At 42.4% G+C, this 115,343-nt stretch carries 88 protein-coding genes (2 of these 88 cut by a window edge); 64 read left to right on the plus strand and 24 right to left on the minus strand.

Annotated elements, in window-relative coordinates; all coding sequences use genetic code 11:
* The 7 genes in view from AC1DYB_RS00185 to AC1DYB_RS00215 are tightly spaced (at most 41 nt apart) and all read left to right on the plus strand, a layout consistent with a single transcriptional unit that may run on beyond the window.
* On the plus strand, nucleotides 1–698 hold the final stretch of the coding sequence (locus tag AC1DYB_RS00185) for a SusC/RagA family TonB-linked outer membrane protein (RefSeq protein WP_477431379.1). Its footprint begins 2,452 nt before the window's first position; 698 of the gene's 3,150 nt are visible here — the last part of the coding sequence; its start codon lies beyond the left edge, outside the window; its stop codon occupies nucleotides 696–698.
* Nucleotides 699–709: 11 nt separating this feature from the next.
* Nucleotides 710–2,233 carry a RagB/SusD family nutrient uptake outer membrane protein gene (locus AC1DYB_RS00190; protein WP_477431381.1) on the plus strand — a complete coding sequence of 508 codons (1,524 nt, stop codon included), beginning with the start codon at nucleotides 710–712 and terminating at the stop codon, nucleotides 2,231–2,233.
* 29 nt (nucleotides 2,234–2,262) lie between these two features.
* A complete protein-coding gene (locus AC1DYB_RS00195) occupies nucleotides 2,263–2,985 on the plus strand; it encodes a hypothetical protein (RefSeq protein ID WP_477431383.1) in 723 nt (240 codons plus the stop codon).
* A gap of 41 nt (nucleotides 2,986–3,026) precedes the next feature.
* Nucleotides 3,027–4,649: a DUF5008 domain-containing protein gene (locus tag AC1DYB_RS00200; protein ID WP_477431385.1), complete on the plus strand. Its 1,623-nt coding sequence runs from the start codon at nucleotides 3,027–3,029 to the stop codon at nucleotides 4,647–4,649.
* A 31-nt stretch (nucleotides 4,650–4,680) separates the two neighbouring features.
* Complete coding sequence (locus AC1DYB_RS00205; RefSeq protein ID WP_477431387.1) at nucleotides 4,681–6,384, plus strand: alkaline phosphatase family protein; 1,704 nt, start codon at nucleotides 4,681–4,683, stop codon at nucleotides 6,382–6,384.
* A gap of 27 nt (nucleotides 6,385–6,411) precedes the next feature.
* On the plus strand, nucleotides 6,412–7,836 hold the full coding sequence (locus AC1DYB_RS00210; protein WP_477391416.1) for a PA14 domain-containing protein: 1,425 nt from the start codon (nucleotides 6,412–6,414) through the stop codon (nucleotides 7,834–7,836).
* Nucleotides 7,837–7,868: 32 nt separating this feature from the next.
* Complete coding sequence (locus AC1DYB_RS00215; RefSeq protein ID WP_477431389.1) at nucleotides 7,869–8,678, plus strand: PKD domain-containing protein; 810 nt, start codon at nucleotides 7,869–7,871, stop codon at nucleotides 8,676–8,678.
* Between the two features lie 95 nt (nucleotides 8,679–8,773).
* On the opposite strand, the gene AC1DYB_RS00220 is transcribed toward AC1DYB_RS00215, so the two are convergent.
* The 6 genes from AC1DYB_RS00220 to AC1DYB_RS00245 all read right to left on the minus strand — a co-directional run bounded on the left by AC1DYB_RS00220 (nucleotide 8,774) and on the right by AC1DYB_RS00245 (nucleotide 20,219).
* Nucleotides 8,774–10,363: a glycoside hydrolase family 172 protein gene (locus tag AC1DYB_RS00220; RefSeq protein WP_477431391.1), complete on the minus strand. Its 1,590-nt coding sequence runs from the start codon at nucleotides 10,361–10,363 to the stop codon at nucleotides 8,774–8,776.
* 368 nt (nucleotides 10,364–10,731) lie between these two features.
* A complete protein-coding gene (locus AC1DYB_RS00225) occupies nucleotides 10,732–13,266 on the minus strand; it encodes a zinc-dependent metalloprotease (RefSeq protein ID WP_477431393.1) in 2,535 nt (844 codons plus the stop codon).
* A gap of 117 nt (nucleotides 13,267–13,383) precedes the next feature.
* Nucleotides 13,384–14,853: a RagB/SusD family nutrient uptake outer membrane protein gene (locus tag AC1DYB_RS00230; RefSeq protein ID WP_477431395.1), complete on the minus strand. Its 1,470-nt coding sequence runs from the start codon at nucleotides 14,851–14,853 to the stop codon at nucleotides 13,384–13,386.
* A gap of 12 nt (nucleotides 14,854–14,865) precedes the next feature.
* Nucleotides 14,866–18,054 carry a SusC/RagA family TonB-linked outer membrane protein gene (locus tag AC1DYB_RS00235; RefSeq protein ID WP_477431398.1) on the minus strand — a complete coding sequence of 1,063 codons (3,189 nt, stop codon included), beginning with the start codon at nucleotides 18,052–18,054 and terminating at the stop codon, nucleotides 14,866–14,868.
* A gap of 325 nt (nucleotides 18,055–18,379) precedes the next feature.
* On the minus strand, nucleotides 18,380–19,543 hold the full coding sequence (locus AC1DYB_RS00240; RefSeq protein WP_477431400.1) for a FecR family protein: 1,164 nt from the start codon (nucleotides 19,541–19,543) through the stop codon (nucleotides 18,380–18,382).
* Between the two features lie 76 nt (nucleotides 19,544–19,619).
* Complete coding sequence (locus tag AC1DYB_RS00245; protein ID WP_295721522.1) at nucleotides 19,620–20,219, minus strand: RNA polymerase sigma factor; 600 nt, start codon at nucleotides 20,217–20,219, stop codon at nucleotides 19,620–19,622.
* A 228-nt stretch (nucleotides 20,220–20,447) separates the two neighbouring features.
* Here AC1DYB_RS00245 and AC1DYB_RS00250 point away from each other — a divergent pair, with 228 nt between their 5' ends.
* The gene (locus tag AC1DYB_RS00250) at nucleotides 20,448–21,197 is read left to right on the plus strand and encodes an SDR family NAD(P)-dependent oxidoreductase (RefSeq protein WP_477431402.1); all 750 of its coding nucleotides are present in this window, start codon (nucleotides 20,448–20,450) and stop codon (nucleotides 21,195–21,197) included.
* 71 nt (nucleotides 21,198–21,268) lie between these two features.
* On the plus strand, nucleotides 21,269–21,850 hold the full coding sequence (locus tag AC1DYB_RS00255) for a TetR/AcrR family transcriptional regulator (RefSeq protein ID WP_295721526.1): 582 nt from the start codon (nucleotides 21,269–21,271) through the stop codon (nucleotides 21,848–21,850).
* Nucleotides 21,851–21,964: 114 nt separating this feature from the next.
* Here the strand turns inward: AC1DYB_RS00255 and AC1DYB_RS00260 are convergent, their stop codons facing one another.
* Together AC1DYB_RS00260 and AC1DYB_RS00265 are read right to left on the minus strand one after the other, a co-directional pair.
* On the minus strand, nucleotides 21,965–22,420 hold the full coding sequence (locus AC1DYB_RS00260) for a hypothetical protein (protein ID WP_295721528.1): 456 nt from the start codon (nucleotides 22,418–22,420) through the stop codon (nucleotides 21,965–21,967).
* A 220-nt stretch (nucleotides 22,421–22,640) separates the two neighbouring features.
* A complete protein-coding gene (locus AC1DYB_RS00265; RefSeq protein WP_477431404.1) occupies nucleotides 22,641–23,021 on the minus strand; it encodes a VOC family protein in 381 nt (126 codons plus the stop codon).
* A 125-nt stretch (nucleotides 23,022–23,146) separates the two neighbouring features.
* Between AC1DYB_RS00265 and AC1DYB_RS00270 the strand changes: the two genes are divergently transcribed.
* On the plus strand, nucleotides 23,147–23,830 hold the full coding sequence (locus AC1DYB_RS00270; protein WP_477431406.1) for a DNA alkylation repair protein: 684 nt from the start codon (nucleotides 23,147–23,149) through the stop codon (nucleotides 23,828–23,830).
* Between the two features lie 111 nt (nucleotides 23,831–23,941).
* Nucleotides 23,942–24,172: a KOW motif-containing protein gene (locus AC1DYB_RS00275; protein ID WP_477431408.1), complete on the plus strand. Its 231-nt coding sequence runs from the start codon at nucleotides 23,942–23,944 to the stop codon at nucleotides 24,170–24,172.
* Between the two features lie 58 nt (nucleotides 24,173–24,230).
* Here the strand turns inward: AC1DYB_RS00275 and AC1DYB_RS00280 are convergent, their stop codons facing one another.
* The 6 genes from AC1DYB_RS00280 to AC1DYB_RS00305 all read right to left on the minus strand — a co-directional run bounded on the left by AC1DYB_RS00280 (nucleotide 24,231) and on the right by AC1DYB_RS00305 (nucleotide 32,007).
* Nucleotides 24,231–25,823: a PepSY domain-containing protein gene (locus tag AC1DYB_RS00280; protein ID WP_477431410.1), complete on the minus strand. Its 1,593-nt coding sequence runs from the start codon at nucleotides 25,821–25,823 to the stop codon at nucleotides 24,231–24,233.
* Between the two features lie 9 nt (nucleotides 25,824–25,832).
* Complete coding sequence (locus AC1DYB_RS00285; RefSeq protein WP_477431412.1) at nucleotides 25,833–28,154, minus strand: TonB-dependent receptor; 2,322 nt, start codon at nucleotides 28,152–28,154, stop codon at nucleotides 25,833–25,835.
* Nucleotides 28,155–28,294: 140 nt separating this feature from the next.
* Nucleotides 28,295–28,681, minus strand: coding sequence for a hypothetical protein (locus AC1DYB_RS00290; protein ID WP_477391430.1), 387 nt, complete (start codon nucleotides 28,679–28,681; stop codon nucleotides 28,295–28,297).
* A gap of 88 nt (nucleotides 28,682–28,769) precedes the next feature.
* A complete protein-coding gene (locus tag AC1DYB_RS00295) occupies nucleotides 28,770–29,828 on the minus strand; it encodes an acetylxylan esterase (RefSeq protein ID WP_477431414.1) in 1,059 nt (352 codons plus the stop codon).
* Between the two features lie 94 nt (nucleotides 29,829–29,922).
* Complete coding sequence (locus tag AC1DYB_RS00300) at nucleotides 29,923–31,116, minus strand: winged helix-turn-helix domain-containing protein (protein ID WP_477431416.1); 1,194 nt, start codon at nucleotides 31,114–31,116, stop codon at nucleotides 29,923–29,925.
* Between the two features lie 228 nt (nucleotides 31,117–31,344).
* The gene (locus tag AC1DYB_RS00305) at nucleotides 31,345–32,007 is read right to left on the minus strand and encodes an RNA polymerase sigma factor (RefSeq protein ID WP_477431418.1); all 663 of its coding nucleotides are present in this window, start codon (nucleotides 32,005–32,007) and stop codon (nucleotides 31,345–31,347) included.
* Between the two features lie 120 nt (nucleotides 32,008–32,127).
* On the opposite strand from AC1DYB_RS00305, the gene AC1DYB_RS00310 reads away from it, so the two are divergent.
* The 21 genes from AC1DYB_RS00310 (at nucleotide 32,128) to AC1DYB_RS00410 (ending at nucleotide 70,083) form a co-directional block, all read left to right on the plus strand.
* Nucleotides 32,128–32,505 carry a hypothetical protein gene (locus AC1DYB_RS00310; protein ID WP_477431420.1) on the plus strand — a complete coding sequence of 126 codons (378 nt, stop codon included), beginning with the start codon at nucleotides 32,128–32,130 and terminating at the stop codon, nucleotides 32,503–32,505.
* Nucleotides 32,506–32,741: 236 nt separating this feature from the next.
* Nucleotides 32,742–34,886, plus strand: a complete 2,145-nt coding sequence (locus AC1DYB_RS00315) for a glycoside hydrolase family 31 protein (RefSeq protein ID WP_477431422.1) — start codon at nucleotides 32,742–32,744, stop codon at nucleotides 34,884–34,886.
* Between the two features lie 205 nt (nucleotides 34,887–35,091).
* The gene (locus AC1DYB_RS00320) at nucleotides 35,092–36,483 is read left to right on the plus strand and encodes an SGNH/GDSL hydrolase family protein (protein ID WP_477431424.1); all 1,392 of its coding nucleotides are present in this window, start codon (nucleotides 35,092–35,094) and stop codon (nucleotides 36,481–36,483) included.
* A 5-nt stretch (nucleotides 36,484–36,488) separates the two neighbouring features.
* A complete protein-coding gene (locus tag AC1DYB_RS00325; protein WP_477431426.1) occupies nucleotides 36,489–39,053 on the plus strand; it encodes a glycoside hydrolase family 38 C-terminal domain-containing protein in 2,565 nt (854 codons plus the stop codon).
* Nucleotides 39,054–39,187: 134 nt separating this feature from the next.
* The gene (locus AC1DYB_RS00330) at nucleotides 39,188–41,539 is read left to right on the plus strand and encodes a GH92 family glycosyl hydrolase (RefSeq protein ID WP_477431428.1); all 2,352 of its coding nucleotides are present in this window, start codon (nucleotides 39,188–39,190) and stop codon (nucleotides 41,537–41,539) included.
* 560 nt (nucleotides 41,540–42,099) lie between these two features.
* Nucleotides 42,100–43,485, plus strand: a complete 1,386-nt coding sequence (locus AC1DYB_RS00335; RefSeq protein WP_477431430.1) for an SGNH/GDSL hydrolase family protein — start codon at nucleotides 42,100–42,102, stop codon at nucleotides 43,483–43,485.
* A 17-nt stretch (nucleotides 43,486–43,502) separates the two neighbouring features.
* Entirely contained in the window at nucleotides 43,503–44,330 is an 828-nt protein-coding gene (locus AC1DYB_RS00340) for an alpha/beta hydrolase (RefSeq protein WP_477431432.1), read from the plus strand.
* 309 nt (nucleotides 44,331–44,639) lie between these two features.
* Nucleotides 44,640–46,379 (plus strand): RagB/SusD family nutrient uptake outer membrane protein, encoded by a 1,740-nt coding sequence (locus AC1DYB_RS00345; protein WP_477431434.1) that lies wholly within the window; start codon nucleotides 44,640–44,642, stop codon nucleotides 46,377–46,379.
* A gap of 20 nt (nucleotides 46,380–46,399) precedes the next feature.
* Complete coding sequence (locus AC1DYB_RS00350; protein WP_477431436.1) at nucleotides 46,400–46,846, plus strand: DUF5004 domain-containing protein; 447 nt, start codon at nucleotides 46,400–46,402, stop codon at nucleotides 46,844–46,846.
* A gap of 33 nt (nucleotides 46,847–46,879) precedes the next feature.
* Complete coding sequence (locus AC1DYB_RS00355) at nucleotides 46,880–47,884, plus strand: DUF4961 domain-containing protein (RefSeq protein WP_477431438.1); 1,005 nt, start codon at nucleotides 46,880–46,882, stop codon at nucleotides 47,882–47,884.
* 102 nt (nucleotides 47,885–47,986) lie between these two features.
* Nucleotides 47,987–51,085: a SusC/RagA family TonB-linked outer membrane protein gene (locus AC1DYB_RS00360; protein ID WP_477431440.1), complete on the plus strand. Its 3,099-nt coding sequence runs from the start codon at nucleotides 47,987–47,989 to the stop codon at nucleotides 51,083–51,085.
* A 27-nt stretch (nucleotides 51,086–51,112) separates the two neighbouring features.
* Nucleotides 51,113–52,822 (plus strand): RagB/SusD family nutrient uptake outer membrane protein, encoded by a 1,710-nt coding sequence (locus AC1DYB_RS00365; protein WP_477431442.1) that lies wholly within the window; start codon nucleotides 51,113–51,115, stop codon nucleotides 52,820–52,822.
* Between the two features lie 36 nt (nucleotides 52,823–52,858).
* Nucleotides 52,859–55,981, plus strand: coding sequence for a SusC/RagA family TonB-linked outer membrane protein (locus AC1DYB_RS00370; protein ID WP_477431444.1), 3,123 nt, complete (start codon nucleotides 52,859–52,861; stop codon nucleotides 55,979–55,981).
* Nucleotides 55,982–56,123: 142 nt separating this feature from the next.
* On the plus strand, nucleotides 56,124–57,281 hold the full coding sequence (locus AC1DYB_RS00375; protein WP_477431446.1) for a prolipoprotein diacylglyceryl transferase: 1,158 nt from the start codon (nucleotides 56,124–56,126) through the stop codon (nucleotides 57,279–57,281).
* A 40-nt stretch (nucleotides 57,282–57,321) separates the two neighbouring features.
* The gene (locus tag AC1DYB_RS00380) at nucleotides 57,322–58,542 is read left to right on the plus strand and encodes a DUF4185 domain-containing protein (protein ID WP_477431448.1); all 1,221 of its coding nucleotides are present in this window, start codon (nucleotides 57,322–57,324) and stop codon (nucleotides 58,540–58,542) included.
* 405 nt (nucleotides 58,543–58,947) lie between these two features.
* On the plus strand, nucleotides 58,948–59,610 hold the full coding sequence (locus AC1DYB_RS00385) for an SGNH/GDSL hydrolase family protein (RefSeq protein WP_477431450.1): 663 nt from the start codon (nucleotides 58,948–58,950) through the stop codon (nucleotides 59,608–59,610).
* 98 nt (nucleotides 59,611–59,708) lie between these two features.
* Nucleotides 59,709–61,991 (plus strand): GH92 family glycosyl hydrolase, encoded by a 2,283-nt coding sequence (locus AC1DYB_RS00390; RefSeq protein ID WP_477431452.1) that lies wholly within the window; start codon nucleotides 59,709–59,711, stop codon nucleotides 61,989–61,991.
* 13 nt (nucleotides 61,992–62,004) lie between these two features.
* Complete coding sequence (locus tag AC1DYB_RS00395) at nucleotides 62,005–64,968, plus strand: discoidin domain-containing protein (protein WP_477431454.1); 2,964 nt, start codon at nucleotides 62,005–62,007, stop codon at nucleotides 64,966–64,968.
* Between the two features lie 123 nt (nucleotides 64,969–65,091).
* Nucleotides 65,092–66,333, plus strand: a complete 1,242-nt coding sequence (gene fucP, locus AC1DYB_RS00400) for an L-fucose:H+ symporter permease (protein WP_477431456.1) — start codon at nucleotides 65,092–65,094, stop codon at nucleotides 66,331–66,333.
* 142 nt (nucleotides 66,334–66,475) lie between these two features.
* The gene (locus AC1DYB_RS00405) at nucleotides 66,476–67,501 is read left to right on the plus strand and encodes a LacI family DNA-binding transcriptional regulator (protein ID WP_477431458.1); all 1,026 of its coding nucleotides are present in this window, start codon (nucleotides 66,476–66,478) and stop codon (nucleotides 67,499–67,501) included.
* 224 nt (nucleotides 67,502–67,725) lie between these two features.
* Entirely contained in the window at nucleotides 67,726–70,083 is a 2,358-nt protein-coding gene (locus AC1DYB_RS00410) for an alpha-L-rhamnosidase-related protein (RefSeq protein WP_477431460.1), read from the plus strand.
* Between the two features lie 216 nt (nucleotides 70,084–70,299).
* Here AC1DYB_RS00410 and AC1DYB_RS00415 read toward each other — a convergent pair whose 3' ends face one another.
* The 3 genes from AC1DYB_RS00415 to AC1DYB_RS00425 form a co-directional block, all read right to left on the minus strand.
* Entirely contained in the window at nucleotides 70,300–71,289 is a 990-nt protein-coding gene (locus AC1DYB_RS00415; RefSeq protein WP_477431462.1) for an aldo/keto reductase, read from the minus strand.
* A 64-nt stretch (nucleotides 71,290–71,353) separates the two neighbouring features.
* The gene (locus AC1DYB_RS00420; protein WP_477431464.1) at nucleotides 71,354–72,214 is read right to left on the minus strand and encodes an AraC family transcriptional regulator; all 861 of its coding nucleotides are present in this window, start codon (nucleotides 72,212–72,214) and stop codon (nucleotides 71,354–71,356) included.
* Between the two features lie 418 nt (nucleotides 72,215–72,632).
* The gene (locus AC1DYB_RS00425) at nucleotides 72,633–73,730 is read right to left on the minus strand and encodes a WD40/YVTN/BNR-like repeat-containing protein (RefSeq protein WP_477431466.1); all 1,098 of its coding nucleotides are present in this window, start codon (nucleotides 73,728–73,730) and stop codon (nucleotides 72,633–72,635) included.
* A 240-nt stretch (nucleotides 73,731–73,970) separates the two neighbouring features.
* On the opposite strand from AC1DYB_RS00425, the gene AC1DYB_RS00430 reads away from it, so the two are divergent.
* Entirely contained in the window at nucleotides 73,971–74,861 is an 891-nt protein-coding gene (locus AC1DYB_RS00430) for a winged helix-turn-helix domain-containing protein (RefSeq protein ID WP_477431468.1), read from the plus strand.
* Nucleotides 74,862–75,401: 540 nt separating this feature from the next.
* Here the strand turns inward: AC1DYB_RS00430 and AC1DYB_RS00435 are convergent.
* Both AC1DYB_RS00435 and AC1DYB_RS00440 read right to left on the minus strand, forming a co-directional pair.
* Nucleotides 75,402–76,853 carry a PQQ-dependent sugar dehydrogenase gene (locus tag AC1DYB_RS00435; RefSeq protein WP_477431471.1) on the minus strand — a complete coding sequence of 484 codons (1,452 nt, stop codon included), beginning with the start codon at nucleotides 76,851–76,853 and terminating at the stop codon, nucleotides 75,402–75,404.
* A 305-nt stretch (nucleotides 76,854–77,158) separates the two neighbouring features.
* Nucleotides 77,159–78,103, minus strand: coding sequence for a hypothetical protein (locus AC1DYB_RS00440; protein ID WP_477431473.1), 945 nt, complete (start codon nucleotides 78,101–78,103; stop codon nucleotides 77,159–77,161).
* A gap of 364 nt (nucleotides 78,104–78,467) precedes the next feature.
* Between AC1DYB_RS00440 and AC1DYB_RS00445 the strand changes: the two genes are divergently transcribed.
* Nucleotides 78,468–78,620: a hypothetical protein gene (locus tag AC1DYB_RS00445; protein WP_477431475.1), complete on the plus strand. Its 153-nt coding sequence runs from the start codon at nucleotides 78,468–78,470 to the stop codon at nucleotides 78,618–78,620.
* Between the two features lie 180 nt (nucleotides 78,621–78,800).
* Here the strand turns inward: AC1DYB_RS00445 and AC1DYB_RS00450 are convergent, their stop codons facing one another.
* Nucleotides 78,801–79,028 (minus strand): hypothetical protein, encoded by a 228-nt coding sequence (locus AC1DYB_RS00450; protein ID WP_477431477.1) that lies wholly within the window; start codon nucleotides 79,026–79,028, stop codon nucleotides 78,801–78,803.
* Between the two features lie 83 nt (nucleotides 79,029–79,111).
* Here AC1DYB_RS00450 and AC1DYB_RS00455 point away from each other — a divergent pair, with 83 nt between their 5' ends.
* The 4 genes from AC1DYB_RS00455 to AC1DYB_RS00470 all read left to right on the plus strand — a co-directional run bounded on the left by AC1DYB_RS00455 (nucleotide 79,112) and on the right by AC1DYB_RS00470 (nucleotide 83,732).
* On the plus strand, nucleotides 79,112–80,782 hold the full coding sequence (locus tag AC1DYB_RS00455) for a tetratricopeptide repeat-containing sensor histidine kinase (protein WP_477431479.1): 1,671 nt from the start codon (nucleotides 79,112–79,114) through the stop codon (nucleotides 80,780–80,782).
* 11 nt (nucleotides 80,783–80,793) lie between these two features.
* A complete protein-coding gene (locus AC1DYB_RS00460) occupies nucleotides 80,794–81,459 on the plus strand; it encodes a response regulator (protein ID WP_477431481.1) in 666 nt (221 codons plus the stop codon).
* A 261-nt stretch (nucleotides 81,460–81,720) separates the two neighbouring features.
* The gene (locus AC1DYB_RS00465; RefSeq protein WP_295715218.1) at nucleotides 81,721–82,020 is read left to right on the plus strand and encodes a DUF3892 domain-containing protein; all 300 of its coding nucleotides are present in this window, start codon (nucleotides 81,721–81,723) and stop codon (nucleotides 82,018–82,020) included.
* A gap of 986 nt (nucleotides 82,021–83,006) precedes the next feature.
* Entirely contained in the window at nucleotides 83,007–83,732 is a 726-nt protein-coding gene (locus tag AC1DYB_RS00470; RefSeq protein ID WP_477431483.1) for a PAS domain-containing protein, read from the plus strand.
* 235 nt (nucleotides 83,733–83,967) lie between these two features.
* On the opposite strand, the gene AC1DYB_RS00475 is transcribed toward AC1DYB_RS00470, so the two are convergent.
* Complete coding sequence (locus AC1DYB_RS00475) at nucleotides 83,968–86,529, minus strand: tetratricopeptide repeat-containing sensor histidine kinase (protein WP_477431486.1); 2,562 nt, start codon at nucleotides 86,527–86,529, stop codon at nucleotides 83,968–83,970.
* A gap of 313 nt (nucleotides 86,530–86,842) precedes the next feature.
* Here AC1DYB_RS00475 and AC1DYB_RS00480 point away from each other — a divergent pair, with 313 nt between their 5' ends.
* Together AC1DYB_RS00480 and AC1DYB_RS00485 are read left to right on the plus strand one after the other, a co-directional pair.
* Nucleotides 86,843–87,421, plus strand: a complete 579-nt coding sequence (locus AC1DYB_RS00480; protein ID WP_477431488.1) for a hypothetical protein — start codon at nucleotides 86,843–86,845, stop codon at nucleotides 87,419–87,421.
* A 228-nt stretch (nucleotides 87,422–87,649) separates the two neighbouring features.
* Nucleotides 87,650–88,090 carry a carboxymuconolactone decarboxylase family protein gene (locus AC1DYB_RS00485; RefSeq protein WP_477431490.1) on the plus strand — a complete coding sequence of 147 codons (441 nt, stop codon included), beginning with the start codon at nucleotides 87,650–87,652 and terminating at the stop codon, nucleotides 88,088–88,090.
* A gap of 476 nt (nucleotides 88,091–88,566) precedes the next feature.
* Here the strand turns inward: AC1DYB_RS00485 and AC1DYB_RS00490 are convergent, their stop codons facing one another.
* Nucleotides 88,567–88,806: a hexameric tyrosine-coordinated heme protein gene (locus AC1DYB_RS00490; RefSeq protein WP_477391378.1), complete on the minus strand. Its 240-nt coding sequence runs from the start codon at nucleotides 88,804–88,806 to the stop codon at nucleotides 88,567–88,569.
* A 475-nt stretch (nucleotides 88,807–89,281) separates the two neighbouring features.
* The gene (locus AC1DYB_RS00495) at nucleotides 89,282–90,157 is read right to left on the minus strand and encodes an AraC family transcriptional regulator (protein ID WP_477431492.1); all 876 of its coding nucleotides are present in this window, start codon (nucleotides 90,155–90,157) and stop codon (nucleotides 89,282–89,284) included.
* A 641-nt stretch (nucleotides 90,158–90,798) separates the two neighbouring features.
* Between AC1DYB_RS00495 and AC1DYB_RS00500 the strand changes: the two genes are divergently transcribed.
* The 22 genes from AC1DYB_RS00500 to AC1DYB_RS00605 all read left to right on the plus strand — a co-directional run bounded on the left by AC1DYB_RS00500 (nucleotide 90,799) and on the right by AC1DYB_RS00605 (nucleotide 112,470).
* Nucleotides 90,799–92,757, plus strand: coding sequence for a sigma 54-interacting transcriptional regulator (locus AC1DYB_RS00500; protein ID WP_477431494.1), 1,959 nt, complete (start codon nucleotides 90,799–90,801; stop codon nucleotides 92,755–92,757).
* A gap of 245 nt (nucleotides 92,758–93,002) precedes the next feature.
* Complete coding sequence (locus AC1DYB_RS00505; RefSeq protein ID WP_477431496.1) at nucleotides 93,003–93,410, plus strand: hypothetical protein; 408 nt, start codon at nucleotides 93,003–93,005, stop codon at nucleotides 93,408–93,410.
* A gap of 9 nt (nucleotides 93,411–93,419) precedes the next feature.
* Nucleotides 93,420–93,779: a hypothetical protein gene (locus AC1DYB_RS00510; RefSeq protein WP_477431498.1), complete on the plus strand. Its 360-nt coding sequence runs from the start codon at nucleotides 93,420–93,422 to the stop codon at nucleotides 93,777–93,779.
* Nucleotides 93,776–94,894, plus strand: a complete 1,119-nt coding sequence (locus AC1DYB_RS00515; RefSeq protein WP_477431500.1) for a sensor histidine kinase — start codon at nucleotides 93,776–93,778, stop codon at nucleotides 94,892–94,894. Before AC1DYB_RS00510 ends, AC1DYB_RS00515 begins: the two co-directional genes overlap by 4 nt.
* A gap of 431 nt (nucleotides 94,895–95,325) precedes the next feature.
* A complete protein-coding gene (locus tag AC1DYB_RS00520) occupies nucleotides 95,326–97,482 on the plus strand; it encodes a cbb3-type cytochrome c oxidase subunit I (protein ID WP_477431502.1) in 2,157 nt (718 codons plus the stop codon).
* 13 nt (nucleotides 97,483–97,495) lie between these two features.
* Complete coding sequence (locus AC1DYB_RS00525; protein WP_477431504.1) at nucleotides 97,496–98,533, plus strand: cbb3-type cytochrome c oxidase subunit II; 1,038 nt, start codon at nucleotides 97,496–97,498, stop codon at nucleotides 98,531–98,533.
* Between the two features lie 20 nt (nucleotides 98,534–98,553).
* Complete coding sequence (locus AC1DYB_RS00530) at nucleotides 98,554–98,820, plus strand: hypothetical protein (RefSeq protein WP_477431506.1); 267 nt, start codon at nucleotides 98,554–98,556, stop codon at nucleotides 98,818–98,820.
* The gene (locus AC1DYB_RS00535) at nucleotides 98,817–99,227 is read left to right on the plus strand and encodes a cytochrome C (RefSeq protein WP_295715193.1); all 411 of its coding nucleotides are present in this window, start codon (nucleotides 98,817–98,819) and stop codon (nucleotides 99,225–99,227) included. The genes AC1DYB_RS00530 and AC1DYB_RS00535 overlap by 4 nt, the downstream gene beginning before the upstream one ends.
* A gap of 105 nt (nucleotides 99,228–99,332) precedes the next feature.
* Nucleotides 99,333–99,626, plus strand: coding sequence for a cupin domain-containing protein (locus tag AC1DYB_RS00540; RefSeq protein ID WP_295715191.1), 294 nt, complete (start codon nucleotides 99,333–99,335; stop codon nucleotides 99,624–99,626).
* 12 nt (nucleotides 99,627–99,638) lie between these two features.
* A complete protein-coding gene (locus AC1DYB_RS00545; RefSeq protein ID WP_477431508.1) occupies nucleotides 99,639–100,130 on the plus strand; it encodes a hemerythrin domain-containing protein in 492 nt (163 codons plus the stop codon).
* Between the two features lie 22 nt (nucleotides 100,131–100,152).
* Complete coding sequence (locus AC1DYB_RS00550) at nucleotides 100,153–100,449, plus strand: cupin domain-containing protein (protein ID WP_295715186.1); 297 nt, start codon at nucleotides 100,153–100,155, stop codon at nucleotides 100,447–100,449.
* A 239-nt stretch (nucleotides 100,450–100,688) separates the two neighbouring features.
* Nucleotides 100,689–101,126 (plus strand): cupin domain-containing protein, encoded by a 438-nt coding sequence (locus AC1DYB_RS00555; protein WP_477431510.1) that lies wholly within the window; start codon nucleotides 100,689–100,691, stop codon nucleotides 101,124–101,126.
* 135 nt (nucleotides 101,127–101,261) lie between these two features.
* Nucleotides 101,262–102,134: a helix-turn-helix domain-containing protein gene (locus AC1DYB_RS00560; protein ID WP_477431512.1), complete on the plus strand. Its 873-nt coding sequence runs from the start codon at nucleotides 101,262–101,264 to the stop codon at nucleotides 102,132–102,134.
* A 272-nt stretch (nucleotides 102,135–102,406) separates the two neighbouring features.
* The gene (locus AC1DYB_RS00565; RefSeq protein ID WP_477431514.1) at nucleotides 102,407–103,126 is read left to right on the plus strand and encodes a pirin family protein; all 720 of its coding nucleotides are present in this window, start codon (nucleotides 102,407–102,409) and stop codon (nucleotides 103,124–103,126) included.
* Nucleotides 103,123–103,743, plus strand: coding sequence for a TetR/AcrR family transcriptional regulator (locus AC1DYB_RS00570; RefSeq protein ID WP_477431516.1), 621 nt, complete (start codon nucleotides 103,123–103,125; stop codon nucleotides 103,741–103,743). The genes AC1DYB_RS00565 and AC1DYB_RS00570 overlap by 4 nt, the downstream gene beginning before the upstream one ends.
* Nucleotides 103,744–103,775: 32 nt before the next feature.
* Nucleotides 103,776–105,125 carry a TolC family protein gene (locus AC1DYB_RS00575; RefSeq protein WP_477431518.1) on the plus strand — a complete coding sequence of 450 codons (1,350 nt, stop codon included), beginning with the start codon at nucleotides 103,776–103,778 and terminating at the stop codon, nucleotides 105,123–105,125.
* 30 nt (nucleotides 105,126–105,155) lie between these two features.
* Entirely contained in the window at nucleotides 105,156–106,205 is a 1,050-nt protein-coding gene (locus AC1DYB_RS00580) for an HlyD family secretion protein (protein WP_477431520.1), read from the plus strand.
* Nucleotides 106,202–107,830 (plus strand): MFS transporter, encoded by a 1,629-nt coding sequence (locus AC1DYB_RS00585; protein ID WP_477431522.1) that lies wholly within the window; start codon nucleotides 106,202–106,204, stop codon nucleotides 107,828–107,830. Before AC1DYB_RS00580 ends, AC1DYB_RS00585 begins: the two co-directional genes overlap by 4 nt.
* A 118-nt stretch (nucleotides 107,831–107,948) precedes the next feature.
* Complete coding sequence (locus tag AC1DYB_RS00590) at nucleotides 107,949–108,500, plus strand: DUF1569 domain-containing protein (protein ID WP_477431524.1); 552 nt, start codon at nucleotides 107,949–107,951, stop codon at nucleotides 108,498–108,500.
* A gap of 220 nt (nucleotides 108,501–108,720) precedes the next feature.
* Complete coding sequence (locus AC1DYB_RS00595) at nucleotides 108,721–109,176, plus strand: hypothetical protein (protein ID WP_477431526.1); 456 nt, start codon at nucleotides 108,721–108,723, stop codon at nucleotides 109,174–109,176.
* 94 nt (nucleotides 109,177–109,270) lie between these two features.
* Entirely contained in the window at nucleotides 109,271–109,726 is a 456-nt protein-coding gene (locus AC1DYB_RS00600; RefSeq protein WP_477431528.1) for a cupin domain-containing protein, read from the plus strand.
* Between the two features lie 467 nt (nucleotides 109,727–110,193).
* On the plus strand, nucleotides 110,194–112,470 hold the full coding sequence (locus AC1DYB_RS00605; RefSeq protein WP_477431530.1) for a histidine kinase dimerization/phosphoacceptor domain -containing protein: 2,277 nt from the start codon (nucleotides 110,194–110,196) through the stop codon (nucleotides 112,468–112,470).
* Between the two features lie 287 nt (nucleotides 112,471–112,757).
* Here AC1DYB_RS00605 and AC1DYB_RS00610 read toward each other — a convergent pair whose 3' ends face one another.
* Nucleotides 112,758–113,348 carry a TetR/AcrR family transcriptional regulator gene (locus tag AC1DYB_RS00610; protein ID WP_295715161.1) on the minus strand — a complete coding sequence of 197 codons (591 nt, stop codon included), beginning with the start codon at nucleotides 113,346–113,348 and terminating at the stop codon, nucleotides 112,758–112,760.
* A gap of 292 nt (nucleotides 113,349–113,640) precedes the next feature.
* Between AC1DYB_RS00610 and AC1DYB_RS00615 the strand changes: the two genes are divergently transcribed.
* Both AC1DYB_RS00615 and AC1DYB_RS00620 read left to right on the plus strand, forming a co-directional pair.
* Entirely contained in the window at nucleotides 113,641–114,699 is a 1,059-nt protein-coding gene (locus AC1DYB_RS00615; protein ID WP_477431532.1) for an efflux RND transporter periplasmic adaptor subunit, read from the plus strand.
* 9 nt (nucleotides 114,700–114,708) lie between these two features.
* Nucleotides 114,709–115,343 carry the 5' portion of an efflux RND transporter permease subunit gene (locus AC1DYB_RS00620; protein WP_477431534.1) on the plus strand. Its footprint extends 2,473 nt past the window's final position, so 635 of the gene's 3,108 nt are visible here — the first part of the coding sequence; its start codon is at nucleotides 114,709–114,711; its stop codon lies beyond the right edge, outside the window.

Genomic DNA, 115,343 nt, shown 5'->3' on the forward strand with positions numbered 1-115,343 from the left:
ACATCAACCAGGGTGTATATTCTACAGATGCTGCTGTGCCGGTAGATCCTGTAACGGGAAAAAAATATCAGGCTAACGGCCTGCCATTTAAAGGAGGCGATCCTAATTTTAAAGATGTTAACGGCGATTATATCTTAGATGGCAAGGATTATGAGATAACCGGTAACTCTCAGCCTTTAGTTACAGGTGGTATTTCCACAAATATTGTCTACAAAAATTTCGGGCTTAATATTTATTCAACGTTCACAGCAAAAAGAACTATTTTAAATAACGCGCTTGCTGATCGTATGGCTATATCGCGTAATCCTTATGATCTGTTAGCAGTAGTTCCCTTAAATAATATGGATATCTGGAGGCAGCCCGGTGATCATTCGGTTTACCCTAATCCTTATTCTTTTTCAAGGTATAACCAGATACAACCATTGAGGCCAGATCAAACATTATGGGCCGAGGACGGCTCATACTTTAAAATCAATAACGTTACGTTTTCCTATTCCTTTGATCGTAAGCTTGTCAGAAAGATTGGTTTTAACAGTCTGCGGGTATATTTCTCAACCAATAACCTCACCACGTTTTCGGGATATAAAGGGCCAAATCCAGAGAACGTAACCACTTTGGGTCGTGATATTTCCAGTGGTTACCCGGTGCCGCGTACCTATAACATAGGTTTAAATATAGAACTCAACACAAGTAAATAAAACTTAAAATCATGAAAAAAAGTATTATATACATTTTAGTAATTGCAGGAAGTTTCTGTTTACCTGCCTGTAAAAAGTTTTTGAACATTCAACCTATTGATAAACTAACCGGTAATAATTTTTACCAGTCAAAGGATGATGTTATTGCCAATATATATGATCTATCGAGGCAGTTTTTTGGAAAGATCAATGAAACACAATTTATTGGTGCCACGGGCGAATATCGTTCTGGCGAGGTAATGCATGAGGCACAGTCTGATCTGGGCCCGGCACGTGAATATGTAGAGGTATTGGGCCGAAATGATTTGCTCAACCTTATTAATGGCAACCCGCCATGGAGTTTTTACAACTTTTATAACATTACCGACTGGACCGGCTACTACCAGGTTGTACAGGGCGCTAACATTTTAATTTCGAAGCTTGACGAAGGGATACCAGGAGTATCAACAGCCGAGAAAAATCAATTTAAAGGCGAAGCCGCTTTTATTCGCTCACTTGCATATTTCTTTATGGTAAGGCTTTATGGCGATGTGCCGTATTATACCGATGCTTTTCATTCAACAGCCTTGCCCCGTGAAAATATGGTTTCGGTTTTAAATAAATGCATAGCCGACCTTAAAACCTATAAAGACAATATGCCCTGGACTTATAGCGATCCTGCCCTTAAAGGTGTAAGGGCAAGCAAGGGTAGTATTATAGCGCTGCTCATGAACATGAACATGTGGAATGCTGGTTTTGATAAGCCAAATGCAGCTAAGTATTACCAGGAAACAGTTGATCTGGGCCAGGAGCTTATTAAAAGTAATGCCTACAGATTGTTGCCAATTTCAGAATGGGCCACCGTTATTAAAGGACGATCTGATGAAAGCCTTTTTGAATTTTACCGCAGTGTTAACTATGGTGATGCAAACGCAAACATAGCGCCCGTTGGAGATATGTTTTTGCATTACCCCTACAAACGGCCAGAGTATACACACAGGGTAAGCTTTGCCTATTTCAGGGCAGAATATATGCAAAAGCTGTATCCGGGCACAGCCGATAAACGGGCAACTATGTGGTTTAATGAAGATATATATGCCGATAACGGGAAATTCATGATGTTAAAATTTGCTCAGAATGCTTTTGCAACGGGCGAAGAAAACAGCAACCCTGATAATACTTTTATGATTTTCAGGTATGCCGGCGAGATTTTATTATGTGCAGAAGCAATGGCCGAATTAGGTCAGGACAACGAAGCAACAGCGCTGGTTAATAAAATCAGGGATAGGGCCGAAGCTTCACAATATGCTGGTGGTGGCGGTCAGGATTTAAAGGATTTTATCTTTTTAGAAAGATCCCGTGAATTGATGGGCGAGGGACATCATTATTTTGACCTGGTACGTACCCGGCGGATTCTTAACAGCCAATGGACATATAATGTATTAACGTTGGATAAGTTTAACAGGGGAGCCTGGACATGGCCTATCAGCGGTAATGCATTAACCAATAATCCTTTCATGTCGCTAAATGCCTATTGGGTAAACGGCGGTAATTAACACATAGCTAAAAGATAATAATAACAATTATGAAAAATATAATTATTGTTTGTGCCGGTCTCTTCATGTTACTTACCGGTTGTAAACGGGATGAGTACTACCGGGATGGGGGGAAGGCAAATCCTGATTTCCCCGGCGATATGTTTCAATATTTAGAAGCAAAGCCGGTGCCCTTTGATACTATTGCCCAAATTGTAAAGTTAGCCGGGCTCGAGAGCACTTTCCACACCGTTGATTTTACCTTTTTTGCACCCGATGATGATGTTATAAAAAGAACCATTGGCAATGCAAAAATCAGGGGCTCATTAAACGAGTTTTTATTTAGTGTTGGCCGCGATACGGTTAAAAAATTATCGGATATCGATTCATTGATCTGGAGAAAATATTTGGAGCGTTATATGTTCAAGGGGGTTAACCGCCTTAAAGATTACTCTCAAATAGATCTTAACCTTCAAAATCAGTATCCGGGTGCATTATATTATTCATATAGCGGCGATGTTTCAAATATTGGGGTCATTTACGGAGACGCGAATAAGGTAAGGTACATAGGGCCGCGCAGTTTAATAATCAGCTACGTGTATGATATTAATAATGCCCAAAATGCGGTTTTCCGAACTTATATTTCCTCATCAGACATTAAGCCCAAAAACGGCGTAGTACACACGTTGCAGTATAACGGGGCATACTTTGGCTTCAATCCGGACGACTTTTTTATTGAGGTTTATAACACCGGGCTTCATTCATCCGAATAAAAAATATTAAAAATGATGTTTGATCAATAACGAATTGAGACATGAAAAAAATTAAATACATAATAATATTTGCTTTAGCAGCCTTAGTTATTCAAAGCTGCAAAAAGGCGCAAGAGAGCTTTGAAGCTCCATATGCTGATGGAAAGCCGCCATTAGGCGTAACACTTAATCGTGATGCTATACCAAGCCCAGCATCGGGCGCTGTAGGTACCGAGATTACTTTTAAAGCAGCCGGATTAATACCCTTTAAGGATAAACTGAAATTTATGTTTAATGGCGAGGAAGGGCAAATTACCGAGGTTACAGCAACATCCATCAAAGTAAAAGTTCCTCCCTTTGGCAGCAGCGGCATAACATCTATAGCAATTGATGACCAATTGGTGCTTGGGCCGCTGTTTAAAGTAAACGGCCTCATCAATATTGATCCATCTTTCAGGGCTACGTTGGGCGCAAATAATTATGTGAGCCAGATATTTCCCCTGGCCGATGGAAGGAATTTGGTGGTTGGCAGGTTTACTAATTATGATAACAAAGGCATTGTAACCCCACTTAACAGAATTGTAAGAACATCATCTGATGGTGAGTTTGACCGTACCTTCAGAACCGGTAAAGCTGCAAATGGAGGTTTATCAAGAGTTATGCAGATAAACGGAAAATTTATTATTGCAGGCGGCTTTGGCGGGTATAATCAACGAACAGATAATATTAGCAATATAACCAGTTTAGGGGTTGATGGAAGTGTTGATACTATAGCCATAAAAGTATACAGGCGCTCCACACAAAAAGACACTTCGAGGGATACCACTAAGTATTTTCCAAAATTTAACGGGGGGACCAATGATTTTATAAATAGAGTTTATAATCATCAAAATAAGATCCTGGCTACCGGCAACTTCAGGTATTATGTACACCGGACCTATAAAAAACCCAATCATGACTTTACAAGAGACACGGTTATTGTGGATAGTACAGAGATGAGGCAAGTGCTCCGGTTTAATTTAGATGGCTCTTTAGATAAAACATTTCGCTTCAACGTTGCCGCCAATAAAGGCTTACAAGCTGCAAACGGGCCAATTGATTCCTATATGCACACAGACGCCGGGCAGTTAGAGAAGCTTGTGGTTTTTGGAAGCTTTACAACATTTGATCAAAAACCAGCCGGGCGCCTTATTAGGTTAAATGTGGATGGAAGCATTGATAACACGTTTCACGCCGGTACAGGCGCCGATAACGGTATATCATCACTAACCTATAACCGGGTTACAAAAAAATATCTGATCACCGGAATATTCAGATCATATAACGGTAAACCTGCTATAAGTATGGCATTGCTTAATGAAGATGGCAGCCTTGATGAATCATTTGCACCAAAAATATTTGATGGTGGTTACCCGGGCTTTTCAAGGCAATTGGATGATGGCTTAATAGTAGTAAGCGGTAGTTTCAAAAAATACAGCAATGTTACCCGCAATGGATTTATGATCCTGAACGCTAAAGGGGAGCTTGCAGGTAATTATAATACAACCGGTCCGTTTTCGGGCGGCCTGTCTGATATCATAGAAACAAAATCAGCCGATGGAAAAAGAGCATTATACCTCATAGGGGGATTTGACCGGTTTGATAACCTGCCGGTAAATAATATCATCCGGGTAACAATCGAATAAATTTAAAAGAGAAAATTATAATTATAAAAAGATGGGGCAGAAGAAAAAATATCAGGGAATAGTTTTTGGAATCATGTGTTCCATACTTGCCATTGCGGTAGTATCCTGTAATAAAGATTTTTTACGGGTATTGCCTGATAAAAACTACAAGGATACAACCAATGTTTCCTTTGGCGAACGTAAAGTATTGTATTTGATTGTTGACGGCGCAAGAGGGGCATCGGTAAACAGTGCAAATGTTCCAAATATTAAGGCTTTATTACCAAGTTCAATTTACAGCTGGGTATCCTTAAGCGATCCGGATTCAACCCGGGATGTTAGCAATTGGGCCAATATGTTAACCGGGGTAAAAAAGGAAAAGCATTTGGTTTTAAATGATAATTTAACGGGGGCTAATCTTAAAAACTACCCGGTTGTGCTTGAAAGAATAAAGCAGGAAAAACCAAATGCAAAAATTGTGGCCTATTCATCTTCGGCAATATTTAAAAATAATTTAACCGGCGGAGCTACCGTAAGTGAATTATTTGATACCGATGAACAGATTAAAACAGCGGTTGTAAACAATATCAATACCGATACGGCAAGTTTTATCTTAGGTCATTTTAATGATGTTGATGAGGCGGGCGCCAAATATGGCTATGATAATTCTGCATCACAGTACAAAGCTGCTATTGAAAAATTTGATGGCTATGTAGGCCAGATTATGGATGCGCTAAAAAAGAGAAAGAATTACCAAAACGAAGAATGGCTGGTAGTTATAGCATCCAGTGGCGGTGGCAACTTCACTATACCTGCAAATCAAAATGATAATACCGTTTTTAGCAACACAGCGGCCAATACTTTTACTATTTACTACAGCTCAAGATACAAACAACGGGTAATAGGAAAACCATTTACCGGAAACCGGTACTTAGGTAAAACAGTAAGATTATATGGCGAATCGGTAAGGGCCGAAATTGATACAGCTGATGTTTTTAATCTTGGGGATACTACCAAATTTACCATTGAACTGAAGGTTAAGAAGAACGAAGACAAGTTTTTTTGGCCAAGTATATTGGGCAAAAGGAATGAGTGGTCAAGCGGGCACCCGAGTGTAGGTTGGGTGATTTACCTGGAAGATTCATACTGGTATTTTGAAATGCGAGGCACAAAAGATGGTGATTACAGGCAATGCAGAGGCGGGGATTTGAAGAAAGGCCAATGGGAGAACCTGAGTGTAAAATGCGAGATCAGGGCTGGCAAAAGGTTTATCAGAACTTATACCGATGGTAATTTTAATAATGAAATGGAGATAACTTCTTCGGGAAGTCTTGATAACAATAACTCGCTCAAATTAGGATTTTTAAACGGAAACGGTCATGGTACTCCGGATGTTTATGTAAGCGATATCAGATTTTTTAAAGTAGATGTGCCAGACGCGGTAATTGGTAATTATGCCTGTGAAACTTCTATTTCAGAAGGGCACCCTTATTACAGTTTCCTGGCAGCCTACTGGCCAGGTACCGACGGACAGGGCGATAGGTTAAAAGATGTTGGCCCCCAGGCACGTGATTTTAAATTAAAGGGCGATTATAAGTGGGAAGATTTTAATGACCTGATATGCCCTCCGCCTGCTGAAGCGCTTGCGGTATTTGTGCCGCAAACAACTGATATCCCGGCACAGATTATAAACTGGTTTAGGATACCAAACAGGCAAAGCTGGAATCTTGACGGCAGAGTTTGGTTAGATCAGTAAAATTAATATACAACGATAAATTATTTCATGATGAAAAATTATATATACAGTATACTGCTGGGGTTAATTATCCTGTCAACGGTTTCTTGTAAACGTAACAACCTCGATGATGTAGGTTTAATTAAAAACAAAACCGTAAGTATTTCTGGCGATGGTGTTGTTGTTTCAGGTATTACGAAGACGAACGAAACTATTCAGGTTCCTTTTAAAATATCACTGTCGGGGATTGCTGCTAAAGCGTTCCAGGTAGGCATTGCGCTCAATAGCGATACAGTGAGTAAGTTAATAGCAAACGGCACTTTAAAAAACACCGTAGTATTACCCAATGGTTCTATTGATTATCCAAGTGTAATTAATGTAGCTTATGGTGCAGATACCGCCACAGGAGTTGCTACTGTGAGGCTTACCACGCTTGAGCTTAATTATGGTAAAGATGTTGCCTTTGCGTTTAAACTCACCAGCCCCGGAAAAGGTAACCTGGTTGCAGGCGGAAAATCAAATATTATGGTTGTGCTGAATACCAAACAACTTATAGCAGAAAAAGATATTCATTATCTTTCTATTGTTAACGGTGGCGGTATCATGGGTGTTGATTACAAAAAGAATTATACAACATCTCCGGCTGGTATTACTATACCGCTAATCGTCAACCTATCCGGCCAGGCGGGTACTGCATTTAATATACACGTAAAGCTCAATACAGATACTATTGCTACACTGGTAAAGAATAAAGTTTTACCGGCAAATACCATCAGCTTAGGCGAAAGCGATTTTAGCATAGATACCCTGATAAGGGTAAATTCAAATTCAAATACAGCCCAAATACGTTTATTAATTGGCTGGCCGGTTTTTGATGCCAATATTGTTGCAAACAAAAGATTTGCTTTCGCGGTGAGCCTAAGTAACCCAACCAGGCATATTTTACACCCCACAAATAGTAAGGTGATTGTGTTGGTTGAGCCAGGGGTTAATCTCGACAATAACTCTTATATAACCGGGAACGGAACAGGTTTAAAAGCGGAATACTTTACAAACAATCAGTTGCTTGACTTTGATGGAAGAAAGCCCACACTGGTAAGGGTAGATGAAACAATTGATTTTGGTGGCGACTGGTTACCATCTTCTATTAGTACTGATAATTATTCATCCAGATGGACCGGCGAGTTTTTAGCCCCTGTACGTGGCGAATACATCTTTTACGAAACAAGATGGGATGACGGAGCCAGGCTGTTTATTGATGGTAAAGCAGTCATTGATGATTTTACAACAGAATGGGATAAGCCCAGCAGATTTGCCAAAGTATTTCTGGAGCGTGGAAAGCGCTATAAAATAGAGGCCAACCATCGGGAAAATGTTGGCGGGCAACAAGCAAGGCTTGAGTATGAAGTGCCATCTGCCGGTATAAATGGACGACGGATTGTTCCAAAAAGCCAGTTGTTTCCGGCGCAATAATTATTTTACATATAATGAATATAACGATGAAGATGAATAAGTTATTCAACATTATGCCGGCAATTATGCTGGTTGTAATGATATCAGTAGGATGTAAAAAAGATAAACCGGTACCGATCGAAGTTGAAGTACCTAAACCAATGGCAGGTTTTACAGTAGCTAAAACTGATAGCGTTGACTTTTTGAGTTATCAGTTTACCAGCACTTCAAGTAATTACGAGGAGCTATTATGGCAATTTGGGGATGACAGCACTTCTGTTGAAAAATCACCCAAACACAAATATGCTTTTGAGGGGCTGTATCATGTTGTGCTAACATCAAGAAACTCGCAGGGTTACTCGGCCAGTAAAGAAATAATATTGAATGTAGCCGATCCAAATTTTGATAGAACTAAGGTTGGTGAAAGCTATTTTGCAACAATAGGCGGTACTTTTACTGTTTCGCGCGATAATGGAGGAGGCCCAAATTCAAACGAGGGTTCGTTAAAAGTAGTTGATGGAGATCCGAATTCAAAGTTTTTCCAATCGGGCTTTTCCGGAGACCTGGTAATGAAGTATGAACTTAAAATTGCTGCTCTTGCTGGTGCATATACCATGATAAGCGCAAATGACTCTCCCGACCGTGATCCTAAAACCTGGATCTTACAGGGGTCTGAAGATGGCATACGCTGGATAAATTTACATACGCGCACAAATGAGGTGTTTTCTGGCCGTGCACAGCGTAAATTGTATCATTTTAATAATAATGTTGCCTATAAATTTTACAGGATAAGCATTAAGGCAAATAACGGCAGCCGAGATTTTCAGATGGCCGAATGGACGGTAAATAAAAAGCAGCCATAACCTATAATTAAATTTAAAAATCTGTTTTCCATGTACGTGGAAAACAGATTTTTTTTTAAGCTGCTATTGTACAGGCTATGTATGCTAAAACGCTTTTAATTTGTGGGAAGTAATGATGGTTTAGTTTGATTTTTAGTTAAGCTGCTTTTGGCATTTTTGAAACTGTACCAATAAGTAGTTGCTGCACAATCTGCCGTGCCGTTTTCCCATCCAAGCATTTCCAGGCTATAGCGAAACTGCTTTTTAAAAGGAACAGCATCAAGGTTTCTGGTTCTGGTAAAAGTATTATAGCCAAAGGAATCTTGATTATCTGCACGCGGCGCATTGGCAAAAGGCGTTTGGTATAACACTACCGGAGCCCAGGAAGTATTGTAGTAATCTTCCGTACCTGTGCCATATTCATCAGGAAAAACCGCATTATCTATCCAAAACTTTTGATCGCCTTCTCCGTACCATTTGTGCATGTGATTATAAACCGCAAAAGTGTCACCTATAAAAACTCCTTTTCCTGTTATACTGTTGAAGTCCCATTCAATCGGTTTGTACTGTTCCGTTTGCTTAATGGCCACATTGTTTTCACTCTTCCAGTTGGCATGAAAATACATGCTACCGCCATTCCATTTCCATTTATCGGTAACTACCGAAAGGGATGCATGAACGGGAATCTCATTTAGATTTAACAAAGATACTTCTGCAGAAACCCGGTAAGGCATTACCCATCTGCTAATGAGGCTGCCATCAATATTTATTGTTCTATACCAGCTTTTTAAAGGCTTGCTCCCTACGCCACTTCCTGCAAAATCGCCCAACGGGCACCATACTGTCTGCTCGCCATCAAACTTTATTTTGAGGATAGTGGAGCGCAATGCCTGTTCGTAATCATGCTGGTTTGCAGTTGCAATTTTTATAACCATGTACCGCACGGCGGCGGCACCCTTAGGGAGTTTCATCGCGATTTGTTGTTTGGGTGCTATGTCCTGTTCAATTTTGGTTTGCTTGCCGGTTATAATACTATCTGGGTGCAGCAGTTTATCATTAACGGCCCCGGTGAATTTCTCCAGCGTTTTAAAATTCTCCAATGTGAAAGTCTTTACTTTAGTACCTGTTGCATAAGTACGGTAATTCACCTGGTAATAACGCGGCTGATTGTCGGGATCATTATCCTCAAAGGTGATTTTGCAATGTTTTGCGTAGGGCATGGGTAAGTATAATGTAGTACCGCCTTTTTCCTTAGGCTCGTAACTGGAGTGTGGTTCCAGTAACGCGGTACCCAAATTCAAACCGATTTTCATTAAATCATAGGATGGTATAGTGATTTCTGGGTTTTGATGCCCGTCAAAATATATTCTGATTTTGCCATTTCGTTTAAATGTTGTAAGCCAGAACCTGACAATAGCTCCAGGACCATCGGCGTCCATCATGACTTCTTCTTTACGCCCCTGGTTAATTTCCGATCTTATATATTGTGATCTGTCATCATTGGCAAACCACCCCGCTGTGGCGGGCGACTTTGATTTTCGATCATAACTGCTGGCCTGCGATTCCTTGTAATATGGATCTGGCCATTTTGCCACAGTGGTATTATCCTTTAATTCCTCTAACAATGATTTTAATGTCACTTCTTTTTGGGCGAAACAGGACAGACTTGAAAGGCAAATGAAACTAATTACTATTATTCTTAACATGAAATTATTTTTAGATAAGGGATCTGGTTTATATTCAACATGTATCGTTTATGTCCCAATTGATCAAGGCACATCATGAACGGCACACGTAAAATACACATTTCATTTGTTTCGGCCATAATCAGTATTAATTCTCACTTTTTTAATAACCCGGCTTTTGTTTATATGAATAAACCACATTGGTAAAAGGGAAAAGTAAATGCGGGAAGGGGAGGTGTTCTGCCGGGAAGTTTGTTGGCAAATTGTTCCAAAAGCGAAACCGCTGTATTGCCATTTGTAAACAAAATGGCAATACAGCGGTCGCGCTTAACAAAATTTCCGCACTGGGGGATACGGACAATAAATAAGGTTATTGTTCAATCATTGATTTATTTATCAATATCTGCTTTTGGTTTTAACGCACGGTTAAGGCGTTCGCTCATATCCACAAGGTGTTCGCGGCTTGCTGTGTTTGCAGTATGCGCCGATGCTGTTTTTATTTGCGTCGCTAACAATTTGGCATGCCCTTTTATAACAGACAGACCATCATTATCCACTCCGGTGCTTTGTTTGCTGATGATGGATATCAGCAGTTCTACATATGTCTTTTGCAAATCGCGCCTGTAAATACTAATGGGCTTTGGTGTTGTCAATTCCGAAAATATACCTTGTTTCAGGTCACGCAGCATTTCGGCAACAGTGTAGGCTTTGGTACCATAGTTTTTTTCCTGGTCAACTAAAGTAGTTAAGCGTTGCGGGCTAAGTAGCGCCATCAATATGCCTTTCTGAATTTTAGTTATCAGGCTAAAATCAGTTGTAGTAAGGTCATACAGTTTGCTATCCATCAGCCAGTATGGGGTAGTAAAAAGCTGCTCCTGCAAGAAAGCTACTGCTCTTTTTTGCTTTTCTTTAGGCACTACAGCATAAATAGGGCCTGCCTGTTCAACCGTTTTTGGGGTTGTATATGTACCGCCAACATGTTTTAGCACATGACCCATATAGCGTTGATATTGGTTTGCTATTTCTTTGTACATGTCGCCAACCTTATCGTAATTTCCATTAGGCTCTTTTAGCCATTTCATAATATTGGGCTCAATCCTTTTCAAGTTTTTGATACCGTATGTACTGGCCAGCATGGCATCATCACCCAGATCTTCACTTTGGTCGCGTGGGTCTGAATTGTTTGACATATAGATATCATTGGTAGCCGGATCAACCTGGCTGCCGTAAAAATATTGCTTGCCGGATGCCAGCTTATCAACCATCCACTTGTTAAGGATGGCTTTTTCGTCAACAGCGGTTTTAGCCTCCGGAATCAGCTTATATCCCCATTCAATGGCCCATTTATCATAATCGCCAATACGCGGAAAGATGCCTTTCTCGCCTATATGATCTTCGGGCTGGGCAACATAATTAAAGCGGGCGTAATCCATAATAGATGGTGTATGCCCATGCGCCTCTACCCAGGCCTTGTTGCGCAGGTTTTCTACAGGCACTGTTGATGATGCCCCAAAGTTGTGCATCAAGCCTAAAGTATGGCCAATTTCATGCGATGATACAAAACGGATAAGCTGTCCCATCAGCTCGTCATCTAGCTGGGGCTTTTGCGCGCGAGGGTCAATAGCGCCCGCCTGTACCATATACCAGCTTTGCAGCAGACTCATTACACTGTGGTACCAGTTAATATGAGTTTCTAAGATCTCGCCGCTGCGTGGGTCTTTAATGCTTGGCCCCATGGCGTTGGCAACAGCCGATGGCTTATAAACCAATACCGAATGCCTTGCATCATCAATGTTCCAGGTAGAATCATTAAGCGGAGCCAGTTTGGCCATAATGGCGTTTTTAAAACCGGCCTTTTCAAAGGCGGCCTGCCAATCATTAATACCCAGCATCAGGTACGGTACCCACTTTTTGGGCGTAGCCGGGTCAATGTAAATAACAATGGGCTTTTTGGGCTCAACCAGTTCGCCGCGTTTGTATTTATCCATATCCTCATCCTTAGGCTCTATACGCCAGCGCCATATGTAACTGGTGTTGGTAACACCGCGTGGATTGGCATCAAAATCTACATACGTGTTGGAGAAAAAGCCGATGCGCGGGTCTGCAGGCCTTGGTTTCATGGGGATAGCCGGCAATAAAACGATAGAGCTGTTAAACTCAAAAGTTACAGGTGGCGCTGTATACCCGCCGGAACTGGGTCGCATATTATACGTTTTTACCGATTTGATCTCCACATTGGCCGGGTAAGCCGAGGCATTATCGATAAAAGACCGATCCATAATGAGGTTGCCTATCAGGCTTTTCACAAACGGATCGCTCAGCGCAAATATGTTGTTATCGTTATTAATAAAATCGGTAACATCAATCACTGTGCTCTTTCCTTCTTTGTTAACGGCTTTTATGGTGAAAGCACCCTGGATAGTTTGGTAATTACTGTTGATGAGCGCGTGCGATAAACCATTCTCGGTGGTATCATTACTAAACTCCCTGAAAGCGACCGAGCGCATCACGATCTTATCGCCCGGGATCTTTTCAAACTCTATAACTGATGATCCTACCTCGTCACCTGCATAGCTCATATAGCCACCGGGCAGGCGGAAACCCGCAGGCGCTTTATCAATACGGGTTACAATGAGGATGTCTTTTTTCAGCAATGAGTCCGGGATCTCGAATAAATACTTATCGGCCACCAGGTGAACCGTCAAAAAACTTTTGAGTGTTTTGGCCGTAGCCGGAACCACCTCTTTATAAGGCTTAATGTTTGATATGGGCTTGGCCAGCGCCAGCAGAGCCAGGCTTTTTGCTTTGGCGGTATCCACCGCGGCTGTTTTTGATTTTTTTTGACCATGGGCAAAGCCAAATACCATGATCAATGCGGCCGACAGCATAAGCGTACGGCCCGTTTGTTTTTTGTTGATATACATTAATGGTTAGTTGTTTGTTTTCTGTAGGAAATTTAAGGCAAAACAGGGGCTAAAATGCCTGCACAATACCCCATGAGAGGATATTGCGCGGGCACTAACAGCTACTTTTTTTAATGTTTAGTAGCCTGGGTTTTGAGTAAGATTATGATTGATTAAAATCTCTGATACGGGTATTGGCACCAGTTGTTTATTGGTATTCCAGGTGCCGCCTTTTAGTGGGGTTACTATACTCATTACAGCATCAATTTTACCGGTTCGTTTCAGATCGAACCAGCGGTGACCCCATTCGGTAAACAACTCAACCTGGCGTTCATGTGCAATGGCGCTCAAGGCAGCGTCTTTTGAGGCAGTAGTTGCGGCGGGCAGGCTTGCCCTTGCGCGTATCACGTTCAAATCGGCGGCGGCCCCGTCAAGGTTACCCAGTTGGGCCCTTGCTTCTGCGCGGATGAGGTATTGCTCGGCAAGTCGTAACTCAATAGGATATTCGGTAATGGGTGTGATGCTGCCCGAGCTGGTGTTGGCCTTGTATTTGTTGGCATAATAATAAGTTGCAGCCGGTGTAGCACCACTTGCAGCCACATTATATGTACCCACCCAATTGGTTAACCGGGCATCACCTGTTTCAAATGCATTTACAACTATATTATTAAGCGGCAATTGGTTAGTTGCCGATTTTAGCGGATCAACCGTTAGCACCAGGGTATAAGCATCGGCGTTGTTATAGCCTGTAGTTACCGGCTGCAAAGCCCAGATGGTTTCGCGGCTGGCCTTTAAAAACACGGAGTTTAAGTTGGGTTCCAGCACGTATGTTGAGGTGCCGATAACGGCGGTGGCCTGCGTTTCGGCATTTTGCCAGTCTTGCGTGTACAAATATGCCCGGGCCAGCAGTGCCGATGCAGCCTGTTTGTTGGGGCGCAATCTATCAGTACTAGTCCCTCCGGTGCCGTTAAGGTATTTGGTATCACTTAACAATCCTTGCGCATCTTTCAGGTCCTGAATTACCTGGGCATAAACCAGCGCTTTGGGTGTACGGGCAATGGTATTGTTTACCACGTAGTCCGTAGTAAGTGGCATGGGCACATCGCCATAAATATTAACGGCGTAAAAATAGATGTAGGCCCTGGCAAATTTGGCTTCGCCCAGCAACTGGTTCTTTACTGCCGGTGTAAGAGCAGTGGCCGAAGTAAGCCCCGCAATTGCAGCGTTGCAATTATAAAGTTGCTGGTATATAGTGGCCCAAAAATAGGTGCTGCTATTACCTTGTCCGCTTAAATTATTGCTAAAGAACTGCCCGTACGCGGGCGTATTGCTATAATTAACCAGCTCATCGGCCGATAGGCCCATTAATAAACTCACACTGTTTTGGCCATTGTAAAACGAGCCCGCTGCGCCCATAATATCAAAAATACCCGCCAGTACAGATTGTGCCGTACCGTTTGATGCAAACGCGTTTTTAGCATCAATAGCGCCTACCTGCGCGCCAACATCTATGGCTTTTTTACAGCTGTTTAAGGTTAACAGAATAAGGATACAGCCAAGGCACTTTTTAAAACCAGGAGCTGAAAATATATGATAATTAAATTTCATGATCTTTTTATTTTATAAGGTGACTTGTAAACCTGCTGTGATAGTTCTTAAGGGCGGCAGGCTGTACGCACTTTGATTTTCCGGGTCGAGGTTGCCATATTTAGATATGGTTAAAAGGTTATCGCCCTGTACGTATACCCGCAAATTTTGTACCCCCAGGGTTTTTAACACCGCCGGCTTAAACTGGTAACCCAATGATAGGTTTTGAAAACGGATATAAGATGCATCAGCATAGCCGGCTGTACTCCGGGTGGCGTATGAAATTGGCGTAAGCAAGGCAAAGCTGGTACCAAAACGTTGTATGTTGGTAACATCGCCTGGCTTTTGCCAGCGGGCCAATTGATCTGTAGTAACGTTGATGGCGCCAAAACCCGATGGTAACAAAGAAGATTGCCCAAAAGCGCTTTTACCAACCTGTTTGATAAACCTGAAGGTAAAATTGAGCGTAAAGCCTTTGTATGCAATATCGTTAATCAATGATCCATAAAATTTAGGATCGGTATTGATGACGCTGGTATTATCAATACCCGAAACCGGGTTGGCCGTAATATGGCCATCCTTATCATAAAATTGATACACACCTGTTTGCGGATTTACCCCTGCAAAATTAAATACCTTTTGTATGGTTGTTGGCATACCCAATACATAAGCATTGGCGAAGGATGTAGTATTGAGACTTGGGTATTTAATAAGCGCAGTACGTGGTATGGTTAATAAACCGGTAGTTGACCATGTAAAATCTTTGCCTTTAATGTTTACGCCAGTCAGGACAAACTCCCAGGCCTTGTTTTGCACCACTGCCGGCAGGTTTGTTGTTATTGATGTTGTCCCGGTAACTATGGATAGCGGGTAGCCATACAATACATCAGATGTGCGGTTACGGTAATAGCTTGCATCCAGGGTTATGCGGCCTTTTAAAAATTGAAGTTCGGCACCTATCTCGGCTTTTTTAGTGGTTTCCCATGATAAGTTGGGGTTTGCCGGGCTACCTGCAGAAAGGCCAGGAATACCCTGGTAAGGCACGTTTACCGTTACGGCATAATAACTTTGCAAATAGCGGTATGAGCCTATCTGATCGTTACCCGTAACACCATAACTTGCACGCAGTTTACCAAAGCTGATGAAAGGAAGGTTATCCTTTATGAATTTTTCCTCGGTAAATATCCAGCCTGCGCCTACCGCTCCAAAAAAATGGTATTGTTTGTTTTGGCCAAACTTGCTCGATCCATCGTAGCGGCCGCTTAAATGCAGCAGAAACTCGTTATCCCAAATGTAACCAATGCGGCCAAAAAGCGCGGCCATCTTGTTTTTATCGTATCCATAAGGTACGTAAGGCGTAATTTTTGTAGCGCCCGAAATACTTTTTAACAAGGCATCGCTGGTGTAACCGGTTGCAACTAATTGAGTAGACTCGGATGTTTGCTGCGCCAGGCTGGCGCCTACTAAAGCACTAAAATCGCCTTTACTTATTTTGGTGTTGTAATTAATCTGTGGCTCAACGCTCCATGTGGAGTTAACATCGGTTGTAAATTTGCTTTGACCGGTTGTTGCATTCAGAAAAGGCGCTGAGGCTGTAGTTGGCGTTCCTAAAAATTCATTGATCTCTTGCCTGTTATAGCCCAGTGTTGCTTTTACTTCCAGTCCTTTAACCGGTTTATAGCTTAAAATAGAACTGCTGGTTAAATTGCTGGCCGGCGTATTGTTAATGAGTTTGGCCGATGTATAAGGGTTGTTGAAGGTATTGTTCTGGAAGTTTAATGATCCATCGGGGTTGTACAGTGGCGGGGCATCCGGTGCTAAAGAAACCGAATTTGTAAAATCAACATTGGTTATTGTATTGTTATTATACAGATATCCGCCGGTAAATGATACCGAGAATTTATTATCGGCAGTAGCCGAATTTATGCTGAAATGTACAGACGCGTTACGATCAGAACCTCCTAACCGCATCAGGTTTGATTGCCTGTTGTAATTACCGCTGATGAGAAATTGTGTAGTGGCATTACCGCCAGAAATTGTAGCCTGCGCGTTGCTGGTGTGTGACGAACCGCCTATCAGCTCTTTTGCCCAATTGGTATAGCGTGTGGTATCCCAGGTGCCGTTAATATCATAAGCCTGTGAAAATGACGGGCCATCATTTTTATAGGCCTCATGGCGCATCTCCAGGTATTGCTGGGTATTTAAAAAGTGAGGCAAACGTGTAACCTTGCTTACGCCCGAGTATACGTTTACATCAACCTTAACATTGCCGGCTTTACCTCTTTTGGTAGTTATTAATATAACGCCATTGGCAGCACGCGAACCGTAAATGGCTGTTGCATCAGCATCTTTAAGTACGTTAATGCTCTCAATATCCTGCGGGTTTATAAAGTTAAGCGCATCGCCGCCAATGCCAGATTTTCCCGGCAAGTTACCCAGGGTACCATTCTGCAGATCGTAGTAGCCTCCCTGGTAGGGGATACCATCAACAATATATAAAGGATCGGTGCCGGTACCGTTATTAATACCATTTTGCCCTCGTATTTTTACACTGTACACACCACCCGGCATGCCTGTGGTTTTAACAATGTTCATACCGGGTACGCTGGCTTGCAGGGCTTCTAAAACATTGGTAACGGGGTATTTGGCAATGTCTTTAGCTGTTATCGTAGTTTGGTTGCCGGTATTGAACCGTTTGGTAGTTTGGCCGTAAGCTATTACCTGCACTTCATCCAGCTTGCCAACATCGGGCTTAAGGCTTATAATAAACGGGGCTTTTATATCCTTAATAGCCACCTCCTGAGTGGTAAAGCCTACAAAACTTATTTGCAGTATGCCATTGGCGACGTTGGGGTCAAGAATTAAGGCGTTAAACTCGCCTTTGGCATCAGTAACCCAACCCTGCAGTGTGTTTTTTAGTTTGATGCTTACCCCTGGTAAAGGATCATTTTGTGCATCAACCACCTTGCCATGTACCAGTACATTGGTTGGCTTTACCGATATAACTATTGGTTCGGGTTCTTTATCCTTACGCCTGATGACTATACTTTTATCAATAATAAGATAATCAAGCGGCTTGTTTTTAAAGCATTTTTGCAGTACCTCATCAATGTTGGCATCGGTTATCTCCACATCTATTTTAGGGAGATTTTTTAAAGCGCCGGCTTTGTAAAAAAATGAATAACCACTTTGTTTTTCCAATTGCTTGAAAAGTTTTTCCATAGTAATGTTACTTGCATTTAAGTTTATGTGTTGGCCATAAACTGCTGCATTTACATGTAGAAAGCCTATCAGGAGGAGTAAAGTGGTTAGCTTCATTACCAATAGTATTTTTTTAAACCGCATATAATTATAATTATAATGCGGCAAACAAGAAGTAGAAAATTGCATACTTTTGTATGGTTTTGGGTTAGTGTACAGTTTGTTTATCTCAAGTAAGTCAAATGAGGTTGGCCCATACTATTGCCGGACAGTGTTGGTAGCACTCTCCGGTTTTTTTATGGCCACCACGGCCAGGCAGCCTCGCCGCCCGATTGATGTAGTGTATTTATTTTACGATAATCTTTCTCCCTTCTATTTTAAAGTCGACACCAGAAAACGCCAGTATTTTTAATGCCTTGGAGGCAGTCATATTTCTCGAAAAGGTTCCGGTAAATCCATCGTTACCAGGTATTTTGCCGGCATATTCAACATCCACATCGTACCAGCGTCCAATTTGGCGCATTACCGTTTTAATATCGGCATTGTTAAAGTAAAATTTGCCGTCCTTCCAGGCCATTACTTCTTCGGCATCAGCAACCTCTGTAACTTTAATTACCGGGGCTATTTCGTTATTGTTGATGGTGGATTGCTGCCCGGGTTTCAGCATGGCAAATGATATTCCTTTATTAACCTTTACAGAGCCTTCCAGCAGTGTTGTTTTAATCAACATTTCATCGGTATAGGCGTTAACATTAAAATGAGTACCTAAAACCTCAATCACCTGCCCGCCGGCGGATACATGGAAAGGCATGGCCTTATTTTTCGACACTTCAAAATAAGCCTCGCCAGTTAGTTCCACGTTTCGTTCTTTACCTGTAAACGCGGTAGGGAACTTTAGGGATGATGCCGCGTTGAGCCAAACCTGCGTTCCGTCGGGTAATATTACCTCATACTGCCCGCCTCTTGGGGTACTTACAGTGTTATAAGTTATTTCGGTAGTTTTTTGGTTTGACAAGGCAGCTGATAAATAAGTTAACAAACCGCTCCCTTTTTTTTGAATAATGGTTTGACCTTGTGTAGCCAGCCGGCCGTTCTTTTTATCATCCAATACCACCTTTGAGCCGTTGGCGAGGGTTAATATGGCCTTGTTGCCACCCGGTGCTATATCATTTTTAGCAATGTAGTTTGTTGTTTGTGTAGATGCCCGCCTGTTGTAATAATAAAAAGTAATAGTAATGGATAGCAGCAAAACTGCCGCTACCCATTTTAAATAAAGCGGAAAAACATATTTGTTATTTTGTGCGGGGTATTTTTGAGGTTGTGTGGTGCCTATATGGGCCAATAAGTTGGTATAGGTATCCTGTTTTATTGCCATAAGGCGGTCATGACTTATGGATAGCTCTTCGCCGTTTAATTCTTCGTACCAATTTTCAACAAGTACTTTTTCTTCGGCCGTGGCAACACCCGAATTGTATTTCGAAATCAGTTTTTTTAACTCTTGCTCTTCCACGCTATATGCTATTTATATACATATACGTTTAAGGCGCAAAAAGTACTATGCGATTTTACAATTTAATTCAAATAAATTAACAGTGGAGTAATAAGGGCATGTAGCAAACCACAAAACCCACGGTAACGATGGGCGAATTGTAGTCTTTTAGGCAGGAACGGAGTCTTCCATAAGCGCTCTGGAGCTGATTTTTTACTGTTTGTTCGGATAATCCCAATTTTTCGGCGATTTCGCGGATAGAAAAGTTCTCTTCTTTCTTTAAAATATAGATTTCTTTCATTCTTGCCGGCATTTTTGTTACCTCGCCGGCAATTACAGTTTCCAGCTCCCGGTTTAACAGGAGGTTTTCTGATGAAGTATCAAAAGGACTATCCACTATTGCTGCAGATTGCCTATATCTTAAGTGGATCTCGGATTTTTCAAATTCCCGCAACGTTTTATTTCGTAGGGTGCCATATAAAAATGGCAATATTTCATCGGGGCCTTTCAGGTTATCAAGGCTATCCCACAATACTATAAAAGCCTCCTGAACAAGGTCTTTAGATACGTCCTCGGCTTGTGTTTTGCGGTAAGTGTGGCGGTAAAGTTCGTCCCAGAAATTGTTAAAAGCCATCTCAAATACCTGGATCTTTTCAGACCAAACAATAGCAAGTTTATTGGAGATTGTAGCGGGCATTTAATGAATCAGCAAGTTTTTTTAAAGATACGAAATTATTAAAAAACTAAATTACAATACCGCATATACAGGAAAATCAATAAAAGCAAGCAGGAGGCGCTTAGCTTCGGCGGTGTAGTTTAGTCATCTCTGACTCATAAAAAATATTAATCGGAACGTTCATTCCGAATTGAATATATATTTGCGGAACGATTATTCCAAATATAGAAAAAGTAATTAACACGCAAAATGAAAAAGTTAGCAAACAAAGTAGCTGTAATAACAGGAGCATCAAAAGGAATTGGTGCAGGTATCGCTAAAAGCCTTGCAGCAGCAGGAGCAAGTGTTGTAATAAATTATGCTTCGGCAAAAGCAGGGGCAGACCAGGTGGTTGCCGAGATCACTGCAAATGGCGGTAAAGCTATTGCTGTACAGGGTAATGTATCTAATGAAGCTGATATCACCCGTTTATTTGAAGAAACAAAAAACGCATTCGGTGCGGTTGACATTCTGGTGAATAATGCAGGTGTTTACAAATTTGGCGCTATTGAAGAAATTAACGCCGAAGATTTTCATACCCAATTTAACACCAACGTGCTTGGTTTATTACTGACTACACAAGGTGCGGTTAAAAACTTTAGTGAAAATGGTGGTAGCATTATTAACATTGGTTCTGCCGTTACTAGTATCACGCCTCCGGGAAGTTCAATTTACACCGCTACAAAGGGCGCTGTTGATGCCATTACCCATGTATTGGCAAAAGAGCTTGGCGGTAAAAAAATACGTGTAAACTCCATCAATCCGGGTATGGTTGAAACAGAAGGTACACACACAGCCGGATTTATTGGCAGTGACTTTCAAACACAAATTGTAAGTACCACACCGCTTGGCCGCATTGGTCAGCCAGATGATATTGCTGATGTTGCAGTGTTCCTTGCATCAGAAGATTCACGCTGGTTAACAGGTGAAATATTACTGGCAAGCGGTGGCGTAAGGTAATACCCCCTGCTTTACAGAAAAATAATTAAAAATGAATAGCTTTGCTTGAATAAGCAAGGCTATTCCCGGTTATGGCAAGAACGAAAGATTTTGATGAGAATGAGGTGCTAACCAAAGCAATACAACTTTTTTGGCACAAGGGGTATAATGGCACATCCATGCAGGATCTGGTGGATGGTTTGGGCATTAGCCGGTCAAGCCTGTATGATACTTATAAGGATAAACACACCCTTTTTATGAAAGCGCTGGAGAGCTATCAAAATTCCGGCGCAGCTAAAATTCAGGAGATCATCGATCATTCCGGATCTGCCAAAGAAACTATCCAAAAGTTATTGGAACTTACGATAAACGATTTACTGGTTGATAAACAGCAGAAAGGCTGTTTCATGGTGAACGCCGAAGTTGAAGTAGCACCGCACGATGCCGAAGTTAATAAGCTGATATGCAAGAACGAACAACAAATGGATGAAGCCTTTTACCAGGTGATAAGGAAAGGGCAGGCCAGTGGCGAGATAAGAAACGGACAGGATGCCCGTGCATTGGCAAGATTCATATTTAATGCGGTAAAAGGCATGCAGGTTACCGCGAAATCAACTACAGATAAATCTGTTTTTGCTGACATCATCAAGCTTACCGTATCTGCCCTGGATTAAAGTAGCTGATATTCATCGCCTGCCATTCGTCCCGGATTTTCAATTAATTGAATAAAAATTATAGCCTTGCTTCTTTTAATCGGGAGCAAGGCTTTTAAATTTTCATCAATTGCCTCATTTAAAATGAAGCATTGCAAGTGTTTCGCCTTTAGGTAGTTCCCGGGCAGCATAATGGAGGCTGAGCTCGTGATTGGCGTTCTTTTTTTCCAGCTGCAATAATTCTTTTACCGGTATCGTCATATTATAATCTGAAGCAGCATCAGCAAAGGCCCATTTTTTAAGGGTGTTTCCTTGCTCATCTTGTAGAACAATACTCCGGCCGGTGCCGGGCCCCTTAACGGTGCAATGTGTATACTTAATACGCAGGTTGTCGCCCTCATTTGCGTTATTCAGTTGCAGTACTCTTAAACTAAGTGGCTGGTTCACATACTGCTTCAGGATGAGTTTATTATTCAAATAGATTTCGTAACCGTCCAGCCCAAACTTACTGGTGAAACTAAATGCTGTTAAGCTTAATGTAATCAGCGTAAATACTTTAATAAACGCTTGTTTGAATGTGCTCTGTTTCATGACTTTAAATTTTAAATGAAAATATTTAGTGGTCCATGGAACAATATTAATCGAAAAGAAAACGCGGCAGAAAAATAGTAGAGCAACTACCAGAATAATAGACATCAGTCTTTTTATTCTTATACTCCTCTACTTTTTGTGTTGTTTGTCGATGTAGCGAAATCGCCCCGGGGAGAACCCCGGAGGCCGGTTAGCTATGGGGATTTGTCTTTTTAAGTGTTCAAATATCCTGGTACCCGGTTAAAGAAAGCAGGTTGCCATCCGGGTCTTTGAACCAGGCCACTTTTGCCCCGCCGGGTGCCGTCCAAACACCTAAGCTATCCTGTTCTAAAAAGCCAAAATGCTCACAAAAGACGCCTTTGTCATTTAATGACTTGATCGTACCGGTAATATCATCCACGTTCCAGCCCAGGGCCGTGAACGGGTGGGGCTTGAATTCTGGCACGATAGCCACGCGCAACAACGTTCCGTTTGCATCAAATTCCAGTGCATACTGGTCCTCCGATAATAATTCCAGGCCCAATACTTCGCTATAAAATGACCTGGCCTTTTCCGGCATCATGGTCGGTACAAAGGCTTTTAAGTTTTGGTTGGCAAGCATATCGCTTTTTTTAACTAAGATACCGTGTTCTGTGTAAAATCGCTGCGATAATTTTGGCTTTTAAGTTAACATAATAGACACCTCATTAAAACACTTCTTCCCTAAAAACGGTAATTTCGCAAAGCATGAAACCAGCAGAATCTACCAGCCCCACCGAAGAAGTAAAAGCCCATCTTGGCAGCTTCCAGGGAAACATTCCCCTCCACCGCCGTGAATCTAAACGCCCTTATACCTTTTCCGCACTGCCGTTTGGCGAGCAGCTGGCTATATGGGATGAACTTTGGCGCACTGCAGATCATTGGCGGACCCGGCTCCATGCTTTCTTTTTCCTGGAACGCCACCTTAAAAAAGAAACCGAACTCAAAGCCATGTGGCCTGTTATCGTCTGCTGGCAAGACCAGGTAGACGATTGGGGACTTTGCGACGCGCTGGCCAAAATTTATACCAAGATCCTCGAAATTGAACCGGCAATTTACACACAACTCAATGAATGGAACAAGGACGAAAATCCTTGGAAAAGAAGGCAATCTCTCGTCTCGCTGTTGTATTACAGCCGCACCAAGAAACAATATCTGGATTTTAACCAGATTGAGCCATTGGTTACGCATCTCCTAAACGATAAAGAGTACTATGTGCAAAAAGGCCTTGGCTGGACTTTGCGCGAACTTCGCAATGTTTACCCCGAACAAGCCATTGCCTACCTTCAGGCGCACGTCAGGCAGATTAGTGCAATTGCCTTTACTATCGCTATCGAAAAGCTGGATGCCGAAAATGTCAACAAGATTAAGGCGCTCAGGAAAGTTAAGTAATAACGATTAGTTAAAATGGGCTGTATTAACAGACTTCATTTTTTGTTGATTTTCATATTTGGTGAGTGCAATTATCTGTGATTTGGGAGTTTAATTTTATTAAATTTATATTTGATACCGTGTGAATCAGCTCAAAAAATAATTGAAACAACTACTACATCAAACAAACTAAAGGACGGCGCTACATGTAAAGTCATTGGCGGTACACATGCTGGAAAATCTGGCATTGTAAAAGACATCAAAACAGGTAAAACAGGGCATGTATCCATTACGGTAGTGCAGGCAAACGGCGTGAGATTTAAAACACTTGCAAAAAACGTAGAGATTAATGAGCCTATTTAAGCCTGTTTGAAAACGTAACTAAGATAACCAGGAAAAGAATGGTGTTGGCCTTAGTTATTTAGGTTTTTATTTTCCGCTTGCGCCATTTAAAGTAAAAGATAAAGCCAATAACCACCATCATAATCTGCAATGCCGCCCCTGTCATCGTACTAATGTCACGTGTGATTTTCCCACCGAAATCCATATAATGATGTTTATGGAACAAGGCAAAGCTATAACCCTCGTACAGTTCAACATCATTGATTTTCTTTGCCAGTACGCCGGTGGAGGTTTCTACATATAGCCGTTCTTTATGATTAAATGGATAATTGATCTTCCAAACCGGCAGGCGCTTATCGGTAAAGTTATACTCGTCTGTAAATTTGGTGATCAGTTGGGCAGAAACAATTTCTCCGGCGCTGTGGCCGCTTAACTTTGTGGCTAAACTTTTAGCGTACAATTCATCGCCATGGGATAGAACAGAATAATCAGCGGCATTGATATAAGTGATAGCAGCTGCCTCGGCGCTCATATCTTTCATTAAGTCTTTGCTTTTGTGATCCTTTTTAGCGCTTTGCAGGTATACCTGCCAGTAAGTTTTATCATCCAGCTGCACCAGGCCGATATTGGTTACGGGCTTCTTAACAATTGCACGCAGTCTGTTTAAATCAAAATCAATAGCAGAAACTGCAAAACTATGTTGTACTGATTTTACTTCTTTTTCTTCAATACTTAATTTGGAAAATGCGTGGTAACAGCCGCTGAAAGTAAACATCAGGGTAAACAGGGATGCGATAATTGCGGTATAACGATGATTGCGCCTGGTCTTTACCAATGTATTGCCAGGTGCCTTTTTACTTTTAGTGGCAAAGAAGATATAAATACCCATCAGCGCGGTTAAAAAGCCTAAACCGGTAAAAAATATTTCCACGAATATTCGGCCCTTGCTTAAAAAGTTGATCCAACCCCACGTATGCACCAGGTCAAAAAAAGCGGTAAAAGCCGCCCGGTTCTTATCCACAGCGACCCCGAAACGGTCCTGCCCCGTTTCCACGTACACACGGATATGGTCATCACGTTTGAATTGTACCTTGTATACTGGCAGCAGGCAATAAATGCTTTTATACTCCTCGTCAAATTTCGTAATGAGGGAAGCGCCTTCAATTGGTGCTCCTGTTTTGTTGCTCAGTACGGTGCTGGCGGCCTCACCGCAGCAATCAGCCATAGTCGACATGTCGCTCCTCTGCGTTCCTGCCGGCATTTCCATAACCATTTTGCTTTTGGCTTTTTTGGGCGCCCCTTCTAAAAATAAGCGTGCGAGGTACTGTGCGTATAGCCAGTCGCCTTTGGTGAGGATATTGCCATTCTTCGCGCTGATATACTGCAGATCATATCTCCGGCTGGTTTTAACCTGGTAAAACCAATTGGTATCGATGTGCACCAGCCGAGCGCTGTAAATGCTGTCAATCTTGTTTTTCCTTAACACCTCTTGCAGGCTCAATTTAACTTTACTGCTGTCAATGGCTTCCACGGGGATACTTTGAGTTTTCATGGCCGGGCGCAGGTTGGTCATGATGGGATGCATAAAGCCGCTGGTTGCCCAAAGCAGCACGGGGACCGCGATAATCAGTGAGCAGATACGGTGCCATTTATAAATGTTTTTGCGGATCATATGCTTGATTTAATGTTTTCCAAAATGGTAGGCCAATCCCAGCGTGAACGCTCGGGGATCGCCCAGGTTATAACTATAAGATGCCTTTTTGTTGGTTACCGAAGCTGTTGCCAGTGTGGCGTAATAGGTATTGAATACGTTCAACGCGTTTACCCATACTTCGGCCGGACCGAATTGATAACCCGCACGAATATTGGTTACTTTAAAACCGCTATAAGAAAACTGCTGCAGATTGTCCATATAGTATTTGCCCACTTGCTGCTCTTCCACACCGATACGGAAACCCTTGATATAATGCGGTTTGTAAACCACCTCTGCATTGCCCGTGAAATGCGGAGCATTGGCCATTTCGTAACCATTATAGTTCACGCCGCCAGCCACATAGTTCACGAATTTATGTAAGGCATTGGTACCGCTCAAACGCAGGTAAAGGTCTTCTACCGGGCGGTAGCTGATGCCATACTCGATTCCTTTATGGCGGGTTGCCCCGGCATTTTGCGGTACGGTTGTGTTATCAGGCAGGCGCACATTGATGATTTCGTTGGTGCCGTTCATCAGGTAGAAACTATAATCGATGTAGAGCTTATTCTGCACCAGCGACAACCAGCCACCGAGTTCATAATTTTTAAAAGTTTGCGGCAGCAGGTATGCGCTATTGGTCGTTTTGCCAAACACCTGGGTGATCTGAGGCGGCACGTAGCCTTCGCTATAAGTGCCATAAAAGCCAATACCCTTATTATTGTAGGTAAAACCAACCTTTGGCGCTACTTTGCCGTAGTTTGTAATGGTGGATGGTCCGCCGGCCACTTTAGAGCCTGGCAGGGAGTTAACAAACGCGTATTGGAAGGCATCATAACGCAAGGCTGCAGATATGCGCAGTCCGGGCGCTATGGTAAAATCATAGTCTACATACGAGCCGAAATTACTGATCACCGTATGGTAGTTAGCCAAAACCGAATCCGGGTTCAGCTTCGTGTAACTTACATAATTGACCAATCCGTTCTGGCTTTGCTTCTTCACCCAGATAAAATCCTGGAAATAGGATTGCGGGTCGAGTTCTGCACTGGTGCCGACGATCAGCTTACTATCGAGGAATTTAAAACGCTGGACATGCTGTAAAAATAAGCCGTAGGATTTAAAGGCATTGGTGTTGATATTGCCGCTGGCGGTATCCGGCGAGATCGGGTTTGTAGGCTTGCCACCCGTACGGTAAGTGGCGATAGAATAGGATGGATTTTGGGCAACCGAGTTATCCCGGTACATGAAAGTGGCGCTGGTACTGCCATTGGCACTCCACTGATGGCTAATGGTAGAGCGCGCCCGCAAAGCTGTTACCTTACGGAAGGTGAAAAAGGCCTGTGACGAATAATTCTTGCTGCTGAAGTGGGAGCTATCCAGGCTGCCGTACATGTCGCTGAAATAATTGATGTAAGAAACACTGTTTGTCCAAGTGGTATTCGTGTCGATGTGGTAGTCCAGCCTGGCGGTCACTGCAGTTTTGTGAAAATCGCTGTACTGGATTGGGCCGTTGGTTTGGTTGGCATAATAGCCGCTGACGATAAAGCCCAGTTTACCTGCAGTGGCGCCGATCTGTCCGTCTACACGCTTATAGCCCCGGTTATTCAGCTGGGTGCTCAAATACCCCGACGTGTATGCCGGTGGCGCTTGGGTGATCAGATTAACGACACCACCGATGGCTTCAGCACCATAAAGTGCAGATGACGGGCCTTTGATAACTTCGATATTTTTAGCGGCCGCCATATTCATTTCCAACAATGCGTTATGGTTAAATACAGCCGAAGTGCGTAAAGGGATACCGTCTTCCAGGTATAAAAACAAATTGTTGGTGTTCATCGGCTGGCGAATGCTCATTTCGTGCTGCTCGTTACCGAGGTTCACCATGTTCACACCGCTTATTTTGTTAACCAGCTGGTCAATTCGCTGTGCCTTCGTGTCCTGTATAGTCTGGCTGGATACCGTTGCAATAGCGATAGGTGCCTCGCTGCGCTTTTCGGCTGTACGGTTGGCGCTCACCACTACCTGGTTCAACTGGCTGGTGACGGGTTGTAGAGCAATCGCTAACATACTGCCCTTTACTTCGGCCAGGCGGGTTTGGTAACCAACCGAGGTGATCTTAAGTGTTTTGGCTGTTGTAGTGATCTTAAAACTGCCGTTGGTGGCAGAACTGACGATGGTGCGTATAGTATCGGAAACCGTAGCGGCAGGGATAGGCTCTTTGGTAACGGCATCGAATATTTTACCGTGAATTGTTTGGGCAAAGAGATCGCCTGCGAAAAATAAAGCGCAGATAAAAAATATAATTTTTTTCATAGAAAAAATCAGGACAAACGGCGTGGGTAAAACCCTGTCAGTTTGTTTAATGTAAAAGGAAAAAAGAATGAAATAAAGTGATGACGCGATATAACGCATCAGCGTTCATGCAGCTACATTACCAGGAATGGGTATATAGATTAAACGAGCTGCTTAGGCGGCCGGAAGATGGCTGACAGATAGCTGCAGCGGTATTGATAATTATAACGGTAGAATGTGCTTTTGTGCGATTCTAAAATAACCGGTTCTATAAAAGCGAATTGATAAGGCTCCTGGAAAAAGGAAACTTCCATTTTTGTGAGGTTATCCTTTGTTTCCTGCTTTTTTTCATTTTCTTCGGCCTGCCGTATCTTTTTCATGAAATAGCATTTTCCGTCGCAATGCAGCCAGGGCCGATTCTTATTGATACAAAGGTTTTCGGCAATATATTTATTGTTCATCTCAAAACCCGCATAGACGAAGAAGAGCGAGCAGTTGGAACTGATCAGCGCGGCAAGAAGACATATGGCGGTTAACCGTTTGAGCATTGCCGCAAAGGTAAAATAATTTTCTAACTCATATTATTTAAGTTCTCCATCTTCATTTAATATATTCTCGGGCGGCACTAAACCAATGTTATAGCCATTTGCTAAACCAATCCAGCGTCATTTTAAAATGTTCAGGAGTTGAGGTATGGAATAGTTTTGGGGTTACATCACGGCTAATTTTATCGGTCGCTTTTTTAGAAGTGTAAGCCTGTATGGCCGATGCATAGGCGATGTTTGCACCAGGTAAAGGGCAATTCGGGTCATTTTCGGTGCCGACAACCAACAGTGCCCGAGGTGCCATGAGCCTAAGTAAAGACGGACAGTCAAATTCACTGGTAATATTGGGCAGCAATTTATCCCAAACCGCTTTCACGTTCCGTTTATTTAAGATTGAATCACCAAGGTCTTTGGCAGCCTGTATATGTGCGCCCTGGATAGTACCCGCGCGCGCTTGCCATTTATCATTATCTAAGGACCATTTGAAGCTTTGCACAGAAATATCCAGCACAATCACTTTAATTCGCTTGTCTACCGATGCTGCAAGCCATGTTTCAATGCCGCCCATGGAAATGCCGCCCATGCCAATACGGCCTGGGTTTACATCCGGCCGGCTGACCAGGTAATCCGTTACCCGCCACAAATCAAAAGCGGTGTCAAATAAAAAGGGATGGGTTTGGTGAGTCTCGTCTTTGTTTTTCCAGGCTGCGGCAGCAGCAGCCACGTATTCCTTTGAACCGTGCGCACCTCCTGCAATTCGTTCGCCATGAAAGCGGGCATCAATAGAAACGCCCATGATGCCTCTTTTAACCAGTTGATACAGTATATTTTTGTTGTCCTCTTTTTTACCACCGGTGCCGTGTAAAAAAATAACCGCGGGGTATGATTTAGCTCCTGTAACCGGTTTATAAATCAGGATGGGCACCCGTTCATTTTTTTCGCTGTAAATAAAACCATGCTCAATTATCACAGAATCTGTTTTGGTTACATCGAAGGCGGGGTTTAACGGAACACGCGGCCTTTCCAACAGCTTTTTAAAATCAGCGGCTACCTGATCTGCCGGAGGATAATTTATTTGCTGTGCAAACGAAGTCAACGCACACAGGGATAATACAGCGGCGGTGCAAAATACCTTGATCTTAAACAACATATTGGGATAGATTTATGGATACAAGGTACAAAACATAGCGCTTAATCATTGTAACAATATGAATATGACAGGGGAGGAGCGGGCAGAACCAGATTTACCGGAAAGCCCGGGCGATAGCTTCCAGGTAAACCGGGTGATTTGATTTTTTAAGGTCAATGTCCCGGCATTGGTTGAACAGCACGAATGCTTTGAGTGCTTCTGTAATTCTCCCTAGCATAGCTTCGTTCAGTTCCACAGCCTCGAAGTGCAGGTTATGGACGATCAGCAGCTTTTGTTTCCGGTCGGCCTTGGCGTCCATCCGGGCAACAAAGGTATCACCCAGCAATACCGGCAGGCAAAAATACCCATACTTCCGTTTGGCGGCGGGCACAAAGCATTCAACCTGGTAATCGAAGCCGAAAAAGTCCCTTAACCGGTGGCGGAACACATTCAGGATATCAAAAGGGGAAAGGATGAAAGCCTCACCTGCTAATTCGATTGCTGTTGGCTGACCGGCCAGCATATAGAGCGGCGCGCTTTTCAACCCTTCAATCAGCACGGTTTGTACTTCGCCTTCTTCAAGCATCCTGGCCAGTTCCTGTTTCACCAGGTTTCCTTTAACGAAACGGGCGCGCCATGCCATCTCTTTCGCGTAGGCAATACCGAGGGCGCCCAGGGTACGCCGGATAACGAAACGCGCGTATTCCTCTGCTGTGGGTAATACCAGGTCTGTATCTGCTGGTACCAGGTTCAAGGGCAGGTCATATACCTTGTGAAAAGCTTTGGTACGGGTTATCATTAGTTTTCCTTCCAGGTATAAGTGCTCAAGAGCCACTTTGGCTGGCCGCCAGTCCCACCAGCCGGAGCTGGCTTCCTGCCGGTCGTTTTCAAAGTCGCCTACCATCAGGGGGCCTTCGCGCTCCACCCGGTCGAGCACCTGCTTCATGAGCCGGGTCTCTGCGGGTGTTTGAGGTTTCCTATTGCGAAGGAAGCTTTCCTTTACGGGCAGCGAAAAGCGAAAATCAGGAATCGGGAGATAACCAGCGTCGGAGGTAAAATATTCAAAGATGCTGCCGTCTGCTGCCAGCTCCGCCAGCCAGCCTGGCTCATAGTCCGGGATGCGCGCGGCCATCACGTGGTGATGTGCCCGCTCTACCACATAATTGGTATCAAGCTGTACAAAACCCAGGTGGTCGATCAATCGGTAAACTGCCTCAATGCCGGTTCCAAACTGTGCCTTTTCGGCCAGTCCGGCTGCGTGCAGGATGATCTTACGGGCTTGCAACGCGGAAAGGAGTATTGGTTCCATGGCAGCAAAATAACGAAATGTTTCGGCAGTCAGTTAGTTTTGATTTTGTTCAACCTGTTGATCAGGAGTACCTTCGGTGATACGCTTTCAAAGGTGTTTATCGCAAAATGGCTACACGGCCACTCCGCATGTATATATCAGTTATATAATAAGCTACCACACATCAATTAGACAAGCTAATCGTCTATTGATATAATTTTGATGGCGCAATGCTCCTTAGCAACTGAGTTAATTCAATCTCGAATTATCGGCATTCCTTATTTTATCCATCACATAGTTTACAACCACGTCACACCGTACAAGGTTAAACTCAAAGAGTTGTTGCGGTTGCCAATATTCATTTAACTCCATACGCAATAGTTCTTTTGCACGGGTCAGCCTTATTTTAACGTTGGATTCGCCAATCTCTAAAGCTTCCATCGTTTCACTGGTACTCATGCCCTGCACTTCGCGCATCACAAATACGGTTCTGTATTTCTCCGGTAATGCGGATACCGCCTTTTCTAATAATACCCTTAATTCTTTATTCATAAGGTTGTCTAAAGGGGTTTCACTTTCATAATCTTTGTAGTTATTTTCCATCAACGTTTTTTCCAGTTTCAACTTTCTTTTTTTACGCAACAGGCTTTCATTTATTAATATCCGGGTGAGCCAGGTGCCGAAGCTGGAATGATGCTTGAAATTTGATAGTTGTCTGTATGCATTCAGGTAGGTGGTTTGCATAATATCCTCCGCTTCCTTGTCATCATTAACAATAGACATGCTGATCCTGTATAAGCGTTCATTAAACTTACGCATCAACATTTCATATAAATGCGTTTGTCCTTTTAATATCTGTATCACAATTTCCTCGTCACTTAAAATCTTACTTATTGGCATGGCTGAATTCATTTGCACTAATTTACTATTAATAGAGTACCCGGTTTTTAAAGGGTTACAAAATCACGATAAATATATTTTGTAACCCTTTTTTTATAGCCAACCTCTAATGGGTATAAATTCAAAATGATTATGGAAACTCAAACAAAAAACGTTCAAACATTATTAAAATTTACTTATGGCTTAGTACCTATTGTTGCCGGGGCCGATAAGTTTACTAATCTGTTAACTGATTGGTCGCATTATCTCAGCCCAACGTTAAAAGGTCTGTTACCTTTCTCCAATCATGTTTTTATGATGATTGTTGGTATCATCGAAATTATAGCCGGTATATTGGTGTTCCTGAATCCTCAAAAAGGGGCATACCTGGTTAGTGCATGGTTGGTGCTTATCGCATTAAGTTTGTTAGCCAGTGGAAGCTACCTTGATGTGGCTGTCCGTGATTTAGCAATGGCCATAGGTGCTTTTTCTCTTGCTAAACTGTCTGCACCTGCCGGCTTAAAAAATTAAATCAGGGAGATTTATACGGTTTAAATTTTAGGTTTTATTAAGTCACATAACTACTGTTAGTCGCATTGTTGAGATGGAATATTTAATTCTTTTATTTATTTTACTGTATTAGTGACAGTTTTAATGCATTTTTATGATTATTTAGATGATAAAGGAGATTTTAAATTCGGTACCTTACCTGCTATTTTGCCTGTTGGTAACAAAAAAGATCACCTTTATCCTATAATCGAGCTGATATGAGCAAACACAACATCGCAACAATTATTCTGGCATTATTTTTCCAGTTGGCCCTTACCAAAACTTATGCCCAGTTAACCAATCCAGCGCCTGGGGTACAAAAAATATCTGCTGGTCAACCAGACAAATTTACGCCATATAGTTTTTGTGAAGAGTTACCCATGGCGTCGGCTCTTGGTGAGTTGCCTGCCGGGAAACTGCCGTTTGCTGTTAGCGACATTAAAATAAGCAGAAACGATAGGGGGGTGATCGTCGAGATTCCCCTTGACGATAAAGAACAGCTTTATGGTTTTGGTTTACAGCTGGGCTCATTTAACCAGCGGGGATTAAAGATCAAACCTATAGTTAACGATAACCCTTTAAACGATCTTGGCTATACCCATGGACCCGCAACCTTCTATGTATCTAATAAAGGTTACGGAATTTTAATCAATACATCGCGTTATACCACTTTTTATTGCGGAAGCACGACCAAATTGAATGACGGTAAGAGTGTGGCTACTGAACGCAAGGACGGCAATTCTGTAGAAGAGTTGTACAAAAACAATAACCAGGAGCTGGGTAATGTAACCGTCGACATTCCCGGCGCCAAGGGGATAGAGGTTTTTATTTTTGAGGGTCCTGAGCTGAAAAATGTCCTGCAGCGCTACAATCTGTTCGCAGGTGGTGGTGCTTTGCCGGCAATCTGGGGCCTGGGGGTTAAATACCGCGTAAAAGCTGATTTTAACCAGCAGCAGGTGATCAAGATGGCCGACTATTTTCGCGATAACCACATCCCATGTGACGTTTTAGGCCTCGAACCCAAATGGCAAACCGCGGCATATTCCTGTTCATATGTTTGGGCTAAAGATTTCTTCCCCGACCCTAAAGCATTCCTCGCTACTATGACAAACAAAGGTTTTCATGTAAATTTATGGGAACACGCCTTTGTATCACCCGTATCTCCGCTTTATGAGCCCTTGAAGAAAAAAGCAGGAAACTACCTGGTTTGGAACGGACTTGTGCCGGATTTTGCAGATACAGGCGCAAGGCGTATTTTCGCCAGTTATCATAACGAAACCTTTATAAAACAGGGCATCTCCGGTTTTAAAATGGATGAATGCGATAACTCAAATATCGCTTTTGGAAGCAATGCATGGAGTTTCCCGGAGCTTAGCCGGTTCCCGTCGGGTATTGACGGAGAACAGATGCACCAGCTTTTTGGATTGCTCTATCAAAAAACAATATTTGATATCTATAAAAAATCAAATCAGCGTACATATCTGGATGTGCGGGCCTCCAATGCTTTCGCATCATCCTATCCGGCCGCTTTGTACAGCGATTCCTATGATCATGACCAGTACATCAAATTGATCCTGAATTCCGGGTTTTCCGGAATGATTTGGTCCCCGGAAGTAAGGGAATCCAATTCAATAAAGGATTTTATGCGCCGCAGTCAAACTGCAGTGCTGTCTGCACAAACCTTATTTAATTCATGGTACCTGAAAAATCCACCCTGGTTGCAGATCAATAAACAAAAGAACAATGCCGACGAGTTGATGGATAATGCCAAAGAGGTGGAGGCAGATATCCGTAAACTGTTTGAATTTAGAATGAGCCTCATTCCCTACTTGTATAATGCTTTTGCCGAGTATCATTTTAAAGGGATACCGCCATTCAGGGCGCTGGTGATGGATTACCCGGAAGATAAGAACACTTTTAATTTATCAGACGAGTATATGATTGGGAGCGGGATACTGGCTGCACCGTTAACAGAAAAGATGGACGAAAGAAAAGTTTATTTACCGGCAGGCACCTGGTATGATTTTAATACCAACCAAAAATGCGAAGGTGGAAAAGCATATACTATTAAACCAAGCCTTACTCAGTTACCAATTTTTATAAAAGAGGGCACCATATTGCCATTGGCCAAACCCGTTGAACATGTAGCCGAGGACACCAGGTTTGAGATCACCTGTTTTGTGTACGGCGATCCTAAAACGGCCGGTTCATTATTTGAAGATGATGGAGTAACTTTTAATTATGAAAGAGGAAATTATAATGCGATCAACTTATCCTGGAACAAAAATAAAGGAGCAATAAAACGCAGTGGGTCATTTAAAAACTCCAGGTATGTCATAAAAAAATGGGTGCTCATAAACTAAAAGGAAGCATTAAAAAACTTATTAGCCTTTTGTCGCAATGATCAAATTAGATTAAACGGTTTATGGGAAGCCATATTCCGTTTAATCTAATTCTCCCAAACTGGCATCTATTTATCTATTAAAAAATTTGCTAAATCGATTTATTTAATGTTGATTTGCTAAATCAATTTAGCTTAAATAAGCACATATCTATTTGTCCAATTAAATGAGAAACTATTTTTATAGCCTTTTACTGCTGTGTGCTTTTGCTGCGCCTGTAACTGCACAAACGGTACAGCCTTTTAAACAGGGCGATAGGGTAGTGTTTACAGGTAATAGCATTACCGATGGCGGGCATTATCACTCCTATATCTGGTTATATTATATCACGCATTTTCCCAATCGCAGGATAACGGTTTTTAATGCCGGGATCGGTGGCGATGTATCCCGGCAGATGCTGGAGCGCATGGATAGTGATGTATTTGCAAAAAAGCCAACCGTTATCACGCTTACCTTCGGAATGAATGATACAGGTTATCAAAACCTGAAAGGGGCCAAAGCCGACTCAACCTATGCCGTCAAAGTAGCAGAATCATTAAAAAGTTTCAGGCTGATAGAGGATAAGTTAAAGCAGCACCCCAACGTACGGAAGATCATGATCGCCTCATCACCTTATGATGAAACCGCTAAGATCAAGGCAACGCCACTAATCGGTAAAAACACCGCCATGCTAAAAATAGCTGCCGATCAGCAAAGTACTGCGTCAAAAAATAACTGGGATTTTGTTGACTTAAACCGCCCGATGACCGCCATCAATTTGCAGCAGCAGCAAACCGATTCTACCTTCACCATGGAAGGCAGCGACCGTATTCACCCAACCAACGACGGGCAAATGGTGATGGCCTACCTGTTTTTAAAAGCCCAGGGGCTGGCAGCAAAAAAAGTAGCCAACATGGTTATCAATGTAAATAACAAAAAGGTTTCCCTTACCGAAAATTGTATCATTACCGCCCCGGTAATTAACACAAACCATATTAAATTCAATTACCTGGCCAACTCATTGCCTTATCCAATGGATACCATTGCAAGCGGTTTTGGCAGGCCGGCAAAACCACAGTCTGCGGTGTTAAAACTGGTACCGTTTACCAATGAATTTAACCAGGAGCTTTTGCAGGTCATAGGGCTAAAAGAGGGTGTAAAATACTCCCTTAAAATAGATGGTGAACCGATAGGCACCTGGAACGCAGCAGAATATGTCCAAGGCATCAACATGGCCTTAATAACAAGCACACCCCAATACCAACAGTCGTTGGCCATTATGCACCTGAACGAAGAACGCTGGACGATTGAACGCCGTCTGCGTGAATATTACTGGATGCATTACTCTATCCTGAAACCTAAAGGGCTGTTATTTAATGATGGACAGGCTACTTTAGATTCATTGCAGCGATATGCCAAAAAAGATTTTTTTGTGGCTGTTACCGTACCCACCTACCAAAAGGCCAGGTTTAAGCAAGTCCGTGATGCCTGGCAAAAAGAGATAGACCTGCTTACCGACGAAATGTATCATATTAACAAGCCAGTTAACCATATTATTGAGATAACCGCAGCCAAATAACTCCCATGAAACTGAAAACCATTTTGATAAGCTTAATGTTGGTAAGCGGCGTTGCTGCCAGCTCATTTGCGCAAACGGCCTGGTATATAGATGGCTACCATGGCGGCATCTGGGGTCATTATCCCGACTGGAACACCCGGTTCATGGCAGATATGTTAAAAAAGAACCCCGACTGGAAAATCAACATCGAGTTGGAGCCCGAAACCTGGGATAGGGCACAAGTAGTAGACCCGGCCGCCTATGCCGATTTTAAAGCCCTGTTTGCAGATCAATCCCTTACCGGCCGCATAGAGTATGTAAACCCCGAGTACGCCCAAAGCTATAATTACAATATCTCGGGCGAGAGCATTATCCGCCAGTTTGCTTATGGTATTAAAAAAATCAAGGTACATTTCCCCGAAGCGGTGTTTACCTCTTATTCATCCGAAGAGCCTTGCTTTACCAGCGCGTTGCCACAGATATTAGCCTCGTTTGGTTTTAAATATGCTTCGCTTAAAAATCCCAATACCTGTTTTGGCGGCTATACCCGTGCCTATGGCGGTGGGCTGGTTAATTGGATTGGTCCGGATGGTACGGGTATTATAACTTCGCCCAGGTATGCAGTTGAACAGTTGTCGCCAAAATCAACCTGGCAAACCATTGCCTGGGAAAATGCGGCCAATTACATCAAAGCAGCTTATGCAGATGGCGTTAAACACCCGGTTGGGATGACTTTACAGGATGCCGGCTGGAAGGGTGGTCCGTTTATCGGCAATGGTGATAAAGATGGCGTACACAGCATTTATACAACCTGGCGAAACTATTTTGCAAATGTTGCCCGGGGCGATGCCCGGCCGGATTGGGAACTATCTCAGGAAGATATACTGGTGAGCCTGGTTTGGGGTTCGCAGGTTACACAGCAAATTGCCCTAAGGGTGCGTGCTTCCGAAAACAAGATCATCCAAAGCGAAAAACTGGCTTCAATGGCAAAGATCTACGCAGGTAGCAGCTATCCCCAGGCCGATTTTGATGCCGCCTGGCGAACGCTTTTGCTATCGCAGCACCATGACTGCTGGATAGTGCCCTACAACGGCAAGCCCGGCGATACCTGGGCCGATAAAGTGAAAAGCTGGACGGCGTTGACCAATAACAAGAGCGATAGCATCAGTACCCTTACTACTTCACTGTTAAATAAAAATGAAGGTGATTATATCACCGTTTATAATACACTCGGGATCAGGCGAACAGAAGTTGTTGAGGTTGATCTTCCGGCAAAATTTACGGCTGAAAATACGGGTGTTTTTGATCTTAATGGTAAACAGGTAGCAGGCCAGGTTATTCCGGCTGCTGGTCAGCAAAAAGCAAAAATAAGCTTCAAAGCAACCGTGCCTTCAATGGGCTATGCCGTTTATCGGTTTAAAGAACTAAAAAGGACTATTTTAAAAGGCGCTAATATTACCGTATTGGTTAATGGTGATTACCAACTTGAAACCAACTTATACCGCATCATTATTGATCCGGCTAAAGGCGGCATCATTAAAAGCCTGTTGGCCAAAACTATGGCTAACCAAGAGTTTGTAGATAAAGCCAACACCCGTAGTTTTAACGAGTTGCGCGGTAATTTTTATAATGACGGCGGTTTTAAATCGAGCAAAGACAATCCTGTTAAAATAGAGATCATAGAAAATGGTCCCATCAGCATAAAACTGGCCATCAAGGGAACTATTAATGGCAGCGATTATACTCAAATCATCGCTATGAATGAGGGCGCGCCACGTATTGATATCAACCTGAACATCAACTGGAAAGGTAACCCCGGTATAGGGGAGGGCATTATACCGGGTACCTACAAATGGGAGCTGCCGGCAAAGCCATTTTATGATGACAGGAATAAGTTACTGGCTTTGTTCCCGCTTAACTTCAAACACCAAAAAATATATAAAGATGCACCTTTTGATGTTACTGAAAGCAAACTGGATAATACCTTTTATACCCGCTGGGATAGCATTAAAAACAATGTGATCCATACCTGGGTAGATGTTACCGGCGAAAACGACAAATACGGAATGGCGCTGCTTACAGATCATACCACCAGTTATACCCATGGTAAAGATTATCCTTTGGGTTTGGACATCCAGTATTCAGGTATGGGTTTATGGGGAAAAAACTATACCATTGATGGGCCTACAGAAGTCCACTATGCATTGATACCACACACCGGTAAATGGGATCAGGCCGGCATTTGGGCAGGTGCCACCCAATGGAACGAGCCTTTGGTGGTGCGCGGGGGCAAGCCAGGTGGAAATAACAATACATCATTGATCAGGACGGACGATAAGGACATTGAGATTACCTCGGTACAATTTGATGGCGATGACATGCTGGTGCGTTTTTTTAATGCTGGGGTGGGCAAAGCTTTTAAAACTACGTTTAATTGCAATGCTGATAAAGCCCAACTGGTGGAGTTAGATGGCAGGGTTAAACAGGTTTTGTCATTAACTAAACAAACTACCGGCGATAATGCGTTGGTTTTCAATATTCCAAAATTTGGAATCCGCACATTGCGGCTCATCAATGCACGCAAAATATAAGCTACATGCATCCAACAAAATATTTGTAAAATTTATTGTACAATATTTTGCTAAATCGTTTTTATTAAATAAATTGGACGATAATTACCAATTATAAATAACCGCTTCTTAAAACATACTTCAGGGATTAAAAGATGACCAATACTAAACGGGCCGTTTTTGTGGCTTTGCCGGGAAAAAATTATTTCATTGTGCTGTTAACAGCTGCATTATCTTTTGGTGCAACTGCGCTGAAAGCACAAAACCCCGCCACCTACGTAAATCCTTTTATTGGTGCCAGTACCAGCACGGCTGATGCAGGCACTTACCATGGTCTTGGCAAAACTTTTCCGGGTGCTACTACGCCCTATGGCATGGTGCAGGTGAGCCCCAATACCATAACAGGCGGCGATAATGGCCCTGGGTACAGTTACGAACAAACCAGTATTGAAGGGTTTGCGATGACCCAAATGAGCGGCATAGGCTGGTACGGCGACCTGGGCAATTTTTTGGTGATGCCCACCGCCGGCAAATTATATACTATAGCCGGTAAAATGGATGGATCGCTAAAAGGATACCGATCTGCCTATGATAAAAAAAACGAAAAAGCATCCGCCGGGTATTACCGCGCATTGTTGACAGACCATCATATTAAGGCAGAGATGACCGCGGCCCCGCATAGCGGCATGCTGCGCTTTACTTTTCCGCAAGGCAGCGATTCCCGCGTTCAGATAGATTTGGCGCGTAGGGTAGGGGGCACATCCACGTTACAGTACATTAAGGTAGTTAACGACCATAGTATTGAGGGTTGGATGAAATGTACACCCGATGGTGGCGGCTGGGGTAACGGAGACGGGCACGCCGACTATACCGTTTATTTTTATGCCGAGTTTAGCAAGCCACTGAAAGATTTTGGCGTTTGGAGCGCCGATATCCCCGGCGACTGGAGCCGTAAATTGGACGATGTAACAAGTACCAAATACCTGGACAGGGTTGCCCAGGCCGAAATATTAAAGGGCGCGAAAGAGAAGCAAGGCAAGCACCTGGGTTTTTATACCCAATTTGCTACCCATGCCAATGAACAGGTGCTGCTTAAAACAGGTATTTCTTTTATCAATATCGCCGGAGCAAAAAATAATTTAAACACCGAGATCAAGGATTGGAACTTTGATGGCGTACATCAAAAAGCTGTTGACTTATGGAACAAAGCTTTAACCAAGGTAAACGTTCAAGGCGGTACACCCGAGCAAAAGACGGTATTTTATACCGCGCTTTACCACACCATGATAGACCCGAGAATTATAAGCGACGTGGATGGTAAATATCCTGGTGGCGATGGCCAGGTGCACCATGCAATAAATTTTAGCAAGCGTACCATATTTAGCGGCTGGGATGTGTTTCGCAGTCAAATGCCTTTACAAACTATCATCAATCCATCATTGGTTAATGACGAGATCAATTCGCTGGTAACGCTGGCACAGGAAAAGAAGATGAATTACCTGGAACGCTGGGAAATTATGAACGCCTACAGCGGCTGCATGATTGGTAACCCAGCCGTATCTGTAATAGCAGATGCCTATGCCAAAGGCATCCGCAATTATAACGTGCCCGAGGCTTATCGCTTATCCGTAGGGTCGGTTGAGAAATTTGGTAATGGCGATAAGGGCTTTAGCGGTGGCGATTTGAGTTTATCACTAACTCTGGAATATGCCTATACCGATTGGTGTGTAGGCCAATTGGCCAAATGGCTGGGTAAAACCGGCGATGCTGCTAAATACACACAGCGCGGGCAAGCCTACAAAAATGTATTTGATGCCGAAAAAGGCTGGTACAGGCCAAAAGATGATAACGGCAACTGGAAAGCCTGGCCCGATTCTGCAAGAACCAAACAATGGTATGGTACTATTGAAAGTAACCCGTATCAGCAAGGCTGGTTTGTGCCGCAGGATGTAAAAGGTATGGCCAAAATGATGGGCGGCTACGAAAAAACCATTGCCGACCTGAATAACTTTTTTGAAAAAGCGCCGGATAACATGATGTGGAATGATTATTACAATCATGCCAACGAGCCGGTGCACCACGTGCCTTTTTTATACAATCGCTTAGGTGCGCCATGGCTTACTCAAAAGTGGACGAGGGAGATCTGTCGCCGGGCTTACCACAACTCGGTTGAGGGTTTGGTTGGGAACGAGGACGTGGGCCAGATGTCGGCCTGGTATGTATTGGCAGCAAGCGGCCTGCACCCGGTTTGCCCCGGCGATACCCGGCAGGAAATTACGAGCCCCGTATTTGATAAAGTGGTGTTAAAGCTCGATCCTAAATATGCCAAAGGCCAAACATTTACTATAGTAGCCCTCAAAAACTCGGCGGCTAATGTATATATCCAAAGCGCAAAGCTAAATGGTAAACCATATAACAAGTGCTATTTGGATTTTAAGAATATCGCGGCAGGCGGCACACTGGAATTAACTATGGGGAGCGAGCCAAATAAAAACTGGGGAATTTGATGGAAGCTGTATTTGAAAAGTAGGTGATAATTGATGTTAAAGCTAAATCGATTTATGATAAATCCTTGTATCTAGTTGAGAGTGATGAGATTTTGCGAGGAAATGACGTAAACTAACCAAGGTTAAGACTCACTCTGTCATCGCTACGCTCGACATCCCTCTCTTCAACTTCGTTGGAAAGAGGGAGTCGAAAACTTTAAATTACCTTTTTTTACCCTCTTTCCGGCGAAGCCGAAGAGAGGGTCGCCGTCCGCGAATGGCGGACCGGCGGGGTGAGTCGTTGCCAGCATACAGGGCCGATTGCCTGGTATGAAACAAACACGTCATGGGTAGGAACGAAGGATCTGTTCGTAGACTGTACAGGGTGAAAAGCATGGTGGAGAATAGATCCTTCACTCCGTTCAGGATGACAAAAAGGTTTTTGTAATTATGTCATTGCGAGGCACGAAGCAATCGCGAACTATACAGGGCGAACTTATACAGTTCGCGATTGCCCCTGTTAGCTAACAGATCGCAATAACATAGAGAATAAATAAGATAATATATAAGTTGACTATACCATGAAGAAAACGTTTTTATTAATAATCACTCTCGGCCTTTCTATCTGGGCCAACGCCCAAAAAATCGCCCCTTTCAAGGCAGGGGACAGGGTAGCTTTTGTAGGTAACAGTATAACCGATGGCGGGCATTATCATTCCTACATCTGGCTGTATTATATGACCCATTTCCCCAACGCGCGTATTACCTGTTTTAACGCTGGGATCGGGGGCGATGCTATCAACCAGATCTATGACCGGTTTGACGATGACGTGTTTACCAAAAAGCCTAATATTTTAACCCTTACCTGGGGAATGAATGATAGCGGTTACTTTGAATGGTACCGTGCCGATGGACAGGATTTTATGGATAAAAGAATCCAGGGCAGCTACAAATATTATGGCATGCTGGAAGATAAACTGAAGCAACGGCCGGATATTAAAAAGATTTTTATCCTGGGTTCGCCATATGATGAAACTTCAAAATTTACCACCAAAAATATCTACCCCAAAAAAAGTATAGCCTTCTCAAAGATTATCGATTTTCAACAGGACGCCGCGAAAAAGAATGGTTTTGGCTATGTTGATTTTTATCATCCGATGACTGCCATTAACCTGCGCGAGCAGGCCAAAGATTCAACTTTTAGCTTAACGCCTAATGACAGGGTACACCCCGATAATGATGGACACCTGGTGATGGCTTACCTGTTTTTAAAAGCTCAGGGTTTAGATAATCAGGCTGTTGCCGAAGCTGGTGTAAACGCCCAAAGCAAAAAAGTATTAAAGGCGGTAAACTGCCGCATCACTAATGTAACGGCCGATGCCGATTCGGTAAGTTTTAATTACCTGGCCAATTCGCTGCCTTACCCTTTAGATACCATCCCGCGTGCATGGGGCAACCGCAAAAAGCAGGCTGATGCTTTAAAGGTTATTCCCTTCACCAAAGAGTTTAACCAGGAAACATTAACAGTTAAAGGTTTAAAGGTCGGTGATTATAAAGTGCTGATTGATGGCGAACAGATAGGCCATTGGTCGGCACAGCAACTGGCCGATGGGATGAATATGGCCGAAATTACCACAACACCACAATACCAGCAAGCCATCCAGATTAGGGAATTAAACGAGGAGCGCTGGGATATTGAACGCCGCACAAGGATGTACGTTTGGATGCAGTATGATTTTTTAAAGGGTAAAGGCCTGTTACATAACGATAGCAACGCGGCTATGGATACCGTAAAAAAATATGCGCTGAAGGATATTTTTGTAAATGGCAACAAAGACAATTATACCCGCGCCCGTTACAAAAGCCTTCGCGATGCCTGGCAAAAAGAAATGGATGTATTAACCGATGAGATCTATGCCATCAACAAACCGAGAAATCACCGCATCACTATTGTCGTTTTAAAATAATATACCTGGATACCAATATGGATACCTATAAAAAAACAATTTTAATACTCATCATCAGTTTTTTAACCTTTTTTAAGGTTTGTGCGGCTACGGTAGATACCGTTCTTACCCACAGCGCCGCAATGGGGCGCGATATTAAAGCGGTGGTTGTAAAACCCGCCGATTATTCCGTATCAAAGAAATTTCCGGTATTATACCTGCTGCATGGTTTTAGCGGTAACTACAGCGATTGGATTTTGAAAGTACCCGCCATTACTAAGCTGGCCGATGAGTACCAAATGGTTATTGTTTGTCCCGATGGCAATTTTGCCGGCTGGTATTATGATAGCCCGATGAGCAAAGACTGGCAATATGAAACTTATGTAGGAACAGAACTGGTGAACTGGGTTGACAAACATTACGCTACTATTGCCAATAGGAGTGGCCGTGCCATCACCGGTTTAAGTATGGGCGGGCATGGGGCCATGTACATTGCCTTTAAGCACCAGGACACCTTTGGCGCGGCAGGCAGTATGAGCGGCGCATTGGATATCAGGCCGTTTTCGGATGCTTTTGGTATTGAGCAGGTATTAGGAAAATACAGTCAATATCCCGAAAGATGGGAAAAGAACAGCGTAATTAACATGATATACCTGTTAAAGCCAAATTCGCTGGCTATTACTTTTGATTGTGGCTATGATGATTTTTTGTACCAGGTGAACCTTGCTTTTCATCAGGAACTTTTAATGCGTAAAATTCCGCATGATTTTACGGTGAGGCCGGGTGCACATACCTGGGAATATTGGGGCAATTCCATCGTTTACCAGGCCTTGTTTTTTAGCCGCTACTTTAACAAGATAAAATAGGGGATAGTGTTGTGAAGCGTTCTTTACCGGGCTTGTAATATTAAGCCCGGTTTTTAAATATTTTTTTAACTTTTATTGCTTTTTAGTGCGAAGAAAATAATTGAAAAAAAGTAGTGAAAAAGTTTGCTAAATCGTTTTTATAATTTAAATTAGCACTCAGATTAAATATCTGTTATAAACCAATTTAATACAAACATACTTTTTTTAGGGCGATCTGCGTAAGACTGCCAATTGTTGCTAAATCGATTTTCAATTTATTGAATTGAAGTTGTAGTGTTAAAATATGCTATTGTAAATAAACCCTATAATATGAAAAAAATTTACTTTAAGGTTCTTTCTTATTCGATGTTCGGACTTGCACTTTTTGGTATGGCATCCTGTAAAAAGGATGGCTTCCTGGGGCAAACTACTACATCAAATTTAACCAAGCCTACGGTTTTTGCCGATAGCGCCAATACGGTGGCTTTCCTATCCAATATTTACAGCAACGTAGGCTTTAGTGCCGACCCGGGCCGCTTTTTATATGGAGGGTTTACTACAAATGGTGGTATTGACGCTGCATCAGACGAAGCCGAGGTTTACACATCGGCAGGGTCAACCGCGCTGGCTTTTGAATCGGGTACTGTTAACCCAGCCGTAATTACTGATGACGCTTATAAAAAAAGCTATGTAAACATCAGGGCTATTAACCAATTGATGGCCAACCTGCCAAAAGCCCCCATAAATGCTTTTACTAAAACCCAGATGCGTGCCGAAGCCCATTTTTTAAGGGCCTGGTATTATGCCATTTTGTTAAAGCATTATGGTGGTGTGCACATTGTAAAAGACAGTATTTACAATTATACAGATGCAATTCCTGCTAAACGCAATACGTATGCCGAGACTGTAAATTATATCCTGGCCGATTGCGATACTGCAGCGCTTGATTTGCCCCTGGTACAAAGCGGCTTAAATTATGGTCGTGCATCAAAGGGAGCTTGCCTTGCTTTAAAATCACGGGTGTTGTTATATGCGGCAAGTCCGTTGTTCAACGGGCAGTCCATAGGAAATGGCGGCACCAAAGATTTGGTAGGCTACCCATCCTATGACAAAGAACGCTGGCGATTGGCCGAAGAAGCCGCTGTGGCAGTTATCGGAACTGGTGCTTATAAGCTCTATCTAGATAATTCAAGCCCCGGTTTAGGTTTTCAAACACTTTTTACGCGGCCTGTAAATGGCGAATACATATTTCAACGTATGAGGCCTGATAATCGTGATTTTGAAGAGTTGTGGCAACCACCAAGCCGAACCGGTAAAAATGGTGCCTTACCTTTACAGGGGCTTGTTGATGCCTTCCCGATGATTACCGGCAAGGCAATCACCGATCCAACATCTGGGTATGACCCGCAAAATCCCTACGCCAACCGTGATCCCCGTTTGGATTATACGGTGATCCGTGATCAAACACCTATTCAAAACCGGCTGTCATCGGGTAAATCGCCGATAGATATTTTTATCGGCACCTACCAGGGCAGGTCAACCGGCCCGGATGCGGTAAACGTAGGCACACGTACAGGTTACTACACCAACAAAATGCTCGACCCGAATGCCGTATCTCAGGATTTTACGCACAATACCAAAAGATGCTGGCCGCTGATGCGCTATGCCGAAATCCTGCTTAACTACGCCGAAGCCGCCAATGAATATGAAGGCCCTACCACGCAGGTTTACCAGGCTGTTGAGGCCATTCGCCAAAGGGCTGGTTTAACACCGTACCAGTTGCCAACCGGTTTAGGCCAGGCAGATATGCGTAAAGTTATCCAAAACGAACGCCGTATTGAGCTTGCTTTTGAAGAGCACCGTTTTTGGGATGTACGCCGCTGGAAAATTGCCGAGCAGACCGAGAATGTTCAAACCTACGGTATGGAGGTTGACCGCAATAATACTTCAGTAACTTATAAAACCTTCCCGGTGCGCAAGCGCAACTTCCGTACAGCAATGTATCTGTGGCCGTTCCCGCAAACCGAGGTGGCTAAATCGCCGGAGATGTTACAAAACCCAGGTTATTGATCATCATAAGATAAAAGCAAATGAAAAAGAATAACATATTTCAACAATGCGGCTTTTTGCTGATAGCCATAGCAGCTATCCTGATGACATCATGCAAAGCCGAAAAATCATTTCCTGTTAAGGAATCAGTTAAAGATATAACCGGCAGCTGGCAGGTTATCCGGGCTACCCGCAACGGTACGGATCTTACCGGCATCATCGATTTTTCCAAATTCAGGGTAAACTTTAAGGAGGGCGCTTACACCATTGAAAACCCATTGCCATTCCTGGTAAATGCCGATGGCAAATTTGCATTGGATGATCCTGAATATCCCTTTAAAATAACGTTTACGGCTACAGGAGCAGCGGCACCGGTATCTACCCCGTTCAACTACCCGGTGGTAAATGGCAAACGGCAGCTAAGCATTACGTTTAGTCCGGGCTGTCCCAATAACAGCTACGTATACGTGCTTCAAAAAGTTAACTAACCACCAACCACAAAAAATAAACAGAGAGATTTTATGAGATCATATTTACATATAAAAGGTAAAGGTTTGTGGAAGTTTTGCGCTTTTATAACCCTGGCCATCATATTAGCCTGCTGCGGCGAGATCATCACAGGTGTAGATCAGCCTGCTACAGCCACGGTAGGTGCTGTAGTGCCTATCACCGTTCACATCAGCATCCCTACCGTAGGTGATGGCGGGCCGGATAACCTGATATTTGGCTTTTTGGTGCCTAAAGGCTGGAAAGCGGCTCAAAACACATTAATAACTTATACCAGCCCAACCCTGGGCGACGGCAACATGACCCTGATACCGGATGGAACGGTAGCTAAAAATGGCGGCGGATTAACCTGGCCTGCCTATATGAAAAAAACATTCCAGATAGGGGGGAACCTTATTGATGATATGGAATGGGTAGCTTATCAGTCAGATAAAGGTTTTAAACACGGCGGAGGAAATACCATTAGCGGCGATCTGCATATTAAAATAAAAGTGGGTGCTGATGGAAACAACACCCTGGTAAAGTTGGGATACGTAATTACCGATAGTGGTAACGGCTTTACCAGTGATGGTAATGGTACTTATTACAGTTCGATGATTACGCCTTGTTTTGAAGTTACCGGCGGCACCGGCGACCTGGTGGATTTTTGTAACCCGCAGTTAACCACCATTAATCCGCCAAAATCATTAGATAATGACATTGTTACCCTAATGTTTGACGGTACCGTAGTTGATACCCCGCTTGGCAATGCTACCGAAACTTATCTATGCGCTACCGCCTATACCAGCGATGGCAAAACCGTTAGCGTGTGCGAGCAAACCGATAAAACCAAAATGGGGCAAACCGGCCCAAATAGCAAAAAATACCAGATAACGATATGGCCTAAAAGCTTTTTTAATGTTAGCGGCACACAAACCATAACCAAAATGGAGTATTTCATAACCAACAAAGCTGGAACCACCAAGGTGGGCTACGGTAATACGCTGGCGCCTTTTGTGTACACCTTTAAGTGTTCGTAACCAATTATAATACAATATGATACTTACTTGTCCTGCAAATGGAATAACAGGTATCTGCTAAAACGATATTTCAATTATTGCCAACAATTTAAATCTTATACTATGGCTTATTGCTACTTAAAGAAATGCTTTACAGGTTTCGTCATATTGATGCTTATGCTGGTAAAAACCGGGTACGCAGCTATGCAGGACACCACAGGCAGGGGTAGTACCCATCCTGACTGGGTAAGCGGCATCGTGCTTGACGAATATGCCAACCCATTAAAAGGGGTTAAGGTAACCATAAAAGGGAAAACCGATGCCGTAGTTACCGGCGCCGACGGAAAGTTTGAGATCAACGCGGCTATCAGCGATAAACTGGTGCTTGCTGTTGCCGGCTATTATACGCGCCAGGTTACCGTACACGATAAAATTAGTATAACCGTACGGCTGCTTGATGCCTATATAAAAACGCCCGAAAAGATAAACGTGCTGTATGGAACCAAAAAAGCGTCGGCTAATTTGGGGGCTATATCTTCTATTTATACCAATCAGCTTGCCTCTACACCTGCATCGTTGTATACCTACGCTTTGCCGGGCCAGCTGCCTGGCTTGTACACGCAGCAGTACAGTGGTTTTTCAAGTCCGCAAACAAGTACGCAAACCGTGGCCGATTTTGTTGGCAACGTGGTACAGCACAACAACTATTCGGCAAATGATAATACCGAGATCGGTTTATCATTGCGCGGACAAACGCCCATTACGATCATTGATGGTGTACAACGCGAAATTTCATCTATTGATCCTGAAAGCATCGAATCGGTATCGGTATTGAAAGATGCCTTATCAAACATTTTGCTGGGTATTAACAGCTCACGTGGTGTATTATTAATAACCACCAAACGTGGCCAGGCAGGTGCGCCCCGCATCTCGTTCACCGCCGAATCAGGATCTCAGCATCCCTTGTCATTGCCCACACCTTTGCCAGCTTATCAGTACGCTTATTTGTATAACGAAGCACTGCAAAACGATGGCAAACCAACTGTTTATACCGCCAACGATTTCAATGCCTATCGCAATCATACCGACCCGGCGCGTCATCCTGATGTGAACTGGTTTAACACCTTACTGCGCGACCATTCACCATTAAAGAGCTACAAATTAAATGTAAACGGTGGTACTGGTGTGGCGCAATACAGCGTGTCCTTAAGTTATCTGGATCAGCAGGGGATGTTTAAAACAGCGCCTAATACTACATACAATACCAATAATGATTTAAACCGCTACATCATCAATTCTGACCTGAGTGTAAATGTAACTAAGAAGTTTACAGTTGATCTGCAGTTGTTTGGTCGCATTCAACAGGCCACACAGCCAGGAACCGGTTACAGTGGTATCCTCAATACGCTTTATAATACACCAAATAACGCTTACCCGGTTTATAACCCCAACGGATCATTCGGGGGTACAACTTTATTTACCAATAACCTGCTATCGCAGTTACAATATTCGGGCTACCAGCGGACCAACAGCAATGATGTAATGGCCAACCTTGATCTCAACTACGATTTGAGCGGTATTACTCAAGGCCTATCGGTAAAACTAAAAGGCAACCTTGCTTTTGAATCGCAGGGTTTGGTAAACAGGGGGCTGCAAAACAACGCTTACATTTTTAACAGGGATAGCAGTTACTCGGCAGTGGGTAATCCAATAGCGCAATCAAATGGATTTGCCACGGTATCAAGCGCCCGCTACTCCTTTGCACAGGCCGCCTTAGATTATGACAGGCAGTTTGGTAAAAGCAATGTAAGCGGCATGTTATTGTATGATACCCGGTCGGCAGTGTTAAACTACGATCTATCGGGTGTTACTACCAACCGTGCGGTTAAGTTTGGCTACAACTATGATAGCAAGTACCTTTTTGAAGCATCGGTAAACAGCAGCGGTTATAACAGGTATCCGCCGGGTAACCAGTATGGTTTATTTTACGCGGTTGGTTTAGGCTGGCAAATGGGGCAGGAGCGTTTTATTAAAGACAACGTAAGCTGGATAAGCTCATGGAAATGGCGCGCCACCTACGGTAAAACCGGTAATGCCAATGTGGATAATTTTGGTTACTACAATTTTTTGCAAACCTACAGCGCATCAAACGGCTACCCGTATACATTGGGTACCAGCCGCAGCGTGATCCAAAGCTATAACGAAAATACACTGGCTAATCCCTACATCCGCTGGGAAAACGCAAAAAAGCTGGATATAGGTACCGATATCTCGTTGTTTAAAGATCACTTTAAAATTACCGCCGACTATTTTCACGACAGGTATTATGATCTGCTGCAGATTAGGGGCAACAGCATCGCGCTGCTGGGTACCGGTTACTCTGCGGAGAACATTGGTGTAAAACTTTATAAAGGCACCGAACTTGCCTTAACCTACCAGGATCACGTAGGTAATTTAAACTATTTTATCAGCGGCAACGCTACCCGCCAAACATCCAAAAATGTATTTAGCGATGAGGAAGCCACACCTTACCCATGGTTAAGGCGCACGGGATTATCAAACGATGTAATCTTCGGTTATACAGCTTTAGGCTTTTTTAAAAATGCCCAGGATGCAGCTACCGGCGCCACAACCGTAGGTTACACACCACAGGCAGGAGATGTTAAATACAAAGACCTCAACGGCGACAATATTATTAACCAGTTTGATCAATCGCCTATAGCCAATACCAAAGCGTTGATTTTTTACGGCTTATCATTTGGCGTAAACTATAAAGGGTTTAGCCTGAGTGTGCTGATGCAGGGCGTGGCCAATCACCAGATCATTTATAACAATAACCTTATAAATGGTTTTGCAGGTGTTGGTCCGTTTGGTAACAATTATTCGGGCCAGGGCTATGATGCTTTAACAGGCAGATGGACACCCGAGACTGCTGATGTAGCTACCCTGCCACGCTTATCATCGGTAGGTAATGCCAATAATGGTCTGCTATCAACCCTATATATCCGCTCTGCTAATTATATGAGGCTAAAAAATGCCGAGGTAGGTTATAGCCTGCCGCTGGAGTGGGCGCGCAAGCTCAGACTGTCGGGTATCAGGGTATTTGCCAATGGCGAAAACCTGCTTACTTTTTACGGCTACAAAGGAGTTGATCCAGAGGTTTATGGTCTTGCATATCCTGTTCAACGGGTGTTTAATGCAGGTATAAACATCAAGCTTTAATTTTTGGCCAACATTAAAAACATGATCATGAAGAAAATTAAAAATATAAGCATAGCAGTCCTTACCCTTTTTGTAATACTATCGGGCTGTAAAAAATATGAGCAATTTCCGGTTGATAAGGTGGGTATTCAATATGTGTTTGATCCTAAGGATTCTTTAGGTACCAATGCTAAAGAATTTCTATACGGTATTTATCCCATACTCAAAAGCGGTCATAACCGGGTAGGTGGCGATTACCTTGACGCTGCGTCTGATGATGCCATGTCGTCGGCCTCGGGTCCTACAAACCAGGTTACCATACTATCCACCGCAGCCTATAATTCCTATACCATACCAGCCGATGAGAACCTTTGGGCATATTATTATACAGGTATCCGCAAGGCCAACATTTTTGTAAATAACATTGATCTGGTGCCGGTAATGGCGAAATACAAAGGCTACTCGCAAAAGTACGTATGGAAAAGCGAAGCCCGTTTTTTAAGGGCCATGTTTTACTTTGAGCTGGTGAAACGTTACGGTGGTGTGCCATTGTTAGGCAACAAAGTATTTACTATAAGCGATAACGTAGCCCTGCCGCGCAACTCATTTGATGATTGTATAAAATACATAGTAAGCGAGTGTGATGCCATTAAAGATACGTTACTCACTACACCATTTGATAACCCCAATGCCGATGCGCACCGGGTAACCAAAGGCGCTGCATTGGCCTTAAAGGCAAAGGCATTGTTATATGCCGCCAGTCCGCTGTTTAATGGCGGCAATATTGACGCGGCCAACCCGCTAACCGGCTATGCTGATAACAGTACAGCAAGATGGGCAGCAGCTGCAGCGGCAGAAAAAGATGTAATGAACCTGGGCGGTTACGCGTTGCTGACTAATTATAAAGATATTTTTCTGACACAGAATAATGCTGAAATGATACTGATCAGGCAAACCGGGTCTGATAATATTGTCGAATCGACTAATGCGCCTATAGGATTTCCCGGGGCAGCATCAAAAGGTCAAACCAGCCCCAGCCAGCAATTGGTTGATGCTTACCCTATGAACAACGGCTTGCCCATAACCGATCCATCATCAGGTTATGATAGTAATAATCCTTACGTTAACCGCGACCCGCGCCTTACCTATACCGTGTTTTATAACGGTGCACGCTGGCTTAACAGCGATCTGCAGCTTTATGAAGGTGGCCAAAGTAAACCAAACACCAGCCTGCAGCAAACCAAAACTGGCTACTACATGCGCAAGTTTATGGGCAACGAGGAGAATACCAATAGCTTCCAGAGCCATAATGCCGATTGGTTGATCATCCGCTATGCCGATGTGATATTGGGCTATGCCGAGGCTGAGAATGAAGTTAACGGTGCAACCGGCGATGTTTACGACGCAATGATCAGGATTCGCAAGCGCGCGGGCTTAACTGGCGGGGGAAATGGCCTGTATGGGTTAAAAGCCGGCATGAGCAAGGACGAAATGCGCGATGCTATCCATAACGAACGCAGGCTGGAATTTGCTTTTGAAGAAAGCCGTTACTGGGATCTGCGCAGGTGGAAAACAGCAGGCATCCTAATGAACGAACCGCTTAAAGGTATGTCGATCAATAAAATTGGGTCGAGTTTGACTTATAATATCGTCACTGCTCAGGCCAATAAGTTTACCGCGCCGCAAATGTACCTGTATCCCATCCCATACGATGAAGTGTTAAAGAACCCGAATATGAAACAAAATCCCGGATGGTAGTCCTTCAATTAATTTAACCAAATCAATTAAGCAGTTATGAGAAAATTCATACTTTTCTTTCAAATAATAGTACTCATGCTTCCGGTGGTTGCATTTGCGCAAAATAAAACCGTAACCGGGACCGTGCGCGATGTTTCCGGTGTTTTGCCCGGTGCATCCGTGGTTGAAAAAGGATTACCATCAAATGGTACAATTACCACGGCCAACGGTAAATTCAGCCTCACACTAAAAGGTCAATCTAACGCTATCATCATTAAATTTATAGGCTACGTGCCACAGGAGTATGCCTTTAAAAATGGCAGCACGGCCGATGTTATTCTGCAAACCAACAGCAATGGCCTGGATGAAGTAGCTGTAGTTGGATACGGGAAACGCTCACGGCCTACCAACACCGGTGCTGTAAGTTCTATATCGGCGGCTGATATTCGCACCGTTCCAACAGCTAACGTGCAAAATGCATTAACCGGTAAATTACCGGGCTTTTTCTCGCAGCAGGCATCAGGCCAGCCGGGTAAGGATGCATCAGATTTTTATATCCGTGGTGTTAGTTCATTAAATCCGGCTGGTAACCAACCGTTAATAATTGTTGACGACATACAGTATAGCTATGATCAGTTGCAACAGATCAACGTAAACGAAATTGAAAGTATTTCGATATTGAAGGATGCGTCAACCACAGCCATTTACGGTATTAAAGGTGCCAACGGTGTATTAGTTGTAACCACCCGCAGGGGTAAAAGCGGTGCGCCAAAGGTTAACTTAAGGATGGAAACAGGTGTACAGGCTCCCACCAAAACGCCAACTTTCCTTGATTCTTATAACTCGGCGGTATTGATCAACGAGGCGCAGTCTAATGACGGTATCCCGCAAAGCTTTACGCAGCAGGATCTGGATCATTTTAAAAATGGCGACGATCCTTATGGACATCCCAACGTGGATTGGTACAATAAGATATTCAAAAAAAATACTTACCAGTTAAATACCAATATGGATATTTCTGGTGGAAGTAACGCGGTTAAATATTTTATCTCAGGTGGTATCCTGAAACAAAACGGCCTTGTTCGTGACTTTGCCGATCCGCAAAGTTTGGTAAACACCAATTACTATTTTAACCGTTACAACTTTCGCTCCAACCTTGACCTGAAAGCTAATAAAACACTGGATCTGCGTTTGGATGTAACCACCCGTTTCTCGGACCTGAACCAGCCATATAACCAAAATGCTGTAGGCGAGGTATATAACTTTACCAAGGAAACACCTTTTACCGCGCCATATTTAAATCCCAACGGCTCGTACTCATATGCCTACTCGTCTTTTAACCCCGAGCATTTACCAACGCTGAATGCCAGGCTGGCCACAGGTGGTTACCAGCATTCGCGCCGTACCGATTTTAACTTTTTGTTTGGCGCCACTCAAAAGCTGGATGCGCTTACCGAAGGCCTGTCTTTAACCGGCAGGGTAGCCTATTCCAGCATTGAGCAGTTTACCAAGCAAACATTTAATGGCGGCGGTTTCCCATCTTATCATTTCGACCCAACAACTAACCAGTATACGTTAAAGCCGGGAGCAAGTTATGTGTACCAAACCTATGCATTAACCGGTAATACTGATATCAACTCCAATAATTACGATGCGCAGCTATATGCCAATTACGATCATTTGTTTGGCAACGCGCACCATATAACCGGCTTGTTGTTGTTTAACCAAACATCACAAACTTACAACGCGCAACCTTTCCTGGATGGTTCATTAGTGGCCGTACCGCAAAAATTCCAGGGAGTATCCGGCAAAATTGGATATGATTATAAGCAGAAATATTTACTGGAATTTAACATCGCCTACAACGGTACCGACAGGTTTGCCGCTAACCACCGCTTTGGTTATTTCCCGGCTTTAAGTATTGGTTATAACCTGGTAAAGGAGAAGTTCTTTGCTGACAAATTCCCGGTTTTCAGCCTGTTTAAATTGCGGGCCAGCTACGGCCTGGTAGGTTCTGATGCCGCACCGGGTAATCGCTATGTGTACAACCAGGTATATAAGCAAGGCGGCGGATATTATTTTGGCGAAACGCCGCAAGGCTATGGCAGTGTATATGAAGATGCCCTAAGCAACGCTAACGTAGTTTGGGAACGTGCCAAAAAAACGGACGTAGGTTTGGACCTCAACTTATTTAACGATAAGATTTCGGCCACCATCGATTATTTTCATGATATCCGTTATGATCAGCTGATTGTTCCCGGCAGTGTGCCCCAGATTATCGGCGTTGACCTGCCTGCCGTAAACATCGGGAGAACCCGTAACCAGGGTTTCGACGGACAGATCAGTTATCATAGCAACGCAGGCAAAATACAGTACAATGTGGGTTTTGTATTTTCGTATGCTAAAAATAAAATACTCTTTATGGATGAGGCCGCGCCGGCTTATAAAACCCTGGCCAGAACAGGCTTGCCTATCGGTCAGCAATTTGGTTATCACTCCCTTGGATATTATAGCGTAAAAGACATCGCTGATATTAAAGCATTCCAGGCCGCGCATGGCGGATCGAACGCAGGCGATCCTATTGCAATACCCGATAATGGTTTACCGCTGCAACCCGGCGATTTGAAGTACCAGGACCTTACCGGCGATGGCATCATTAACGTGTTCGATCAAACACATATCGGTAACCCCAACCTGCCAAATACTTCGCTTGGCTTATCACTCCAGGTTGTTTATAAAGGGTTTAGCGTTAGCGCATTATTTGCAGGCTCATTTAATTACAGCTTCGCGGTATTGGGTACCGGTATTGAACCTTTCCAAAGTCAGTTTCAACCCATTCACGAGGAACGCTGGACACCAACAAACACAACGAATGCCAATTTTCCGAGGTTGAGCACCAATCCTACGTCAGTAAATAGCCCGACGGCTTATTTTTCAGATTACTGGCTGATCAACGCGCATTACATCCGCCTTAAAACAGTTGATATAGGGTACCAGCTGCCAACCAAACTATTGCCTTTTAAAATTAACAACGCCCGTATTTACATGAGCGCCTACAACCTGTTTACCTGGACAAACTTTAAAAAGTACCAACAGGATCCGGAGGTGGCTACCAATACAGCAGGCGATGCTTATATTAACCAGCGGGTAATTAATATTGGTATACAGGCCGGGTTTTAAATAAGCAAAATATATTACTAAAGTCATGCCGATTACTTGTTTCGGCATGACTTTGAGGCTAAAATCACCATGTAGTTTTCCCTCAGGAATTTCGCCGAATTTTACTATTCAGTATGATTTCATTTATCATTAAATTAGTGCGATGTTTCCAACTATTGGCCACCTTATTTACTACCTTTTCGGGATTAATTTTACATTCCCGGTTCAAACGCTGGGTTTATTTATGGCCTTGTCTTTTTTGTTCTCGTACATGGTATTTAGCTCGGAGTTTAAGCGGTACGAGGCCTTAGGTAAGATCACCGCATTTATCCGCGAAGTAATGTTGGGGCAAAAAGCTTCCTTCGCCGAAATCAGCATCAATTCCTTCCTTGGTTTTCTATTAGGCTTCAAAGCTTTTGGGGCAATGTTTAATTACACTATCTTTAGTGAAAATCCGCAATCGTACCTTTTATCACTAAAGGGTAACCTGGTCATGGGGATCCTTACAGCCGCGATATTTGGTTTTTGGGTTTATGCTGATAAAAAGGAAAATGAACTGGAGGAGCCGCGGTTGGTAACGGAAACAGTGCACCCTTACCAGCTGATGGGAATGCTCCTGTTTTCGGTAGGCTTTTTTGGCTTTATAGGGGCAAAGCTTTTTGATACGGTGGAACATTGGGATAATTTCAGGTATGATCCGGTGGGGACCTTATTCAACGTACGCGGGTTTTCTTACTATGGAGGCCTTATATTTGGCGCTTTAACTTATCTGTATATCGGTCATAAAAAGGGAATGAAACTGGTACACCTGGCCGATATCGGTTCGCCCGGGATGATGCTGGCTTATGGCATCGGTCGTATAGGCTGCCAGCTTGCTGGCGATGGCGACTGGGGAATAGTTAACAACCATGCAAAGCCGGGGTTTTTGCCTCAATGGATGTGGTCGTTCACGTATCCGCATAATGCCATTAACGCCGGGATTCCTTTGCCCGATTGCACAGGTAATTACTGTAATCAACTGGTGCAGGGTGTGTACCCTACGCCGTTTTATGAAGCCACTATTTGTTTGTTGTTTTTTATGCTGATGTGGATTTTTAGGAATAAGATCATTATCCCTGGTTTTATGTTTTTTTTGTACCTCATCCTTAACGGCGGCGAACGCTTTTTAATTGAGCTGATCCGTATCAATCCAAAATATCATATCCTGGGTATGGTGTTAACCCAGGCTGGTTTTATCGGTTTACTGATGGTGCTGGGAGGATTAACCGGTTTTGGGTTTTTCATTATAAACCATAAAAATAACTTGCAAAGACAGCCGTAGTCGGCTTAAATTTGGGTGCCCAATTATTTGAATTATCCCTATGAGAAAGTTTGCGATCATCAGCCTTGTATTTTGTTTTATTGCAAACGCGCAAACCAAAGCACAAACCAGTGCTAAAACTGTAAATCTTACCGACCTTAACTTTACGGTAGAAGAAGCTCCCGAGTGGAGCGCCCTATTAAAACGCGAAACCGGCTGGTTTGGCGGCGACGGTATTTACACTATCCCATTAAACGGTATCGAAAACAGGCAGGCTAAAGCCAACGACAAGGTGTTATTTATTTTTAGCGATAGCATGATCGGTAAAATAGAAAATGGCACCATGGCGCCTGGTTATAAAATGATCCATAACTCCGTTGCCGTGCTTAAGGGCAATCAACCTGCAAATCTCAAAATGAAATTTACCTGGGATACTGATAAAGCCAAAGCAGCCGAATCGGTATTTATACCGCGCACTACCCAAACTCATACCAGCGATTACTATTGGCTGGGCGATGGCTTTGTAAACCAGGAACTGAATAATGCCATCTACATTTTTGGCTATAGGGTGCGCAATGTGGGCACAGGCGCATTTGGGTTTAAAGAAGTAGGCAATACACTCATCAGGATTCCCGCCGGCGCACAGCCACCTTACCATGGTTTAAAACAGATGGATACGCCCTTTTACCTCACCGATAAAAACGGCGATATAGGTTCATTTGGCGCTGGTATCTATGTAAATACAACAAAGGCGGGCGCGCCAAAACCCGATGGGTATATTTACGTTTATGGCGTACGCGGCATGGCCAAAAAACTGATGATAGCCCGCGTGTTACCCAAAGATTTTGAACAGTTTGACCGATGGACTTTTTACGATGGTACCAATTGGGTAAAGGATATGAACAAGGTAGCCGATGTTACGGATAATGTATCCAACGAGTTAAGCCTTACCGCCCTGCCAGATGGCAGGTACGCCCTCATTTTCCAGGTAGGGGGGATGAGTACCGACGTAGGGATGCGCATAGGAGCAACACCTTATGGCCCGTTTGGTCCGGTAATAAAGATATGGGATTGCAAACCCGATCTGGAGGAAAAAACCTTTGTGGTTTACAATGCCAAAGCGCATCCAAGCTTGTCTGCTCCCGGCGAACTGCTGATCAGCTATAATATTAACTCTGTGGATTTCATCCCCGATTTGATGAAACACCCTAATTTGTACCGGCCGAGGTTTATCAGGATGAAAATAGGGAAAGAGAGTCAGGAATCAAGAGTCAAGAATTAAGAATCCCCTTCGCGCGGCGTTATATGGGTTTTAAAATCCGGGGGGCACTGAAGGGGAAATGAAGTTAAAAAGGTTTGTCATCCTGAGGAACGAAGGATCTATTAGCAAACTGTACAGGGCGAATAAGCATGGTGGAGAGTAGATCCTTCGTTCCTCAGGATGACAAAAGGGGTTTTAGCAAATATGTCATAGGTAGGTACGAAGCAAGGAGCCCCACCCAACCCTCCCCGGAAGGGAGGGCTTAAAAAACGAATATCAAAAAGTCTCCCCTACCGGGGGAGATTTAGAGGGGGCTCTTTGCTTCGTATCCCGCAACAATGCTTTTACAGAATTTTAAATCTTGATACTTGCTATTTGATACCAAAACATATATCTTAGCTAAATCAATTTAGCTAACCAATTCAAATGAAAAGATTTTTACTGTTTGCCGGCATCATCATGCTGTGCAGTTTCCAAACTAAAAAGCCCGTTAAGGTGGTATTTTTTGGTGATTCCATTACCGAGTATGGTGTGCAGCCAACCGGTTTTATCACCCTGATCCAGCAGCGCCTTAAAGCCGAACAAAAGGATAAGGATTACGAGATTGCTGGTGCAGGCATTGGCGGTAATAAAATATACGATCTGTATTTGCGCTATGAAGATGATGTGTTGACAAAAAATCCGGATGTGGTGGTGATCTGGGTAGGGGTAAACGATGTATGGCACAAACGCATGTTTGGTACCGGTACCGATTGGGATAAGTTTGGCCGCTTTTACACCGCATTGATCAAAAAAATGCAGGCTAAAAATATTAAGGTGATTATCTGTACACCGGCCAGCGTAGGCGAGAAACCCGACTACAGCAATGAATTGGATGGCGACCTGAACAAGTACTCCAACCTCATCCGCGATCTGGCTAAACAAAACAATTGCGACCTGGTAGATTTTAGGACCTTATGCCACGAATATAACGTTAAAAATAACCCAACCAATAAAAGCGAAGGCATATTAACCAAAGATGGCGTTCACCTGAACGACGAGGGTAATAAATTTGTGGCCGATCTGTTTTACAAAACCTTATTTAAATAAAAATAAGGTTTTGTCATTTTGCTAAATCGATTTATTATTTATATTTGTACACCAGGTGCTGATATCCTTTATTGGCACAAACCAAATTATATCGCCCAATGAAAACACGCTTACTTACTTGCCTTGCCACGCTTTTATGGATAAACTGCCTTTTTGCGCAGGATGCCAACCTGGTTAAATATGTTAACACGCGGCAGGGCACTAATACAAAATATGAGTTTAGCTATGGCAATACTTACCCGGCCACGGCATTGCCTTTTGGCATGAACACCTGGACAGCCCAAACCGGCAAAAATGGCGATGGCTGGAAGTATCAGTATTTTGAGCATACCATCCGCGGCTTTCAGCAATCGCACCAGTGCAGTTCATGGGTAAATGATTACGCGGTGTTTTCTTTTATGCCGGTTACAGGTAAGTTGGTTGTTAATGAAGACGCCCGGGCCGCGGCCTTTAAGCACGAGAACGAAACCGCCCAGCCCAGTTATTACAAAGTAAAACTGGATAATAATATCACCACCGAGATGACCCCTACCGAACGCGGCGCTCACTTACGCTTCACTTTCCCCAAGGGGCAGGGCTCTTACCTGGTATTGGACGGCTACACCAAAATGAGTATGGTGAAGATCATCCCGCAGGAGCGTAAGATCATTGGCTGGGTGAACAATTGCCGATGGGCGCCACAAGGGTTTAAGAACTATTTTGTGATCACCTTTGATAAACCTTTTGCTGATTATGGCACCTGGGAAAATAAAAAAGACAAGCTATCGCCCAAAAACCTAAGCGGCGAAGGCGAGGGTATTGGCGCTTACCTTAAATTTAAAGATGGAGAAACGGTGCAGGCCAAAGTAGCATCAAGCTATATAAGCCCGGAGCAGGCCGAACTTACCTTACAAACAGAACTGGGCAAATACCGCGGCTTTGATGATACCCGCAAAGCTGCCGACCAGGTTTGGAACACGTTGTTGGGTCGCATGAAAATTGAAGGCGCTACTGAAGATGAAAAGGCTACTTTTTATAGTTGTATGTACCATGCCAACCTGTTCTCGCACCAATTTTTTGAGTACGGTAAAGATGGCAAGCCTTATTACTATAGTCCGTATGATGGTAAAGTGCACGATGGCTTTATGTATACCGATAATGGCTTTTGGGATACTTTTCGCGCACAATTCCCACTCAATACCATTATTCACCCTAAAATGCAGGGGCAATATGTGCAAGCACTCCTGGATGCGCAGCAGCAATGCGGCTGGCTCCCGGCTTGGTCGTTCCCGGCCGAAACGGGCGGGATGCTGGGTAATCACTCCATATCATTATTAACCGATGCCTGGGTTAAGGGTATTCATACCTTCGACCCTAAACAAGCCCTGGCGGCATATTACCACGAAGCCACCAATAAAGGTCCATGGGGCAGCGCTAATGGCAGGCCGGGCTGGAAAGAATATTTTGCCGATGGCTACGTGCCCTACACGCCTCAAACTTTAGGCGCAACCGCCTGGACTTTGGAGTTTGCCTATGATGATTTTTGCGGATACCAGCTGGCTAAACAAACAGGTAATACCTACTACGAAAATGTTTTTGGCCGGCAGATGTATAATTACAAAAACCTGTACGACCCTAAAACGCGCTTTATGCGCGCCAAAGATGCCAAAGGTAATTGGATTGAACCTTTTGACCCGATGGATTGGGGCGGCCCCTACACTGAGGGCAACGCCTGGCACTGGACCTGGTCGGTTTTCCAGGATGTGCAGGGCCTCATCAACCTCATGGGCGGCGATAAAAATTTTACAGATAAAATTGATTCGGTTTTTACCGAACCGGGTACTATTAAAGTAGGAGGCTATGGACAGGTAATTCATGAGATGACCGAAATGGCGGCCTTTAAAATGGGCCAGTACGCGCAGGGTAACGAGCCTATTCATCACCTGTTGTATATGTATAACTATGCCGGCCAGCCCTGGAAAGCACAGCAACACCTGCGCGAGGTAATGGACAAAATGTACAACGCTGGCGAAAACGGCTATCCCGGCGATGAGGACGAAGGGCAGATGTCGTCATGGTATGTACTGAGCGCGGCAGGTATTTACAGCGTTTGCCCCGGCACGGATGAATACGTGATAGGCAGCCCGGCATTCAAAAAAATGACCATTACACTGGAGAACGGAAAAAAGTTTATGATAGAGGCCAATAACAACAGTAAGCAAAACGTGTATATCCAGTCGGCAACGCTTAACGGGAAGCCTTATACCCACAACTTTATTAAGCACAGTGATATCACGGCCGGCGGCATCCTGCACTTTGAAATGGGCGATAAACCCAACATGAGCCGCGCCCTTGCAGCCGAAGACAAACCTTTTTCGCTCTCCAAAAATACATCAAACTAAACATCACCCTATAATGCCTTTAAATTTCCCCAAAGCTTTAAAAAGATCCCTTTTGATGATCTGCGTTGCTGCCTTCACCGGCGCATCGGCGCAGAATCTGGTTTACCTCAATAGCTCAAACCCGCAAACCAACTGGAAAGTGAAAGCCCAGGCCGAAGTAGGCGCCGATAGCGCCAATATTTACAAACCTGGCTACAATGTTGCTAACTGGGTTAAGGGAGTAGTGCCCGGTACGGTGTTTAATGCCTACGTGGTGGCCGGCCTGGAAAAAGATCCCAACTTTGGCGATAATATTTACAATGTTGATAAGGCCAAATACGACCGTAACTTTTGGTATCGTACGGAGTTCAGCATTCCTGCCGGTTATACTAAAGAAAAGATCTGGCTTAACTTTAAAGGCATCAACCGTAAGGCCGAGATCTACCTCAACGGTAAACAAATTGGCATTTTGGATGGCTTTATGCAACGCGGTAATTTTGATGTTACGGGTTTAGTCAGCAAAAGTAGCTTAAACGTTTTAGCAGTATTGGTATATTGCCCTGCTAATCCTTTGGTTAACTATGCCAGTCCCACTTATATTCCAAGTGCCAGCTGGGATTGGATGCCATATGTACCGGGATTAAACTCGGGCATAACCGATAATGTTTACCTCAGTAATACAGGCAGTATCACTATCCAGGATCCCTGGATCAGGACGGATTTGCCGACCAATGCCCGGGCCGACGTATCTATCGCGGTAGGGGTAAAAAACAGCACCTCAAAATTTCAAACGGGTACATTGAGCGGTACTATCCAACCCGGTAATATAGCATTTACGCAAAAGGTATTTGTAGGCGCCAACAGTACCGCAGAAGTGAAGCTGGATAAAAAGCGTTTTGAACAACTGGCCATTAACAGCCCCAAACTATGGTGGCCAAACGGTTATGGTGAACCCAACTTATACACCTGCAAGCTAAGCCTTAAACTGGGCGATGAGGTATCCGACAGCCAGATCATTAAATTCGGCATCAAAAAATACAGTTACGATACCGTGGGCAATGTATTGCATGTGTTGGTGAACGGTACCCGCGTGTTTTTAAAGGGTGGCAACTGGGGGATGGCCGAGTATATGTTGCGCTGCCGTGGCAACGAGTACGATACCAAATTGAAACTGCATCGGGAAATGAACTTTAACATTGTGCGTAACTGGATAGGATCGACTACTGATGATGAGTTTTACGACGCCTGCGATAAATACGGCATGATGATATGGGATGATTTTTGGTTAAACTCTATCCCTAACCTGCCCAACGATGTGAACAACTTTAATGCTAACGCGATAGAAAAGATCAAGCGCTTCCGTAACCATCCGTCGATAGCCATTTGGTGTGGTGATAACGAGGGTACACCCATGCCACCGCTTAACGGCTGGCTGGCCGAAGATATCAGCAATTATGACGGTGGCGACAGGCGTTATCAACCCAACTCGCACGCGGGTAGTTTAACTGGCAGCGGCCCATGGACAAATTTCGACCCGCGCTGGTATTTCAGCAGGTTCCCTAATGGTTTTGGTGGTTCGCCGGGCTGGGGGCTGCGCAGCGAGATTGGCACAGCAGTATTTACCAATTACGATAGCTTTAAAAAGTTTATTCCTAAGGATAAACTATGGCCGCGAAACGAGATGTGGAACCTGCATTTCTTTGGCCCATCGGCAGGCAATGCCGGTCCTGATAGGTATGATGAGGGGATTAACAAACGCTATGGTACAGCAACCGGCATCCAGGATTATTGCCGCAAGGCGCAGCTGCTTAATATAGAAACCAATAAGGCGATGTACGAGGGCTGGGAAGACAATATGTGGGAAGATGCATCGGGTATCATGACCTGGATGAGCCAGTCGGCCTACCCGTCGCTGGTATGGCAAACCTATGATTATTATTACGACCTGACAGGTGCCTACTGGGGCGCCAAAAAAGCCTGCGAACCACTGCACATTCAATGGAACCCGGTAAATAACTCTGTTAAGATAATTAACACTACCGGCAGCAACGTAAGCGATTTAACGGCCGGTGTAGAAGTATACAACAGCGATGGCAGGCCGGTAAGCGATTATCATCAAACCAAACAGGTGGATGCTATCGCCAACACGGCAGTAAACTGCTTTACCATCAAATTTACAGAGGAACATACCAACCTGGCTTTAAACAAGCCTACCGTTGCCTCATCATCAGAAAACATGGAGGCTGCTTTAGCAACCGACGGCAACAGTGGCAGTCGCTGGGCTAGCCGGCAAAACGATAATGAATGGATCTATGTAGACCTGGGCAGCGAAGAGGTAGTGAACGGCGTAAAACTTAACTGGGAGGAAGCTTACGGCAAAGCCTTTAAAATCCAGGTATCCATCGATGCCAAACAATGGCGCGATGTGTATGATACCGAAGATGGCCACAGCGGCGTACAGCAGTTTACTTTTGATGAAACTAGGGCCCGCTATGTAAAAATGCAGGGTGTACACCGTGGCTCGGGCTGGGGCTACTCGCTTTGGGATTTTGAAGTGTATGGTGGCGAACCAAAAAGTAACGGTTTAAGCGATGTGCATTTCATCAAACTAAAATTAACCGATAAAGCAGGCAAACTGGTATCCGATAACTTTTATTGGCGCGGCAACAAACGCACCGATTTTACAGCGCTGAATAACCTGCCCAAAGTGAGTTTGAAAGTAAACTCAAAGGTAACCAGGGCAAATGGTAAATATTACATCAATACCACCATAACCAACCCGGCATCATCTCCTGCTGTAGCCTTTGCCATAAGGGCACAAGCGGTGAGGAAAAGCAACGGCGAGCAAATACTACCTGCTTTAATGAATGATAATTATTTCAGTTTGGTGAGGGGCGAAAGCAGAAACATCAAAATAGAGTTTGATGCCGATGTATTGGGTAATGATAGCCCGGTGCTATTGGTTCAGCCCTACAACGATCCTATAAAAGCAGAGTAATGTTAAACAGCCAAAGCCGTTCATTAAATCCGTGACCAAAAATAAATCGATTTACTGCTGTGTATTTACAAAGATTTCGATTAATTTACCGCCACCAATAGAAAAACTGATTAAACCTATATAATGAGCACCCTGCCAAAATTTACCGAACGCAAGTACCTTGTGGTATTGATATTTGTAACCTCCCTATTTTTAATGTGGGGTGTATCCATGACGCTTGGCGACGTATTAAACCGCCATTTCCAAAATGTATTGCACATCACCAAATCCCGGTCGGCATTGGTGCAGTTTTCTATCTTTGGCGCTTATTTCGTGATGGGCATTCCAGCAGGGATGTTTATGAAAAAATTTGGTTATAAAAGTGGTGTACTGATGGGATTGATCCTTTATTCCATAGGTGCATTCCTGTTTATACCTGCGGCCAATGCCGAATCATTTACATTTTTCAGAGTAGCCTTATTTATACTGGCCTGTGGAATGGCAACGCTTGAGACAGTTGCCCATCCATTTATAGCATCCCTGGGTGATCAACGTACCAGCGATCAGCGTATTAATTTTTCGCAGGCTTTTAATGGCGTGGGTGGGGTAATCGGTCCGGTAATCGGCAGTTATTTTATATTAAAGGCAGGGCAGGAGCATTCCAATGATCTTGTATCTGTAAAACAACTTTATATCATTATCGGCTCGGTTATAGCAGTTGTAGCTATCCTTTTTTCGTTACTCAAAGTTCCGCCGTTGACGGATCCGCATATTATTTCAGATGATTCTTACGCCAATGATTCATTGCTTAACGTAGATGAAAAAAAGATAGATATCAGGCCCCGTCATTTCCTTTTTGCTGCCATAACACAATTTTTTAACGTGGCTGCGCAGGGTGGTACCTGGGCATTTTTCATTAACTACGGCCACGATGTAATGCATCTATCAGATGAGCATGCAGGCTATTATTTTTCCTTAAGTATGGTGATGATGATCATCGGGCGTTTTGCGGGGACCTTCCTGATGCGGTTTATAAAACCTTATAAGCTGCTTGCCACATTTGCGTTCTGTAATATTATCATGTGTATTATTGTTGCGCAAGGTTTTGGCTGGCCGTCATTCGTCGCGTTGCTGTTTATCAACTTCTTCTTCAGCATTATGTTCCCAACCATATTTAGCTTGGGCATAAAAGATATGGGGCCGCATACCCAACTGGCATCATCGCTAATAGTGATGGGCGTAGTTGGAGGTGGCTTATTCCCTTACTTTATGGGCCTTATTGCCAACCACAACGTGGCAACCGCTTATTATTTGCCTATTATTTGTTACCTGGTTATATTTGCCTTCGGGTTTAGCTACCCACGGCTGAACAAGCGGGCGGCATAACAGCAAAATATTATTATGGTAGTATTTTATCAAATTATTGTTTAGTTAATCGATTTACCAATAAAATAAATCGATTAACTATTAATGTTATAAATACAATCAACTATATTGCCCTTATATTTGAAATAACTAATATAAACGGGTGAAGAAGAAATTATCTATTGTTGATATCGCAAATGCGTTAAACGTATCAAAGACTACGATATCGTTTATTTTAAATGGCCGCGCCCAGGAAAAGCGCATCGGTGCCGAACTGGTTGAAAAGGTAATGAAATACGTGGCCGAAGTAGGGTATAAGGCAAACTCGCTGGCCAAAAGTTTACGCACGGGTAAATCAAATACCATTGGATTGATGGTAGAGGATATCTCTAACCCCTTCTTTGCAAGTATTGCGCGCTTAATTGAAGATCGTGCTTATAAAAATGGCTACAAGATCATTTATTGCAGTACTGATAACGATACCCAGAAAACCCAGGACCTGATCAATATGTTTCGTGACAGGCATGTGGATGGTTACATTATAGCCCCGCCCGAAGGTATTGAGGAAGATATCGAATCGCTGATTAAAGATGGCATGCCCGTGGTGTTGTTTGACAGGCACCTGCCCAACGTAAGTACCGATTTTATAGAGGTAGATAACCTTTTTAGTACTTATAATGCCACCAGGCACCTCATAGATCAGGGCTTTAAAAATATTGCGTTTGTAACCTTTGCCTCGCACCAAACACAAATGGTGGATAGGGTGAAAGGCTATCAGGATGCTATTAATGGCGGAGGCCTGGAGGCAACCGTTAAGGAGATTGTTTTTAACCAGGACGAAGCGCTTATCATGAATCCGCTGCGTGATTTTATGAAAGCAAACCCTCAGCTTGATGCCATCCTTTTTGGTACCAACCACATTGGTACCTGCGGGCTAAAGATAATGCAGGAGCTGGGTAAAAAAGCACCGACTGATATCGCTGTTATTTCCTTTGATGATTACGATGTTTTTGAACTTCATTCGCCCCCGGTAACCGCTATATCGCAGCCGGTAGAGGAAATAGCCGATAATGTGATCAGTGTTTTGTTAGAGAAACTGAACGATAGCTCAGCATCCACCAAGCCGCAATCAATTATTTTGAAAACCGATTTAAAGATCAGGAACTCGTCATTGAAAAGCGTCTCATAAACTATAACGATTATCCTCAAATTCGGCTTAAATAATATCAAAATCGTAAGTTCTATTTTGTATCCGAATTATCATTTTATAAATTTTTTCTGTACCTGATGATGATTAAAACCATTATCAGGTATTTGTTTTTTGGGCAAAAGGAATAATTATATGCTAAAACGATTTATTTTGGTTTTAAGCTAATAAAGTTATATTATTGCCTTACCAATAACATAACCACAATGAAACTTTTCTATTTTACTTTATTAATCGTCATGACTTTGTCGCCGGCAAAATATGCCTGCGCGCAATCTTCAGTTCCTAATGTTGCCCCGAGGCAATGGAATGCGCAATGGATAGCTGCACCCGGCGATAATGGAATTAGTTACGGCGTTTTTTATTTTAGAAAAGACATTGATCTTGCCATTAAACCTGCAACTTTTATGGTGCATGTATCGGCAGATAACCGTTATAAATTATATGTTAACGGCAAGCTGGTATCATTGGGGCCGGCAAGGGGCGATACCTATTATTGGAATTACGAAACGGTTGACCTGGCTCCATATCTATCTGCGGGGAAAAATACGATAGCTGCCCTTGTTTGGAATGAGGCCCAATACAGTCCCGCAGCGCAAATTAGTGTACGCACAGGTTTTATTTTACAGGGTAATTCGGCAACAGAAGAAATATTGAACACCAACACTACCTGGAAGTGCATCCGTGATAATGGTCATCAGCCTATACCGGGCTACTTTTTTGCTGCCAGCAAAGGCGAAATGGTAGATATGCGCCTGGCAGTTAAAGGCGATTGGACAGCTGTGGGCTATGATGATAGTGCCTGGTTCGGGGCAGATAAATTGTCAGAAGGGAAACTTAAAGGCACGGCCTGGGGTATAGATTGGGCGTTGGTGCCTTCATCACTGCCCCCAAGGGAAATGACCTATCAGCGCCTCTTAAAATTGCGAAGTGCGGTTGGTATAAGCGTTCCCTCAACGTTCCCTGGAACGAAGACCCAGGTAACTATCCCTGCAAATACTACAGTTTCTTTATTGCTTGATCAAACCTTTGAAACAAACGCTTATGTAACTTTAAATTTTAGCGGTGGCAAAGATGCTGGAATATCGCTTGGTTACGCCGAATCACTCTATGCAAAAGGCAGCAAGGGTGTTACTAAAGGTAACCGGAATGAGGTAGAGGGAAAGGAGTTTGTAGGGAGGATAGACAGTGTGATAGCAGATGGGAGCCAGGGGCGATCATTTACAACGCTCAACTTCCGCACTTATCGCTATATCAGGCTGATTGTAAAAACCAAAAATGAGCCGCTGGTTATCGATGACCTCTATGGCACTTTTACGGGTTATCCTTTTAAACGTACCGCGATATTTAATACAGATAACGAAGAAATTAAACAGATGTTGGATATAGGCTGGCGTACAGTAAGACTTAACGCATGGGAAACTTATACGGACTGCCCGTATTATGAGCAGTTGCAATACATTGGTGATACCCGCATACAGGCTATGATATCATACTACAATACCAGTGATGACCGGCTGGCGCGTAATGCGCTCAACCAGATGGATCATTCGCGCTTACCCGAAGGCGTAACCAGTAGCTGCTACCCATCAAAAGGCACACAGGTTATATCAACATTTTCGTTATGGTATATCTGTATGTTGCATGATTACTGGATGTATCGTGGCGATAACGATTTTATTAAAAATAAACTGCTTGGCGAAAGAGGCGTGCTGGATTTTTTCAGCAAATATCAACAGGCCGATGGCTCTTTAAAAGACACCCCATATTGGGCCTTTGTTGACTGGGCAGGCAACATGTGGGGCGAGGTTAAAGGCAGCGACGGCAGCGCGGCTATTTATGATCTGCAGCTGCTATGGGCATACCAGTGGGCGGCGGAAATGGAAGCCAAAATAGGTTTAAAGGATTACGCTACACTATATAATCAAAAAGCCGCACAGCTAAAGGCTACTATCCAGCGCAAGTACTGGGATCCGGTTAAAAAAATGTATGCTGATACTAAGGAAAAAAATGGGTTTTCACAGCATGTTAATTCTTTGGCGATACTTACCGGTATGGTGAGCAATGCTGACATGCCTGCTGTGGCTAAGGAGTTGCTTAATGATAAAAGTTTAACCCAATGCTCAGTTTACTTTAAATATTACCTGAACCAGGCACTGGTAAAAGCAGGTCTGGGTAATGATTACATGGACTGGCTGGGCATATGGCGGGAGAACATACAAATGGGTTTAACCACCTGGGCCGAGTATTCTGACGTTAACACTTCCCGTTCTGACAGCCATGCCTGGGGAGCCAGCCCTAACATTGAGTTTTTCAGAACGGTTTTAGGTATTGACAGCTATGCGCCTGGCTTTGGTAAAATAAAAATAGAACCCCATTTGGGAACATTAACTACCATTAGCGGCGAAATACCTCATCCAAATGGCAAGGTGGCCGTTGGTTATAAATTTGAAAAAGGTCGGTGGCTAATAGATATCAATTTGCCCAAGGCAACCACCGGTATACTGGTGTGGAAGGCCAAACAATACATGCTGAAAGCCGGAAATAATTCTTTTGTGATTTAGCGGGATAAGATGAATTAAAAGGCCTTAGGGCAAACTGCTACCCAGTTGCAGGAAGCGATTTATCCGCCTGTCAATTGAAATTGCCTATTCATTAAAGCCGGCAATTAAGATTAACCATGCCATCGGTTTGGCAACTAAATTATCGATGACTTTTAAATAAATCATCGATAATTTTTCGCCGGGCCTAAATAAATATAAAAATCAGAAGATGATCCTTTATTTATTTAAGGCATTCAAAAACCTTTCCGGGTATCGGGTACCTGAAACAATTCCGGCAGGCATAATTGCTTCAATGCTTTGCAGGTCGTCGCTTGTGAGCCTGACGTTTTCGGACGCAATGTTTTCTTCCAGGTATTTTATGCGTTTGGTGCCCGGTATGGTTATAATATCTTCACCCTGGGCCAGTACCCAAGCGATGGCTAACTGGGATGGGGTGCAGCCTTTTTCGTCAGCAAGCGTTTTGATTTTTTCTACCAGCTGTAAATTTTTGTAAAAATTATCGCCCTGGTAACGGGGCATGTGCATGCGGCTATCTTTAATATCTTCGGGCGTTTTGAATTCTCCACTCAAAAAGCCACGGCTCAAAGGAGCATAGGCAACCAGCCCAATACCCAGTTCGCGGATTGTCGGGAGGACTTCAGCTTCAATATCCCGGCTCCACAAAGAGTATTCGATTTGCAAAGCCGTTATTGGATGGACGGCAGCCGCCTTCCTTACACTCTCTGCCGAAGCTTCAGACAAGCCAATGTAACGAATGATGCCTTTCTGAACAAGATCGGATAGCGCTCCGATAGTTTCTTCTATGGGCACCTTTGGATCTACCCGGGCAGGTGTATAAAGATCAATATAATCCGTTTTAAGGCGGCGAAGACTGTAAAGAACAGCATTTCGTAAGTAATCAGGATGGCCATTTACGGGCCCGGGACCCATTGATCCGTTAGGTCCGGGGGCTACCAGCTGGCCGGTTTTTACAGAAAGAAATGCTTTGTCACGTTTGCCTTTGATGGCCTGGGAGATCAACTCTTCATTATGTCCTGTAAGGTAATAATCGGCGGTGTCTAAAAAATTGTGTCCAAGTTCCAGGGCTTTTTCTATAGTGGCGATAGCGTCTGTATCATTGCTTTGTCCGTATGCTCCGGACATACCCATACATCCTAAACCTACCGCTGATACCAGTGGTCCGTTTGTTCCCAATTTTCTGTTCATGGTTTGATATTTTATTTCGAACAAAGGTCAGGAGAACATCGGCAAAGGGCCCGGACAAAACGAATTACTTCCCTGACAAATCCTGAACGAACATAGCTATTGTTTTGCCAGTTGTTTTTTTAAATAAACGGGCGAAGTAGTCCGGATCGTTGAAACCGAGTTCAAAGGCCAGTTCCTTGATTGAGGAGCTTTCAGCATAGTAAAGACGCCGTTTGGCTTCCAGTATTAATCGATTAGTGATAAATGCTTTGGGAGAAAGGCCGGAGTGGCGCTTAACGATCTGGTATAAACCGTTGGTGTTAACGGCGAGTTCTTCAGCGATAGCTGCGACTGCCGGCTGACCGGTAAGATTGTTTTCTACAAAGAGTTTGAAACGGATGTATTTCGAGAGTTTGTCGTCTGCAGGGTTTTTGTCTGCTGCAAAATATGCCATATTGATCTCAGTCAAAAGGCTATTGAGGTGCGCCAGGATTAGCTCAGGATCAGTGTCCATTTCGCTTAATAACTCGCGCAGGATGCCGAAAATAGCGCTCAACCTTACAGCGGCGACTGGGTTAAACCCGATTTTTTGCCTGTTAAATGGGTTGATAAGAAAGGGATATTGTTTTGGCAACAGGGAAAGGCAGTGTTCATCAAAACCGAGTTTAAAATAGTCATTGCCGTGGCTTTCGGCCGGCAACTGGTGCATTTGGTGTGGCAGAATGAAAAGCAGTTCGTTGCTTCCAACCTCGAATTGCTGAAGATCGACACTGTGTTGGGTACGACCATCCAGTATAAAAAGAAAGAAGTAATACGTTTTGCGGTGGGTAAGACCGAATGGCGCGGCGATCTCAGGAGAAAGATGGCCGAAGGAGGGAGAAACCAGGCGAATCGAAAGTTTTTTATTTTGTTTAAATGGGTCCAGATTGAATTCGCCGTTTTGCATATAGTAAATGTAAACAAGCCGATGTGTATTTGTTTTTCTAATGCAAAACAAATACTTATTTCATCATCCCCCAAATTTTCGGACTGATCCTAATCTGTTTTCAAATCACTGCAATAATCAGATCGGTAAATAATAATCGAGCGAGCTTTATAAAATAGTGTATGCAGATACGTATGTGATGTAAAAAGAAAAGCTGTAAGTAGTAAACTTACAGCCTTATAGTACGTAGTGCTGTACTCATGACGATACAGATTTCCAAACACTTTATTGAGGATTTTGAAATTTTAATGCGTTTAATTGTTTAAAACGGTAATTTTGAATAAGCCGGCGGGAAGAATATCCAAACGTTTATTGAATATAAAACTGATATCGCTGACGGCCCTTTTTTATGAATTGTATTACAGGGCTTTGGAGTTTTTCAACACCCTTTATTTGGTAGGGCATAAATCACGTTGCCTGAAACAGATAAATCGAAGCCTCTATTTTCTATAGAAGGAAGTAACAGTTTCCATGTTTTGCCCATATCAGATGACCGGAATATACCATCTGAGCGACCACATATTAAATATTTACCCACTTGTTTGATTGATAAAATATTCAACGAAGATTGACGTCCGCCTATTAGGTTGATTAATGAACTATTCCAGGAAGGCTGAAGTCCTTCTCCTATATCATTCCAGGTTTTTCCACTATCCAGTGAAATGTGTATTGTGTTGGTTTGGGTTATGATGTTGTAGGCTATAGCAGCAAATCCTCCATCAATACGTTCCACAGCGATACCAGCACCCCCTTCATTAATAACACGATCCCAGTTTTCACCATCATCGGTCGACCTTAATACCCCCGTTGTGCTGGCAGCCAGGAGTACACCGTTTGACTCTACCATTTTCATTACCCAGCCTCCAACATGCACATATTTCCAGGTTTTTCCACTGTTAGTGGATTTATAAAAGGCATTGTTGGAGCCGATGAAAACTGTACCTCCCGTAGTTTCAAAAAAGCTGGATACTTGTTTCTCTTTATAATTCTTGTACATCCAATCTATCGTTCCGTTTAGGCGTACGGCTTGCTCTTGAAAGTTTGTGTACATGGGCGACCAACCACTATTTCCGTTTATTTTTTTTAAAAATTGTCCCCTGAAATTATATGCAAATATCCCATTCCTGCCAGGGGCAATCTCACGCTGTTCACCAGTGAAAATCTCTTTTGTCCAAAAAGAAGTTGTGGAATTTGGTTCACTGTGATAAACCCCATTGCCAGCACGTACATAGAGCCCACGGTCATTTGCAAATAAACCATGACTCCACACACCTGTTCTCTGCAAATTTTCAGGCAGCCCTTTGCTAATGTCCTCCCATGTTTGTCCGCCATCAGTGGATCTGAAAACGATGTTTTCAAGCCCTGATTTAGTCCCTTTTGTTGTTTTCTCCCCTGCTTCCTTTTCTTTTAGCACAAAAGAATTTAGCAGAAATAATACCAGGAGGATAGCCGGAACAAATACAAATAATCTTTTCATTTTTTTAAATTTAAAGTAAAACATATTGATTAGTAATTAGCGGAATTAGCAGGTCGGGCAATACACCTAAAATCTGCCCTCCTTTACTTTTAAAATCAAATAATCAGGCAGGACAAAACGTTTCTTTTATTTTTCATATTCTATCAAAATTGATTCAGCAAATCTACTTTGATGTTTTTCGGCTTGAGAGATGTGGATTGTAAATAAAAATGTAAACTTTGTAAATAAATTGCAAATATTATGTTTGATAGCCGAAATCTCCTCTCCGGGAAACGCAAGTACCTGTGCGGATTAATATTGCTCTCGTTTATCTCTGTAATCTGCGCGGCTCTCAGTATGATCGGCAGTGACGACTTTAATATCGCCAGAAGGGAAGTTTTGCTCCGAAAGGTCGGAGATGAGCTGCTCTTACAGTCGGGCGACATTACATCAAGAGTGCTCCCGGTAAAAAAGATCGCAGAAAATGAATACCAGATCAGGTTTGAGAATGAGCTTACTTTTCAACCGGACTCCCTGGTGAATACTACCCGGCGTTTGTTGGCCAAAGACCCGCTCGCATATGATTATGTTGTCAACGTTCTGAACTGTAGCAACGCCAGTGTTGCCTATGGATTTGCTATATCCGGAAGTAAAAAAGATGATATTGTGGCGTGTAAAGGAAGAAAGCAACCCAGAGCATGTTACATGATCAATATTAAATTCAAACCGGCGGGCATAAATACCGCAAAGAATGGATATCTTTTGGGCAGCCTGCCATTTTTAGCATTTGTTGGTTTTGTTTTGTTGAGATCTGTTAAGCCGCGGAGCGCTTTACCTAAAGGTCAGTTTACAACGTTACTAACTATAGGCTCAGTGTTGTTTGATGCGCAGAAACGGCAGTTGATAATAAATAAAAAGACCATAGACCTGACTGGAACTGAAACGCGTCTGTTGCTCATTTTCGCGATGTCTCCTAACCAGACAATAGAGAGAAGCCGGCTGCAAAAAGAGATCTGGGAAGATGAAGGGGTTATTGTGGGGCGCAGCCTGGATATGTTCATATCAAAACTTAGGAAAAAACTGGAACCTGATCCGAATATCAACATTGTTGTTATACGCGGCAAGGGATATAAGCTTGAAGTTAGCGCTTAAGAAGAATATTAGAATTCAACTTGATCCCCAAATAAATACTTATTTCATTATTTCACAAATCCTCGGACTGATCCATAATCTATCGGATTAACAATAAGTTAGCGCGTAAAAAAAACGGAAAAGATTGCAAGCCATTGCGATCTTTCCCGTTCAGTACTCTTGACGATACAGATTTCGAATCAATTTGTTAATGACCTGGAGCTGTTAGTGCGTAGGGTCTCGTCCGCTTTTGGCTGACAGTTTTGGCTGCTTAAAAATTTATTAACATTACTTATTCTATTTTAATAAATCAATTGTGATTGCTTTCGTCTTGAATAGGGAAACTCAAAGAATTTTCTATATTTCAACCAGCTTTTCCTCTTTTTGCCAGTCGTCCTTTTTTTGTTAGTATTTAACTTCAAACCTGAACAACGCCCTGTTTTTTCTGTCTTCTGTTCTTCCTGTTTTTGACTAGCGGTTTAGTGAATAAACCGCATGCAGATGCATGTTTTCTGGTGGCCGCAATCGAAATCAAGGTTTAAGTACCTGAATTGCACGTTATCAATGACTGGTCTTTTTAATTGAGTGTTTACGGTTATGCGCGTAAATGTATTCGGTCAACCTCGAAATATCTGCTTTACTGATGGCGCCGTTCCATGACGGCATACCTTTGTTCATAATGCCATTGGTAATGTTGCGGTTAATGGACGCTTTATCTGCCCCATGGAGAAATTTGCCTGCGGCGAGGTTTGGCGTGCTGCCGATTTTGCCCTGTAACCTGTCGCCATGACAACTGGCACACAATTGTTGAAATAGCGTGGCTCCTGTTCTTGCAGCTATTGGTTTGGTATTTTGCGAAGCAGTTGTCAAGAGCTTTTGCCCCTCTATACCAGTATTTCTGCTTCCCGCAGGACGCATACGTAATAACATATCGAAACCAGGCCTGTGCTTACCTTCAACCGGGTCTTCCTGTGAAGTGGAAAAATAGATATATCCGTCAGAACCGGTTGCAATCGATCTGATCCGGCCGTATGTGTTTTTCAGCAGCATCTCTTCACTGGCAACCGTATCGTGATGAAGTGTTACGCGCAATATACCCTCACCTCTCAGGCAGGCTATTAACAAATTGTTTTTTAATTGCGGAAAAGCACCTGCGGTATAAAACAAGGCTTCTCCTGGTGCTATCGAGGGTGTAAACTCTGCCAGCGGCGAATGCATACCCTCGCGCTTTTCCCGGTGATGAATAATAGGCCAGCCGTAATTATCCCCCTTTTTATCAATGTTGATCTCATCGCCGCCAGTTGGGCCATGTTCAGTGTTGAACAGCGTGCCGGTGCCGGGTTCAAATACCAGTCCCTGTACATTACGGTGTCCATAGGTCCATATTTCTTTTTTTGCGGTATCATTTTTAAAGAAAGGATTATCTGTAGGAATAGTGCCGTCGTCGTTAATGCGCAACACCTTTCCGTTATAGTACTTCAAATCCTGCGCCCGTATGGGCTGGTCGGCATCGCCTGTAGTCACCCATAATTTATGGTCTGGACCAAAAACCAGCCGGCAGCCGGTATGATTTTGATTGGCAGGCAATCCGTCGATGATGATCTTTGGATTGATCAAGGTGTCATTCATGAACTCATATCTCACAACTTTTAGGTTCATAGCATCAGCAGTCCCATAGTCATGCGCCAGGTAAACAAAATGATTTTGGAGAAAGTCAGGGTGGATGGCCATTCCCAACATGCCGGTTTTATTGCGCAATGGTATATTGTGTACCACGAGGATCGGCTTATCCCTCAGTTTACCGTTGCGAAACAAACGCACCCGTCCAGGCCGCTCCGTAAACAGCAAAGATTTATCGGGTAAAAACACGATCTGCCATGGTACAACAAGATTTGACGCTAAAGTATCAATCACATAACCTTTATCGTCGCCTGCCTGATGACCGCTACGTTGACTGCAAATGAATAATACAGGGATGGCCAGCAGGCCTAATATCATTAGGGTCTTTTTCATAAACGGTAGTATTTGTCCTAAAGATAAGTGATTACCAATTATAGTAAAAACTGGCCAGGACCACGGCGGGGAATTTGTACTAAACCTGATATTGACCGAAGCTAAATATAAAATCAGGAACAATATTTACCTAAAAACCTAATAAAAGTATTCAAATATCACAGTATGTAGGCCTGGAAAAGGCAGGACAAGGCACAAAAGCAATGCTTTTTATTTCCTGTCAAAACAGATTGTTACAAGTAATCGGCCAAACGAAATCGATCATTCGCCACTTAAACTCGTTACCGGATTTGCCAGCTCCGCTTTTAATGTCTGGAAGCTGATAGTATTGTTTTTTTACCAACAATATACTTTTCCCATATATAGTCAGTCAGTGGTTTCAGCTTCCTCTCGGTGTGCATCGGATGAAACCCATCGGCGGTGTAGAATTCTACCACATTATCTATTTTTGAATACCAGACACTTCCCAAAGATTTCAGGGTGATCGTGTCGGGTGTTGTAATCTTCCTGAAATGAGTGAGTCTAAGCGTGTCCAGGGCATATACCGGGATATCTCCTGCTTTTTGGTTACAGGAAACGGACTGATAATGGTCGCCCGTCCAGTACATACATTTCTCCTGCCCGGCCGGGTTAATTACCATGTAAACTCCTCCGCCTGCGATGGTCATCATGAGCAATAATATGATCGCGTTCCTGAGTTTGGGTACCGGTATTGTTTTGACGTGCAACTTGTTTGGTTCGAATATTGGCTGTACATCATCAGTTTCATACACCCCGATCATTTGAATCCCCTTTGGTTGTTCGGCGAAATTAAGGGGAACTGATGTAACCGGCTCCTGCTCTGGCTCGTTTTGTTCCGGGTCAACTGTGTGTTTACCGTCGGTGTCCGCAGATCGATAGGAGAAATCCCACCTGTAGGGCCTTGCGTTAAAATCGATCAGCCAGGCCAGCAACTCAATATTTTTTTCATCTGTTTCAGCTGTATTACCCTTCAGGTAATTATCCAGGGGTTTAAACTTGTCTGCCTCAAATTTTCGTATCGTCCGCATGTACGCGGCTTCATTTTCCTGCGATCCAAAAAATATTTTGAGTATCTCCTCATCCTTTTGCCGATATCTTTCATTGAACACCGCCACACATTCTGCCCGCAGCTTAGCCGGAGTAGAGTGCAATAAATTCGGCGAAAGCTGATGGTCGGCTTTTATTTTGTGATAGGTCAGCAGGACTTGTGATTGGTAATCAGTAAACATTCCAAAACAATTTAAGGTAAAGCTAACGGAATTCTCGGAATCCTCAAGGAATTTCCGGAATCCCGCCGGAATGATCGGAATTTCCGGAATCCATTGCCGGTAAGCGATTTATGCCGCCCTACATTTGCTTCAGAAATCAGTAACAACCTGCATTGCTGGCAGGGTTTGGTGCACCAGGCAGGTTTCATTAAAAGCAGAGAAAGCGGATGCCGTCAGCCGGCTTGGGAAGCAGTTGCCGGCCTCCGCGATCAATGCCCACACTTCCCAAAAAAGGTAAGAAGCGCTTCTTACGCGGTTTGCAGTATGGCTCCCAAGTGGTTTGTCGGACCGCTGCAGGATTTATTCACCCTTAAATTTTTTGAAAATGTTTACCCTGTTTTTTACACTCTTTCTGGCTTTCGCATGCCCTGCACATAATCAAGGCCACCATAATAAAAATAACACCGGTACAGTGACTACCGCCACCACGGATACCGGCGGCGATAACGGACATCTTCCGCCGCCCCCAGGCAGTTAAATTTCATAGACAGGCAGGCCCCGGCTTGCCTGTCTTTTTATTTGATCATCTGGTGGAAACACAGGTCGTAAAAGCCGATAGACTCTCGGAGCTGGTGCTTGATATCATTGTCAATAATGCCGGATTTTCGATGGTGACTCCAATCTTATAGGACTCTTCGTTGATGGCATTGGTTTTCAGTCAGTTGTAAATATTTCGGAAGCCTCCCGCCGCTTTGGTCTGCAGTAATTCGATCTTTTTGATTCCGTGCTCCGAGTATTTGTTCAGCGTCTGTGCTACCAGGTCAGTCACCGTCAGCAGAATTTGTATACTCCCATTATTATTGATAATGCGCCTGGTAATAAATCCACTAACTGCAATGGTCTTTTGCACCTGCAATTTATTTCTTATCAGCGGTGGGATCAGCATAGTAAATTTTACCTTACTTTTTACTGGCCAACCCGGTTGGCGTTCCGGATCGCTTTTTATATTTTTAGCAGAAAATATCCCCCTTGAAAAAACTATTGGTTTTCGTTCCCCTTTGCCTGTTGATCTTGTTTTCCTGCCAGCATACAAAGCGACCGGTACAGAAGAGCAACTGGGGCGATTACAAGAAAGCCTATGCCTGGCTGTCCCGGCAAAATGATTCCGCGTTTTACTATTTTAATAAAATCGTTTCCAGTTCCAGGGACAGCCTGCAGATCGCCATGGCCTACAACAATATGGCCGTGATCCAGTCCGACGCCGGCGATGATTTCGGGGCCCAGGAAAGCCTGTCGCTATCCTTAAAATTTTTAGATGAAAAGGATGCCCGGGATCGCAGTTGCCTGGCTAACGATTATAATGAATTGGGGATGACCAGCTTTAACCTTAAAAATGAGGATGCTGCTATCGCTTTTTATGACCAGGCTATCCGGTTTACTGATGACAGCCTCCGGATATCTGTTATCCTGAACAATAAAGCCAATGCTTACCAGCAAAAGAAAGACTACCCGTATGCGCTGAAGCTTTACAGCTCGGTAATCAGGCAAACCGGAACAAATGATGCGGGTTATGCCCGGATATTAACCAATATGGCCACAACGAAATGGCTTGCTGATCCGCGGTATCATGCTGCTCCCGAATTATTAAAAGCCCTGAATATCCGGACGCGGGAAAAAGACCTCTGGGGACAAAATTCGAGTTTTGCCCACCTGGCCGATTATTATCTTCCTTCGCAGCCGGATTCCGCCTTGTTTTACGCCCGGGCCATGTTTGACGTTGCACGGTGTTTGAAGAGCCCGGACGACCAGCTGGAAGCCCTGGAGAAATTGGTCCGGGTAGCTGCCCCGGCTGATGCCCGGCAATATTTTATACGTTACCAGCATCTCGGTGACAGCGTGCAGGCGGCACGCAAAGCGGCCAAAAACCAGTTCGCGCTCATTCGTTATGGCGTGGAAAAGAACAAAGCAGACAACCTCCGGTTGCAAAAAGACAATACCGAAAAAAAATACCAGCTTTTCAAACAGGGCGTGCTGCTGTATAGTTCCCTTTTTCTGCTGACAGCCGGATCTGTTTTTGCTGCCTGGTGGTACCGAAAACGAAAAAGGCGACTGGAGCGCCAAGCCCAGGAAAAGATCCGGGAAAACCAGCTCCGGACCTCCAAAAAAGTACATGACGTCGTCGCCAACGGCTTATACCGGATGATGTCGGAGATTGAAAACCAGGTCGATCTGGATAAAGAGCATTTACTGGACAGGATAGAGGAGATGTATGAAAAATCCCGGGATATCTCCTATGACGAACCCTGGCTCAGCGGACAGGATTTCCATACCCTGGTATCTGCTTTGCTCAGCTCCTTCGCCACAGACCAGGTCCGGGTGGCCCTGGTCGGAAACACCGAAGCGCTATGGAAAGCGGTCAGCGTGACTGTCCGGCAGGAATTATACTATATTCTGCAGGAGCTAATGGTGAATATGAAAAAACATAGCCGGGCAGCTAATGTTGCTATCCTGTTTGAAAGGCACGATCACCGGATCCGTATTCACTATGGTGATGACGGCGTCGGCATCCCCAAAAACGCGCCGCATAAAAACGGCCTGAACAATACGGGAAACCGTATAAAAGTGATCCGGGGCAGTATTATTTTTGACAACAACGCAGGTAAAGGGCTCGGCATTCAGATCGCCTTCCCGACTGCCTAAACAACACCATTATGTTTAAAACCGTACTCATAGCAGAAGACCAGGAAAGCGCCAATATTTCTGTACAAAGAACCTTGAAGGACCTCGGTATCGTCGATGTAGACTATGCCTATTACTGTGATGACGCCCTCCTGCGCATCCAACAAGGCCTCCGGGATGAGCAGCCTTACGAATTGCTGATTACCGATCTTTCTTTTGAGGACGATGGCCGGGAGCAAAAACTCGCTGGCGGGGCAGCCCTTATTGCCGCCGCCCGGCAGGTGCAGCCCGGCCTGAAAGTGATCGTGTTTTCAGCCGAGCATAAAACAGCCGTTATCGGGGACCTCGTGGAGGGCTGTCATATCAACGGTTACGTTCGCAAAGCCCGGCGCGATGCCCAGGAACTCAAAGCCGCCATCGAGAACATCTATAAAGACAAACAACATTTTCCCATAGAGTTCCGGCAGGCCATAAAACAAAAAAACGCGCACGATTTTACCTCTTATGATATCCTGATCATTTCCCAGCTTTCCAAAGGCATGCACCAAAAAGATATCCCGGCCTATCTCCAGCAAAACCAGGTACGCCCGGCCAGCTTAAGCAGTATGGAAAAACGGCTAAACCAGATCAGGGAAACCCTCGGCTTTTTCAAGAACGAACAGCTGGTCGCCTATTGCAAAGACATGGGAATTATCTGATTGTCCGCGCTGCCCCAATACCGGTCGTTCCACGTTGCCAACAGCATATCTCACCCATGTTTTATGTCGATTGGCATGATTTACATAATTTCGATAGAGCAATAAATATAAGGAGCTGTTAAATACACTATTAAACTGTCAACATAATAAAGCGCTGATCTCCAGAAAAGAATAATTCCAGCCTTTACGGTTTCCCGTAAAAAATAAACTTTCCGACAGGATAACTTTGAGTTGTTAAACCAATGAGAGATTTATTAAAAAATGGCAAAGTTTAAAATTTCAGGAGTATGGAAAGATGCGAATGGTGTGATCACGCACTATGCAGTTCATGAAGTAATCGAACCAATTATTTACAGGGCAGAAAAAACAGACAAGACTATCGCCTTAAAATTACTCAGTAATCCGCTGAACGAAGCGGTAACCTGGATATGGGATTACCAAACCTGCTTTTGGCGGGATGGAGAGCAGGTAGAAGTGTTCAACAGGAAATATTTAAGATCAAACCCGGATAATAAGATGACCGACAATCTTGCTCACCTGATGAATTATGCCTGGTTATAACCCCATCATGAACGGAAGGACTTTTGCCATGTGAAGGACAGTATACCTGAAAACAGCCTTACTTGTGCTGATTTTGCTTGCCGGCATCAACTGCAAAAGACCAACAATAGTTTACATCTGTGATAGCAGGAACGCCAACATGTACCATTACAAATCGAGCTGTCGCGGACTGAGTAATTGTACCGGCCGCACCATAAAAATAACGCTGGAGCGAGCAAAGAAAGAACAGAAAACTTTATGCGGGTTGGAAAAATAATCTTCTTGATAAACTGTTCTGATGATAAGTTCCTGGTGAAATATTATTTGTGGTCTGGTTGCCGTACTTATTTTCTTTGTTCCCATTTTAACATCGTCGTTGTTGATCGTTCCGAAAAAAAAACCCAGCTGAATTCAAATAGGGTAACGGCAATAATCAGACAGCTAAAGTGTATGGACATCTGTCAAACAACGTTTGATTATCTATAAAATAATTCGTGATTTACGGTTTCCCGTATAAAAAACGCGGTGGTCTTGGCTACTTTTGAAAAGTCACAACGAGGGAAACTATGGAAAGATTTGCAAACAACAATGAATGCTTTGGAATTTCGAGTCTCTATGAAATAAAAAAATTAACCTAAACCTTGCCCAATGATGAGTTGGCCTTATCGCAAATCATTTGGACCCGGAAAACACCGGGTCCATTTTTTTAATACCAACGCCGAATCTCCTGGTGGGGGTAAGGGGGAGCATAAATCGTCGCCCTTGGCAGACTATTTAATCTGTTCCGGGCATCATGAAATTAATCTGACTAATACTACACCCTAATAAAATATCACCATGGATTTTAAAGATCAAATATTACAATTATTAGTACGCGTTGGAAAACTAGCGCCCCAGCTTAAAATATAAGGGTCACTAAAAAAGCACTCAACATGCCAGGATAGCAGATAATACACCATTAATCGTTAACTTTCGTCTGTTAATTTGCCTATCCTTATCTTCTTATCATGAATATTAAGCTCGCTCAACTCTGCAAACTTTTTGTAAAATATTTAAGCGTAGGAAGCTTATTACAAAACATAATATTTTATAGTTTAATACTCTTACTGATATTGATAAATATAATCTTAGTTAAAGGGAGGCGACGTATAGCTGAAAAAGAAATTCGAAATAACGGCAAGCTCAAGGAAGATGATTTTTTTGATCATATCAATAAGTTAGCACATGAAGGCCTACTCCAACGAAACATTGAATTAGAAGCAGAAGCTGCCGCTTTAAAAACCCAGGTGATGACATTAGGAGAGGAATTATTACTAATGCATATGAAATCGAATCGGCTTAGCGATCAATTATCAGATATATTGGATTGCCTGGATTTAAACATGTCCTATGACAACCAGTTATGGAATTGGTCGATCGATTTTTATAGCAATGAGCTTTTATTTTCTGATTATGGTTTGCGGATTCGTGGTTATCCCGAGAATACAAAACTCACATGGATGGAGTCCCTGGATCTGGTTGATAATCAATATCGAAAGCAGGTGGAGGCAGCTATAGCCATTTCGCTAAAGACCGGAGCAGACTTCTCTATGACCTATAAAATTATACCTAAGGATGGAAAGCCGGAAAAATGGATCCGATCCTTCGGAAAGGTCACCTATGCTGGTGACGGTACTCCCATAAAACTGGAAGGCAAATTCACATTTACCTCCGCTGAACATAAGAAGATTTGATATTCAACGCAATTAAACAATGCTATCAGTAATATATAACTGAACTAACACCGTTAGAAAGCTACCGAAGGAACAGCAAGTAAAGATACAAAGAAAAGGATATTGTCGATTACTTCCTGTTTTATGCATGGGTACCAGTAGGGGGGCTCTTGATAGGGGCTTCCAGTGCTATATTGTACCTTCAGTTCTTTTTAATATTGTGCGCTGTGAAGCTTCAATTAAATGGACAGTGAATTTAATTTTTATCAGGAAATTCAATAGAGATAATAGTCCCGTTGTTACCACTAAATAGAAGAATACCGTTGATTTGTTTGCTAAGGGCTTTGATCATTTCCATGCCCATCGTGTTTGCCTTCTTGGGGTCGAATAAATCCGGAAGACCTTTACCATTGTCCGCGACTGTTAACAACAGATTTTTTTCATCTTTTTTGCTAAGTTCAATTTTAATTTCACCGGGCTGTTCCGTAAAAGCATATTTGATGGAATTGGTTATCGTTTCATTCAAAATAAGTCCGATCGGGATCGCCTGAATAACATCCATGGAAATTGGATCAATGTCAAGTTCAAAACTGATCTGTCTTTTCCGAGTATCAAAGCAAGCTTTGAGATAACTGACCAGTTCACTGATATAAATATGCATTTCAATAGAAGTTGTCATACTGGATCCATAAAGCTTCTGGTGAATTAATGCAATTGCCTGCACTCTGTTCTGGCTTTCACGCAGCGCATTAAATGTTGGCCCCTGGCTAAGAAAATTACTCTGTGTATTGAGCAGGCTGATAACAACCTGCAGATTGTTTTTTACACGATGGTGAACTTCCTTTAACAACCAATCCTTTTCGGTTATCAGCTTATCCTTATCATGGAGTAAATTCTGCAGCCAGATGTTTTTGTCATTTATTTCAGTTTGTTTGCTTTCAAGCTGGCTTTGTTTAAACTGTAACATCAGGTTGGTGTGTTGCTTATTCTTGTAACTGTAAAACGTAATGCCTGCAATAACCATGAGCATTCCAATACCTCCAAAAGTAATATTCCGCTGCATATTTACTTTTTGGATTTCGGTTTGCTGGCTTTGACTCTTAATTTTTAAAAGTCTGATGGACTGGGCGTTTTGGGCACTCTCATATTTTAACTGTAATTCAGTTAACTGTTTACTTTTAGTGGCGTTAAATATGGAATCGTTTAAATTTTTATGTTTCTCAAAGTGGTTAATTGCAGATAAATAATTCCCGGACGCTGAATCGACCTTGAACAGTAAGAATTCAATATCTTTTATTCTTTTTACCGAGGGTAAATTTGGCGATAATGTCAACGACTGCTGCAGGTAAGGTTTTGCATCTTTATATCTTTTAAACGCTGTATAAAACCTGCCAATGTTATAATACGCTTCGCTGCCTGTAATTGTAAAATAGGCCTCACTTCCAGAAATTGAGCTATGATCACCTATTTCCTTTTTCAATTCTTTTTGCACAACCCGGTCAAGACTAACCATCTGGAGATAGTATTTTTCAGCATTATAAAACTGATTCATAGCACTGTAGGCATCTCCGTATGCGCCGGCTAATAACTCTTTCTGTATGGTAAGAATTGGGGGGTGTTTAACTGTAAACTGTATTAAAAACTGCAAAGCGTTTTTGGCATCCCCGCTATTGATCTGTTCTCTCACCACTTCATAGCAGAGCAGGAATATCCCAGGTTTATCGCTGGAAACTGCGTAATTGAGCACTAACCTGTAGTAATACAGGCTTTTTTGAGGTAAACCTAATTCACTATAAATATCGGCCAATGTTTCGTAGCCGTTCATTTTTCTGTCAAGTAATATCTCTGGAGTGTTTAGGGCTTCCAGGATATAAGAAAGCGCCTTATTGTAGTCACCTTTAATCCGGGAAATATCTCCTGCTATCCGGTAAGTAGTAAATGAAGGACGAATATTGTCCGATTTCAGGATGGTAAGCATTTTAAGTATTTGCCTTTCGGCGGTATCCAGGTTGTTATGGTTTTTGTTAAGAACAGCTATATCGCGTAAGGTGTAAGCAGCTTCTTTGTAAAGTTTAATTCGATAATATATTGAAAAGGCTGCCTGATGGCAAAATATTTTTTCCTTGTAAGTGCTGTCAGTTTCCGGCATGTACAAGCCTAACTCTGACCAGTAATGTGCTTCCATCTTTGCATTACCGGTAGTTTTATAGTCCGATATGATTTCGAAAATGGTTTTTTTTCCTTTATTAAAATCTCCCTGCGAGAAATAATATTTTCCTAAAAGCATTAATCCTTCATGTTTCCATTTTTCCGATTTGATATTTTTACTTAAGATAATCTCCTGAAAGATATAGGGCAACCCTTTTTCCTGCTGGTAGATCGATTTGTGGTTAGAGAATACGAAATGTTCACCCATTACAAGCATTAGCCTGGCGCGTTCTTCACCACTTACGCTTGCTATCAAATTATCGGCCCCTGCGACGTTGTTTTTCTCCGCCATTGCTTTACAGATCAGAAAAAGGGCCTCCTTTCTTGAAGCGCTCATATTTGCGGAAGGGCTTATATCATAGGCCATTTGAGCATAATAAATGCTGCTGTCTTTAGCACCTATAGTGTTTTTATACCAGTAAATTCGGCTTAACTTAAGGCACAATTTAACCTTCTCAGTATCGGTCGTTGCGCGATCAAGGTTCTTAACATATTTATTTAATAATGTAACATCTTCAGCAGGGACTTCCAAGCCCCCCAAAGTGTTTTGGGCAAATACTTTAAAAGTTGAAAATAAACACAAAAAACAAATTAGAAACTTTGTTTTCACGGTGTGATTAATTTGATAACTGGTATTTAATTTACCCATAAATAAGCATCGGTCAAAATTTGATGAGTAATGCGGCTGGTCATCACATAGGAGCATAAGTGGTTTGTATCCTGGGACATCTTAATTGGAACAGGTTAATTAACCAAAACAGCTATTCCGACTAAACTAACAGCATTATTGACCTTTTTCGGTCCTGTAATCTGCTCATCTTTGCTTTGTGATTTAATTTAAAGCTAAGGAAAAAAAGTTACGAATGAAATTGAATCACAAGGTCTTACAGTATTATTTACAAGTAAAATTAAATCAACAAAAAATGAAAACAACAATTCAATCAAATTCCTACTTAATTGAACATGATATTACCGTTGCAACCAATTTGCGAACCCTTTATTATCTCCGCAGTGCTTTTTCGGTAATTTGGGCGGTATTAATTTCAATTTTCACCAAAAATAACACATCAGTAGCTATAGGCCTTTTGATCCTGTACCCGGCATGGGATGTTGTCGGCACGTTGATTGACATCAAAATATCCAACAACGTAGAGAATAGCAAAACGCAGTATTTTAATGCTATAATCAGTGCTATAACCACAATAGCAGTTGCAATAGCACTACAAAACGGAGTTCCTGAGGCGCTGATTGTGTTCGGTGCCTGGGCAATATTGACAGGTCTCATACAGTTGATTATGGCAGTAAGGCGCAAAAAGAAGGTTGCCGGCCAGTGGCCGATGATAATTAGCGGCGGACAATCGATGATTGGTGGCAGCTCTTTTATTATTCTGGCACATATGCCGACAATGGGAATTGCAAGTTTGGCCGGATATGCGGCATTTGGCGCATTTTATTACTTATTATCTGCAATTCGTTTAAACAAAGTAAGGAGTAGGGATTAATGCGAATCTGTTTTGCAGTCCATGCTTTTTCTGTTCGTCCGTTTTTAGGGAGTGAAAGCCGCAAAAACCACATAAATTATCTCAGTTCTGTAAGATATTCGATAGTGCTACTAATTGCCATGTAAATTAATTAAGGAACAAACGATAGGATGAATTAAAATGCTCATAGGGCCATTGATAGCCAATGGTTAATTACAATAATCAAAATAATAATAAAACTTATAAATTATGAAACCCAGATTTAAATTAGCGCAGGTAATGCCTCAGGTTTACAAACCTTTAATAGAACTTGATAAGCTTCTTGCGGAAACAGAGCTTACCAAAATTCAAAAGGAAATGATTAAGATACGCACATCGCAGATCAATGGATGTGCCTATTGCCTTAATGTGCATTCAAAAGATGCGCTTAAATATGGTGAAAGACAGGAACGTATTTTTGTGATGAGTGCCTGGCGCGAAGCACGGAATTGGTTTAATGAGCAGGACCAGGTTATTCTTGAACTGACGGAGCAGGTTACATTGATAGCTAATCACGGCGTGACCGATGAGCTCTTTGAAAAAGCTGTTGAAATTTTTGGTGAAAAAACAACTGCGAACATTATCCTTTCCATTACCATAATGAACGCATGGAACAGGCTGGGTGTATCTTTTGGAAATCAACCAGAATAATTATTTAAAAATTTGGTTACCCCTGCTATTAAACGATTTGAAATGGTCAAAAATAGCCGGTAAGGATAGCAGGGGTGATGATATCAGAAACCATGGCTACGAACATCGGGACTAAAGAAAGATCTCTTAGACACATTTATATCTGCATTTATTTCTGGCCGTTGAATTTAGTTGGCCTGTTATGTGCACCGGCCGTTTTTATAGGAGCTTCTTGCTATCTGTGTATAATAATGGAAAAGTCATAGATGACTTTTCCATTTGAAGTACTTGTTTGTCATGCCCATGCAGATCAATTCAAGGTTGCGAGGAACTAATAACAGCACTTTAAATTCTTTTGTAATGCCTTGTTTAGCATCTATGATAATAACATCGATGTTAAACAGGGCGGGTTAGCAGGTAATCTCAACCCCTAAGTCGAGGAAACAACTATGATTACCTGAACTTTTATGCAATGCCTTTGAATCAGAAAGCCATTATCATTTCCAGTAGTTGTTTGCAGCTGCAATAGTTGCAAATTCAATAGCTACTGTTTGGCCGATGGCTATAAGCATCGCTGCATCTTCCGCATAAACCGGGCGTAGTTTTTCCCGTATTGCCGCGTCAGGTTGTGTGACTTTAATGATGAGTCTGGATAATTTGATGGCCAGCTGCCTGCCTTCTTCCGGCGTTGCAGTGATCAGGGAATTGCCTGGGATGAGTTCTACTAATGTTGACATTGTTTTTGGTTTTGATGGGTTAATTGTTTTGTTGATTATAATGATGACCTAAAAATTATTCTTAATAATTGATCCTTTGTTTGATGCGCAGTAATTCAGCTGAATAATGTCTTTGCTTTATTTGTATAATTGACAAGCGATATCAGGTGTACCAAAAGCCACAACAATGCCGCTCTTATACACTTTACCTGTTCGGATATGTCCACCATTGCATTTTGACGCCCCGCAACAGCTATTTAGCCCTATCAAAATATTTGAATGCAAATAATTTGTCCTCTTCTCTTATTCATCGCATGGAAATTATGACCCAGATTTAAGGCTTGTTGTATAGCAACTTGCACCAGTTGCAGGTGTCCTTTTGGGTATTTACAAGTACCTAAGCTGATTATAGGAATTTCCGCATACCCTCCGCCGATGATCGCAACATTTTAACTCGTTATTGGTTGGTATTTTATTCATCGTGCAGAATTAATTATCAAATAGGCTGGGGGATTGGGCTGTTTTTCTTAAAATCAGAAAAATTAATTCCTGTTGTATTTTTAAAAAACTTGCTGAAATGCGCCATGTCGGCAAAACCCAGATTATATGCTATAGCTTTCATACAATTATTTGGTTGAGTTGCCTGAAGCTTGGCTTCGGCGGCAATTCGTTGCCTGATGTGGTATCCTGCCGAATAGCCGGTTAGCTTTTTCACAAGTTGGTTCAGGTAATTTGGAGTTACAAATAATTGATCAGCATAATCAGAGACCATCTTCTGTGTCCTGAAGTTTTTGTTAACAATCGAACTGAAGTTTTGAAATATCTCTTCATTTCGGGAATACCTTGCGGTAATTTGGGGCTGAGCCTGCCCCGATAAATAAATAAGGAATATGGTGAAATAGCGCCTGAGAATTTCAGGCCTGTAAAGGTTGTATTTATTGAATTCTTTCATAACGATATCCATAATATCCTGAAATTCATCTATAGTATCATTATTGAATTCCATATAATGTGTTTGGTGAAAAAGCTGGTGAATTCTTGTATTTATATGGTCATGGTCGTTAAAATCGAAGAATCCGGATGTAAATGAAATAATGTAACCCTTGAGGCGTTTAGGAAGCTTCAGGTTGGGCAATTCACCAGGCCTGATGAACAATAAATGGTCATTGCCGATTATCTGTTCGTTGAAACCCTGATAATAATTGCCAAAACCATCCACAATCCATATTATGGTGTAGCGGTTATTTGAGCGATACCTGTCTATGTTATATCCAAGTTCCTCGTTAACCCAGTGCAGGTTCTGCATATCAAAGGGAAGATCACTTCTTTTGTTTTCAACATACAAAGGCGAAAATGTTTCTAACTGTTCCATGGTTTTGATTTTAGGGGTTTCAAGGCGGTAAACGATGTTCTATTTCTATGCCAGTTATATTTTAGTTTATAATTAGTTGATTATTAGTATAGTTGTAAAGTTAAGACCTTTTTTTAAATACGAAATATCGAAAACGGCGAATTGAATTACGATATTTCGTATCTCCATTTGATGAACATATAACAGCAGGACTGGACCCGAAACGACAGAAAGCTTATGGAAAGCTAATCGGCAGAGTTTAAGCAAGGTGTAAATAGTACATTAGAATCTATAACGGGTACATTTTAATATCACATAATATCATTCATTTTTAACGCAGCGTAATTTTAGTTAGAGAACTACCGTCTTGCAGAGAATGCTAAATATCAGTTAAATGGATTTAAACTTTTTCAATATAACCACTTGAAGAACTGCTCATCGCGATGGGCAACCTCACGTTGCTCCTGAGGAAAGTTTTTACGTTTATGATGAAAAGAACGTATTTTTATTTAATAAGCTTATGAAAAGGCAATAGCGGCTTAGAAGTATCATTGTAGAGTTGTATCCTGTTTTGCATTTGGCTGCGGATATAGTGAGATAGGTTGTCGCAATGATAGATTAAGTACCGTGCAGAAGGATTAAATAGTATTAGGTAATTCACTATGGAAAAAAAAATACTAATAGTTGAGGACGAATCATTAGTCGCCTTTGATCTGAAGCTGATACTAACCAGGGCCGGATATCAAATTTGCGGAATCGCTGATTCTGTTAAAGAAGCGTTGGAAATTATTAATGAGGAGAAGCCGGAGTTGGTTTTACTGGATATATTTCTGAAAGGCCCGCTAACAGGAATAGACCTTGCACGCGATCTGACCGCCCAAAACATTGCGTTTGTTTACCTGTCAGCAAATTTCCAGGAAAGTATATTGGATATGGCAAAGAGTACACAGCCGTATGGATTTTTGGTGAAACCCTTTAGAGAAAACGAACTACTGATTGCAATAGAGGTTGCCTTTTATCGCCACCGGAATAGTATGGAATCGAGGTTCCGACGCGAGTTTGCCCTTGAAGAGAAATTTAAAGCAATTGAGCAGGAGCAAATTGATTGGCGACAAAAATTGCGCAAAATATCAAGCAGCTTGCAACCTTATCTACCATTTGATTATTTGAGTATAATCCTGAATGTAGATACCGTATCATCATTTGAAGGTATATCATTTTACAGAACAGGTTTCGATGAATATCAAATGTTGGGAGCTAAGGATTTTCTCACCGCTGCCAGATTGTCGGCACAGGATCTTGAGAACATGGTAAAAAAGACGCCGCTAAGTACTAAAACAAAATTCTATAATAATATCGAGTTCAGGGAAATAGGTGAACGATACCCTATTAAAAAGGCGATAGCAAACACGTTTCAAATGAATTCCTTTTTAAACTATCCGCTGTTAATGGCTGATAGTGAAGTGCTGACGTTTTCGTTTTACAGTCGAAAAAGCAATTGCTATACAAATGATCACCTGGCATTGCTCAGCCGCCTTCAACAAACGCTTACAAACATTGTCGAATCTATATTGAAACTCGAAAATAGTGGACAAGACAGGCCTATATCATTGCCGGTGACGGTTAATAATCAAACTGCGGCAACAATATCTGTTTTTGATGGTATTATAGGGAACAGTCATCAAATTTTAACTGTTCAGGATCTTGTATCTGTAGTGGCCCCGCTGGATACCTCGGTTTTGATATTAGGAGAGAGCGGAACAGGAAAAGAACGAATAGCTAAAAGCATACATAACTTATCACCCCGGCGTACTAAACCTTTGATTATTGTTAATTGCGCCTCTCTTCCGGCAACGCTGATTGAGTCTGAGTTGTTTGGCCACGAGAAGGGGGCTTTCACAGGTGCAAACGAAAAAAGAATTGGAAAATTTGAGCTTGCCGATAAAGGAACTGTTTTTTTGGATGAGATTGGAGAAATGCATCCGGAGTTGCAGGTAAAGCTGTTGCGTGTATTACAGGAACAGGAAATTGAACGGATAGGAAGTAAGGCGCCGATAAAAATTAATGTTCGCATTATAGCCGCAACGAACCGGGTGCTTGAAAAAGAGGTTGAAGAGGGGCGTTTCAGACTCGATCTTTATTACCGGTTATACGTTTTTCCCATAACCATTCCGCCATTAAGAGAACGTATTGAAGATTTGCCTCTTTTGGTGAAACACTTTATTCATCGGTTTTCACTTAAAAGCTCCAGAAGTGTAACGGATGTATCTCCAGAAGTGATGGATCAACTTCGTAACTACCACTGGCCGGGAAATGTGCGGGAGCTGGAACATCTTATTGAAAGAACGGTGCTGCTCACCAATGAAACGGTGATAAGGCAGGTATTTTTACCAAAGCCCTACAATGGCAATGGTAATAAACCGGTTGTTAAAATGTTTGAAGACACGGAAAAGCTGAAAACAATAGATGAAATTAGCAGGGAGCACATTTTGACGGTATTAAAAAAGTGCGAAGGAAGGATTGGCGGAAAAGGCGGTGCTGCGGAAATTTTGGATATTCAACCTACTACTTTGCATTCAAGAATAAAAAAATTGGGAATAAAAAAAGAAGATTTATTTTGATAAACACCAGTGACGGCTAATTTGCTTAACTCAATAACTATAATTCAACATTTAAATTAACTCACAAGCGCCGCCCCACTAAGGGGCGTTTTTTTTTACATCAATTTCTTCATTGCGGCGAAATATGTAAAATATACTATTATATGCATAATTGATACATTGATAAAAAAACAATTCAAACGGAACTTTACAACAGTTTATGATAAGTGACAAATCATTAGTTGGATAATTAAATCGTTCCTGAAATGAAAAAGAATACTTGTCTTTTAATCGCTTTTATAGCTGGCATTATCACATTTTCCTTTGGAAGTTTATCCATTAAGTTGGTACAGGATCAAACCGGACTGGCGCTGGGTGGTAGCGTGACCTTGTTTATATTGCAATTGTTGCTGACAGTAAAATATTCTGCAGGCACGTTGGCCCTATTACCATCGGAAGCCGATCTGAAGCAAATCGCACTTGGTTTCCTGACTGCGGACATTACCATTGGATTATGGATCGCAGTGCGTAACGGTACGGAAGTATTTCCGCTATACCTTCTGATCATGCAGGTTTCCTTACTTGCTCTTAATCGTAAAACAGAAAATGTAATAAACAGAGAAAACGTATTGCCGATTCCGGATGCAGTTCAGATTGTTTTGGAAGGTGTTTAACAGATCGGTATGAAAAACGATGATAAAATAATTGATATCATAATTTCACTGCACGAACGCGGATTCGATCACGATTTTATCGTGGATCAAAAATATATCCGTTGCTTGCAATGCAATGTGCTGATAGCAGCCGAAGATTTTGAAATCGTAGAAACATTCTATTGCGAAAGTAAAAAGACAAATGGAAATGGCAGCCTCGTATATGCCATAATCCTGACTGATTACGATATCAAAGGTATTTTGATGAGCTCATATCAGTCATATATCAACGGAATGTTTATCCAGTTGTGGCCAAAGTTTAATAATACTTTCAGGATAAATGTAAATACAGGTGGATTGTCTAAAAGCGAAAAAAGAATTTTAGTATGAGTAAGGAGATCAGATCCAAGGCCAATAAACAGCATATTTTAAACGACTATATGCTTGGCGGCAATTATATAGGTAACTGGAAGATAGCACTCAGCTCCGGTAAAATATCTATCTGCCCGCGCATGCGTAAAATACTGGAGTTGCAAAGAGGAGACTATGAAGGCCTGGAAGATCTTTTGACCCAGGTAAAGTCGCCACATGCAGGAAAGCTTACCCATGAGTTTAAGCTGGCTTGTTTTAATGGCACACGTTTCGAAAAACAGATACATATAGTTACTCAGTTTGGGAGCGAAAAATGGATACAACTCTCGGGAATCCTTTATTCCCGAAGATGGGGAGCACCGGAACAGATGGTTGGCACCATCGAAGATGTTACTCAAAAAGTTAAAGAAGACTGCCTGAGCATGGCAATAGTAAACCATGAGTTGCGGTCGCCATTGACACTTATTAAACTAAACACCCAATTTCTGATAAACGAGCTGTCGCATTGTGTTAATAAGCGGCCGGTAAGGCTTTTAAATATGGTTGATAATCATGTTGATGGAATGACAAAGCTTATTGATGAATACCTTACAACCTCAACTGATGATGAGCGGGAACCCCGATTCAATTTAACTGTTTTTGATTTGGATAAGCTGGTGAATACAGTTATCAATGAAGTAAAGCTTCTTTATCCTGGTCACCGGTTTCGTAAAGTCCCGGCAGAAGCGACAATCCTTGTAAAGGCAGATAAATACAAGATCATTCGGGTGTTAATCAACTACCTGACCAATGCAGCCAAATTTTCTCCTGCCTGTTCTAAGATTATTATCAGCGTTACCAAAACACCGTCCGAAATAACGGTATCTGTACAAGATGAGGGACCGGGAATTGATGAGGAAAAGGGGCAGCTTGTTTTTCAAAAATTTTATCAGTGCGATAGCCAATCTACCAGGCAAAAAAACAGTAAAGGACTTGGTCTTTACATAGTAAAAAACATAATTCAAAAGCATGGAGGGGCAGTATGGGCAGAAAATGGCCCTGTTGCAGGAGCTGTATTTTATTTCAGTTTGCCTGTATTTCAGGAAATTACACTTAATTGCCCCGTTCAGGAAGCGGTGAAACTTACGGCCTGAACAGTCATCCAAAAGCAAGAAGATAATAAAAGATAAAAATATCTTTTATTATCGATCCTGATGTTTACTTTTGCTTACAAGCAACGGGAGTATTAAAAAAAGATGTGAGTATACAGTTCGGGTAGTTTTATTTATCGCCCGGCAAACTGCAGAAATATAAGATAGAAATCGCCTCGAAGCAGACACTGGCAATAGTCTTTAACGGGTGGATTTCTCCGGACTTTGATTTTGACGAATGACAGCCAATTGCATGTCATGCTACAAAATATAACCAATGGATGGTTCAATGAAGAATTGAACCCTGTGCTCTGAAATTAATTGATTTTTTGAGTTAGCAGATTTATATCTGCAACCACTTTAGTTTTTGATATCCGAAAATAAGTGTTTAAAATAATTCATCCTAAAAGTAAAAGGTATTAATGTATTTTATTATGAAAATTAGATTTTATTTATTTTTTATTTTGGTTACGGCCCTGCTGGCTTGTAGCCCCTTTAATACTGTATATGCCGTTGTGCCGGTTGAGATCAATCCGCAGGTAAATGTGATAGCCTGTCTTATAGTGGCGTTCACAGTTTTTTTGATACTGCTGATGGTATTATGGATTACCCGCCTTGCAAAAGAGTTAAATGAAGACGCTTCAAGTAAGGAAATTACGGTGGAAAAATGGCGATTTCGGCAGATTAATGGATTAGATTCCAGGCAGTTGGAGCTGTTGATCAGACGGAGGAACTCTAAAAGAAGAAAGGGTAAGCCAAATATTGAAAGGCCCGGACTTAAAACTACCGTCATTGCGATATTGTTTTGCCTGTTATCCATAGCCGCCAGGGCGCAAACCGCAGAGGATGGCGGAGAGCATGTTTTAACAAGCCCGGGCATGATCATTATGCTTGCGTTGATTTGTATCCCGTTATTGGCTGTGATGTTTTTTGTTGGAGTAAGGCTTCAGCATTTGGCTAATAAAACCCGGTATAGCCGCATCAAAAAAGAAACTCATGACCTGGCGGAAACGGTTGATAGCGACGATGCTGTTTTTGAAGAACTGGTAAAGAGAAAGCAAGCGCTTGATTATAAATTGACTAATAAAGAGCTTTCCGGTAACGTTGATCCGGAAGATGCGAGAGGTATGCTGCTCAATGTAGGTGAAATCAATTCTCCGCGTTTCTTTGCTGCTAAACGCAAAGCGGCGGCCAGGCACCAAGCCGATCCAAAATTGGTTAAGCTTATTATGTGGTATTTAGGTACCGCGGCGCTATGGCTGGTTGTAGGTACCTCTATTGGGGAGTATATAGGAATAAAGTTCGTAGCGCCCGATGCTGATCATGTAAGCTGGTTAAGTTTTGGACGCTTAAGGCCGGTGCATACTAATATGGTTTTCTGGGGCTGGTCCTCTTTGGCGATGATCGGTCTGGGTTATTATGTAGTTTCTACAGTAAGTAATACCGCAATACGCAGCATCAAAAGGGGGTATCAATCGCTGGTGCTTATTAACTCAGCAGTGGTTGCCGGCAGCTTATCGCTCATGGCAGGTATTAATAACGGTGGCGGCGAGTACAGGGAGTACACATGGCCGGTAATGGGGCTGTTTGCCGCCGGCATTGTGATATCGCTTGTAAATTATTTGCAAACCGTTGCAGATCGTAAAACAAAAGAGATCTACATCTCTAATTGGTATATCATTTCGGCAATGATGTTTATCACAGTGATTGCTGTAGTTGGTTATATTCCCTTATATCAAAATGGTCTTGGCGAAACTATTATACAAGGCTATTATATGCACCAGGCAGTAGGGATGTGGTTTATGCTTTTTAACCTGGGGTTAGTTTATTATTTTTTGCCACAGCAGCTAAATACCCCCATATACTCTTACAGCTTGGGCATCCTGGCCTTTTGGGCGCAAATTTTATTTTATACACTGATAGGTACACATCATTTTTTATTCAGTTCGATACCTTGGTGGCTGCAAACGGTGGCTATTGTGGGTAGCATGGGCATGTTGATTCCGGTTTTTGCGGGCACTACCAATTTCTTAATGACCTTTAAGGGCAATTACCATAAAATAGGCCGAAGCTATACATTGCCGTTTTACATTGTAGGCGTCCTGTTTTATTTTACAGGGTCAACACAGGGAACAGCTGAAGCTTTCAGGAGCACCAACCTCGTCTGGCACTTTACCGATTTTACAGTGGCTCACTCGCACCTTACCATGTACGGCATTATTGCATTTATGCTTTGGGCTTGTATTTATACGCTGGTACCGCGCCTTACCGGTAAAGAACCCAAACAGGGCCTTGTAGGTGCGCATTTTTGGATGGCCTTAATTGGCGTGTTATTTTATACTATCCCATTGATGATTGGTGGTACTTTAAAAGGTATAGCCTGGACCCAGGGTAAGCCTTTTATTGATGGCGTAGTGCTAATGGCACCTTACTGGTTATGGCGTGCAATTGGCGGCTCGCTGATGTGGGCATCGCACCTGGTATTTGCCTGGAACATGTATGTAATGTTTGCCGGCAACCGTACCGAATCTGAAATGAAGAACCAGATTTTTGATCAATTGAGTCACACACCCATAAACGCAGAAATTTAATTAGCACCGCCCCATGGAGATTTACAATAACCATCGAAAACTTTTTACCGTTGCCCTGTGCTTTTTTGTGCTGCTAACGTTTTTTGTAGCCATTGTGCCCGCAACATCAAACCAAAATAACAATGCACCCTTACCGGGCAGCATCCCGCTAACCAAACTGGAAACCCAGGGCAAGAACGTTTTTATTGCCGAGGGTTGCGTAGCATGCCATACCCAGCAGGTGCGTAACCTGGATATGGATAAAGTTTGGGGCACTCGGCCAGGAATTTCGGCCGATTATGCAAACAATAGCCGCACGGATGTATGGCGTAATACCGCCACATTGATGGGGTCTGAACGTACCGGCCCCGATTTAACCAATATTGGTCTTCGTCAGCCCAGTTCCGATTGGCATCTGTTGCATTTGTTTAATCCGCGTTCAGTTGTAGCGGCCTCAATTATGCCCTCGTATGAGTGGCTTTTTACAGTTCGGGATTATCCATGGCCCGGTGAAGTTGTTGTTAACGTACCCGATGATTTCAGGAAAGGGATTACCGGTCGTATAGTAGCCTCGGATAAAGCCCTGGCTCTGGTGGCCTATTTAAAATCATTAAAACAGGTGAAACTGCCCGATGGTAATCCGGTGCCGATATTCCTTTACGGAAAAACTGCGGAAATTTCAGGTTCAGCCCCAGGTAAACCAGGTACAGGCAAACCCGGGCTTGATGGTGCCGCGCTGTATGCAACCAATTGCCAGGCTTGCCACCAGGAAAACGGCGAAGGCTTACGCGGTGCTTTCCCATCATTAAAAGATAGCAAAGTTGTACTTGACCCAAGTGCAGAGGTACAGGTAACTATTATTATGAAAGGTTACAACGGCAGGGCAAGTGAGGGTTACGGCGTTATGCCGCCAGTGGGTACTAACAACAACCTCAAACCGGAAGAGGTTGCCGCTATAGTAAACCACGAGCGAAGCAGTTGGGGTAATAACTCCAAAATGGTAACTGCCGATGAGGTGAAGAAGATCATTGCGTCGTTTGGTAAAGGGGATGCCACAACGGCAAAAAAATAGGATCATTAAACAGAAGCAAAATGAAAAAAATCACAATACTGCTACTCATAATATCAATTAAAATAAATGCAGTAGCATGTGATGCTTGTGATAAGCAGCAGCCCAAATTACTAAGGGGTATTACACATGGCAGCGGACCGGATAGCGACTGGGATTACCTGATAGTAGGCATTATGGTTGTTATAACCTTGTATGTTTTGATAGCATCTATCAAATGTTTAGCCCGCCCTGCGGAGAAGAATAAAGAGCACATCAAACGAATGATATTAAATGACGCCAACCAATGAGAGATCAAAGTTTTATAACCTTATTTATTGATGATGACCCAAGGCCGCTGGGCGAGTTTCCGGCCCCTGTTGCATTTGATCTGGATACCAAAAAATTAACAGATGGTAACCATGTGCTTAAAGTAGTAAGCAAAGATCATTTGGGTAAAGAAGGGGTTAAGTTTATTCCATTTGTAGTACGTAACGGCCCAGCTATTGCCATTGAGGGTTTAAGAAAAGATGAAGTTGTGGAGGGCGTGTTACCTCTTATGATAAACGCATACGGCAAAGGCGATCAAAAAAGCTTTATGCTGCAAGGCAGCGAAACGCCTCATAGTATTCCATGGTGGCTGGTGGTGGGCATCATCCTTTTTGTAGCGTGGACGGGTTATTTCATCATTACATCACTCTCCGTTAAACTTCATTAAAGGAACTTTTTTACTGGGATGATTTAGTGCGAGCGGGCAAGTAGGAGACGAAGCAGATAAAGTGATTGTTTAGCTGCAGATATATAAGTTTTAAAAATTAAAACAATGAAACAGATTGAAGCAAATGAAAATTTCCAGGTGGTTAAAATTGAATTGACTGCCGGGACACATATGAAAAGGCATATAGCAACTTCCGATGCCTGCCTGATTGTAGGGGAGGGCAGCGCTTTGCTTATTTACGCAGGCGAAACTTACGAATTGAACAAGGGACAAACATTTTTGATTCCTTCGGGAGAAGAACATATGTTAAAGATCATCGCGGATTTTAAAGCGTGGATCGTTTTGGGGAAAGGCGCGCAGATCAGATACGCAGAACCAGAATCCATTGTTGTTAATTAATCGAGATCAGAAATGCCTATTAAAAGAAACGCGCATATCATGCCACTCTCCCGTGATCATCATTCAGGTCTTTTATTTGGATGGAAAATCAAGGAAGGGGTTAAAAAGGAGATCGCATTTTCTCGCATCAATAAGTATATCGGATTTTTTTGGAAAACGCACCTGCGGGAACATTTCCAAGACGAAGAACATCTGCTATTTTGCCTGCTTGATAATGAACTGACTCAGAAGGCTAAGCGTGAACATCAAGAGCTTGAGGCCTGGTTCGTCAAGGCTGAAAATAACGAACTGAGCAGTAATGATGAATACTTAACGTTTGTTGAACTACTCATCAGCCATATCAGGTTTGAAGAGCGGGAACTTTTTCCTTGCCTCGAAAGCGAGTTATCGCCGGAAACGCTTGTTCATGTTGGTGAAGCGCTGACGAAATCACACCAGCAGCCTTACACAGAGCTTTATGAAGACGAGTTTTGGGTTGACAAGGAAAACCAGAAGCATCTATAACTGAATTTTAAATAATATATATATGATAATTAAAAAAGTGCGGGAGCAAATTGAACTTACACAGGGGCCAGTAGCTAAACTTATAAAACATACAGATCATTATAAGGTGATAGTCATCGGCTTAAAAAAAGGGATGGTTTGGAAAGAACATAAAACCGGGGTGCCAGCTACCCTGATCGTAAGCGAAGGTCATATTCTTTACTCCGAACTGGAGCGTACTGTTGATCTTAAAAAGGATGATGATTTTGAAATACCTGTAAATGTGCTGCATGGGTTGCTGGCCAAAGAAGATAGCATTTGTTTTTTAATACAAGGCTGAGCAACAGACTGTTTAATGATAATTGATTGAATTCACCAGGCATCTTTTTTTCTACTTTACTAATTTCTAACCTAATCACATATACACAAATAATTTTTTATAAAGGTGGCCTATCAAAATCAAATCATTTATAATCCGGTAACGGGACAAAGCATCAAGTTCATTCAAACAAGTTGGGATACTTCAGGCCAATTGCTCGAGATGGAATCAACTTATAGCGCGCTGTCAAAAGAACCCCTATGCATTATCATCCTGAAAGTGCGGAAGATTTCAGAATAATTTCTGGCAGAATAAAGGTGCGGATGGATAACAAAATAAGCGTTTACAAGGCAGGCGAAAGTTTTCACATATCACCAAACCGCATTCATAGCATTTGGAACGATGGGGAGAGCAAGGCTGCTGTAAATTGGAAAGTTACAAGGCCTATGAATACAGAATTTTTACTGGAAACTATGTTTGCATTGGTTAATGATGGCAAAGTTAATGAACAGGGCACGCCCAGGTTTTTACAGATGGTACTTACGGCTGGCAAATTCAATAATGTTCTACGGCTGGCGCGGCCGCCATTTGCGCTGCAACGAATAGTTTTTGTGCTGTTAAAGCCCTTTGCATATGCTTTAGGTTACAGGCCTTATTACAAAAGGTATCTTTCGTTGAAAAAAGGGCAGCAGGTATAAAAACGGCATCTTCTCGTTTACGGCGATGTACCAATTATCGGTTACCGGCAAATTTCGACGTGATATGTCATCATAAGTTTAAAATGGATCGGGTTATGATATACTCTAATTAAATCCCAGTAAATTTAATTATCCATGGACGAGATCAGTACATATTCTATTTCAAGGTTGCAAAAGGCTTTTGAGCTTGCGACCAGAAAAACCGATTATTTTTATGTCGGGCAGGGCAAAGATCCGCTATATAATGATGAGCCGTTCCGTACAGAAACTTATACCATACTGTTGCTAAAAAAGGGATGTATGCATCTTCAGGCGGATCTTACCCATTTTACAATAAATGCACCCGCAGTATTAACTATTGGCCCTAATGTTACGCGCAGTTTTCAGCAATGCGAAGGGGAGACCGAAATATTGATCTTTTTTTTTACCGACTCCTTTCTGTTGGAAACAAGGGCTAATATATTTTACCTTAATAAGTACCGTTTTTTTGAAAATAATGACCGTCATTTTCTAGTTCTCAATGAACATGAAATGGGAAGGCTGAGCGCTATTTTCGATTTGATAGCCGCCACCTATAACAAAGATCACCCGAACGAGTTGGTATTAATGCGTAGTTATTCATACCTGCTTATTCACGAGGTAGATGCCATGCACAAAAACAGGACGGTCGTTGTAAGTAAAACGGATGACCAGAGCTCGATTTTTATCAGATTCCGTAACCTACTGACCAAAGAGTTCTGGCGACACCGCTCGGTGAGTTTTTACGCTGATAATTTAAACGTTACTCCAAAATATCTTTCGGAATTAATTAAAAAACAAACCGGTAAAACTGCTGGAGAGTGGATAGATCGTGCTGTTATTCTTGAAGCAAAAATATTGCTTCAGAACAAAGAACTCGGTATTTCCCAGGTGAGTGACCAGCTAAATTTTTCCGACCAATCCGTTTTTGGGAAGTTTTTCAAAACCCATGAAGGAATCTCTCCCTTGGAATATCGGAAACGATTGTAAATAAGTTATTTATTTCTTTTTTTTTCGTCTCAAGCAGTAACGGGTTAAGTCATCGCCCCTCGTTGATTATATTTATTTAAACAAATGCGAAAGATTTCTTTAACGTTCAAATGATTTGAAACTGTTAAATAAGCGGTTACACATTGAAGGAACAGTAAAAACGACTAAAAGTACAGCCATGCCGCCCTTTTTAGGGTATTGATTGTCCCGACATTTGTTTTGTACAATAAGGGAAAGGATTTAGTTGATCCGGAACCACAAAATCAATGTTTATGAAACAGATTGCAGAAACGGACAGGAAATTTATCGATATGATAGACCTGAAGGTTCATCATTCTATTTTTCCGGTAAAATTTCCTCCCACAGATACGGCATGGGGCAATATTTTCAGGTTTGATGACAAAATTATTTTACCCGGAAGGCAGGATATACAAAACTTTACAGGCAGCCCCATATTAATGGTGATTATATTAATCAGTGGTGCAGCTGCTTACTACGATTCAACAGGTTATCGGAAAGTCCTGAAGGAGAAAGATACGCTTTTAGTAGGCTACGGCAACGATGGGGTTCAAACTATCATCTTTAATTTCAACGAGAACGAGGAAAATGAATTTCTGGAGATTTGGCTTACCACAGACTCTACCGAAAGAAGAAGACAGTTTTTTCCGGCCAGGGTAAGCGAAGTAGATGAAGCAAAACTTTCATTTTCAATACCATCCCTAAACGATGACAGCATTGATTTGAACACTGACAGCTGGTTGTGGAGAGGTCGATTTGTTGGGGATTCCGACTATATTATTGACCATACTTCATTAAATGATAACCTCATCCTGTTTGTTTTAAGCGGCTCTATGACCGTGAATAACAGGCCAATGACCTATAGGGATGGAATGAGCTTGTCGTTAAAGGAGAAAATTACCATCCATTTTGAAAAAGAGACAGATCTGCTGATTATTCAGTTACCAGACAATTTAAATGATAGTTTAAAATGAATACTTTAATAACTAAAAAAAGCGGTGCCAGGGAACTGCTGCTCCATGTGGCCGAAAAGCTGTTTGCTGAATATGGATTCGACAGAACGTCCATCCGTATGATAGCCGGAGCGGCAGGTTTGAATTTGTCGCTGATCAGCTACTATTTTGGTTCAAAACATGAACTGCTGATAGAGATCTTCCGCATCAGGTTGCAGCAATTAAATACAGCCTTACAAGCCATCCCTAAATTGGCCGGCTCGGTACCAGATAGGCTTTTGGGATTCATTGATGTTTACGCAGCAACAACCAGCAATAATAAATTCTTCACTTTATTAAATCGGGAATTTGCTTTTTCGGACGTATCACCGGTAAAAGATCTGATCAGGAATTACTGGGATAATGTTTTAACTACAGTAAAAACGCTTGTAAACGACGGCGTTAAAGAAGGCTATTTTAGTAGTAGCGATGAACACCTGGCCTATTTTGGTATTCTTGGCCTGTTCACAATCCTGGTTTGCGAGTCGCCATTAAACGAGATCATTAATACTCATTTTGATCCGGGCGGGCAGATGTTCACCGTTGAAAAAATTAAGGCCTACTTATATAATACCCTGCAAAATAATCAAATGGAATAATCTACAGATCCTAATTCTTAAATATAAATTTCATGAAAATCATACTATTTAGGCATGCCACAAGCAGGCTTACCGGAATCATTTTTTGCCTTGTTTTTGTATGCCAGCTGCCTGTTTTGGCCCAGCAAAACCCGGTATACCCGCTTTCACTGCAACAAGCGGTAAGCCTCGCTAAAATTCAAAACAAGCAGGTACAGGCTGCAAAAAGCGAAGAGAGTGCCAGCGATGCTGATTTTAAAGATGCTAAAGCCGCAGCACTGCCCACCATACTGGCCAGCAGCGATTACCAGCGCTTTACCAGTTTAACACTTTACAGTCACGGTTTAAGCGATGTGCGCTCGGTACCTAAAAGGCCAAGTTCAAATGGTGCTGATTTGGGTGTATCGGCCAATTTTAACCTGTATGCAGGCGGAAGGCAAAAAGCCTTTGAAACCGAGCAAAGCAGCAAAAAAGACCTGGCAGCGGTTAGCACTCAGGAGCAGGCAGGCAGCGTTAGTCTGCAATCGGCCGCCCAATACCTGGATCTGATCAGGTTAAATGATCAGAAAAGGTTTATCGATGAGCAAATCATCCGTGCAGAAACAAGGTTGAAAAATATTAACGCGCTATATCGCAACCAAAAAGTTACCCGCAGCGATGTTTTGCGGGCCGAACTTAACCTGTCGGCAGTAAATCTAAATCTCGACCAGGTTCAAAACGACATTGCCATCAGCAATCAGAAATTGAATGTGCTGCTTAACCTGCCAGATTCAACCCGAATTATTACAACCGACTCGGCCGCTATGCCAAGGCCTATTGTGGATACCCTGCTTGGTTTGGTTACCGCAACGGCTGTAAATGCCTACGCTATCCGTAAAAGCAGTGAAAGCATCAGGATCCAGGAGGCCAGGATCAAGGGTGTAAAAAGCAACTTTTTCCCCACAGCGTCATTGTACTCGGCTTACGGTTTCAGTTATCCCAATACTATATTTTATCCGCCGGTTGATCAGGGCTATTCCATTGGTTTTGTAGGTTTTAAAATTCAATATAATATTTCATCCATTTACCAAAACAAGCACAAAACATCGGCCAGCCGCATCAGGCTGCAGGAGCTTGAGTTTGTAAAACAAAACATCAGCGATAATATAAAACAGGAAGCAGGCAGCTTGCTCATTAAATACCGTGAAGCCTTAAACCGGATAGCTGTTACCCAAAAATCAATTGAGCAGGCAAGGGTGAACTATAAAATTGTAAGTGCTAAATATTTTAACCAACTGGCCTTATTGACCGATTTGCTGGACGCTGACAATTTATACCAGGAAACAAGGTACAACCTGGTACAGGCAGAAACCAATGCCCAGTTTATTTATTACAGGCTATTATTCACTTCAGGAAAATTATAAACAGATCATAAAAATACCAAATCTCAATATATGGAAACTCCAAATACTAAAAAAGCTCACCCCGGTAATATTATATTATCAATTGTAGCTGTCATCGTGGTTATAGGTGCCATGATATATTTTGCCAATTACTTTTTAACGGGAAGTAAATACCTGGAAACAAACGATGCCCAGGTAGAATCATATATTAATCCAGTATCCGCCCGCGCGGGCGGTTACATTAAACAAGTTAAGTTTGATGAGCATCAGGTAGTAAAACAGGGAGATACGCTGGTTGTTATCGACGATCGCGAATACCGTGAGCATGTTACCGAAGCCGAAGCCGCTGTTGATGATGCAAACGCGCAGTTAGTTGTACTTTCGGCCAGTATAACTTCTGCCGAAACTGGTACACTGGTTAATAAAGACCAGATAGATGGTGCAAAAGCCCGCTTGGTTCAACAACATGCCGATATCATGCGCTATAAAAACCTCATTAAGGAAGAGGCTATCACAGGATCAGACCTTGAAGCAGTACAATCACATTATGATGTTTCATTGAGCGATTACAACGCCACCCAAAATAACCTTAAAACGAGCTACGCTAAAATTGCCGAACTGAGGTCACGTAAGGCCCTGTTAATAGCGGATTTAAAAAGAAAAAAAGCGCTGCTTCACCTGTCACATATTAACCTGGAATATACCGTTATTAGAGCGCCATATGCCGGTAAAATGGGGCGTAAAACCATACAGGAAGGTCAACAGATTCAGGCTGGTCAGCCTTTGGTATCTATAGTTGATGAAAAAGAAAAATGGATCACCGCTAATTTTAAAGAAACCCAGGTATATGGTATGTACGTTGGCCAGCCAGTTGATATCAGGGTTGATGCCATTGATGATAAAGTTTACCATGGACAAATAGAAGCCATATCTGCATCAACAGGGGCCAAATTCTCATTACTACCTCCTGATAATGCTACCGGCAATTTTGTTAAAATAGTACAACGTGTGCCGGTTAAAATAAAATTTACCAGCACCGATATTGAGCCGGTAAAAGCCGGGATGAATGTATTGGTATCAGTAAAAAAGAAAGTAATATGACCACGCCGGAATATATTAAGCCCTGGTTGCTGAGATGGAATTGGGGGGTAAGGATCACTTTATTTCTTATTCTGTTGTCTTCAATTATGGAATTTGCGTCAATCGCGCTAAGTCAGAATTATGTATTGTCATACTTAGGTGCCCAACCGGAGGATACAATCTGGGGCGTACAGTTGACCTATGCCGCTATTATAACTGTACTGCCTATACAGTTCAGATTCCTGAGGTACTTCCAAACAAGAAATTACTTGTTATTTATCACATTCATTTCTATCCTGTTAAATGTTGCATTTATAATCAATACTAATATCACGATATTCTTTTTTATTCGTTTTTTTCAGGGGTGTGTAGTCGCTTGTTTATCAGGAAGTATGTTGGTGATTATACCAACTTTTTTAAGGCCGGAGCATGGCCGCGCAATAGGCTCAACTGTATTTTACGGTACGGTATTAAGCAGCAGTGTGCTATTGGGGCTCATCGCTTCGGCAGTTACACTCAACTCCGATTTTACAAACCTCTATTATTACCTCATTATTTTCCAGGTTCTTGTTATACTGGTGGTGTTATTTGGTTTCAATGTTCAGTCAAAAATTCGTAAGTACCCTTTATACCAGATTGATTGGGTAGGTACTGTCTTCTTTATTATGGGATCGGTTGGTCTGGCTTACACCATTGTATATGGTTCAAAGTACTACTGGTTCACAGATATCCGCATTCAGCAATCAACAATGATTACTGTTGCCGGTGCGGTATTATACCTCTGCAGACAATACCTGGTTAAAAGGCCACTTATCGATTTAAAGGTATTCAAATACAAAAAATTCTGGATGGGCCTGATATTGCTGGCACTTTACTACGGCTCAAAAGAAAGCATTAATATTATTTATGGTTATACCATATCTGTTTTGCAATGGAGTTCGACACAGGAGATGATCCTGGGGCTTTGTAATGTTGGCGGTTTAATTACTTTCATGATCATCACTGCACAGATTCTTATACGAAAAAAAGATGCCACCATATACTTCCTGATTGCCGGGTTCACCATGTCATTAGTATACCATCTGTGGATGTATTTGATCTTTACTCCTGATCTGGCATTTAACGATCTGATATTGCCGATGTTTTTTCAGGGTGCCGCCTCTGGGATACTTTTCGTTCCAATTATGATATTTACCCTTACTGCTGTACCGGCCACAACTGGTTATACCGCGTTAATAATAGCAGCCTTTACCCGCTTCACTTCGTTATTGAACGCCAGCGCCGGGTTTTACAATCTCCAGCTTTACTTCAACCAACTTTTTAAAGAAAGTTTTTTGTTTCATCTTACCATCGTCGATGATCAGGTGAATGAACGCTTAAAAAGTCTTAAACAATTGTTTGCAAGCAAGGGGTTTTCTGCAGACCAGGCCGCCGCCGCAGCGAACGCCTCATTGGCGAAGACACTCGGAATGCAAAGTCAGCTGCTTACCAACCGGGCCATATTTTTGTTTATAGCTACTATTATAGCGGTTATACTGGTGCTTGTGCTAATAACCCTGGCAGTTAATGCGGTAAAAACAATTCTTAACACCAAAAAAAATGTTGTTGCCGGGGAAAACATTCAGTTAACTAATGTGGCTACCTGATAAGTTGTCATAACATTCCCTGTTTACTATAAAACTAAGAGAATGCGTGGCCATTTCTAAACATTGATTTTTGCTTTTATCAAATCCGTAATAAATAATACCGCTAAACGATTGAAAAATGAAAAAAAAGAGGTCAATTATCAACAAGCAACTCTGGAGTTCCTTTATAGCGTTGTCAGGATACTTTTTCGAGTCGATTACAGTAAAGCGTGTGAATGGCGCTGATTTTTTCACGAAAATTAAATATCTGGCTCTTAAGGCCCGAATAGAAAAACTAAAGGAGGGGACACCAGGGCAATGGGGCAATATGCGGGTAGAACAAATGCTGCACCATGTTAATCTGTCCATGGGTAGTGGGCAAGGCTTTTATGATTTACCTGATGAAAGTTATTTTTTTTCCAGGACCATTATCAAATGGATAGTGATCAATTTATATAATGCCCAACCAAAAGGCCTCCGGTTACCTTTATGTATGGCAATTTCGCCCGAATCAAGGTTTGATTTTGAAGATGAAAAGAAACAACTGCTCAAAATACTTGACGCCGCCAGCAACGCTACCCTGCAGAGTCAGTGGAATCCGCATTGCTATTTTGGACCACTAACGGTAAATCAGTGGGGTAAACTCTGCTCCATGCATCTGGATTATCACTTAAGGCAGTTTTCGGCGTAACGAAGCGCATTTTGTGTTATTTGCTAAACCTGCAGCGCAAGTTCTTATAGTGAATGTTGTGATCAGATGTGTTGAAGTTTTATTGCCGCACGCGGATTTGTGCGGGCTTTTTTGATGAATGGCAAAAAAGTTTCCGTTTTATCCTTTCTATGTCAATATGAAAATGATTAATCAATGAAAGCTTACTGCGTAAATATCTTTGTAATCAAATTATAACGGTATGAAAAATACTTACCAGCGAGCTCAGCTTTACCTCCGATTGGCCTTAGGCATCGGGTTTATTTTACCGGTGGCCGACCGCCTGGGCTGGCTCGGCCCTGCTGGCCGAAACTTTGTGGATTGGGGAAACTGGGAAAACTTTGTGACTTATACCAATAGCCTTATGCCTTTTTTTAACCGTTCAATGGCAGGCATTTTGGGTTTTATAGCTACAATAGGCGAAGCCGGTATTGGGTTGTTATTTCTGATCGGATTTAGGATTAAAGAAGCGGCTATGTGTGGTTTCTTGCTTTTGCTTTCCTTTGCTCTTTGTATGGCCGTGTTTTTAGGAATAAAATCGCCTTTTAACTATTCCGTTTTTACAGATAGCGCTGCATGTTTGTTGCTGGCACTACTCCCAACACACCGCTGGAGCATTGATTACCATATAGAGAAAATGACGGAATTCTCAATGTGATTTGTTCAATGCTTCACAAATACTTATCAGCGCAGCTACAAAAGTGAAAAAAGTTGATATGATCAATATGCAAACAATTAAAATCAATACAATTATGAAACAATTTAAAATTGATGGCAGGCGGTGCATGCTTGCAATAATTATGCTGTTCACTGGCGTTTCTGCGTATTCGCAGACCCAACAAACAGTTGGCGATAGCACAAAGTACATGGCCACTGCCCATAATGTTATATTGACACAGCTGCTTAAAGAAAAAGGGTTTACCAATAAATCTGTGGAAATGATGGTTGTTGATTTTCCGCCAAGAAGTAAATCGCCCGCTCACAGGCATCCTTGTCCTACATTCGGCTATTTAATTTCAGGCGAAATAGTCTCTGTTTTTGAAGGAAAAACCTACCATTACAAAGCAGGTGATTCATTTTATGAAACGCCCTACGGCCTTCATAGTGATGCCAGAAATGACAGTTTTACCCAACCGGCAAAATTACTTGTGGTGTATGTTAAAGACAGTGATAAACCAACGGTGATTCCGGCAGCACATAAAATGTGATAAGTAGAACAAAAAGAATATTTCTTGAGTTTGATATGCGCTTTTGAGCTATTGTATTAACACCCATATGTTTGACAGGTAGTTACGATATTTCGTAGCTATTTTTTTTGATATGATATTTCGTAACTTATTACGGTAGATTAATTTTTAACTATTTGATATTTAATGTTTTATGATTGTGGTATGGATTTAGTTGAAAAGTACTATAACTGCATATGGACCGAATAAGAAGACTACTAATAGCCATTTTTTTGCAATTATACATATTTACAATGTTCAGGAACCGCCTTATCTTTTGTCAGTATATCATCCCCATTGAGGCTCAACCATTCTTGGGTAATTTACTATTAAGAAAAATTTTAGCTGATCTTAATATTTGTAAAATTTATAGCAATAAGGGATGTATTCAGATCCAGGCGAGCCGAATTTTTGCGGCCAATTGATCGGGGCAATTAACTTTAAAAGTTATGTTGAAAATACTACTCATCTCCCTTGTTTTATTTGCATTATCGTTTCATGCAGTTTGCCAAACCCTCGAGGATGAGTCCACTCAAGATCTATTGGGGAAAATTAGCCGTAGTGAGCCCGATACCATCAAGGTACAGTTACTGCTGGCTTTAAGCAAAAAACTTGTCTTAAGATCCGGTGCAAACAAAGGTGACATTGATAGCGCGACTATTCTTTTGAAGCAGGCAGAAAAACTAAGTGCCAATTTGGGAAACGTCAAAAGTCAAGGCCGTTGCCTTCTTATAGCTTCGCTAATTGCAAATAAAAAAGGTAAGAATGATATTGGATTAACATTATCGCAAAAGGCCTTGTCGTTATTCACAAAAATAAAGGATTTGAAAGGTGTGGCAGATGCTTACATAATTATTGGTCAACATTATGGCAATACAGACAGCGCCCTGGAACAAAAAATATTTTATTATAAAAAAGCTATTGATGTTTTTCTAAAGTTGAAAGAAAAGGAGCGTGCTGCTACTACACTTATTGATTTGGCAGACCTCCAACAACAACAAGGAAAAGTCGACGAACCGCTTGCAAATCTTAACGCGGCGCTATCAATTTACCAATCTATTGGTTATAAAAAATTACAGGGCCTTTATAGCCTAATGGGAGATAATTATACATTTCAAGGTGATGTGGTGAACGGATTAAAGTATGGTTTACTTGCTGTTGAGACAGCCGAAGAACAGCAGGACAAGACACTACAATTATGCACAATATATAATCGGGTAGCTATAACTTATTTCAATTTTCAAAATTATACCCGGGCATATCAGTATTTAAAGCTGGCGTTTACCATAGCCAGGAAATATCAGGATGAAAATTATATTGATGTGGTTGGTCGTAATATGGCTCAAGCCTTATATTATATGAAAAGGTATTCCGAAGCTCTTTCTTTGTTAAAAAGTATGGCATCCATGGGGTTTTATAAACAACCAGAGAGGCGAATCAACCTTTTTTATGGATTTTTATATATTTATCTTGGTTTGGGGGACTATCAAATGGCCAAAGTTTATGCCAATGAATTGGAGGCTTTGCTATTTAGCAAAGGAAATGTGAAGCCTGGCGGCCAGGTAGGATTTATTTTAATTAAATATTATGTGGAAACACGCCAATATAGGCGTAGCTATCCGTTAATAAAAGAATATTACAACCAATCAAAACAAGCAAACTTTTGGCTTGGGATGAGTAGAGCACAACTACTGTGGTTTAAAGCAGATTCTGGCCTTAGTAAATATTATAGTGCGATAAAGCATCACCAATTATATAAGACCTTCGCAGATTCTAACTTTAATGAACAACGGAATAAACAAACGTCGTTATTACAGGTACAATTTGAAACTCAGAAAAAGAATAATGCGTTGCTGTTACAAATGAAAAATATTGATTTGCTGAAAAAGCAATCGCAATTGCGGCAAATTCAGTTTCAACAAGCACAGCTAAGCCGTAACTGGACAATAATCGGATCTTTGTTGTTGTTGTTATTATTAGGCCTTGTTTACAGCCGTTACCGGCTAAAAGAAAGAAACAATGTACAATTACAAATTAAACAATCTGAAATTCAATTCCAGAATAAGCTATTGGAGAACCTTGTAATAGAAAAGGATTGGTTATTGAAAGAGGTGCACCACCGTGTAAAGAATAATTTGCAAATAGTGATGAGCTTGCTGAATACCCAATCTGCTTACTTGAAAAACCTTGACGCGCTTGAAGCTATTCGAGAAAGTCAGAACAGGGTACAGACAATTTCATTGATCCATCAAAAATTATATACTGGTAGTAATGTGGCCAGTATTGATATGGCTGCTTACGTTTCTGACCTTATAAAATATCTCGGAGATGTTTTCAATGTTAATGCCCGCAGGATCCGTTTTGAGCAATTAGTTGACGCTATGGAAATAGACTTAGCTCAGGCTGTTCCAATCGGACTCATTTTGAACGAAGCTATAACGAACGCTATAAAATATGCGTTTAGCAAAGTAGGCGGCAAAATAATTGTAGCACTCCAATCTATCGGGAATAATTCTGTTGTACTTACCGTATCAGACAATGGTAAGGGATTACCAAAAGATTTTGATGCCAAATTAGCCAGCTCTTTAGGTATGGAAATTATGAAGGCATTGAGTAAGCAGTTGGACGGAAATTTTCAAATAAAAAGTGAACTTGGTGCTACCGTCACGATAGTTTTTCAGTTGCAGAATGTTCTTTCTGCTAATACGGTGTCCCGCTTCCCTTGAGTTTTTGACTTGGGCATAAAACAATCCGATATTTTCAATGATACAATCCGGATCAACTGAGAAACGGAATTGTTTGGGCTCTAAAAAATGCTTGAAAAAGGCAGCAAGTTCTGTTTGAGATATTTTATGTTCAGGGTTAAGGGCGGATTTGTAATGTCCCTAAATGGGTTTGATAACCAATGCCTTATGAGTTGGATGATTGTTTACGCACTGTAATATATCAAGTTCAGGCAAAGCGATATTGAATAAAGAAATTAGACCTGATTATCCGGCTAAAACTAAACCAATTACATAAGGCCTTTATGCATTATTTGCGCCAGCCAGGTTATTTTGCTTTCAAATTGCGGAAACTTTCCAAAAAGAATAATTTCCTGATCAAAGCACTTGAAAACACTTTGTAAGGTTTCCGCCAAAAACTGGCTGTCTTCCTCATTTAGTTCTGCTATTTCCTTGTTTTCCAATGCCCAGCTGATCATGAGTTTCACCACCAGAATCTCCTCTTCAGACATAATGCGGGATTGCATGATCAACAGCGAGGGATCCTGCCTCATGTCTTCTATAACCAGCTTGTATTTTAAAACGACTTCACGCAGGCGTTTGATCTTTACCTCGTTAAATGATTCTATATTGGCTGAAAAAGAACGTCGTTTGCTTATCGTGGCTTTGCTTTCCTCCAGGCATTGGGAAAATATTTTGTGACATAAAGCGTCAAGCACCTCTGTTTTATTCTTAAAATAATGATAAAGCGTACTTCGCCCTTTTTTGCATTCATTTGATATATCCTGCATAGATACCCTTACAAAGCCGTAACGCTCAAACACCGCATCCGCTGCCGCGATGATCTCTTCCCTTATGCTATCGTTTTGATCTGATTTCATGATTCGACAAAAATACAATTTTTGTTTGTGGCTTTTTTGCCAATTATAAGCTTAGCTGAATATGCGAATTATTAATATGACACAATTATTAAAAATATCATAAAAACAAATAACGTATATTTGTCGAAGATATTTGGACTTGCTATTTAATCAGATGCGATTTCAAAATAAGAGTAAAAGTTAAATATTAAGTTCATTTTTTAATTTTTATAGCTCAGTACAATCAGTTGCGGGATTAATAAACAATGAAATAACAATCGACATAAATACAAATAATGTTCAATTTAATTATATGAAAATCAAACTTACACTTGCAGGAGCGATGATGGCCGCTATCTGGATTTCCGGCTGCTCAGGTAAAAAAGAGCAAAAGAACGGGCCGGACACTTTAGCAGTAAACGTATTCAATTTGAGTGCGGATTCCATGTCAACCGGCGACAGGATCATTTACGACGGAACTCTTGAAGCTGAAAAGACAATTGATTTAAGTTTTCAGGTTTCCGGAACTATCCTGTCATTCCCGGTACTAACTGGCGATTACGTTAAAAAAGGACAACTGGTAGGTGCTGTAGATGAAACGGTATACCGCAACCAGTATAATGCGCAGCTGGCTCAGGCTAAACTTGCCGAAGAAAATTACACCCGTATCAACGATGTATTTAAAAAAGGCAGCATTTCCGAAATAAAAATGCTGGAGGCAAAATCAAATTATGAACAGGCAACTTCCGCAGCCCGCGCAACTTACCAGAATATAGCCCATACACACCTTTATGCACCAGTAAGCGGGTATATTGGTGAAAAGAAAGCTGAAGCAGGTGCCGTAGCTAACCCTGGGCAGTCGGTTTTGCAGTTGCTGGATACCCGTTCGGTGAAGGTGCTGGTTGCAGTGCCCGAAAGTGAAATCAACCACTATAAAGCAGGAACCCCGGCTACGGTAAAAATTGATGCCTTAGGGGATCAGCCTTTGCAAGGCAAGGTATCTGAAGTTGGCGTTTTAGCGCTTAACGGCAGCGCTAATTATAACCTTAAAATATCGCTGGCCAATAACGATATGAAGTTAAGACCAGGCATGCTTTGTAAAGTGATATTTAACAAAACTGCCGGCACTGTCGCCTCCTCTAATATTAAAGAAGTTATTGTACCCGTACAGGCTGTGCAGGTAGATGATAAAGGGACTAACTTCTTATTCATTATGAACGCTCAAAATAAGGCAGTGCGGAAAGATGTAATTACCGGTCAGCTTTACAGTAATGGTATTGCCATCCAATCCGGACTTGCCGGAAATGAGCAGGTGATCACCTCCGGTTATCAGAAACTTGCCGATCAAACCCCTGTAATTGTCAGTAAATAAGCCCATATCATGAAAAAGAACTCAAATTTAATTGAATGGGCAATGGAGTACCATGTATTCCCGCTTGCGCTTTCGGCCATACTCGTACTGCTTGGTTTATCCGGGCTTTTCAATATGCCACGAAACGAATTTCCGGATTTCACCATCAGGCAGGGTCTCATCGTAGGGCAATACCCCGGCGCTTCATCAAAACAGGTAGAAGAGCAGCTGACAAAAAAAGTAGAAGAATACCTTTTTAGTAATAACGAAGTTAACAAGAAAAAAACTTACTCCTTTTCGCGGGATGGCGTAATGTACATCTTTGTGGAGGTAGCGGATAACCAAAATGCTATCCAAACCAAAGCGTTTTGGAACAAAATCAAAAACGGGATGCTGATCCTGCAAAGCCAGCTTCCTAAAGAAGTTAAAGGCTTCTATATCGATAGTGATTTCGGTAATACCTCTGCCATGCTCTTGTCTGTAGAATCCAAGACACGGCCCTATAAAGAACTGCTCCGTAATGTAGAAGACATAGAGGCAGAACTGAGGCAGGTACAGGATGTTGCCAAGATATCCCATACCGGCAACCTGAACGAGCAGATCACCGTTTATGTAGATAATAATAAACTGCTGCAAAAGGGGATATCGGTCAATAATGTGATGCA

It is taken from the genome of Mucilaginibacter sp. P2_A4 (genome assembly GCF_056405015.1).

What these genes read in the sequence shown, in the direction of transcription:
- AC1DYB_RS00190 (WP_477431381.1), top strand. Translation starts at nt 710, where the DNA reads ATGAAAAAAAGTATTATATACATTTTAGTAATTGCAGGAAGTTTCTGT.
- AC1DYB_RS00195 (WP_477431383.1), top strand. Translation starts at nt 2,263, where the DNA reads ATGAAAAATATAATTATTGTTTGTGCCGGTCTCTTCATGTTACTTACC.
- AC1DYB_RS00200 (WP_477431385.1), top strand. Translation starts at nt 3,027, where the DNA reads ATGAAAAAAATTAAATACATAATAATATTTGCTTTAGCAGCCTTAGTT.
- AC1DYB_RS00205 (WP_477431387.1), top strand. Translation starts at nt 4,681, where the DNA reads ATGGGGCAGAAGAAAAAATATCAGGGAATAGTTTTTGGAATCATGTGT.
- AC1DYB_RS00210 (WP_477391416.1), top strand. Translation starts at nt 6,412, where the DNA reads ATGATGAAAAATTATATATACAGTATACTGCTGGGGTTAATTATCCTG.
- AC1DYB_RS00215 (WP_477431389.1), top strand. Translation starts at nt 7,869, where the DNA reads ATGAATAAGTTATTCAACATTATGCCGGCAATTATGCTGGTTGTAATG.
- AC1DYB_RS00220 (WP_477431391.1), bottom strand. Translation starts at nt 10,363, where the DNA reads ATGTTAAGAATAATAGTAATTAGTTTCATTTGCCTTTCAAGTCTGTCC.
- AC1DYB_RS00225 (WP_477431393.1), bottom strand. Translation starts at nt 13,266, where the DNA reads ATGTATATCAACAAAAAACAAACGGGCCGTACGCTTATGCTGTCGGCC.
- AC1DYB_RS00230 (WP_477431395.1), bottom strand. Translation starts at nt 14,853, where the DNA reads ATGAAATTTAATTATCATATATTTTCAGCTCCTGGTTTTAAAAAGTGC.
- AC1DYB_RS00235 (WP_477431398.1), bottom strand. Translation starts at nt 18,054, where the DNA reads ATGGAAAAACTTTTCAAGCAATTGGAAAAACAAAGTGGTTATTCATTT.
- AC1DYB_RS00245 (WP_295721522.1), bottom strand. Translation starts at nt 20,219, where the DNA reads ATGCCCGCTACAATCTCCAATAAACTTGCTATTGTTTGGTCTGAAAAG.
- AC1DYB_RS00250 (WP_477431402.1), top strand. Translation starts at nt 20,448, where the DNA reads ATGAAAAAGTTAGCAAACAAAGTAGCTGTAATAACAGGAGCATCAAAA.
- AC1DYB_RS00255 (WP_295721526.1), top strand. Translation starts at nt 21,269, where the DNA reads ATGGCAAGAACGAAAGATTTTGATGAGAATGAGGTGCTAACCAAAGCA.
- AC1DYB_RS00260 (WP_295721528.1), bottom strand. Translation starts at nt 22,420, where the DNA reads ATGAAACAGAGCACATTCAAACAAGCGTTTATTAAAGTATTTACGCTG.
- AC1DYB_RS00265 (WP_477431404.1), bottom strand. Translation starts at nt 23,021, where the DNA reads ATGCTTGCCAACCAAAACTTAAAAGCCTTTGTACCGACCATGATGCCG.
- AC1DYB_RS00270 (WP_477431406.1), top strand. Translation starts at nt 23,147, where the DNA reads ATGAAACCAGCAGAATCTACCAGCCCCACCGAAGAAGTAAAAGCCCAT.
- AC1DYB_RS00280 (WP_477431410.1), bottom strand. Translation starts at nt 25,823, where the DNA reads ATGATCCGCAAAAACATTTATAAATGGCACCGTATCTGCTCACTGATT.
- AC1DYB_RS00285 (WP_477431412.1), bottom strand. Translation starts at nt 28,154, where the DNA reads ATGAAAAAAATTATATTTTTTATCTGCGCTTTATTTTTCGCAGGCGAT.
- AC1DYB_RS00290 (WP_477391430.1), bottom strand. Translation starts at nt 28,681, where the DNA reads ATGCTCAAACGGTTAACCGCCATATGTCTTCTTGCCGCGCTGATCAGT.
- AC1DYB_RS00295 (WP_477431414.1), bottom strand. Translation starts at nt 29,828, where the DNA reads ATGTTGTTTAAGATCAAGGTATTTTGCACCGCCGCTGTATTATCCCTG.
- AC1DYB_RS00300 (WP_477431416.1), bottom strand. Translation starts at nt 31,116, where the DNA reads ATGGAACCAATACTCCTTTCCGCGTTGCAAGCCCGTAAGATCATCCTG.
- AC1DYB_RS00305 (WP_477431418.1), bottom strand. Translation starts at nt 32,007, where the DNA reads ATGAATTCAGCCATGCCAATAAGTAAGATTTTAAGTGACGAGGAAATT.
- AC1DYB_RS00310 (WP_477431420.1), top strand. Translation starts at nt 32,128, where the DNA reads ATGGAAACTCAAACAAAAAACGTTCAAACATTATTAAAATTTACTTAT.
- AC1DYB_RS00315 (WP_477431422.1), top strand. Translation starts at nt 32,742, where the DNA reads ATGAGCAAACACAACATCGCAACAATTATTCTGGCATTATTTTTCCAG.
- AC1DYB_RS00320 (WP_477431424.1), top strand. Translation starts at nt 35,092, where the DNA reads ATGAGAAACTATTTTTATAGCCTTTTACTGCTGTGTGCTTTTGCTGCG.
- AC1DYB_RS00325 (WP_477431426.1), top strand. Translation starts at nt 36,489, where the DNA reads ATGAAACTGAAAACCATTTTGATAAGCTTAATGTTGGTAAGCGGCGTT.
- AC1DYB_RS00330 (WP_477431428.1), top strand. Translation starts at nt 39,188, where the DNA reads ATGACCAATACTAAACGGGCCGTTTTTGTGGCTTTGCCGGGAAAAAAT.
- AC1DYB_RS00335 (WP_477431430.1), top strand. Translation starts at nt 42,100, where the DNA reads ATGAAGAAAACGTTTTTATTAATAATCACTCTCGGCCTTTCTATCTGG.
- AC1DYB_RS00340 (WP_477431432.1), top strand. Translation starts at nt 43,503, where the DNA reads ATGGATACCTATAAAAAAACAATTTTAATACTCATCATCAGTTTTTTA.
- AC1DYB_RS00345 (WP_477431434.1), top strand. Translation starts at nt 44,640, where the DNA reads ATGAAAAAAATTTACTTTAAGGTTCTTTCTTATTCGATGTTCGGACTT.
- AC1DYB_RS00350 (WP_477431436.1), top strand. Translation starts at nt 46,400, where the DNA reads ATGAAAAAGAATAACATATTTCAACAATGCGGCTTTTTGCTGATAGCC.
- AC1DYB_RS00355 (WP_477431438.1), top strand. Translation starts at nt 46,880, where the DNA reads ATGAGATCATATTTACATATAAAAGGTAAAGGTTTGTGGAAGTTTTGC.
- AC1DYB_RS00360 (WP_477431440.1), top strand. Translation starts at nt 47,987, where the DNA reads ATGGCTTATTGCTACTTAAAGAAATGCTTTACAGGTTTCGTCATATTG.
- AC1DYB_RS00365 (WP_477431442.1), top strand. Translation starts at nt 51,113, where the DNA reads ATGAAGAAAATTAAAAATATAAGCATAGCAGTCCTTACCCTTTTTGTA.
- AC1DYB_RS00370 (WP_477431444.1), top strand. Translation starts at nt 52,859, where the DNA reads ATGAGAAAATTCATACTTTTCTTTCAAATAATAGTACTCATGCTTCCG.
- AC1DYB_RS00375 (WP_477431446.1), top strand. Translation starts at nt 56,124, where the DNA reads ATGTTTCCAACTATTGGCCACCTTATTTACTACCTTTTCGGGATTAAT.
- AC1DYB_RS00380 (WP_477431448.1), top strand. Translation starts at nt 57,322, where the DNA reads ATGAGAAAGTTTGCGATCATCAGCCTTGTATTTTGTTTTATTGCAAAC.
- AC1DYB_RS00385 (WP_477431450.1), top strand. Translation starts at nt 58,948, where the DNA reads ATGAAAAGATTTTTACTGTTTGCCGGCATCATCATGCTGTGCAGTTTC.
- AC1DYB_RS00390 (WP_477431452.1), top strand. Translation starts at nt 59,709, where the DNA reads ATGAAAACACGCTTACTTACTTGCCTTGCCACGCTTTTATGGATAAAC.
- AC1DYB_RS00395 (WP_477431454.1), top strand. Translation starts at nt 62,005, where the DNA reads ATGCCTTTAAATTTCCCCAAAGCTTTAAAAAGATCCCTTTTGATGATC.
- fucP (WP_477431456.1), top strand. Translation starts at nt 65,092, where the DNA reads ATGAGCACCCTGCCAAAATTTACCGAACGCAAGTACCTTGTGGTATTG.
- AC1DYB_RS00410 (WP_477431460.1), top strand. Translation starts at nt 67,726, where the DNA reads ATGAAACTTTTCTATTTTACTTTATTAATCGTCATGACTTTGTCGCCG.
- AC1DYB_RS00415 (WP_477431462.1), bottom strand. Translation starts at nt 71,289, where the DNA reads ATGAACAGAAAATTGGGAACAAACGGACCACTGGTATCAGCGGTAGGT.
- AC1DYB_RS00420 (WP_477431464.1), bottom strand. Translation starts at nt 72,214, where the DNA reads ATGCAAAACGGCGAATTCAATCTGGACCCATTTAAACAAAATAAAAAA.
- AC1DYB_RS00425 (WP_477431466.1), bottom strand. Translation starts at nt 73,730, where the DNA reads ATGAAAAGATTATTTGTATTTGTTCCGGCTATCCTCCTGGTATTATTT.
- AC1DYB_RS00430 (WP_477431468.1), top strand. Translation starts at nt 73,971, where the DNA reads ATGTTTGATAGCCGAAATCTCCTCTCCGGGAAACGCAAGTACCTGTGC.
- AC1DYB_RS00435 (WP_477431471.1), bottom strand. Translation starts at nt 76,853, where the DNA reads ATGAAAAAGACCCTAATGATATTAGGCCTGCTGGCCATCCCTGTATTA.
- AC1DYB_RS00440 (WP_477431473.1), bottom strand. Translation starts at nt 78,103, where the DNA reads ATGTTTACTGATTACCAATCACAAGTCCTGCTGACCTATCACAAAATA.
- AC1DYB_RS00445 (WP_477431475.1), top strand. Translation starts at nt 78,468, where the DNA reads ATGTTTACCCTGTTTTTTACACTCTTTCTGGCTTTCGCATGCCCTGCA.
- AC1DYB_RS00450 (WP_477431477.1), bottom strand. Translation starts at nt 79,028, where the DNA reads ATGCTGATCCCACCGCTGATAAGAAATAAATTGCAGGTGCAAAAGACC.
- AC1DYB_RS00460 (WP_477431481.1), top strand. Translation starts at nt 80,794, where the DNA reads ATGTTTAAAACCGTACTCATAGCAGAAGACCAGGAAAGCGCCAATATT.
- AC1DYB_RS00465 (WP_295715218.1), top strand. Translation starts at nt 81,721, where the DNA reads ATGGCAAAGTTTAAAATTTCAGGAGTATGGAAAGATGCGAATGGTGTG.
- AC1DYB_RS00470 (WP_477431483.1), top strand. Translation starts at nt 83,007, where the DNA reads ATGAATATTAAGCTCGCTCAACTCTGCAAACTTTTTGTAAAATATTTA.
- AC1DYB_RS00480 (WP_477431488.1), top strand. Translation starts at nt 86,843, where the DNA reads ATGAAAACAACAATTCAATCAAATTCCTACTTAATTGAACATGATATT.
- AC1DYB_RS00485 (WP_477431490.1), top strand. Translation starts at nt 87,650, where the DNA reads ATGAAACCCAGATTTAAATTAGCGCAGGTAATGCCTCAGGTTTACAAA.
- AC1DYB_RS00490 (WP_477391378.1), bottom strand. Translation starts at nt 88,806, where the DNA reads ATGTCAACATTAGTAGAACTCATCCCAGGCAATTCCCTGATCACTGCA.
- AC1DYB_RS00495 (WP_477431492.1), bottom strand. Translation starts at nt 90,157, where the DNA reads ATGGAACAGTTAGAAACATTTTCGCCTTTGTATGTTGAAAACAAAAGA.
- AC1DYB_RS00500 (WP_477431494.1), top strand. Translation starts at nt 90,799, where the DNA reads ATGGAAAAAAAAATACTAATAGTTGAGGACGAATCATTAGTCGCCTTT.
- AC1DYB_RS00505 (WP_477431496.1), top strand. Translation starts at nt 93,003, where the DNA reads ATGAAAAAGAATACTTGTCTTTTAATCGCTTTTATAGCTGGCATTATC.
- AC1DYB_RS00510 (WP_477431498.1), top strand. Translation starts at nt 93,420, where the DNA reads ATGAAAAACGATGATAAAATAATTGATATCATAATTTCACTGCACGAA.
- AC1DYB_RS00515 (WP_477431500.1), top strand. Translation starts at nt 93,776, where the DNA reads ATGAGTAAGGAGATCAGATCCAAGGCCAATAAACAGCATATTTTAAAC.
- AC1DYB_RS00520 (WP_477431502.1), top strand. Translation starts at nt 95,326, where the DNA reads ATGAAAATTAGATTTTATTTATTTTTTATTTTGGTTACGGCCCTGCTG.
- AC1DYB_RS00525 (WP_477431504.1), top strand. Translation starts at nt 97,496, where the DNA reads ATGGAGATTTACAATAACCATCGAAAACTTTTTACCGTTGCCCTGTGC.
- AC1DYB_RS00530 (WP_477431506.1), top strand. Translation starts at nt 98,554, where the DNA reads ATGAAAAAAATCACAATACTGCTACTCATAATATCAATTAAAATAAAT.
- AC1DYB_RS00535 (WP_295715193.1), top strand. Translation starts at nt 98,817, where the DNA reads ATGAGAGATCAAAGTTTTATAACCTTATTTATTGATGATGACCCAAGG.
- AC1DYB_RS00540 (WP_295715191.1), top strand. Translation starts at nt 99,333, where the DNA reads ATGAAACAGATTGAAGCAAATGAAAATTTCCAGGTGGTTAAAATTGAA.
- AC1DYB_RS00545 (WP_477431508.1), top strand. Translation starts at nt 99,639, where the DNA reads ATGCCTATTAAAAGAAACGCGCATATCATGCCACTCTCCCGTGATCAT.
- AC1DYB_RS00550 (WP_295715186.1), top strand. Translation starts at nt 100,153, where the DNA reads ATGATAATTAAAAAAGTGCGGGAGCAAATTGAACTTACACAGGGGCCA.
- AC1DYB_RS00555 (WP_477431510.1), top strand. Translation starts at nt 100,689, where the DNA reads ATGCATTATCATCCTGAAAGTGCGGAAGATTTCAGAATAATTTCTGGC.
- AC1DYB_RS00560 (WP_477431512.1), top strand. Translation starts at nt 101,262, where the DNA reads ATGGACGAGATCAGTACATATTCTATTTCAAGGTTGCAAAAGGCTTTT.
- AC1DYB_RS00565 (WP_477431514.1), top strand. Translation starts at nt 102,407, where the DNA reads ATGAAACAGATTGCAGAAACGGACAGGAAATTTATCGATATGATAGAC.
- AC1DYB_RS00570 (WP_477431516.1), top strand. Translation starts at nt 103,123, where the DNA reads ATGAATACTTTAATAACTAAAAAAAGCGGTGCCAGGGAACTGCTGCTC.
- AC1DYB_RS00575 (WP_477431518.1), top strand. Translation starts at nt 103,776, where the DNA reads ATGAAAATCATACTATTTAGGCATGCCACAAGCAGGCTTACCGGAATC.
- AC1DYB_RS00580 (WP_477431520.1), top strand. Translation starts at nt 105,156, where the DNA reads ATGGAAACTCCAAATACTAAAAAAGCTCACCCCGGTAATATTATATTA.
- AC1DYB_RS00585 (WP_477431522.1), top strand. Translation starts at nt 106,202, where the DNA reads ATGACCACGCCGGAATATATTAAGCCCTGGTTGCTGAGATGGAATTGG.
- AC1DYB_RS00590 (WP_477431524.1), top strand. Translation starts at nt 107,949, where the DNA reads ATGAAAAAAAAGAGGTCAATTATCAACAAGCAACTCTGGAGTTCCTTT.
- AC1DYB_RS00595 (WP_477431526.1), top strand. Translation starts at nt 108,721, where the DNA reads ATGAAAAATACTTACCAGCGAGCTCAGCTTTACCTCCGATTGGCCTTA.
- AC1DYB_RS00600 (WP_477431528.1), top strand. Translation starts at nt 109,271, where the DNA reads ATGAAACAATTTAAAATTGATGGCAGGCGGTGCATGCTTGCAATAATT.
- AC1DYB_RS00605 (WP_477431530.1), top strand. Translation starts at nt 110,194, where the DNA reads ATGTTGAAAATACTACTCATCTCCCTTGTTTTATTTGCATTATCGTTT.
- AC1DYB_RS00610 (WP_295715161.1), bottom strand. Translation starts at nt 113,348, where the DNA reads ATGAAATCAGATCAAAACGATAGCATAAGGGAAGAGATCATCGCGGCA.
- AC1DYB_RS00615 (WP_477431532.1), top strand. Translation starts at nt 113,641, where the DNA reads ATGAAAATCAAACTTACACTTGCAGGAGCGATGATGGCCGCTATCTGG.